This window comes from Streptomyces sp. NPDC054794, from assembly GCF_053611585.1.
Window position 1 is genome coordinate 73,476 of sequence record NZ_JBSHAQ010000006.1, and the last position, 87,278, is coordinate 160,753.

The following is an 87,278-nucleotide window of genomic DNA, read 5'->3' on the forward strand; positions in this document are numbered from 1 at the left end:
GACGGCTACTACGAATGGGTCACCGGCACCCAGGAGCGGGAGCTGGAGGTCGAGGGCAAGAAGAAGCGGCCGCGCAAGCAGCCGTACTTCGTGCTGCCGGCGGACGGCTCGGTCTTCGCGATGGCCGGCCTGTACGAGTTCTGGCGGGACCGGACCCTCCCCGACGAGCACCCGCAGGCCTGGTGGGTGACCTGCTCGGTGATCACCACGGAGGCGGAGCAGACCCCGCTGGCCGTGTCGCCCGCCGAGGGCCCGCACACCCTCGCCGAGATCCACCCCCGCATGCCCCTGATGCTCACCCCGGACCGCTGGGACGCCTGGCTGGACCCGGCCCGCACGGACGTCGAGGACCTGCGGTCCCTGCTGGCACCGCCGCCGCCCGGCCTCCTGCGCGCCTACCCGGTCTCCACGTCCGTCAGCAACGTCCGCAACAACGGCCCGGAGCTGCTGAAGGAGCTGGAGGCACCGGAAGCGGGCACACTCTTCTGACGTGACGAACGAGATCATGGGCTCCGACGGGACCACCGAGACCATCGCGACGGACGCGGGGGAGGCCCGCGTCACCTGGCACCCGGCGAAGCGGGCGCGGCTCGTGCTGGCCGTGAGCCACGGCGCCGGGGGCGGCATCGAGGCGCGGGACCTCCAGGCGCTCGCCCGGGTCCTTCCGGGCCGGGGAGTGACCGTCGCCCTCGTGGAGCAGCCCTGGCGGGTGGCCGGGAAGAAGGTCGCGCCCGCCCCGAAGACCCTCGACGTCGGCTGGCGCGGGATCTGGCCGGCGCTCGCCGGGCCCGGGCTGCCGGTGATCTCCGGGGGGCGCAGCGCCGGCGCCCGGGTCGCCTGCCGTACGGCGACCGAGCTCGGCGCGCACGCCGCACTCGCCCTGAGCTTCCCCCTGCACCCGCCGGGCCGGCCCGAGAAGTCCCGCGCCGAGGAACTGCTCGGCGCCGGGGTGCCCACCCTCGTCGTCCAGGGCGCGAACGATCCGTTCGGCAAGCCGGAGGAGTTCCCCGAGGGCGCGTACGAGCTGGTCGAGGTGCCGTACGGCGATCACGGCCTCGCGGTGCCCAAGCGCGCGGAGATCACCCAGGAGCGGGCGCTGGAGGTCGTGACCGACGCGGTCGTGAAGTGGTGCGCGTCACTCGGGTGACCCTCGGGAATGAGACGACCCGCACCACTGTTGTGGCGGACAGAAGTGCTGAACCACCAGCACCGACGTCGTAGGAGAGGGAGTCCGCCGCATGGGTTCGACCATCTGCCCGAGCCACGGCAGCCGCACCGACCTGGACTGGACGGTGCTGCACGCGGCCAAGACCGCTCCTATTCGAGCGGCGGCAGGCACGGGTCGTGTTCTATCCTCCGAAACGAGTGGGACCGGTTTCGGTCCTGCCCGGGATCTTGAGGAGGTGGGTCCGGTCACTGGGACCGACGCAGGGACCGACAACGGCCAGGCGGAGCAGCCCGAGGGCCAGGGCGTGAGTGCGGAGTCGTCGTCGGAGCGCAGCGCGCGCTTCGAGCGGGACGCGCTCGAATTCCTCGACCAGATGTACTCGGCCGCGCTGCGCATGACGCGCAATCCGGCCGATGCCGAGGATCTGGTGCAGGAGACGTACGCCAAGGCGTACGCGTCCTTCCACCAGTTCCGCGAGGGCACGAATCTCAAGGCGTGGCTGTACCGGATCCTCACGAACACGTTCATCAACTCGTACCGCAAGAAGCAGCGCGAACCCCAGCGCAGCGCGGCCGAGGAGATCGAGGACTGGCAGCTCGCCCGTGCCGAGTCGCACATGTCGACGGGTCTGCGCTCCGCCGAGTCGCAGGCGCTCGACCACCTGCCCGACTCGGACGTGAAGGAAGCGCTGCAGGCGATCCCCGAGGAATTCCGCATCGCCGTCTATCTCGCTGACGTAGAGGGCTTTGCGTACAAGGAGATCGCGGACATCATGGGGACACCCATCGGTACGGTGATGTCCCGGCTGCACCGAGGCCGCCGTCAACTGCGCGGCATGCTGGAGGACTACGCGCGCGAGCGCGGTCTGGTCCCGGCGGGCGCCGGAGAGTCGAACGAAGCGAAAGGCTCGGGCTCATGAGCTGCGGAGAGCCGCACGAGACGGACTGCAGTGAGGTCCTCGATCATCTCTACGAGTTCCTCGACAGTGAGATGCCGGACGTCGATCGCGACAAGTTCAAGCAGCACTTCCAGGAGTGCTCGCCGTGCCTGGAGAAGTACGGCCTGGAAGAGGCCGTGAAGAAGCTGGTCAAGCGGTGCTGCGGTCATGACGACGTACCGACCGACCTGCGTGCCAAGGTCCTGGGGCGGCTCGACCTGATCCGCTCCGGGCAGGCCGTGCCCGACCACGACGTGACGGCCGCCGCGCCGGTCACGCCGCAGGAGTCCTGACTCCCGGGTCATCACCCGAACGTGCTAATCCGCGGGTCATAAGCCCGCGGACCCCCCGATTCCCGCCCTAGGCTCCGGAGGCCTGGACAGGCATGCTCGGGGGAGGGGCGTCATGGAGGCGGTACCGACACGGGCACGCGTGTACGTGGCCTGTGTCGCCCTCCTCGCGCTGCTCTGTCTGCTGCCGCTGCCCCGCACCCACGTGCCCTGGTGGGCCGTCGCGCTGCTCGCCGTGCTGTACGCGGCCTGCGAGTACGTCGCCCGGCGCCGTTTCGCGGGCACCTTCTACCCCGTCCTGCTCGCCGGGGCGTTTCTGCTGCCCCCGCCCGCCGCCGCGCTCGTCCCGCTGTCGGCCGCCCTGCTGCCCGGCGGCGCCGGATCCGGGCCCACGCCGCTGCGCCGGGTGTGGCGGGCCGCCCAGCCGGCACTCGCGGTGTGGGCCGCCTCCCGGGTGCACTGGACGCTGGGCGGCCGGGACGCGGTCGTCGGCGCCGACTTCCCGTACGCGCTCGTGCCCGCCGGGGCGGCCGTCCTCGCCTTCTGCCTGGTGCTGGCCGTGCTCGACGGCGGGATCCTCGCCCTGGCCGAGCGGGTGCCCGCGCGGCGGGCCTGGCGGGGGCTGCTCGCCCGGTCGCTGGCGCCGATCGCGGTGCACGGCCTCGCCGGGCTGATGATGGCCGTGCTGTGGCGCAGTCCGTACGGGCCCGTCGCCGCTTTGCTGGTGCTGCTGCCGATGTGCGTGTCCTGGTGGGTGTTCGCCCAGTACCACCGGGAGCGGGCCGCCCACCAGGCGACCATCCGCGCCCTGGTGCAGGCCGTCGACATCAAGGACGGGTACACGCGCGGGCACAGCGAGCGCGTCGGGCAGGCGTCCGTGATGATCGCCCGCGAGCTCGGCATGGACGACGAGCGCGTCGAGGTGCTGCGGTTCGCCGGGATCCTGCACGACGTGGGCAAGCTGGGCGTGCCGACCCGGCTGCTCAGGAAGGACGGCCCGCTCACCCCCGAGGAACGGCGGGTCATCGAGCTGCACCCCGAGTACGGCCACGAGATGGTGCGCGGGATCTCCTTCCTCGGCGAGGCCAGGGCGGCGATCCTGCACCACCACGAACGGCTGGACGGCAGCGGGTACCCCTACGGGCTCATGGGCGGCCAGATCCCGGAGTGCGCGCGGGTGGTGGCCGTCGCCGACGCCTTCGACGCGATGACGTCCACGCGCTCCTACCGCCGGGCCCGGCCGGTCCAGGCCGCGCTGGAGGAGCTGGAGCGGTGCGCGGGCGCCCAGTTCGACCCGCGGATGGTCACCGCGCTGGCCCGGGCGCTCGGGCGGGACGGCTGGCACCCCACGGTCACCGCCGACGAGACCCCGCTCCCCATGTTGCCGCCGGCCCCGCCGCCGTCCCGGGACACCGCCGACCGCGCCGAAGGGGACCTCGCCGAGGCGGATCGTGCCGAAGGGGACCGCGACCGCGTGGGACGGGGCGCCGCCTCATGACCTCCATGGCCTCGCCGACCCCCACGGCTCCCATGGACCCCACGACCGCAGGCGCCTCCACCACCTCGTGCGCTCCCCTGCTGCTCCTGCGGCTCATACGCGGCTGCGCCGCGCTCCTCGCGGTCGTCTCCCTGGCCCTCACCCTCTGGTACGGCATACAGGAGCGCGGAGTCGCCCTGGCCTTCGGCACGCTCATAGCCGTCGGTGAGCTGAGCCGGTGGACCGGCGCCCCCGCCCGGCAGGCCGCGCCCCTGGGCGCCGCCGGAGCGCTGTCGTACGCCCTGCTCGGCGAGGTCGCCGGGCGGCCCGCCGTCCCCCGGGCCCTCGACTCCGCCGCCGTCGGGGGCACCGCCGTCGCCGCCGCGCAGGTCGTCACCGTCGTCCTCGCCGCCTCCCTGCTGGGCAGCGTGCCCCACATCTGGCGCGGACGGACCCCGACCCTCGACCACCTCGCCCGCCGCGTCCTGACCGTCGGCTTCGCGGCCGTCTGCTTCCAACCCCTCGACCACCGGGGCGTGTTCCAGACCTGGAACGGCCCCGCCCACGCCCTGCTGGTGCTCGCGCTCCTCGTCCTCACCTCACTGTGCGACGCCGTCCTGGCCGCCGCGCTGGCCCACTCCCGCACCCGATGGCCGTTCGCTCCACTGCTGCGGGACGAGCTGCGGGGGCTGCGCGGGATCGGGTCCGCGGTGTGCGCGACCGGTGCGGTGATGGCGCTGGCGGTCGCCGTCGCCGGGCTGTGGGCGCTGCCCGTGTTCTGTCTGCCGCTGCTGCTCACCCAGCTGTCCATCCGCCGGTACGCCGCCGTGCGCGCCACCTACCGGCAGACCATCGCCTCCCTCGCCCGCGCCACCGAGATAGCCGGGTACACCCCGGCCGGGCACGCCCGGCGGGTCGCCGCGCTCAGCCGGGCCGTCGGCCGCGACCTGGGGCTGTCCGGGCCCGAGCTGACCGTCCTGGAGTACGCGGCGCTCATGCACGACATCGGCCAGCTCAGCCTCGTCGACCCGGTGCCGGCCGGGGCCACCGCCGCGCTGCCAGCCGAGGAGCAGCGGCGCATAGCGCTGCTCGGCGGGGCCGTCGTACGGCAGACCGGGGTGGACGCGGCGGTCGCCGTGGTGGTGGAGCGGCAGGCCGACCCCTACCGCGAACAGCCGGTGGCCGCGCGGATCGTCCGGGCGGTGAACGCGTACGAGGAGAAGGTGCACGACGCCGGGCCCGGCGGCCCGCTCAAGGCCCTTGAGGAGCTGCGCCTGGGCACCGCCGGGGACTACGCGCCCGAGGTCGTCGAGTCGCTCGCCCGCGTGCTGTGGAATCAAAGGTGTGGCGCGATGGGGGTCCCCCCAGGCGTTCAGCTCTGGGGGAGCCTCGGGCAGGTTGGTGGCGGGTGACGGGCGGGACTGTCTGACCCTGCCCCTCGCTGGGTAACCCATGGGTAATGAGCGCCCTTCCATCCGTACGTGGTTGGATGCGAGGGAGAGGGTGTCCGGGGGCACAAGCCAGCCCACTGAGCGGAACTGGAACTGGCAGGCGGGAATCGTGAGGATCTTCGGCAAGGGACGGCACCGGCCCTCCGCCTCCTGGCGGCAGGCCACCGACCGTGCGTTCACGCTCATCGGCGACGGCCGCTACGAGGACGCGGGCGAGCTGTTGACACGAGCCGCCGACCTGGAGCCGTGGCTGTCGGAGTCCTGGTTCAACCTCGCCCTGCTGCACAAGTTCCGGCACGACTGGGAGCAGGCACGGGCGGCCGGGCTGCGCGCCGTGGCGCTGCTCGACCGGGAGACCGGCGCGCCGGACTGGTGGAACGTCGGCATCGCCGCCACCGCCCTGCAGGACTGGCCGCTGGCCCGGCGGGCCTGGCAGGCCTACGGGCTGCGGGTGCCGGGCGGGGCCGCCGTCTCCGGTGAGCCGGCCGGTATGGAGCTGGGCAGCGCGGCCGTGCGGCTGTCGCCGGAGGGCGAGGCCGAGGTCGTGTGGGGACGCAGGCTCGATCCGGCCCGGATCGAGGTCCTGTCCATTCCGCTTCCCTCGTCCGGGCGACGCTGGGGCGAGGTCGTCCTGCACGACGGCGTGCCCCACGGCGAGCGCACCACGGCCTCCGGGCACGCCTATCCGGTCTTCGACGAGATCGAGCTGTGGGCCCCGTCCCCGGTGCCGACCTGGGTGGTCCTGCTGGAGGCCGCCACCGAGGCCGACCGGGACGCCCTGGAGCAGCTGGCCGCGGACGCGGGGTTCGCGGCGGAGGACTGGTCGTCGTCCGTGCGGCTGCTGTGCCGCATGTGCTCGGAGTCGCGCATGCCCTCCGACGAGGGCGACGGGGTCCATCTCGACCCGCACGACCACAGCGAGCCGGGTCATCCCGGGCCCCTGGGGCACCGGACCGACGGGCAGCTGTGGGTGCCGGAGCGCGAGTGCGGGGTGGCCGCGCCGGCTTCCCTGGTGCGGGGGCTGCTGGACGGCTGGGTCGCGGACAGCCCGGACTCGAGGGACTGGCGGGACCTGGAAGAGGTCTGCTGAGGCCGCGGTCGAGCACGGGTTCGGGATGGCCGGTCGCACGGTTCCCCGTGCCCCCACGGGGACGCTGCACGTACCCTGTACCAGCAACTTCACCCCTTGTTTTCCGAGGAAGGCGTACGTCGGTCATGGCTCAGCAGGACACCGATCAGCAGCACGCGGGCGTGCTCCCCGTCGACGACGAGGGCTTTGTCGTCGACACGGAGGACTGCGAGGAGCGCGAGAACGCCTGGCGTGAGCGCGGTACCTCGCGGCCGATCACGGTCGTCGGCAACCCGGTGCTGCACAAGGAGTGCGAGGACGTCACCGAGTTCGGCGCGGAGCTCGACCAGCTGGTAGCGGACATGTTCGCCTCGCAGCGCACCGCCGAGGGCGTCGGCCTCGCCGCCAACCAGATCGGCGTGGACCTGAAGGTCTTCGTGTACGACTGCATGGACGACGAGGGCCTGCGGCACGTCGGTGTGGTCTGCAACCCGAAGCTGGTCGACCTGCCCGCCGACAGGCGCCGCCTGGACGACAGCAACGAGGGCTGCCTCTCCGTGCCGACCGCGTACGCGCCCCTCGCGCGCCCCGACTACGCCGAGGTGACCGGACAGGACGAGAAGGGCAACCCGATCAAGGTCCGCGGCACCGGATACTTCGCACGGTGTTTGCAGCACGAGACCGATCACCTGTACGGCTACCTCTACATCGACCGGCTCTCCAAGCGCGAGCGCAAGGACGCGCTGCGGCAGATGGCCGAGAACGAGCCGCGCTACCCGGTCGTCGCCAACGACTGAGACGGCGGTGGCCGTCCGCGACAACTGGGGTGCGGGCATGCCGATGTGACGCCCGGTCAGGAGGTCTCCTGGCCGGGCGTCCCGCGTTGCCGCCGGAGTCGCCCGTGTGTCCATCGCACATTCGATCCTTTGTGCGCCTCTAGCGATCCTTAATCAGTCACACAAGGGGAGATTCTCGGCGTTGGGGGGTAGTGAGTGAAGCAAATCCGTTCCCAGGGCGGTCAGTTGTGGTGCTGAATGGGAAGTGCGGGGATACACGACGGCGCACGCCCGGCACATCGGGTGGGGCGTGACGCACCTGGCGGCTGAGAGGGGTTTGTACGTGCATGCTTTCCCACACGGCACCACATCGACGCCTACGGTGATCCCGGTACCACCATCACTCGCCCTCCCGGCGATCGAGGCCGAGTTTCCCCGGCAACTGCATCCGTATTGGCCGCAGTTGCAGGAGAAGACGCGCCTCTGGCTGCTGGAAAAACGGCTGATGCCGGCCGACAAGGTGGAGGAATATGCCGACGGACTTTGCTACACCGACCTCATGGCGGGCTACTACATGGGCGCCCCCGACGACGTCCTGCAGGCCATAGCCGACTACAGCGCGTGGTTCTTCGTCTGGGACGACCGCCACGACCGTGACATCGTCCACGGCCGCACCGCCGACTGGCGGCGGCTCAGGTTCCGGTTGCACGCGGCTCTCGATGCACCCAAGCACCACCTGCACCATCCGGACCCCCTGGTCGCGGGTTTCGCGGACAGCATGGTGCGGCTCTACTCGTTCCTGCCCCCGACCTGGAACGCGCGGTTCGCCCGGCACTTCCACGCGGTGATCGAGGCGTACGACCGGGAATTCGGCAACCGCGTCCGGGCCTACGTGCCCACGGTCGAGGAGTACCTCGCCCTGCGGCGCCTCACCTTCGCGCACTGGATATGGACGGACCTGCTGGAGCCGAGCGCCGGGCGCGAACTCCCGGACGCCGTACGAAAACATCCGGCATTTCGCCGTCCGGCGCTGTTGAGTCAGGAGTTCGCCGCCTGGTACAACGACCTCTGTTCACTCCCGAAGGAAATCGCGGGCGACGAGGTGCACAATCTCGGAATCAGTCTCATTGTCCATGAAGGACTGACACTCGAAGAAACGGTCACGGAAGTGAGGCGGCGCGTCGAGGAATGCGTCACGGAATTCCTCGACGCGGAAAGCGAGGCCCTGCGCTTCGCCGCCCGCCTCGACGACGGCACACGGCGCGGAAAGGAACTCGGCGCCACCGTGCGCGCCTGCGTCGGCAATATGCGGAACTGGTTCAGTTCCGTCTACTGGTTCCACCACGAGTCCGGCCGGTACATGGTCGACAGCTGGGACGACCGGTCCACGCCCCCGTACGTCAACAACGAAGCGGCAGGTGAGAAATGACCGTCGAGTCTGTGCGGCCCGCGGCGCCCGACGCGCCCGAGCTCAGCGAGCCACCACTGGCGGGGGGCGCCGTCCCGGCCCTGGGCCACGGCTGGAAGCTGGTCCGCGACCCGCTGGCCTTCATGTCCCAGCTGCGCGACCACGGCGACGTCGTACGCCTGAGGCTCGGACCGAAGACGGTGTACGCCGTCACCACGCCGGAGCTCACCGGCGCCCTGGCGCTCAGCCCCGACTACAAGATCGACGGGCCGCTGTGGGAGTCCCTGGAGGGCCTGCTCGGCAAGGAGGGCGTGGCCACCGCCAACGGCCCCCGGCACCGGCGCCAACGGCGCACCATCCAGCCCGCGTTCAGGCTCGACGCGATCCCCGCGTACGGGCCGGTCATGGAGGAGGAGGCGCACGCGCTGACCGAGCGCTGGCGGCCCGGCGAGACCGTGGACTGCACGTCCGAGTCCTTCCGGGTCGCCGTGCGCATCGCGGCGCGCTGTCTGCTGCGCGGCGACTACATGGACGAGCGGGCCGAGCGGCTGTGCGTCGCGCTCGCCACCGTCTTCCGCGGTATGTACCGCCGGATGGTGGTGCCGCTCGGACCGCTCTACCGGCTGCCGCTGCCGCCCAACCGGAAATTCAACCGGGCGCTGGCCGATCTGCATCTGCTGGTCGACGAGATCGTCGCCGAACGCCGGGCCTCTGGTCAAAAGCCGGACGATTTGCTGACGGCATTGCTGGAGGCGAAGAACGAGAATGGCGACCCCATCGGGGAACAGGAGATCCACGACCAGGTCGTCGCGATACTCACCCCCGGAAGCGAAACAGTCGCCTCCACGATCATGTGGCTGCTCCAGGTGCTCGCCGAACACCCGGAACAAGCGGAGAAGGTACGTACCGAGGTCGAATCCGTGACCGGCGGTCGACCGGTCGGATTCGCCGACGTCCGTCGGCTCACGCACACCAACAATGTCGTAGTCGAGGCCATGCGTTTGCGTCCGGCCGTATGGATATTGACGCGTCGCGCGGTCACGGACACCGCGCTCGGCGGGTATCGCATTCCGGCGGGCGCGGACATCGTCTACAGCCCGTACGCCGTCCAGCGCGACGGGCGGTCGTACGCCGGGCATCTCGACTTCGACCCGGACCGCTGGCTGCCGGAGCGGGCCCAGGACGTGCCGAAGTACGCCATGAACCCGTTCAGCGTCGGCAACCGCAAGTGCCCCAGCGACCACTTCTCCATGGCCCAGCTGACGCTGATCACCGCGGCGCTCTGCGCGAAGTACCGCTTCGAGCAGGTCAGCGGGTCGAACGACGCGACCCGGGTGGGCATCACGCTGCGGCCCCACCGGCTGCTGCTGACGCCCGTGCCGTGGTGAGCACCGCGTGAAAGACCTGGTACCGGCGCGTGTTCAGGCGGCCTCGGGGCCCCGGAACGCGCGCCGGTAGGCGTTCGGGGTGGTGCCCAGCGCCCGGACGAACTGGTGACGCAGCGCGGCCGCCGTGCCGAAGCCGGTCCGCGCGGCGATCGCGTCCATCGTCTCGTCCGTGCCTTCCAGCAACTCCTGGGCCAGCAGCACGCGTTGGCGCAGGATCCAGCGGTAGGGCGTGGTGCCGGTCTCCTGCTGGAAGCGGCGGGCGAAGGTGCGGGGCGCCATGAGCGCGCGGGCGGCGAGCTGCTCGACGGTGACCTCCTCGTCGAGGTGCCGCTCCATCCACACCAGTACCTCGCCGACCGTGTCGCACGAGTCCCGGGGCAGGGGACGTTCGATGTACTGCGCCTGTCCGCCGTCCCGGTGCGGCGGCACCACCATGCGCCGGGCGATCTTGTTGGCGACCTCCGGCCCCTGCTCCTTGCGCACGATGTGCAGACAGGCGTCGATCCCGGCCGCGGTGCCGGCGGAGGTGATCACCGGGTCCTCGTCGACGTACAGGACGTCCGGTTCGACGCGGGTGCGTGGGAAGCGCCGGGCGAGCGCCTCCGCGTGCCGCCAGTGCGCGGTGCAGCGCCGCCCGTCGAGCAGCCCGGCGGCGCCCAGCACGAAGACGCCGGAGCAGACGCTGAGCACCCGGGCGCCCCGGTCCACGGCCCGGCGCAGGGCGGCGAGCAGCTCGGGGGGATAGCCACGGCCGACGTTCGCGTCCGAGGCCGGTACGGCGATCAGATCGGCCTCCTCCAGCCGGTCGAGGCCGTACGGCGTGGAGACGGTGAGCCCGCCGACATGGGTGCCCAGGGCCGGACCCTCCGCCGAGACCACGGCGAAGTCGTACACCGGCAGCCCCTCGTCGCTGCGGTCGAGGCCGAACACCTCGCAGACGACGCCGAGCTCGAAGGGATGCACACCGTCGAGCAGGACGGTGGCCACGTTCCTCAGCATGCGTCCAGTGTGCCTCGGAAGTGGCAGTAATTCGAGGGTGTGCGGCAGTCCTGCCACTGTCGGTAAGGAGTGTTCGGAGCGACAGTGGTGTCATGAATACAGCGCAGACAGAAGCCCTGATCGGAATGGCCGTCGTCCTGGGGATCCTGGTCCTCCTGGTCCTCCCCTCACTGATCGGCATCGTGCGCGAGCGGCGCATCGACCGACAGCTCAGGGAGGCCCGGGAGGCCGGAACAGCGGGACGGGATCAGAAGTCCTCGTCCAGGTCGACGGTGCCCTCCACGGCCACCTGGTACGCCGACGGACGCCGCTCGAAGAAGTTGGTCAGCTCCTGAACACCCTGCAGCTCCATGAAGGAGAAGGGGTTCTCGGAGCCGTACACCGGGGCGAAGCCGAGGCGCGTGAGGCGCTGATCGGCGACGCACTCCAGGTACTGCCGCATCGAGTCGGTGTTCATGCCCGGGAGGCCGTCACCGCACAGGTCGCGCGCGAACTGCAGCTCGGCCTCGACGGCCTCCCGCAGCATGTCGGTGACCTGCTGCTGGAGCTTGTCGTCGAAGAGCTCCGGCTCCTCCTTGCGGACGGTGTCGACCACCTCGAACGCGAAGGACATGTGCATCGTCTCGTCGCGGAACACCCAGTTGGTGCCGGTGGCGAGACCGTGCAGCAGACCCCGGCTGCGGAACCAGTAGACGTACGCGAAGGCGCCGTAGAAGAACAGGCCCTCGATGCACGCGGCGAAGCAGATGAGGTTGAGCAGGAAGCGGCGACGGTCGGCCTGGGACTCCAGGCGGTCCAGCTTCTCGACCTCGTTGATCCACTTGAAGCAGAACCCGGCCTTCTCGCGGATGGACGGGATGTTCTCCACGGCCGCGAAGGCGGCGGCGCGGTCGTCCGGGTCCGGAAGGTAGGTGTCCAGCAGCGTCAGATAGAACTGGACGTGCACGGCCTCCTCGAAGAGCTGGCGGCTCAGGTACAGCCGCGCCTCCGGGGAGTTGATGTGCTTGTACAGCGTCAGCACCAGGTTGTTCGCGACGATCGAGTCGCCCGTCGCGAAGAACGCGACCAGCCGGCCGATCAGGTGCTGCTCGGCGGGCGTGAGCCTGGCGAGGTCGGCGACGTCCGAGTGGAGGTCGACCTCCTCGACGGTCCAGGTGTTCTTGATGGCGTCCCGGTAGCGCTCGTAGAAGTCGGGGTAGCGCATGGGACGCAGGGTCAGCTCGAAGCCGGGGTCGAGCAGGTTCTTGGCTGTCATCACAGTCGGCGCGGAGCGCTGTCCTTCAGGGGTGGTGGTCGGGCGACGGGTGGGCATTATTGGCAGGCCTCGCAGGACTCGGGGTTCTCGAGGGAGCAGGCGACGGCGTCGGGGTCGGCGGCCTGCTGGACGGGGATGGACGCCTGCGTCTGCGCCTGGGCGGCGCGGGCGATGCGGGTCGCCGGGCGCGAGCGCAGGTAGTACGTCGTCTTCAGGCCCTGCTTCCAGGCGTACGCGTACATCGAGGAGAGCTTGCCGATCGTCGGCGTCTCCAGGAACAGGTTCAGCGACTGCGACTGGTCCAGGAACGGGGTGCGGGCCGCGGCCATGTCGATCAGGCCGCGCTGCGGGATCTCCCAGGCCGTGCGGTACAGCGCGCGCACGTCCGCCGGGATCCACACGAAGTCCTGCACCGAGCCGTTGGAATCGCGCAGCGCCTCACGGGTACGCGCGTCCCAGACGCCGAGCTGCTTGAGGTCGTTCACCAGGTACGAGTTGACCTGGAGGAACTCACCGGACAGCGTCTCGCGCTTGAACAGGTTGGAGACCTGCGGCTCGATGCACTCGTAGACGCCCGCGATCGAGGCGATGGTGGCGGTCGGCGCGATGGCCAGGAGCAGCGAGTTGCGCAGGCCCACCGAGGCGATCCGCTCGCGCAGCGCCGCCCAGCGCTCCGGCCAGCTCGGCTCGACGTCGTAGTGGTCGGGGTGCAGGACACCCCGGGCCGTACGGGTCTTCTCCCAGGCCGGCAGCGGGCCGTTGCGCTCGGCCAGGTCCGCGGAGGCCTCGTACGCGGCGAGCATGATGCGCTCGGCGATCCGGGTGGACAGGGCGCGCGCCTCGGGCGAGTCGAAGGGCAGGCGCAGCTTGAAGAAGACGTCCTGCAGACCCATCGCACCCAGGCCCACCGGACGCCACTTGGCGTTGGACCGGCCCGCCTGCTCGGTCGGGTAGAAGTTGATGTCGACGACCCGGTCGAGGAAGGTGACGGCCGTACGGACGGTCTCGTCGAGGCGCTCCCAGTCGATGTCCCCGTTGCTCACGAAGGCACCGAGGTTGACCGAGCCCAGGTTGCAGACCGCCGTCTCCCCGTCGTCGGTGACCTCCAGGATCTCCGTGCAGAGGTTGGAGGAGTGGACGACGTGGCCCGGCTCGGCCGTCTGGTTGGCGGTGCGGTTGGCGGCGTCCTTGAACGTCATCCAGCCGTTGCCGGTCTGCGCGAGCGTACGCATCATGCGGCCGTACAGATCACGCGCCGGGATGGTCTTGCGCGCGAGCCCGGCGGCCTCGGCCGCGCGGTAGGCGGCGTCGAACTCCTCGCCCCACAGGTCGACCAGCTGCGGCACGTCCGCGGGCGAGAACAGCGACCACTGTCCGTCGGCGTTCACACGGCGCATGAACTCGTCCGGGATCCAGTGCGCCAGGTTGAGGTTGTGCGTACGGCGGGCGTCCTCACCGGTGTTGTCGCGCAGCTCCAGGAACTCCTCGATGTCGGAGTGCCAGGTCTCCAGGTAGACCGCGGCCGCGCCCTTGCGCCGGCCGCCCTGGTTCACGGCGGCGACCGAGGCGTCCAGGGTCTTCAGGAACGGGACGATGCCGTTGGAGTGCCCGTTGGTGCCGCGGATCAGCGAACCGCGGGAGCGGATACGGCTGTACGACAGACCGATGCCGCCGGCGTGCTTCGAGAGCCGGGCGACCTGGTGGTAGCGGTCGTAGATGGAGTCCAGCTCGTCCTTGGGGGAGTCGAGGAGGTAGCAGGACGACATCTGGGGGTGCCGCGTACCGGAGTTGAAGAGCGTGGGGGAGGAGGGCAGATAGTCGAGGCGGCTCATGAGCTTGTAGAGCGCGGCGACTTCGTCGACGGACCGGGCGGTGTCGTCCTCGGCGAGACCGGCGGCGACGCGCAGCATGAAGTGCTGCGGCGTCTCGACGACGCTGCGGGTGATCGGGTGCCGGAGCAGGTAGCGGCTGTGCAGAGTGCGCAGGCCGAAGTAGCCGAAGCGGTCGTCGGCGTCCGGGTCGATCAGCGCGTCCAGCCGCTGGGCGTGCAGGCGCACGAACTCGGCGGTGCGGTCGGCGATCAGGCCCTCGCGGTGCCCCACGGCGACGGACTCGGTGAACGACGTCACGCCCTGCGAGGCGGCCTCCGCGCGGATCGACACGGTCAGCAGCCGGGCGGCCAGCCGGGAGTAGGCCGGGTCCTCGGAGATGAGACCGGCGGCCGCCTCGGTGGCCAGCTCGCGCAGCTCCGTCTCGTCCGCCTGCGCGGACCGGCCGCGCAGCGCGGCGGCGGCGACCCGGCCGGGGTCGGCGTCGGCGTCGGGGAGGTCGGCGGTCAGCTCCGTCAGGATCCGCAGCAGCGCGGCACCGGGACCGTCGGTCTCGAGGCCTGTCGCTGAAGCCGGTTCGGCTGGCGCGATGGTCACGTGGGGCTCTCCCTCGCTCGGCACGCGGGCCTGGCGGAGGGCAGGTGGCAGCACACGAGCGCACGGGGCGTCGCGTCCACCGGCCCACTCCACGAGACCCGGACGTCAGGGCAACCCGGACCGGACGGCCGGGCGCGCTGTCGGCAGGTCCTCGGACTGAACAGGCGTGTGGATGCACGCAAGTACACCGTTGCGGGACAGTTCCGGATTCGCACCGGATTCCCCTGCGGCGACAGCGAGCATGAGCATACATCTAGTGCCGGGTGGAGACAGCACCCCCATATGTTGTGTCGTGGCGACTCCGGAGCGTGTCAGAGCGTCAACTCATAGGTGAGCAGCACGAGGTCGTCGACGTCCGGAATGGGGTTCCAGTCGCGCTCGGGAGCGCGGACGAAACCGAGTCGTTCGTAGATCCGGTGGGCGGCGTGCATCGTCTCCTGGGTCGACAGCACGATCCCCACGCACCCCCGCGTGGCCCGCGCGCGCTCGACGCAGGCCCGGACCAGCGCCTCGCCGGCACCCCGGCCGCGGGCCGCGTGGGAGACCGCGAGCATGCGGATCTCGGCCTCCCCGGGACCCGCTATGTCGGCCATGGGGCCGCCCGACGGCACGAAGGTGACCCCGCCGAGCACCTCGCCGTCCGTGACGGCGACGAGCACGTCGGCGGCGGCCGCCCGCTTGGCCACGTTGCGCAGTTCGCCGAGGTACCAGTCGCTCTCGCCGAAGGTCAGCAGGCCGTCCTGGAGATAGGCCTGGGCGGTGATCTCGCCGAGGGTGGCGTGTTCGTCGGGGGATACGGGTCGGATCACGATGTCCATGCACCGAGTGTGCCGGGTGGGTACGACAACGGGCCGCCGACTTCTCGCTGTCGGCGGCCCGCTCGTAGGATGTACGGCTCAGTGGGCGCTGCCCGCCGTGGCCGGCGGCAGCTCCACCTCGACGCCCGGGTCACCGGCGTCCGCCGTGTAGTCCTCGGGCCTGGTCTGGTCGACGCCCTCGGGAGCCTTCACGGCCTTCAGGACGAAGGTCAGGACCACCGTGACGGCCAGGTTCAGCACGAACGCCGTGAGGCCGATGTAGCCGATCTCGCCGATGCCGGGGATCTCCTTGGCCGAGCCGCCGAAGTGCTTCTGCGTCGGGGAGGCGACGCCGTAGGCGGCGACGGTGCCGTACACCATGCCGACCGCCCAGCCGGCGAGCAGGGCCCAGCGGTGGAACCAGCGGGTGAACAGGCCGCCGACCAGGGCCGGGAAGGTCTGCAGGATCCAGATGCCGCCCAGCAGCTGGAAGTTGATGGCGACGGTCTTGTCCATGGTGAGCACGAAGACCAGGGCGCCCACCTTGACGAGCAGCGAGACCAGCTTGGAGACCTTCGTCTCCTGTGCGGGTGTCGCGTCCGGCTTGATGAAGTCCTTGTAGATGTTGCGGGTGAAGAGGTTCGCGGCCGCGATGGACATGATGGCGGCCGGGACCAGAGCCCCGATGCCGATCGCCGCGAAGGCCACGCCCGCGAACCAGTCCGGGAACATGTTCTCGAACAGCTGTGGGATCGCCAACTGGCCGTTGGTGACCTTGACGCCCGCCGCGATCGCCATGAACCCCAGCAGGGCCAGCAGGCCGAGCATGAGGGAGTACAGCGGCAGGATCGTGGTGTTGCGGCGGATCACCTCACGGCTGCGCGAGGACAGCGTCGCGGTGATCGAGTGCGGGTACATGAACAGCGCGAGCGCGGAGCCCAGTGCCAGCGTGGCGTACGTCCACTGGCCCGCCTCCGCCGGGACCAGCGCGCCGCGCGGCTTGCCCGTCGCCGGGTTGGTCTGCGCGTACGCCTCGCTCGCCTTGGCGAAGATGTCGTCGAAGCCGCCCAGCTTGATCGGGATGTAGATGATCGCCACAGCGATGACGATGTAGATCAGCGTGTCCTTCACGAACGCGATCAGGGCGGGGGCGCGCAGGCCCGAGGAGTAGGTGTAGGCCGCCAGCACGCCGAAGGCGATCAGCAGCGGGAGGTCCTTCACGAACCAGTTGGTGTTGTCGCCGCCGCCCACGCCCATCACGTCCAGTACGGCCTGGATGCCGACGAGTTGGAGGGCGATGTAGGGCATCGTCGCGAGGATGCCGGTGACGGCGACCGCCAGCGACAGGCCCTTCGAGCCGAAGCGGCCGCGCACAAAGTCCGAGGTCGTCACGTAGCCGTGCCGGTGGGAGACCGACCACAGGCGCGGCAGGAACGTGAAGATCAGCGGGTAGACCAGGATCGTGTACGGCACGGCGAAGAAGCCGGCCGCGCCCGCCGCGTAGATGGCGGCCGGGACGGCGACGAAGGTGTACGCCGTGTAGAGGTCGCCGCCGAGCAGGAACCAGGTGACCCAGGTACCGAACGACCGTCCGCCCAGGCCCCATTCGTCGAGCGAGTGCTCGTTGTCGGCCTTGCGCCAGCGCGCGGCCAGGAAGCCCATGACCGTGACGGCCAGGAAGAAGAAGATGAAGACGCCGAGCGCGACGCCGTTCACACCGTCCTTCATCGCGACGCACCCCCGTCCCGGGCGGCCCGGCGGGCGCGCTGGTCACGCCGCCACAGCTGGTACGCGATCACCGTGAGCACGGTGGAGGCCGGCACCCACAGCATCTGGTACCAGTAGAAGAACGGGATCCCGATGAACGCGGGGTCCGTCTTGGAGTACGAGCCGACCCACAGCATCGCCACGAAGGGCGCGATCAGGCACACGGCGATGACGACGCGCAGGGGCGTCACCACCGCCGCTCCGGTCACATCGGACGCATCTGACATCAGGCGGCTCCGTCCCCTCGCTGATCACCACTGATCACCTGTAATGCGCAGGCAATCTAGGCGACTGTCTCGGGCGAGTGGAAGACCTCGTCTGCCTATCGGTATGTCGATTCGGTGCAGATTGGGGTCCCACCATGAAGTTGACGCAAAAGCGACGGCCGAAGCGGGGTGGCGGGGGCCGAACCGGCCTTAGTCCTGTGGGCGCTTGAGGCGGGCCACGAACTTGTAGCGGTCGCCGCGGTAGACGGAGCGGACCCACTCCACCGGCTTGCCCTCGCGGTCCAGGGAGTGCCGGGAGAGCATCAGCATCGGCAGGCCGACGTCGGTGCCGAGCAGGCCCGCCTCGCGCGGGGTGGCCAGCGAGGTCTCGATGGTCTCCTCGGCCTCCGCGAGGTGGACGTCGTACACCTCGGCGAGGGCGGTGTAGAGGGACGTGTACTTGACGAGCGATCTGCGCAGCGCGGGGAAGCGCTTCGCCGACAGGTGCGTGGTCTCGATGGCCATCGGCTCGCCGTTGGCCATGCGCAGCCGCTCGATGCGCAGCACGCGGCCGCCGGCCGTGATGTCGAGCAGCACGGCGAGCCGGTCGTCGGCGGTGATGTAGCCGATGTCCAGCAGCTGCGAGGTGGGCTCCAGGCCCTGGGCGCGCATGTCCTCGGTGTAGGAGGTGAGTTGCAGCGCCTGGGAGACCTTGGGCTTGGCGACGAAGGTGCCCTTGCCCTGGATGCGCTCCAGGCGGCCCTCGACGACCAGCTCCTGGAGGGCCTGGCGCACGGTCGTGCGCGAGGTGTCGAACTCGGCGGCGAGCGTGCGCTCGGGCGGGACGGGCGTGCCAGGATCCTGCGTCTCCGTCATGTCCAGCAGATGCTTCTTCAAGCGGTAGTACTTGGGCACGCGCGCGGTACGGACGGTAGCCCCATTCTCGTTCTCCGCACTGCTGACGTCGGTGCTCATGTTCTGCCTTCCCGGCTCCTGGTGCCGAAGCGACCGACGTCCCGCCGGTCACGGCTCACATCGTGGCACGGCTTCGTCCGACAGGAGTCCACCGCACGCTCCGTGATCCCCTCTGGTATACCTTCGCGCCCCTCGTTGGTCTAGTCCATCCCCGTCGTCGATGGCAGTGGTCCAGCGGAACTGGTCCGTCCGATCTGTCGCTTGCGCAATGAAAGGTCCCTGCATATCTCGGTCCCATCACGGACGCCCGGAGCCTGCTTGAACACCCTTGACAGGCCTATTGGTCTGGGCCAAGCTCCCCGTACTGGTCTACACCATTGGTCCAGGTCCCGGCCCCATGGGCGGTACGAAGCGTGGGCCTGCTCGGCGGATCAGGTCGGAGTAAAGCAACCGAACCTGATCAGCGCCGGCGAGCGGGGTCTGGTGCGTGCAGTTGCAAGGCGGAGGAGGGAGTCGACGCGGAGCGTCGGCGACCGACGACGACGCCGCAGATGTGCGTGCCAGACCCCGCGTCTCCGGCATGATCCGCCGAGCAGGCCCGGCTCGCCGCGGGGAGGCAGGGGGGTTTGTGGCATCCCTGAGGAGGGTGGCGTGAAGCGCAAGCTGATAGCCGCGATCGGTATCGCGGGCATGGTCGTCTCCATCGCGGCGTGTGGCAGTGACAAGAAGGACGACGACGGTTCGGGCAAGGGGGCGGACGCCAAGGAGCTGACCGTCTGGCTCACCGTGGACGCCCAGAACAACTGGCCCAACCTGGTGAAGGCCGCCGACGCCGCCGTGCAGAAGAAGCACCCCGGCATCAAGATCAAGCACGAGTACTACGGCTGGCCGGACAAGAACACCAAGCTGGACGCCGTCCTCGCCACCGACAAGGCCCCCGACGTGGTCGAGATGGGCAACACCGAGATGCTGGGCTACATGGTCAAGGGCGCCTTCGCGCCCGTCGACGCCGCGCAGTTCGGCAACTCCTCCGCCTGGCTGGACGGCCTCAAGGCCTCCGTGACCTACGACGGCAAGACCTACGGCGTGCCGTACTACGCCGGTGGCCGGGTCGGCACCTGGCGCAAGGACATCGCGGCCGCGTCCGGCATCAAGGCGCCCCCGAAGACCTACACGGAGCTGACCTCCGACCTGGACAAGATCCAGAAGAAGCAGGGCGCCAAGTTCAACGCCTGGTACCAGCCCACCCGTGACTGGTACGCGGCCATGTCCTTCGTCTACGACGCCGGCGGCTCCATCGCCGTCGAGTCCGGCGGTCAGTGGAAGGCGAACCTGTCCTCGCCCGAGTCCCTCAAGGGCCTCAACGAGTTCAAGACCATCCTTGACAAGTACATGCACGGCGACAAGACGAAGGACGAGTCCGACCGCTACATCGTCTACGGCCAGGGCAAGTCGGACCTGATCTTCGGTGCCGCGTGGGAGGGCGCGACCGCGGCCGACCCGAAGAACGACAAGACCGGCAAGCTCAAGGACGACCTCGAGAACTTCGTGATGCCCGGCCCGTCCGGCAAGAACCTGCCGGTCTTCCTCGGCGGTTCCGACCTCGCCATCCCGGTGAAGTCCAAGGCCCAGGGCGTCGCCGCCGAGTGGATCAACGCCTTCACCGGTCCCGAGGGCCAGAAGGGTCTGATGGCCAAGGGCAACCTGCCCAACAACAAGACGGACCTCGCCACCCTGAAGAACGACCCGGCGACCGTCGTGCCGGCCACCGCGGCCGAGTCCAACTGGTTCGTCCCGATGGCCCCCGGCTGGGGCCAGGTCGAGAAGGCCCAGGTCCTGCAGACCATGCTGCAGAACATCGGCACCGGCAAGAAGTCGGTCGAGGCCGCCGCGAAGGACGCGGACGCCGCGATCGACAAGGTCATCAACACCAAGTGATCTGAGATCGGGGCCCTGTCCGCCGACAGGGCCCCGCCTCTCGTACGACCCGAGGGACCGCTGAGGAGCGCGCGATGAGTGCCGCAGACACGACCACCCCTGCCAAGGTGCCGCCACCGCGGCAGGCGCCGCCACCGGACGTGCCGCAACGGCCACGCGGAAAGCGGACGTCGAGCGGGGCGGCCACCCCCTGGCTGCTGCTCGCGCCGTGTCTGCTGATCCTCGCCCTGGTCATGGGCTATCCGCTGGTCCGCCTGGTCACCCTGTCCTTCCAGGAGTTCGGGCAGTCCCAGCTGTGGGGCTTCAAACCGGCCGAGTCCGTCGGCTTCGCCAACTTCTCCAAGGTGCTGGGGGACAGCGAGTTCTGGCAGGTCGTCCTGCGCACGGTGATCTTCGCGGTCGGCTCGGTCGTGCTCACCATGGTCCTCGGCATGCTGATCGCCCTGCTGCTGCAGCGCGTCTCCGGCTGGGTGAAGACCCTCGTCAACATCGCGCTGGTGGCCAGCTGGGGCATGCCCGTCATCGTCGCCACCACCGTCTTCAAGTGGCTCTTCGACGCCGACTACGGCGTCCTCAACGCGCTGCTGAGCAAGCTGCCGGGCGTCGAGCTGATCGGCCACAACTGGTTCGCGAGCGGCCCCGAGGGGCTGGCCGTGATCATGCTCCTGGTGGTCTGGGGCGCGGTCCCCTTCGTGGTCATCACGCTCAGCGCCGGCCTCACCCAGGTCCCGGCGGAACTGGAGGAGGCGGCCCGCCTCGACGGCGCGGGCTCCTGGGGCGTCTTCCGGTACGTCACCCTGCCCATCCTCAAGCCGATCATCGTGATGCTCACGACCCTGTCGGTCATCTGGGACATGGGCGTCTTCCCGCAGGTCTTCGTCATGCGGGGCGGGCACCCGGAGGCCGAGTTCCAGCTCCTGACCACCTACTCGTACGACCGCGCCTTCGTGGTCAACGACTATGCGCAGGGCTCGGCGATCGCCCTGATCACCGTGGTGCTGCTGCTCGGCGTGGTCGCCGTGTACATGCGCCAGATGCTGAAGATCGGAGAGGTCGAATGAGCACGCTCGCCCCCGCCGCCCGCCGCAGGTCGAGGTTCGGCTGGAACCTCCTGGGCCTGCTGGTCTTCGTCACCGCCGGCTTCCCCGTCTACTGGATGCTGAACACGGCGTTCAAGCCGGCCAAGGACGCCATCGACCCGGACCCCAGCCTGCTGCCCACCGGCCTGACCCTGTCCAACTTCCGCCGCGCGCTGGACATCGCCGACTTCTGGGGCCCGGTCGGCCGCAGCCTGATGGTGTCCCTGTCCGTCGTGGTGATCGGCATCGTCGTGGGCATGCTCGCCGCGCTCGCCATCTCCCGGTTCGCCTTCCGCGGCCGCAAGATAGTGATCGTGGGCATCCTCGCGGTGCAGATGGTCCCGCTGGTCGCCATGATCATCCCGGTCTTCCTGCTGCTGAACGACCTGCACCAGTACGACAAGCTCACCGGTCTGATCATCACCTACCTGACCTTCATCCTCCCCTTCACGGTGTGGACGCTGCGCGGCTTCATCGTCAACATCCCGCGGGAGCTGGAGGAGGCCGCGATGGTCGACGGCTGCTCCCGCACCGGCGCCTTCGTCCGCGTCGTCTTCCCGCTCCTCGCCCCCGGCATGGTCGCCACCTCGGTCTACGGCTTCATCCAGGCCTGGAACGAATACCTGTACGCCCTCATGCTGCTCAGCCAGGAGCACCAGACGGCGACCGTGTGGCTCGGCAACTTCACGACCAAGCACGGCACCGAGTACGCCCCGATGATGGCCGGCGCCACGATGATGGCCGTGCCGATCGTCGTCCTCTTCCTCCTCGTCCAGCGCAAGATGGCCGCGGGCCTGACCGCGGGCGCCGTGAAGGGATAACGCCACCCGATGACGACACTCGCCAGCGGCACCGACACCCTGACGCGCGACGCCCTCACCGTCCTCCAGCCCGGCTTCACCGGCACCACGGCCCCCGACTGGCTGCTGCGTCGGCTCGGCGAGGGCCTCGCCTCCGTGGGCCTGTTCGGCCGCAACATCGCCTCCGCGGAACAACTGGCCGCCCTGACCGCACAGTTGCGCACCGAGCGGGACGACGTCCTGGTCGCGATCGACGAGGAGGGCGGAGACGTCACGCGCCTGGAGGTGCGCACGGGCTCCAGCTTCCCCGGCAACCACGCCCTCGGCGCGGTCGACGACCCCGCGCTGACCAGGGACGTGGCCCGCGAACTCGGCCGCCGCCTCGCGGCCTGCGGCGTGAACCTCAACTGGGCCCCGTCGGCGGACGTGAACTCCAACCCCGCCAACCCGGTCATCGGCGTACGGTCCTTCGGCGCCGACACCGACCTGGTCGCCCGGCACACCGCCGCCTACGTCACCGGCCTTCAGTCGGCCGGCGTGGCGGCCTGCACCAAGCACTTCCCCGGGCACGGCGACACCGCCGTCGACTCGCACCACGCGCTGCCCCGCATCGACGCGGCGGCCGCGCTGCTGGACGCCCGCGAACTCGTGCCCTTCCGCGCGGCGATCGCCGCCGGCACCCGGGCCGTGATGAGCGCCCACATCCTGGTCCCGGCGCTGGACCCGGACCGCCCCGCGACCCTCTCCCGCCGGATCCTCACCGACCTGCTGCGCGGCGAGCTCGGCTACGCCGGCCTGATCGTGACCGACGGCATGGAGATGCAGGCCATCGCCGCCACCTACGGCATCGAACGCGGCAGCGTCCTCGCCATCGCTGCCGGCGCCGACGCCATCTGCGTGGGCGGCGGCCTCGCGGACGACGAGACGGTACGCCGCCTGCGCGACGCCCTGGTCCTGGCCGTACGCGCGGGCGAACTCCCCGAGGAGCGCCTGGCGGACGCGGCGCAGCGCGTCCGGGAGCTGGCGCGGTGGACGGCACAGGCGGCGAGGACCGCGAGGGACGACACGGTTCGCCCGAGTGCGTCGGCGGTCGTGGGCGAAGGCGAGGCCGGCCGGAACGGAAGTGCCGTACGGACCGACGTCGGGCTGATCGCCGCGCGGCGGGCGCTGCGGGTGACGTACGGCGAGTCGTACGAGCCGTCGGCCGCGGCGCCGTACGTCGCCGCCTTCACTCCCCTCGCGAACATCGCCGTCGGGGACGAGACCCCGTGGGGCGTCGCCGCCGAGCTGGCCCGTCTGCTGCCCGGCACGGAGACCGGCAGCTTCGCGGGGGAGACGGCGGGGGCGCAGGCGCTGGCCGCGGCCGGGGACCGCCGGGTGGTGGCCGTCGTCCGCGACGAGCACCGGCACCCCTGGATGGCGGCGGCCCTGGACACCCTCCTCGCGGCCCGCCCGGACACGATCGTGGTCGAGATGGGCGTGCCCCAGTCCGCGCCCCGAGGCGCCCTGCACATCGCCACCCACGGCGCGGCCCGGGTCTGCGGCCGTGCGGCGGCGGAGGCCATCGCGGGCCGCTGACCCCGTGCCCGTACGACGAGGGCGCCGGACTCCCTGCGGGAGCCGGCGCCCTCGGACGTGCCGGGACCGTCAGATCCCCTGCCACTGCGGCTTGTTGACGTACGCGTGCCGGAAGTAGTCCGCCAGCTTCAGCTTGGCGGCGGCCGCCTCGTCGACGACCACGGTGGCGTGCGGGTGGAGCTGCAGCGCCGAGGCGGGGCACACCGCGGCGACCGGCCCCTCGACGGTCGCGGCGACCGCGTCCGCCTTGCCCTCCCCGGTGGCCAGCAGCACCAGGTGCCGTGCCTCCAGGATCGTGCCTATGCCCTGGGTGATGACGTGGTGCGGCACCTGCTCGATGTCCCCGTCGAAGAAACGCGCGTTGTCGACGCGGGTCTGCTCGGTCAGCGTCTTGATCCGCGTGCGCGAGGCCAGCGAGGAGCAGGGCTCGTTGAACCCGATGTGCCCGTCGGTGCCGATCCCGAGCAGCTGCAGGTCCACGCCGCCGGCCTCGGCCAGCGCCCGGTCGTACGCCTCGCACGCCGCCCGCACGTCCTCGGCCGCGCCGTCCGGACCCAGGAACGCGTCCAGCGTGATCCCGAGCGGCTCCAGCACCTCCCGCGCGAGCACCGAACGGTACGACTCCGGATGGTCGGCGGGCAGTCCCACGTACTCGTCGAGCTGTGCGATCCGGGCCCGCGAGGTGTCCACGTCGCCGGCGCGCACCTTCGCCGTCAGCGCCCGGTAGATGGGCAGCGGCGTGGAGCCGGTGGCCACGCCGAGCAGGGCGTCGGGCTTGCGCCGGAGCAACTCCGCCATGGCCTCGGCGATCAGCTCGCCGCCCGCGGCGGCATCCGGAACGATGACAACTTCCACGCTGGGCCTGCCGTTCTGAAGAGGGCTGGAACGTCTATGTGGTTTAGACCAATCTAACATCCACCCCGCACGCACGCCGCCCTTGTTCGGGGAGTGGAATGGGATCCGTCAGCGCCCCGTCTCCGACCCGTCGCCACCCCGTCGTCGACCCGTCACCGGCCTGCCGACGACCGTCAGTGACCACCGGCGACGATCGGCGAGCCGCCAGTGACCCGCCTGCCCCGGGAGGAACCACGATGACCGCCACCACCTCGGAGTCCGCCGGCGAGCGTCCGGGCCGGATCATGGCCCGCGAGATGGCCGAACAGCCCGCCGTGCTCCGCCGGATCCTGGACGAGGGGGCCCCGGCCGTCCGGCGGGTGGCCCGGGAGATCGCCGCCCGCCGCCCCCGCTTCGTGCTGCTCACAGCCCGCGGCACCTCCGACAACGCGGCCCTCTACGCCAAGTACCTGCTGGAAATCCGCCTCGGCCTGCCCTGCGGCCTCACGTCCATGTCGACCACCACGGCCTACGGCGCCCGCCCCGACCTGACCGACGTGCTCGTCATCACCGTCAGCCAGTCCGGCGGCTCCCCGGACCTGGTCGCCTCCACCCGCGCCGCCCGCGAGGCCGGCGCGATCACCCTCGCCGTGACCAACAGCGCCGACTCCCCGCTGGCCGGCGTCTCCGAGTACCACATCGACATCCTGGCCGGTCCCGAGCGGGCCCTGCCCGCCACCAAGACCTACACGGCCTCGCTCCTCGCGCTCTACCTCTGCGTCGAGGGCCTGCGCGGCGGTGACGGCGCCGCCGCGAAGGTGCTGCCCGACCTCGCCGAGCAGCTGCTCGCCCGGCACGCCGAGGTGCGCGCCCTGGCCGCCCGCTACCGCTTCGCCGAGCGCATGGTCGTCACCTCGCGCGGCTACGGCTACCCCACGGCCAAGGAGGCCGCCCTCAAGCTGATGGAGACCAGCTACATCCCCGCCCTGTCCTACTCCGGCGCCGACCTCCTGCACGGCCCCCTCGCCATGGTCGACAACGTCTCCCCGGTCATCGCGGTCGTCACCGACGGCAAGGGCGGCGAGGCCCTCCGGCCCGTCCTCGACCGGTTGCGCGGCCGGGGCGCCGACCTGGTCGTCGTCGGACCCGCTCACCAGGTCGAGCAGGCCTCGGCCGGCTTCGTCCTGCCCACCGACGGGGTCGCCGAGGAGCTCCAGCCGGTCCTGGAGATCATCCCCCTCCAGCTGCTCGCCTACGAGGTCACCATCGCCCGCGGTCAGGACCCGGACGCCCCCCGCGCCCTGGCCAAGGTGACGCAGACCCGCTGAGCGGACACCCCGCGAGCCGAAAAGAATCGGTGGCGGTGGCGGAAATTGCCATCATGATCCGACCCCGTTCGTAACCCGGGCGGGCTAGGCTGCGGATCGCCAAGTGTGAACATCCTCCAACACGTGGACACACCCCATGGTCTAGTCCACAATGCGAGAGGACGACTTCCGTCTTCCCCGCACAGGAAGGCGGACCGAGGACCCGGTGCTCTCTGCCCTGACTGCCCCGGTTCCTCACCATTCGGCCGGTCGGGACCGCACACCCCGCGGCCGAAACTGCTCCGGGCTGCGGTGCCGGGAGGGTTGAGGGTCCCTCCCAGGCGCCGCGGCCCGCGGGTGTTTTTCGGCCATCCACATCTGCCCGGGTACGCTCGCACACGTGCCCTCCATGAACGAACTCGTACGCCAGCACACCGCTCTGAGCGACTCCGACCTGGAGTGGCTGCATCTGCTGGTCTCGGAGTGGCAGCTGCTCTCCGACCTCTCCTTCGCCGACCTGGTCCTGTGGGTCCCCACCCGCGACGGCACGCGGTACGTCTCGGTCGCCCAGATGCGGCCCAACACCGGCCCCACCTCCTACCAGGACGACATGGTCGGCCACCTCGTCCCGCGCGGCCGGCGCCCCATGCTGGACGCCGCTCTCGACGAGGGCCGGATTGTGCGCGAGGGCGACCCGGAGTGGCGCGAGGAGGTCCCCGTACGGGTCGAGTCGATCCCCGTGCGGCGTGAGGGGCGCGTCCTCGGCGTCATCGCCCGCAACACCAACCTGCTCACCGTCCGGACCCCGAGCCGCCTGGAGCTGACCTACCTCCAGAGCGCCTCCGACCTGGCGCAGATGATCGCGGCCGGCTCCTTCCCGTTCCCCGATCAGCAGGTCGACATGGACGCCTCGCCGCGCGTCGGCGACGGCCTGATCCGGCTCGACGCGGACGGCACCGTCCAGTACGCCTCGCCGAACGCCCTGTCCGCCTACCACCGCCTCGGCCTCGCCTCCGACCTGGTCGGCCACCATCTGGGCACGACCACCGCCGAACTCGCCCCGACCCGGGGGCCGGTGGACGAGGCGCTGGCCAAGGTCGCCAGCGGCTGGGCGCCCCGCGAGTTCGAGATCGAAGGGAACGACGGGGTCATCCAGTTCCGGGCCATCCCGCTCAAGCCCAAGGGAACCCGGATCGGCTCACTGGTGCTGCTCCGGGACGTCACCGAACTGCGGCGCCGCGAACGCGAGTTGATCACCAAGGACGCGACCATCCGGGAGATCCACCACCGGGTGAAGAACAACCTCCAGACGGTCGCCGCCCTGCTCCGCCTCCAGGCCCGGCGCATCGAGTCCGACCGGGGTCGGGAGGCCCTGGAGGAGGCCGTCCGGCGTGTCGGCTCGATCGCCATCGTGCATGAGACGCTGTCGCAAAACCTGGACGAGCGCGTGGAGTTCGACGAGATCGCCGACCGTGTGCTCGCGATGGTCGCCGAGATCTCGCCGGGCAAGGTCACCGGCCGGCGCAGCGGCCGCTTCGGGATACTCGACGCCGAGGTCGCGACCCCGCTGTCGATGGTCCTGACCGAAATCCTGCAGAACGCCCTCGAACACGGTTTCCGGGAGGGCGACACCGGCACGGTCGAGGTCGCGGCGGTCCGCGGCGGCACCACCAAGGAGGCCCGCCTCCTCGTCACCGTCCAGGACGACGGCGTCGGTCTGCCCGAGGGATTCGACCCGCAGACCGCCGGCAACCTCGGTCTGCAGATCGTACGAACCCTGGTCGAGGGCGAGTTGGGCGGAACGTTCGACATGGTCCCGGCACCCGTACGCGGAACACGGGTGATCCTGGACATTCCGGTCCGGTCGCACAAGTAGGGACATCTCCCGGCGAACACCGAGCGGACATCGAGGAGTTCGCGAGCGGAACTCGCCCGAACAGCAAAGAGCCTCGGACCTTGATCAGGTCCGAGGCCAGTGCTCGTTGCTGCTCTTCTACTGCTAAGCGCATCGGGGTACTGCGCGCTGCGGCTCGGGGGCGGGAGATGCGTACTCGCTGTACGCGCCGCCAAGCTCAGGCTGTCAGCAGGGGTGGGAGTGTCAGGCGGAAGCCTGACGAGCCCGGTTGCGGGCGGCGCGGCGCTTCATGGCGCGGCGCTCGTCCTCGCTGAGACCACCCCAGACGCCCGAGTCCTGACCGGACTCGAGCGCCCACTGCAGGCACTGCTCCATGACGGGGCAGCGACGGCAGACGGCCTTGGCTTCCTCGATCTGCAGCAGCGCAGGACCGGTGTTGCCGATGGGGAAGAAGAGCTCGGGGTCTTCCTCGCGGCAAACGGCGTTGTGACGCCAGTCCATGGCTGCTACCTCTCCTTGGTATTTACGTGCGGGTTGCTTGTGAATGTGAACGCTTTCACGAATCCCTCAACAAGTGAAGGGTCCATTGCCGGGTTCGCCGGCGTTGGCCTGGGTTTGAAGAGGGGTTCTGGTGATCAGTGGAGGCCGGTGTTGCGGGCCGTCCCGATCGCCACGTAGAGACTCGCAAACCTCAGCGGCGGATACAACCCCTTCCGGAAAGTTTTTTTTGATTCCTCGGTGTCGACTGGGTCACAGCCGTACTTCCATGGGGTGGATCCTGGCCTAAACGTTCGAGTGAAAGGACTTTCGCCCGTTCCACTCACACAATCACACGCAGTGCGCGGCGTACGCCTGTGAACGTCACGCTCGTACGCAGCCCGAGGTGGTCTCCGTCCATCTGGAGAGGCAGTGGCACCTTCGAATGCAAGGTGAACCGGTCCAGGTCGTGCAGGGAGGTGGCATGCCTGCCGTGGGGTCCACGCTCGGGGGACGAAGTGAGCAACTGGGTGCCATACCGGGCAACCGCGGCCGTGGACAGGCGGCTGAGACCGAGTACGTCGAGTCCCTTATCGAACGAGGCCTTAGGTGACGTGTACATCGGACGATTGCCGAGATACGTCCAGGGCGAGGTGTTCGAGACTATGGCGACCACAAGATCGGCGATCGGGTCCTCGCCGGGTTGTTCGAGCGTGATCGAGCCGTGCCGGCGGTGCTGCTCGCCGACGAACTGCCGGACAACCTGACGTACGTACAAGGCGTGGGTGGATTTCTTGCCGCGCTCGCGCTGCTGCTCGACCCGGCCGACGACACCGGCGTCGAAGCCGAGGCCGGCGTTGAAGGTGAACCAGCGAGCCGGCACCGCCTCGTCCTCGGTGCCGGGCGTACCGGAGGTGAGTCCGAGGCCGACGACGCGCTCGCGCTTCTCGCGCAGAGCGTCCAGCAGGGCGCCGGTCGCCTCCACGGGATCGTTGGGCAGGCCCAGCGCGCGGGCGAAGACATTGGTGGAGCCGCCGGGGACCACGGCGAGACCGGGGAGGCGCTCGGGGTCGGGGCCGTTGTGCAGCAGTCCGTTGACGACCTCGTTGACCGTGCCGTCACCGCCGAGGGCGACCACCAGGTCCACGTCGTCACTCTCCGCCGCCTGCCGGCCCAGGTCGCGCGCGTGGCCGCGGTACTCGGTGGTGACCGCCTCCAGCTTCATCTCGCTCGCCAGGGCGTGGATCAGGACGTCGCGCCTACGTGCGCTTGTGGTGGTTGCCGCCGGATTGACCACGAGAAGTGCACGCATGGATTGCAGCGTACCTACTGGGGGGTACCCGGCCCATACCGAGGTAGGGATCCGGTAAGAGATGGGGGCGTGAGCCTGGACACTCGGGCGCCCGGGGCGAGGGCTACGCTTCTGGGGTGAGCAGCGAGCAGAACCCCGTATCCGACTCCGCGCGAGCCGATGCCCCCCGTCCGCGCCGCCTGACGTACGCGGCCGCGCTGGCCGCGCTGGAGGGGCTCGCGCTGCTGGTCGGCGGCGGGTGGGTGCTCGTCCTCGGTATCACCGGTGACCCCGACGACCGGCAGCAGGCCGTCACTCTGGGCATCACGCTGATCGTCCTGGCCCTGCTCCCCCTGCTCGCCGCGCGCGGGTTGCTGCGGCGGCGTAGTTGGAGCCGGGGCCCGGCCGTGATCACCCAGATCATGGCCCTTCCCGTCGCCTACAGCCTCCTGCAGGCCGACAGCCTCGCGATCCCTGCCGGCATCGTCCTCGCCGTGGTCGCGGTCGCGTCCCTGGTCCTCCTGGTGAACCCGGCCACGACCGCGGCCCTCGGCATCCGGGGCCCGGGACGCACGGAGGCGGAGGAACCGAAGCGCTAGCCCGCGGCGCTTCGGAGCATCGGCCCGCGGCGCTTCGGAGCATCGGCCCGCGGCGCTTCGGAGCATCGGCCCGCGGCGTCTGTCGGCCGTGGGTCTACTCCTCCACCAGCAGCTTCTCCCGGAGCTGGGCCAGGGTGCGGGCCAGCAGGCGGGAGACGTGCATCTGGGAGATGCCGACCTCCTGCGCGATCTGGGACTGGGTCATGTTGCCGAAGAAGCGGAGGAGCAGGATGCGCTTCTCGCGCGGCGGGAGGTCCTCGAGGAGCGGCTTGAGGGACTCGCGGTACTCCACGCCCTCCAGCGCCTCGTCCTCGGCGCCGAGGGTGTCGGCGACCGCCGGGGACTCGTCGTCGGTGTCCGGGACGTCCAGGGACAGGGTGGAGTAGGCGTTCGCCGACTCCAGGCCCTCCAGGACCTCCTCCTCCGAGATGGCGAGCTTCTCGGCGAGTTCGTGGACGGTGGGGGAGCGCCCGTGCTGCTGGGAGAGCTCGGCCGTCGCCGTGGTCAGGGCGAGGCGCAGCTCCTGCAGACGGCGCGGGACGCGGACGGCCCAGCCCTTGTCACGGAAGTGGCGCTTGATCTCGCCGACGACCGTCGGGGTGGCGTACGTGGAGAACTCCACGCCGCGGTCCGGGTCGAACCGGTCCACCGACTTGATCAGGCCGATGGTGGCGACCTGGGTCAGGTCGTCGAGGGGTTCGCCGCGGTTGCGGAAGCGGCGCGCGAGGTGCTCGACGAGCGGCAGGTGCATGCGGACCAGCTGGTTGCGCAGCTCCGCGTACTCGGGGCTGCCGTCCTTCAGGCCGCGCAGCTCGACGAACATCGCGCGCGCTCCGCTGCGGTCCTGAGGATCGTGGTGCGTGCCCTGCGCGGCCTCCGCGCCCAGCGCGTCGTCCTCGGAGTTTCGCTCGTGCTCGCTCATCGTCCCGCCCGTCGCCCTTCGCCGAGCCGCCGCCTCCGCTCGGCCGGGGGACACGGCCCCGCCCCGTCGTGCCGGAGGCCCGCTCTGCACGCCACCTTTCCGATCCCGCTGCCCGTCGTCCGGGAAGCCGGCCTGCGCGGAGTCGTCCTCCGGGTGCGGCCGGGCCTGCTCGGGGATGGCGTCGATGCCGTCCGTCATGCGTCGGGAACCGCCCGTGGGGTTGTTCGCCAAGCTCTCGCCTCCGCTCGGGCAGGGGACGCCCCCGTCCTCGACCGGCAGCTCCCGTGTGCCGCGCTCTTCGTCCCGCACCGGTCCGTCCCCGTTCCTCACGCCGGCCCGGGTCCCGCGCCGCGCTGTTTGTAGAGGCTGATCGACACGGTCTTGTCCTCGTCGACGGCCGACGAGACCTTGCCCGCCAGGGCCGACAGCACGGTCCAGGCGAAGGTGTCGCGCGAGGGCGCGTGGCCGTCGGTCGTCGGGGCCGACACCGTGACTTCCAGCGAGTCGTCGACGAGGCGGAAGACGCAGCTCAGCACCGAGCCGGACACGGCCTGCTGGAGCAGGATCGCGCAGGCCTCGTCCACCGCGATGCGCAGATCCTCGATCTCGTCCAGGGTGAAGTCCAAGCGGGCGGCGAGACCGGCCGTGGCCGTCCGCAGCACCGACAGGTAGGCACCCGCAGCCGGCAGCCGGACTTCCACGAAGTCCTGGGTCGCGGGCTCGCCTGCGATCTGGGACACCCTCACCTCCATGGTGGTACAAGCTTTACGGGGCCGAGGGTTGCCCCCCGGGGTAACGCGATACGTGGTACAGCGGTGACGCTATCGCGCTCCGAACTTTTCTGTCCCCGGGACCCCAACCCCCTGGCGTCACTCACAGTAAACCTGTGGATACGCTCCGTGTCTAGGGGTCTGCGGTCCCAATTGGGAAGAGCGCGCGCCGGTTTGACGTACCCAGACGTCAGACCGTCGAATCGTCGCAACCGGCCGCCGCATGCAGTGTCACACGAGTACGTGGTCGACGAAGCACCACCGCCAGCTCTCACCGGGTTCGAAGGTCCGCATCACGGGATGACCGGACTGCGTGTGATGCTCCGTCGCGTGCCGTCCCTGCGAGGAGTCGCAGCAGCCGACGTGGCCACAGGACAGACACAGTCGCAGCTGCACCGGGTGCGTGCCGTTCGCGAGACATTCCGGGCAGGTCTCGTGCAGCGGCTCGGGTTCGGGGTGCGGCAGCGCGTCGGCGTGCGTGCACTGTTTCATGATTGCCAGGTTACGACGGGCGCGCGGGTGGTCGCGCGAAAGCGGAGAACGAGGGCGGGCGAGACATGGACGTGATGCCGCTGCTGTTGCTGGTGGCGGGCAGTGCGGTGGTCGCCGCGGCGGCCCGGCGCACCCCGGTGCCGGCGCCGCTGCTGCTGGTCGCGGCGGGACTGGTGGTCTCGTACGTCCCCGGAATCCCGGACTACACCCTCGACCCGGACGTCGTCCTGCCGCTCCTGCTGCCCCCGCTGCTGTACACCTCGGCCACCGACAGCTCGTACCTCGACCTGCGGGCGCAGCTGCGGCCCGTGGCGCTGCTGTCGGTCGGGTACGTCCTCTTCGCGACCTTCGTCGTCGGCTGGGCCGTCTACCGGCTCGTGCCGGGGATGCCGCTGACCGCCGCGCTGGTGCTGGGCGCGGTGGTGGCGCCGCCGGACGCGGTCGCGGCGACGGCGGTCGCCCGCCGGGTGGGGCTGCCGTCCCGCATCACGACCATCCTCCAGGGCGAGTCCCTGCTGAACGACGCCACCGCGATCACCGCCTACAAGGTGGCCCTCCTCGCCGCCCTCGGCGAGAGCGCCACCTGGGCCGGCGGCATCACCGAGTTCCTGCTCGCGGCGGTCGGCGGCGTGGGCATCGGCCTGGTCCTGATGGCCCCCATCCACTGGCTGCGCACGCACCTGAAGGAGCCGCTGCTCCAGAACACGCTCTCGCTGCTCATCCCGTTCGTGGCGTACGGCGTCGCCGAGCAGGTGCACGCCTCCGGCGTCCTCGCGGTCGTGGTCGTGGCCCTCTACCTCGGCCACCGCGCGTGGGAGGTCGACTTCGCCACCCGCCTGCAGGAGGAGGCGGTGTGGCGGATGGTCGCCTTCGTCCTGGAGTCGGCGGTGTTCGCGCTCATCGGGCTGCAGCTGCCGTTCGTCCTCAAGGGCCTCGGGGAGTACAAGGGCGCCGACGCCGCCTGGTACGCGGTGGTCCTCTTCCTGGTGGTGGTCGCGGCCCGGTTCGTCTGGGTCTATCCGGCGGCCTTCCTCCCCCGCCTGCTGTCGGCGCGGGTCAGGAAACGCGAGGAGAACCCGACCTGGAAGGGCGCGATGGTCACCGCGTGGGCCGGGATGCGCGGTGTGGTCTCGCTGGCCATCGCCTTCTCGATCCCGGTCACGACGCACGGCGGCGCCCCCTTCCCGCAGCGCAACCTGATCCTCTTCCTGACATTCACGACGGTGATCGGGACGCTGGTCGTGCAGGGCCTGACCCTGCCCCCGCTGATCCGGCTGCTGAAGTTCCCCGGACGAGACCAGCAGGCCGAGACGCTCGCGGAGGCCAACGCCCAGGCGCAGGCCTCCCGGGCCGCCGAGCAGCGCCTCGACGACCTCCTCGCCGACGAGCGCAACGCCCTGCCCCCGCCCCTCGCCGACCGCCTCCGCAGCGTCCTGGAGCGCCGCCGCAACGCCGTCTGGGAGCGGCTCGGCCAGGTCAACCCGGTCACCGGGGAGACGGTCGACGACACCTACCGCCGGCTGTCCCGCGACATGATCAGCGCCGAACGCGAGGTGTTCGTCAGGCTCCGCGACCACCGCTACATCGACGACGAGATGCTGCGCACGCTGCTGCGCCGACTGGACCTGGAGGAGGCGGCCGCGTACCGGGAGGCCACCTAGGACCGGTCCGGCGGAGGCTGCACCTGCGGGAACGGCCGGCCGGTGACCACCGCGGCGAGCGTCGTGCCGCGCGGGAAGGCGCCCTCGTCCGCGAGGGCGACAAGTCCGTACAGCAACTTGGCGACATAGAGACGTTCGACGGGCACGCCGTGCCGGTGTTCGAAGTCCTCGGCGAAGGCCTCGAGTTCGGGGGTGGTGCGGGCGTAACCGCCGAAGTGGAAGCGGTCGTCGAGGGACCAGGCGCCGCGGCGGGCGCCGAAGGCGCGCTCCTGCAGCGCCTCGACCTCGGCGGTCAGGAAACCGCCCTTGAGGACCGGTATGCCCAGGGCACGCTGCTCGGGGGCGAGCCCGGCGGCCAGCCCGGCGAGCGTGCCGCCGGTGCCACAGGCGACGGCGACGACATCGGCCCGGCCGCGCAGTTCCGCGCCCAGGGCCCGGCAGCCGCGGACCGCCTCGGCGTTGCTGCCGCCCTCCGGAACGACGTACGCGTCCTCGGCCCCGGCCGCCCGCAGGACGGCGCGCAGGGTCTCCGGTTCGGCCTTGCGGCGATACGTCGCTCTGTCGACGAAGTGCAGCCGCATGCCGTCGGCCGCGCACCGGGCCAGGGAGGGGTTCAGGGGGCGGTCGGCCAGTTCCTGGCCGCGGACCACGCCCACCGTGGGCAGGCCCAGGAGCCGGCCCGCGGCGGCCGTGGCCCGCAGGTGGTTGGAGTACGCCCCGCCGAAGGTGACCAGCCCGCGCCCCGCCGCCGCCGCTGCCTCGACGTTCGGCACCAGCTTGCGCCACTTGTTGCCGATCAGCTCCGGGTGGATCAGGTCGTCCCGCTTGAGCAGGAGCCGGACGCCGTGCCGCGCGAAATGGTCGTCGGCCGCCTCCCGCAGCGGGGAGGGCAGCCGGGGGCGGAGGTCGTCCGTACTGGTCACGCCCCCATTGTCATCACTTCAGGTGGTCGCGGACCCGCTCCCGGAGCCAGGCCATCGTGAACCCGCGCGGATCCACCTTCCCGGGCTGCCACTCCAGGTGCCCGATGACCGAGCGTTCCGTCCACCCGTGGTGCCGGCAGACGGCCGCGGCCACCTTCGCGACCGCCTCCAGCTGGGCCTCGGGCCAGGGGTCCTCGCCGTCGCCGAGGTTCTCGCACTCGAAGCCGTAGAAGTGCCGGTTGCCGTCGGTGTTCGCCTCGTTGTCGTGCGGCAGCGCCTTCTCGGCGATCACCGCGCGCAGCACGTCGTCGTCGCCCAGTCCGGCGTGGTTGGCGCGGCCGTAGCCCACGAGGTGGACCGTGCCGTCCTTGGTGATCACGCCGTGGCACAGCGGCCCCGGCAGGTCTTCGAAGCCGTCGCGGCAGATCTCCACGGTCCGTTCGCTGCCCCGGGTCACGGTGTGGTGGATCATCACGCCGTGCACGGGACCCCACGGGCCCTTGTGGTTGCGGTTGTGGTGCTGCCAGTCGCCGACCTCGACGACGCAGACGCCCTCCGCTCTCAGAGCGTCCAGAAATCCGCTCGCGGACATGGGTGAGGCCATGGATGCCTCCTTCGCGCTGTGCTCTACGGCCACCGGTCGCGGCCGCCTCGTACCGGTGCTTCTACCGAAACCGGACGTCCCGGAATACATCGTTCGCACGGTGTGCGAGCCGATCCGGACACGTGCGGACGCGCCCCGCCTCCCGCCGTCCGGTGGACAGAGTCCCTCTGTCTGCCCAGTCGTACGATGATCCATTCCCGCTCTTTCGGGTAATGGCACGAGCACGCTCCGTGATGGAAGCTGGCTCGTGAGACCGATGCGCGGCGTATACGGGCGTCGGCGTATGACCGGGAGGGCGTTTCTCTATGTCGGTAGGCGAAGAGGTCCGCGCTGAGCAGCCCAAGCCCCAGCAGAGTCTGGACACGGCGGCCGCGCGGAACCTGGCCACCACCACCAAGTCCGCACCCCAGATGCAGGAGATCAGCTCCCGCTGGCTGCTGCGGACGCTGCCCTGGGTGAACGTGCAGGGCGGCACGTACCGGGTGAACCGGCGACTGACGTACGCGGTCGGCGACGGCCGCATCACCTTCGTGAAGACCGGCGACCGCGTCGAGGTGATTCCCGCCGAGCTGGGCGAGCTGCCGGCCCTGCGGTCGTACGAGGACGGGGAGGTGCTCAAGGAGCTGGCCCAGCGCTGCCGCAAGCGGGAGTTCGGGCCGGGCCAGCTGCTCGCCTCCTTCGGTAGCCAGGCCGACGAGGTGTTCCTGCTGGCCCACGGCAGGGTCGAGAAGATCGGCACGGGTCCGTACGGAGACGACGCCGTCCTCGGTGTCCTCGCCGACGGGGCGTACTTCGGCGAGCAGGCGCTCCTCGACCCGGACGCCATCTGGGAGTACACGGCCCGCGCGGACACGGCCTGCACGGTGCTGATCCTGTCCCGCCAGGACTTCGAGCAGATCGCCGAGCGCTCGGAATCGCTCCGCGAGCATCTGCGCCGGCTCCGCGCGATCCCCGAGCAGCGCACCAACAAGTACGGGGAGAAGGCGGTCGACCTCGCGGCCGGCCACAGCGGCGAGCCGGAGATCCCGCACACCTTCGTGGACTACGAGGCCCAGCCCCGCGAGTACGAGCTGAGCATCGCCCAGACCGTACTGCGCATCCACACGCGCGTGGCCGATCTCTACAACCAGCCGATGAACCAGACCGAGCAGCAGCTCAGGCTCACGGTCGAGGCGTTGAAGGAACGCCAGGAGCACGAGCTCATCAACAACGCCGACTTCGGACTGCTGAACAACTGCGAGTACGACCAGCGGCTGCAGCCGCACGACGGCGTGCCCAGCCCGGACGACATGGACGAGCTGCTCAGCCGTCGGCGCAGCACCAAGCTGTTCCTCGCCCACCCGCGCGCGATCTCCGCGTTCGGCCGCGAGCTCAACAAGCGCGGACTCGTGCCGGAGAGCGTCGACATCGGCGGCAACCGCATCCCGACCTGGCGCGGCGTGCCGATCTACCCGTGCAACAAGATCCCGGTCACCCCGGAGCGCACGACGTCGATCATCGCGCTCCGTACGGGCGAGGAGGACCAGGGCGTCATCGGGCTGCGGCAGGCGGGCATCCCGGACGAGATCGAGCCGAGCCTGTCCGTCCGCTTCATGGGCATCAACGAACAGGCCATCATCAACTACCTGGTGACCGCCTACTACTCGGCGGCGGTGCTGGTGCCCGACGCGCTCGGCGTCCTGGAGAACGTCGAGATCGGCCGCTGGAGGTGACGTTTCCGCACTTCGCGGCCGTGTCCCCGCCCCTCGGGGCGGGTAGGTCCCCGTGGTCCGTACCGAACCCGCGGAGCGCGGCGGTGGCCGCGCCCGCGAAAGCCCCGGAGCCTCCGGGGCCGTGCGGCTCCTGACCCCGCACGGCCGTCCGGGGGCTCCGGCCCGGCGGGCCCCGCACATCCCCACGGCGTGCGGGACCCGCCGCATCGACATGAACCGCAGGGCGGGCCCTAGCTCGCCGGGACGATCCTCGCCACCATCAGCTCGACCAGGCCGTCCGGTACGTCCACCCCGGGCAGGGCCCCGTCCAGGACGCCCGGCAGCGTGAGGTGTTCCAGGATCAGCCCGAGCATGGCCAGGTAGAGCACGGCCACGGTCTCGTCGCCGCCGGGCAGTCCGGCCGCGCGGTGGAACTCCATGCCCTCGTCGAGGTCGCCGCGCAGCGACGCGGTCAGCGACTCGCGCAGCGCGGGGCGCCGGGTCGCCTCCAGACGCAGCTCCAGGAGGGCCAGGTATCCCGTGCGGTCGCGCGTCACGCGCCTCAGGATGTCGCGCATCAGGGCCGTCACCAGCGCGCGGTCCTTCGGTGCCCGCATCAGGTCGGCCAGCACCTCGGGATCGGGCGCGAGCCGCGTGTGCAGCCGGACGTCGATCTGGCGCAGCAGGTCGTCGCGCCCGGTGAAGTAGTTCGAGGCGGTGCCCACCGGCACGGCGGCCCCGGCGTCCACCGCGCGGAACGTCAGCCCGCGGGCCCCCTCGCGCGCGAGCACCTCGATCCCCGCGTCCACCAGGGCGGCCCGGCGTTCCGGATTACCGGCCATACGGAATCCCCTCTCCACTTGTCTCCCGCTCGCGATCGTCCCGGGAAATCCCTTGCGACCACTACAGGTGAAGTACTACAACTGAAGCACTACAACTGAAGTGGTCAACACAGCCTACGGAAAGGCCCCGGCTTGCGAAAGCTCACCTACTTCGTCGCCTGCTCCATCGACGGTTTCATCGGGGACCCGAGCGGTGACGCCTCGTCGATGTTCGCCTTCCTGGACGAGGAGTTCCTCGCCTATCTGACGTCGACGTACCCGGAGACCATCGCGTCCCACGGGCGGGCGCCGATGGGCATCACGGACGCCCCGCACCGGCACTTCGACACCGTCGTCCAGGGCCGCGGCAGCTATCGGATCGCCCTCGACGCGGGCATCACCAGCCCCTACGCCCACCTGCGCGAGTACGTCGCCTCCCGCACCCTCGGCGCCTCGCCCGACCCCGACGTGACCGTGATCGACGGCGATCTGGTCGCCCGTATCCGCGCCTTGAAGGCCGAGGACGGCGAACTCGGCATCTGGCTGTGCGGCGGCTCCCAGCTCGCGGGCGAACTGCTCGACGAGATCGACGAACTCGTCATCAAGACCTATCCGCAGGTGTACGGCTCGGGTATGCCGATGTTCGGCAGCGGCTTCGCCGTCACCGACTTCGCCCTGGAGTCGGTGCGCACGTTCGAGAACGGGACGCTCGTGCGGACGTACAGCAGGAAGCGCTGAACCGCCCTCCGCCCTACCCTGAGGACATGGACAGCGAAGAACACGTCTGTCCCGTTTGCGGACAGCCCGTCCACTCGGCCGTCCGCCGGCACAAGACGCTGGGCATATGGGTGCCGGAGTGGGTCCCCGGCCCCTGCCACAATCCCGACTGCGCGGCCTACGAGGGTCCCGGCCCCACCGTCGAACAACGGCACCCGGACCCGGAGTCCGCCCCCGATCCCGATCCGTCCGACCCCGCCGCGGAGGGGGCGGAGCGGTGACGGCGCGGGGCGCGCGGGTGCGGGCGGCCCCGCCGAGGCCGTAGCGTGTCCTCATGCCCGCACTGCCGAACATCCTTCACATCACCGAACGCTCGCTGTGGGACGCGGCCCGCGAGCGCGGTACGTACGAGATGTCGACCCGCGGACGCACCCTCCAGGAGGAGGGCTTCATCCACTTCTCCACCCGCGAGCAGCTGCCGCGCGTGGCGGCCTTCCTGTACGGCTCCTACGACGGCCCGGACGACCTGGTGGTCCTGGTCGTGGACCCCGAGCTGGTCGGTCTGCCGGTGAAGTACGAGGCCATGGAGCCGGGCGGCGAGGAGTTCCCGCACGTGTACGGGCCCCTCCCGGTGGACGCCGTGGTGGAAGTGGAGCACTGGGCGGCGTAACCGGGACCGCGCACGCGTCGGCGGCCTCCCGCCGCGCGAGACGTCAGTCGTCCGCGCGCTCCATGAACCGCAGCATGTTCCCGGCCGGGTCCCGGAACGCGCAGTCGCGCACGCCGTACGGCTGGTCCATCGGTTCCTGGAGCACCTCCACACCGGCCTCCTGGACCCGTGCGTAGAGGGCGTCGCAGTCGGCGGTGGTGAAGATGACCCCGCGCAGGATGCCCTTGGCGAGCAGTTCGGCCATGGCCTGCTTGTCCTTCGGGGAGGCGTCCGGGTTCGCGGCCGGCGGTTCCAGGACGATCTCCACGTCCGGCTGGAGCGGCGAGCCGACGGTCACCCAGCGCATGCCCTCCCAGCCGACGTCGTTGCGCACCTCCAGGCCGAGGACGTCCCGGTAGAAGGCCAGGGCCTTGTCGTGGTCGTCGACGGCTATGAAGCACTGCTTGAGTTTCAGATCCATGGGCTCACGCTACGGCGGTTGCCCCAGGTATGCCCCCTCAGCTCATGGACCAGATGTACGGGTCGTGTTCCGCGGGGGCGGTGACCCGGCGGGCGAAGGCAGCCGGGCGGGGGGAGGGGGCCTGGACACCGGAGGAGGCGGCCAGGGCCTGGGTGAGGTCGGCCTCGCCGACCGGAACAGGGGCCTCCTGGGATGGGTCCGACCGCGCGGCACGCATCCGCACCAGCGCTCCGGCCTCGTCGAGCAGGCCGATGGCGGAGCCGGGGAGCGCCTGGTCGGGCACGTGGTCGCGGGCGAGGTCCGCGGCGGCCGACACGGCCTCGTCGGTGAGGACGACGCCGTGGTGGACCTCCAGACGTTCGCGCACGGTGCGCAGGATGTCGCCCAGCTCGTCGGCGGGCGGTTCCTCGACGAACACCGGCTGGACGAGCCGGTCGAGGCCGGGGTCCGGGTCCCGGCGGTCGTACTCCGCGCGGCCGCAGTCGCCGAAGACGTACACCCGCGGCGCCTGGAGCAGCGGGCGGAACAGGCCGAGCGGCGTCGTCGTGCCCTCCGGCAGGTGCAGCGGGGTGAGCGCGTCGCCGAGAAACAGCACGAGGTGCGTGTCCGTCCTGACCTCGCCCAGCAGATCGGCGATCAGCGCATCGCCCCGGGCCCGGTGCCGCGGGTCCGCGAGGACGGCCCCGAGATCGAGGGCCCGTACGGTACGGCCCCGCAGCGCCGCCGGCACGCGCCCCTCGCCGATCGCCCGGGCGACACCGGCGGCCACGGCCTCCTTGCCGACGCCGGGTTCCCCGACGAGGAGGGGGACGTTGCGACGGTGGCGGGTGAGGGTGCGCACGGTCCGGTCGATCTCCGGGGCGCGGCCGATGACGTGGGGGTGGGCGAGGGAGAGGTCGCGGGTGACGGTGGCGAGGAGGCCAGGGGGTTCCGAGCCGGGGGTGTCGGTGTCGGTGCCCGTGCGTCGGCCGGCGGCGTGCGTCAGGTTGATGACCGCCTGTCGCGTCCGCGGGAGGTCCACCCCGGTCCGGCGGATGACGTCCGTCGTGGTGCTGTCCTGGCTGATCAGGGCGAGCAGGATGTGCGCCGGCTCGACGTGGTCGGCTCCGAGCAGGCGGGCCTCCTGCGGTGCCAGCTCCATCAGGACGACCCTGGTCTCCGCGGTGTACGGGAGCGTGACCTGCGGCTCGGCCGTTCCCCTGCCGAGGGCCTTCGTCACTCCTTCACGCATCCGGCCGGCCGTGATTCCCAGGGCCCACTCGATCTCCCCGAGCGTGCCGGCCTCCTTGGCCTCCTCGATCAGTCCCAGGAGGAGATGCCCCGGTCCGATGGTGCCGTGGTGGAGCGCACGGGTCTGAGCGGCCGAGAACTCCACCACTTGCCGGGCCCGCCGGCTGTACTGCTCGAAGGCATCAGCCACCCCTGGCCTCCTCCCACTCCGCCAGGTCCTCCCGTGCCCGCCGCGTGTGCGGGTGTTCCACCCCGAGCACCCGCTCCCGCTCGACCACCAACTGCCGCAGCAGGGCCAGCGCCTCGTCACGGCCGCCCGTCAGGGCCAGGTTCCGGGCGAGGACGTGCCGGGTGCGCAGGGTGTGCGGGTGTTCTGCTCCCAGGACGCGGCCGCGGTCGGCGAGCAGCACCCGCAGCATGCCGATGGCCTCCTCCCGGTGCCCTGCCTCCCCGAGGTTGACCGCGAGGAACTGGCGGGTGCGCAGGGTGTCCACGTGGTCCGGGCCGAGCAGCCGGACCTGGTCGGCGAGCAGCTGCCGGAGCAGTCCGGCGGCCTCCACCGGCGTGCCCGCGCCGCCCAGGCTGTGCGCGTACGACTGCCGGGTGCGCAGCGTGTCGCCATGGTCGGCTCCGAGAACGCGCGTCTGCTCGTCGAGGATCTTCTGAAGCCGGTCCGCCGCGCCCTTCCAGTCCCCGGCCTTGCCCTGCTCGACCGCGGCCGCGTGCCGTGCGCGCAGCTCGGGTCCGGCGGTCGCGGCGAAGGCGGGGTTGATGCCGAGGGCGATCCGGTCGGCGGTGCCGGCGCGGCGGTTGAGCGGCGTGGGCAGCCCCTCGGACTCCATGATCGCCCTGAGCCGCTGGTAGAGGTCGTCGACGGTGAGCAGTTCGGGTCCGCCGACGACGCCCTCGCGCAGCAGCCGCATGAGCCGCCCGGAGAACGCGGTGTGCTCCTCGCCGGGGAGCGCGAGGGCGACCTGGTCGCGCTGCGCCGAGGTCAGCACATAGGTGCCCGCCACCTCCAACCGCCCGATCCGCTCGGCCTCGCCGCCCCCGGCGAGGGAGTCGGACACGGCCCGCCCCGAGAAGCAGCAGTCGAGCACGACCAGTTTGGTCTCGGCGGGGCTGTCGAGGACGGCGCTGCGCAGCTTGTCGTACTCCAGGGAGTTGAACTCCGGCGCGGCCAACTCGCTGTCGGCCAGCGCCAGATAGAGGTCGTGGCGGCGCCCGCCGACCAGGCCGTGCCCGGCGTAGTACACGAGCAGCAGGTCCTCCGCCGCGGCGACGGCGGCCCGCAGCCGCGCGCCGACGGACCGCAGGTCGCCGTCGTCGAGCAGGACGGTGCAGTGGTCCTGCGGGACCAGCCCGTAGTACGGGTCGGTGAAGAGCGTGGCCAGGTCGGTGAGGGTGCGGTCGACGGCCGGGAGATCGGGCAGCGCGGGATCGGTGTAGCGGCCGGCGCCGATCAGCACGACCCGGGAGCGGCGTGGGTCGGGAAGGCGCACGTCACTCCCGTACGTCCCGATCGGCTCCGTCCCGGCCCGACCCTTCCTCGAGGGCCCGCCGCAGCAGCTGTTCCAGGTCCTCGCCGTCGACCCGCTTGGCGTCGATGTCGACGCCAAAGCCGTCCTCGCGGCGCACCGTGAGGCGTACGTCGCTGCGGCGCGGCTGGGCGATCCAGGCGCGCAGGCAGGAGGCGAGCACGGTGAGCGGGCCGCCCGCGCCCAGGAGCACGGTCACCGTGTCGAGGGCGGTGCCCAATTGTCCGGGCCGGGGCGGGGCGCCGGTCCTGCGGACCTTGCCGGCCAGGGCCGGCTCGCCTCTGAGCCAGTCGGTCAGCGACTCGGCGTCCGCGACCGGGTCCTCGCTCAGGACGGAGATCAGTGCGGTGGTCACGGCTCCCCCGAATCCGTCAACGACCCCGACGGGCCACGGTGTTGAGAGGTCAAGTGTAGGACCGCGCGGGCGGACGGTGACCGGGTCAGTACGGCCTGCGACGCGGACGGGTGAAGGTGCGGGCCACGCAGGGCGGGATCACCGCGCTCTCCTCGTGCGAACGGGCCCGGTACGCGCTCGGCGTCTCACCGACCAGCTCGGTGAACCGGGAGCTGAAGGAGCCGAGGGAGGTGCAGCCGACGGCGATGCAGACCTCCGTCACGCTGAGGTCTCCGCGGCGCAGCAGGGTCTTGGCGCGCTCGATGCGGCGGGTCATCAGGTAGCTGTACGGCGTCTCGCCGTACGCCTCGCGGAAGCTGCGCTGGAAGTGGCCGGTGGACATCAGCGCGGTGCGCGCCAGCGCCGCGATGTCCAGCGGCTCGGCGTACTCGCGGTTCATTCGGTCGCGCGCCTGGCGCAACCGGATCAGGTCCTCGGTGTTCACCCGACCAGCGTCGCACAGGAGTGCCGCGTCCTTCCCGCGGGACGCCGAAGGGGTCCGGCCGTACGCGGCCGGACCCCTTCGAAGACCCCTGGACCCGCGATGGTGCACCGATCGCCGGTCACGGGAGTTGACGTGCCGTCAGGCCTTCTTGGTCTCCCAGAAGATGCGGTCGATCTCGGCGATGAGCTCCAGCGCCTTCTCGCCCGTCTTCGGGTCCGTCGAGGCCTTCGCGGCGGACAGCGCCTTCAGGGTGTCGTTGACCAGCTGGTGCAGCTGGGGGTACTTCTCGAAGTGCGGGGGCTTGAAGTAGTCGCTCCAGAGCACGGACACGTGGTGCTTCGCGAGCTCCGCGCGCTGCTCCTTGATGACGGTGGCCCGCGCCTGGAAGTGCGGGTCGTCGTTGGCGGCCATCTTTTCCTGCACGGCCTTGACCGACTCCGCCTCGATGCGGGCCTGGGCCGGGTCGTACACACCGCAGGGCAGGTCGCAGTGCGCGCTGACCTTGACCTTGGGGGCAAACAGGCGGGAAAGCATGGAGCATTCCTTCCTCGTGATCGTCTTCTCAGGTGGGACATTACTCCCTGGGAAGCCGGATTTCGCGAGTGCCCCCTAGGGCTTAGGACAAAAGTCCAGGGTCAGACTGGGACTGGTGGAGGAACGGACCGGGGAGGTGCCGGGGATGCCGGAGCTGTCGCAGGAGACCGAGCGAGGGAGGGCCGTAGCGCCTTTCGGACTGGCCGAGGTGACCGGGCCGTCCATGGTGCCCACGCTCTACCACGGGGATCGCCTCGTGGTGCACTACGGGGCCCGGGTCAGGCCCGGTGACGTCGTCGTCCTGCGCCATCCGTTCCAGCAGGACCTGCTCGTCGTCAAGCGGGCCGCCGAGCGACGCGAGGGCGGCTGGTGGGTCCTCGGGGACAACACGTACGCGGGAGGGGACAGCACCGACTACGGGACCGTGCCGGAGGACCTGATCCTCGGCCGGGTGCGGCTGCGGGTCCGGCCGCGCGGGACCGCTCAGCGCTCGCCGCTGGCGGTGGCTCGCTGGGCGCTGTCGGCCGTCAGGCCCGTCTTCTCCGACCGGTCGGCCTCCAGGCGCTTGCGGGCCCGGTAGGCGGCCACGTTGGCGCGGGTGGCGCAGCGGTCGGAGCAGTAGCGCCGGGACCGGTTGGTCGAGGTGTCCAGATAGGCGTTGCGGCAGGGGCTCGCCTCGCACAGGCCCAGGCGGTCCACGCCGTACTCGGTCAGGTGGAAGGCCAGGCCCATGGCGGCGATCGCCGCGTAGCCGGCGGTCACGTTCGAGGGGTGGTCGGCCAGGTGCATGTGCCACAGCGGGCGGTCGTCCTCGTCGCGGTGGTCGTGACCGGAAATCTGCGGGCTCACCGGGAACTCCAGCAGCAGGGAGTTCAGCAGGTCGACCGCCAAGGTCTCGTCGCCGCCGTCGGCCGCTTCGAAGACGGCCCGTAGCCGGGCCCGGACCGAGCGGAAGCGCGTCACGTCGGCGTCGGTGGCGCGGCGGGCCGCCGACGCGTTGCCGCCGAACAGGTCGCGGACGGCCTCGACCGAGGTCAGGGAGTCCTTGCCCCGGGCCGGTTCCTCGCTGTTCACGAGGCGTACGGCGTAGTCCGAGTAATAGGCCAGTTCCACTTGTAGTCCTTACGGGGGCGCTCTATGGTCGTGGGATGCGGTCGGGTAACAGCCGGTCGTGCCTACAGGGTATTACGGGGCATGCGCGACGGAGGGGTAGCGATGACGGACACGGACACGACCACGACCGGCGCCGACTGGGCGGCCTGGCAGCACGGCTGGGACCGCCAGCAGGAGTGGTACATGCCCGACCGGGAGGAACGCTTCCGGATCATGCTCGACATGGTCGAGGCGCTCGTGGGGCCCCGGCCGCGCGTCCTGGACCTCGCCTGCGGCACCGCCAGCATCACCGCCCGGCTGCTCGCCCGGTTCCCGGACGCCACCAGCACCGGCGTCGACCTCGACCCGGCCCTCCTCGCCATCGCCGAGGGCACCTTCGCCGGCGACGAGCGGGTCACCCTCGTCACGGCCGACCTCAAGGACCCTGACTGGCCGGCGAGACTGCCGTACGACTCGTACGACGCCGTCCTGACCGCCACGGCCCTGCACTGGCTGCACAGCGAACCCCTCGCGGCCCTCTACGGTCAGGTCGCGGAACTCGTCCGCGACGGCGGTGTCTTCATGAACGCGGACCACATGATCGACGAGACGACGCCCCGGATCAACGCCGCCGAGCGCGCCCAGCGGCACGTGCGCATGGATCAGGCCAAGCGGGACGGCGTCCTCGACTGGGCCGAGTGGTGGCAGCTGGCCGCCCAGGACCCGGTCCTCGCCGAGCCGACCGCCAAGCGCTTCGAGATCTACGGCGAGCACGCCGACGGCGACATGCCCGGCCCGGCGTGGCACGCGCGCGTGCTGCGCGAGCGGGGCTTCGCCGAGGCCCGGCCGGTGTGGTGCTCACCGTCGGACACGCTGCTGCTCGCGCTCAAGTAGGCCTTCGGCGGCGGGCCGCAGGCCGCGGGCCGCTGTGCACAGACGCGGACGAGGGCGGTACGGAGATTCCGTACCGCCCTCGTCACGTCGAGCCGTTCAGCGTCTTCGACCGGCAGGTCAGAGCACCTTGGACAGGAAGGACCTGGTCCGCTCGTGCTGCGGGTTCGTCAGGACGTCGCGCGGGTGGCCGGACTCGACCACCACGCCGTCGTCCATGAACACCAGCGAGTCGCCGACCTCACGCGCGAAGCCCATCTCGTGCGTGACGACGACCATCGTCATGCCGTCCTCGGCCAGGTCCCGCATCACGTCGAGGACCTCGCCGACCAGCTCCGGGTCGAGAGCCGAGGTCGGCTCGTCGAAGAGCATCAGCTTCGGCTGCATCGCCAGCGCACGGGCGATGGCCACGCGCTGCTGCTGACCGCCGGAGAGCTGAGCGGGGTAGTGACCCTTGCGGTCACCGAGACCCACCCGGTCCAGGAGTCGCTCCGCGCGTTCCCGGGCGGTCGCCTTGGACTCGCGCTTGACCTGGATGGGCGCCTCCATGACGTTCTCCAGCGCCGTCATGTGCGGGAAGAGGTTGAAGCGCTGGAACACCATGCCGATGTCCCGTCGCTGCGCCGCGACCTCCTTCTCCTTCAGCTCGTAGAGCTTGTCGCCCTTCTGCCGGTAGCCCACCAGGTCGCCGTCGACGTACAGCCGGCCGGCGCTGATCTTCTCCAGGTGGTTGATGCAGCGCAGGAAGGTGGACTTGCCGGAACCGGACGGGCCGATCAGGCAGAACACCTCGCGCGGGTTCACCACCAGGTCGATGCCCTTGAGGATGTGCGCCAGCCCGAAGGACTTGTGCACGCCCTCGGCCCTGACCATCGGCGCGCCGCTGCTCGGCGCCGTGATGTCCTTGCTGAGACCGGTCATCGGGCCACCTCCGGGCGGCGGAACGAACCGAACATTCGGAGGTTCTTCTTCAGACGCTGGAGCGGGGTCGGCGGCAGGTTGCGCGTCGAACCGCGGGCGTAACGGCGTTCGATGTAGTACTGCACGATGCTGAAGATCGTGGTCAGGAACAGGTACCAGATGCAGGCGACGAAGTACATCTCGACGACCGCCAGCGAGGTGCTGGAGATGTCCGTGGCCTTCTTGATCAGCTCGGGGAGCTGGACCGCGTAGGCCAGCGACGAGGTCTTCAGCATGTTGATGAACTCGTTGCCGGTCGGCGGGATGATGACCCGCATGGCCTGCGGGAGGATCACCCGGCGCAGCGTCCGGCCCTGGGTCATGCCCAGCGCGTGCGACGCCTCCGTCTGTCCCTCGTCGACCGACTGGATGCCGGCGCGGACGATCTCGGACATGTACGCGGCCTCGTTCAGGCCGAGTCCCAGCAGGGCCGTGAGGACCGGAGTCATCACCTGGTTCATCTCGTCCTTGTAGAACCCCAGGTTCAGGATGGGGAACACGAGCGAGATGTTGTACCAGAGCAGCAGCTGGACCAGGACCGGGGTGCCGCGGAAGAACCAGATGTAGAACCAGGCCACGGTGCTGGTGACCGGGTTCGACGACAGCCGCATCACGGCGAGGATCACGCCGAGGACGACGCCGAGCACCATGGCCAGCACGGAGATGTACAGCGTGGTCCAGGCGCCGGACACGATGCCCGGGTCGAAGAGGTAATCGGGAATGATGTTGTAGTTGATGTTCGCGTTGGAGAACGCGATCCCGATCAGCACCACGAGGGCGATGACCACGACACCGGACACCCAGCGGCCGTAGTGCCGCACCGGGATGGCCTTGATCTGCTCCGGCGGCAGCGTCGGCGCCGGAGTCTTGTCGACGGGTTCAGTCACAGTGACAGTCCTTCAGTGTTGCCCGAGGCTGTTCAGGAGCCGCCGTTGATCTTCGACTCGGTGACGGCACCCTGCGTGACGTTCCACTTCTCCAGGATCTTCTGGTAGTCGCCGCTCTTGATGATCGCGGCCATGGCCGCCTGGAGGGCGTCCCGCAGCTGCGTGTTCTCCTTGCTGACCGCGATGCCGTACGGACCCGCCTCGATCTGGTCGCCGACGACCTCGAAGTCCTTGCCGCCGCCGGAGGTCTTCGCGTTGTAGGCCGCCACCGGGAAGTCGTTCAGGTCGGCGACGGACGCGCCCTGCTTCAGACGGAGCAGCGCCTCCGGGTCGGTGTCGAAGGTCTGCAGGTCGATGGCCTTCTTGCCGTCCTTCGTACACTTCTTGCTCTGCGCCTTGGCGATGCCCTCGGACGTGGTGCCCTTCTGCAGGGCCACGACCTTGCCGCACAGGTCGTCGAGCGACTTGATGCCCTTCGGGTTGCCCTTCTGGACCAGGATCGAGGTGCCGGCGGTGAAGTAGTCGACGAAGTCGACGCCGTTGCCGACCTTCTTGCCGGTGTCGGAGTCGATGCCGCTCTGGCGGTCCTTGGTGTCGTTCATCGCCGACATGAGCACCTGGAAGCGCTTGGCCTGCAGGCCCACGATCAGGTTGTCGAACTTGCCGTTCTGGAACTCGAACTTCACGCCCAGCTGCTTGCCGAGGGCGTCCGCGATGTCGGGGTCGATGCCGACGGCCTTGCCGTTCTCCATGTACTCGACCGGCGGGTAGGCGATGTCGGAGCCCACCTTGATGACGCCCGCGCTCTTGATGTCCGCGGGCAGCTTGTCGGCGAGCGGCGCCGAGGCGGCGGCGGAGGCCGACGAGCTGCCGCCGTCGTTGCCCTTGTCCGTCTGGTCACCGCAGCCGGCAAGGACGAGAGCGCCTGCGACCGCGATCGCACCGACCGCTGCAGTACGGGTGCGGGCGGTCGTACGACGGGTGGAGCTTGCGGTCATAGTGGGTTCCTCCGGCGGAAAGGGTGGAGATGCCGTTAAGTCGACGAGAACACACACCTTCGGGTGTCGCGACCTCGTGGGTTTACGGCATCCTGCCATTCGGACTGCCCTATTCAGGCGACTCGCTATGTCAAAATCGGATAACGGGTGACCCCCGAACCACATCAGGTCGGTACACCAGGCAGGACCGTCTGCGGGAATCCCATGTTCCGGCCGTAATTTTTTCGGCGCATCTCATCATGTGATCAACCCTTGCCCGGCCGTTCGGAGCCATGCAAGCGGTCCTCGATGTCGCCTCGATGTCACCAGGACGTGACCTTCGAGTCCTGTGATGTGACCTTGAACCTAATGGACTCGTCGTCGGCCCCGTCCGTCGGGTAAGAAGGTTCTTTACACCCCTCATCCGGGGCTCAGGGCGCGTGTGCGGCGCGCCCATCGCGTACGTACCCGTACGTATCAGTCAATCGGGTCGTATGCGGTCCCGCCCACTCTTCACCAGGAGTGGTCAACCCTCAAACCATGAATACTTAAGGGGTAAAACGAAGTGGCAGCGGAGATCGTCAATCCTCGCAGCGACGGCAATACGGAGCAGGACGGCGGGGCCGAGCCCCTCGATTCCTTCGATCCGGCGTTCGCGCTGCACCGCGGCGGCAAGATGGCCGTGCAGGCCACCGTGCCCGTCCGTGACAAGGACGACCTGTCCCTCGCGTACACGCCCGGAGTCGCGCGCGTGTGCACCGCGATCGCTGAGCAGCCGGAGCTGGTCAACGACTACACCTGGAAGTCCTCCGTGGTCGCGGTCGTGACCGACGGTACGGCCGTCCTCGGACTCGGGGACATCGGCCCCGAGGCCTCCCTTCCGGTGATGGAAGGGAAGGCGATCCTCTTCAAGCAGTTCGGCGGCGTGGACGCGGTGCCGATCGCGCTCGCCTGCACGGACGTCGACGAGATCGTCGAGACCGTCGTGCGGCTGGCCCCGTCCTTCGGCGGCGTGAACCTGGAGGACATCTCGGCGCCGCGGTGCTTCGAGATCGAGCGCAAGCTCCAGGAGCGGGTGGACATCCCGGTCTTCCACGACGACCAGCACGGTACGGCGGTCGTGACGCTGGCGGCGCTGCGGAACGCTGCGCGGCTGAGCGGGCGGAACGTCGGTGACCTGCGGGCCGTGATCTCGGGCGCCGGCGCGGCCGGTGTCGCCATCGCGAAGATGCTGGTCGAGGCCGGGATCGGGGACGTGGCGGTGGCCGACCGCAAGGGCGTGGTGTCGGCCGACCGCGAGGACCTCACCCCGGTCAAGCGGGAGCTCGCAGGGTTCACCAACAAGGCGGGCATCAGCGGGTCCCTGGAGGACGCGCTGGCCGGCGCCGACGTTTTCATCGGCGTCTCCGGCGGTACGGTCGCGGAGTCGGCGGTGGCCTCGATGGCGGAGGGTGCCTTCGTCTTCGCGATGGCCAACCCGAACCCCGAGGTGCACCCCGAGGTCGCGCACAAGTACGCGGCCGTTGTCGCCACCGGGCGGTCGGACTTCCCGAACCAGATCAACAACGTGCTGGCGTTTCCCGGGATCTTCGCGGGGGCGCTGCAGGTGCGGGCCTCTCGGATCACCGAGGGGATGAAGATCGCGGCGGCGGAGGCGCTGGCCGCGGTCGTCGGTGACGATCTCGCGGCGGACTATGTGATTCCGTCGCCGTTCGACGAGCGGGTTGCTCCCGCGGTGACCGCGGCGGTTGCGGCTGCCGCGCGTGCGGAGGGCGTTGCCCGCCGGTGAGTTGGCAGATGGCCCCGTCCGTTTCGGACGGGGCCATTTTCTTTGCCCACCCACCCGTTCGGGCGACGACAGGGCAGCGTTCCCGGGGCTGTCGCCCCCGGCCCCCCGCACCGGGCTGACGGCCCGGGCGCGCGTCGGGCCGGGGCCCAAGACCTGCGTCGCGTTCAGGATCCGAGGTGGCGTCGGGCCGGCGCCCCAACCCCCGCGTCGGCCCGCGGCCGAGCCCCCGCGGCGCGCCCGCGCTCCCGAGCCCCGTTGGGCCGCCGCCCCGTCTTGCCCCGCCCCCTCGGGCCACCGCCCGGGTCGAGCCCCGTGTCGGACCAGCCCCCCTCCAACCCGCCCCGTGTCGGCCCGGTCGCTGCTCGCCGAATGGCAGGACGTGGTCCTCCGTCGGCGCAAGAGGGTGTGTGTCACAGGGCGTCATGGTTCCGCCGGGCGGGGGTGGAACCTATCGTCGAGCCCATGTTCGCTGTCTACGCCGCCCGAATCGACCCCGACCAGCCGCTGTCCGGACTTGAGTTGGGGGAGCGCCCGGCCCCTGAGGCCCGGCCCGGCTGGAGCACCGTCAATGTCAGGGCCGCCTCTCTCAACCACCACGACCTCTGGTCGCTCCGGGGGGTCGGTCTCCCCGAGGAACGGCTGCCGATGATCCTCGGCTGCGACGCCGCCGGTGTCGACGAGGACGGCAACGAGGTCGTCCTGCACTCCGTCATCGGCCAGACGGGTCACGGCGTCGGCCCGAAGGAGCCCCGTTCCATCCTCACGGAGCGCTATCAGGGCACCTTCGCCGAGCAGGTCGCCGTACCGACCTGGAACATCCTCCCCAAGCCCAAGGAGCTCTCCTTCGCGGAGGCCGCCTGTCTGCCCACGGCCTGGCTGACGGCCTATCGGATGCTGTTCACCAACGCCGGGGTGCGGCCCGGTGACTCGGTGCTCGTGCAGGGCGCCGGTGGCGGTGTCGCCACGGCCGCCATCGTGCTGGGCAGGGCCGCGGGACTGCGCGTCTTCGCCACCAGCCGCGACGAGGCCAAGCGGAAGCGGGCGCTGGAGCTCGGTGCCGTCGAGGCGGTCGAGTCGGGAGCGCGGCTGCCGCAGCGCGTGGACGCCGTCATCGAGACCGTCGGCGCCGCCACCTGGTCCCACTCGGTGAAGTCGCTGCGTCCCGGCGGCACGATCGTCATCTCCGGTGCCACCAGCGGCGACCGGCCCTCGCACGCCGAGCTGACCCGCATCTTCTTCCTGGAGTTGAAGGTCGTCGGCTCGACGATGGGCACCAAGGAGGAGCTGGAGGACCTGCTCTCCTTCTGCGCCGCCACCGGCGTCCGTCCCGTCATCGACGAGGTGCTCCCGCTCGACCGTGCCCGCGAGGGCTTCGAGCGGCTGGAGTCCGGTGACCAGTTCGGCAAGATCGTGCTCACCAACAGCTGATCGTCACCGCAGTCCGACGGCCGGCCCGGTTTCCGGGCCGGCCGTCGACGTTTGTCAATCAGGGTTGACAGGTGCGGTGATGTCAACTTAAGTTGACATCATGACCGAAGCAACGGATCTCGCCGAGCGGGCCGGTGACCGCGATCCGCGGGTCGGACTCCGGGCCGTCGCCGCACTCCGCAGGCTGCTGGAGCAGCTGGAGGCGGTGCAGGTGCGCAGCGCGCGCAATCAGGGCTGGTCGTGGCAGGAGATCGCCGCCGAACTCGGTGTCAGCAGGCAGGCCGTGCACAAGAAGTACGGGAGGCAATGATGTTCGAGAGGTTCACCAAGGACGCCCGCGACGTCGTGCGCGGCGCCGTCGAGCACGGTGAACGGGCCGGCTCGCAGTCCGTCGACCCCGAGCACATGCTGCTCGCCCTGCTCGACCGCGAGGCGAGCCGCGGTTCCTTCGCGCTGACCGCGCTCGGACTCGGGGAGCGCAAGGAGTCCGTACGGGAGGCGCTGGGCGAGGCGCGGCGGCGGGGCGGGCTGTCCCGGGCCGACACCGAAGCCCTCGCCGGACTGGGGATCGACGTCTCGGAGATCGTCTTCCGGGTCGAGGAGGCACACGGCGTCGGCGCGATGTCCGGTGACCGTGAGGACAAGGGCTGGTGGTCCGGCCGCCGCTCCTTCAGCCGGGGCGCGAAAAACGTCCTGGAACGGGCCCTGCGCATCGCGGTCGCCCGCCGCGACCGTCACATCGGCGACGAGCACATCCTCCTCGCCCTGGCCGCCGCCCCCGGCGTGCCCGCCGAGGTCCTCGCCGACCACGGAGCCACGTACGACTCGCTGACCCGCGTGCTGTACGGCGGGGGAGAGGCCAAGGCGGGCTGAGAGCCGCCTCGGCTGCGGTGGTTGCGCCCGGCGGGGTGTCGGGCGCAACCACCGTGCGGGCGGGTCAGGCCTTCGGTGCGCGCAGGATCGCTCCGATGTGGGCCGCCGCCGTCGACAGGTGGCGGCGGGCGTCGCGGAGCTGGTCCGGTGTCACGCCGTGGTCGCGGGCCGCGTCGCGGATGTCGTCGCGGAAGCGGTCCAGGAGGCGGTCCAGGTCGCGGGACGGATCGCCGGTCGGGTCCTCGTGGGCCCAGGAGGGTTCGTACTCGGCCGGGAAGTCCTCGGGGGTCCGGCTGTACTCCGGTGCGGACGTGCCGGTCCCGGGTGTGGATCCGGCCCCGGTGCGGCCGAAGCCGAAGTCCTTGCCGAACTCCTTGCCGAAGTCCTTGCCGAACTCGCCGAATTCCTTGGCGAGTTCCGTCAGGCCCTCGCGCACTCCCGTCGGCCAGTCGCCCCGGCTGAAGTGGTCCTGGACGTGGTCCTGGACCCGCCGGGCGATCCGCTGCATCTCCTCCTGCGCCTGGGCCCGTGCCCGCGTCTGGGCCTCCTGGGCCTGGCGGCGGGCCCGCTGGGCCTCGTCGCGGGCGCGGCGGCTCTCGTCCTTGGCGCGCCGGGCCTGCTCCTTCCACTCCTGCTTGGCCCGGCGCATCTCCTCCTTGGCCGCGCGCCAGGCCTCCTTGTCGACCGTCTCGCCGAACTCCCCGAAGGGTCCGTGCTCCCCGGCGCCCGCCTTGCCGCCGTGCCGGGCCTCGGTGGCGGCCGCCCGCATCTCGCGGCGCAGGTCGCCCGCCGCGCCGCGCACGTCCGCTCGTATCTCGGCGGCGAGTTCGGCGACCGACTCGCGGATCTCCAGTTCCAGGTCGGCCAGTTCACCGCTGCGGTCGGCCAACTCGGCGCGGCCCGCGTCCGTGATCGCGTACACCTTGCGGCCGCCCTCGGTGGTGTGCGTGACCAGGCCCTCCGCCTCCAGCTTGGCCAGGCGGGGGTAGACCGTGCCGGCCGACGGTGCGTAGAGCCCCTGGAAACGCTCCTCAAGGAGGCGGATCACCTCGTAGCCGTGGCGCGGGGCCTCGTCCAGCAGCTTGAGCAGGTAGAGGCGGAGGCGTCCGTGGGCGAAGACGGGAGGCATGTCAGAGCACCTTCTTGTCGGTCGTGCCGTCGGCCGGGGCGTCGGTGCTGGTCGCCTCGTCGTCCGGGCCGGAAGCGGAATTGTCCCCCGCACCGCTCTTCGGGCCGGACGCCGGGTCGGCGACGGGCTTGCTGTCCTCCACGGGTGGTTCGGTCTCGGCCTCCCAGCCGTGGTCCTCGTCCTCCCGCGGCGGGCGGCGCAGCAGGGCGATCGAGCCGGAGACCGTGGTGGCCCTGAGCTTGCCGTTTCCCGCTCCGAGGCGGCCGGTGATCTTGTGGGCGCCCCACTGGCCGTGCACCCGCAGGCCGTCGAAGGCGTTGGAGATCGTGCCGCTCGCCGTGTTCGCCTCGACCTCGGCGTCCGCCGGATGCGGCAGGCGGATGGCGATCTCACCGGAGACGCTGGTCAGCCTGACGTCCGTCGGGCCGTCCGGGTCGAGGTCGATGATCATGGAGCCGCTGACGGATTCGGCCCGCACGGCGGAACCCGAGCCCTCCACCACCGTCAGGTCGCCGGAGACGGAGTTGAAGCGCAGGTCGCCGGTGACGGCCTGGGCCTCCAGATTGCCGGAGACCGTGTCCGCGCGGACCGGGCCGGAGAGGGCGACCAGGGTCGTGTCGCCCGTGACGCCCTTGACCACCGAGGTGCCGCGGATCCCCGAGACGACGGCGGCGGCGCCGACCACGCCCACCTCCACGCGCGTGTCCATCGGGACGGCCAGGGAGACGACCGCGCTGCGCCGCCAGCCCTTGCGGTCCAGCCACTTGAGGAAGCCCTTCCAGGGCAGGTCGTCGTACGCGACGGTGAGGGTGCCGCCCTCCTGGGTGACCACCAGGGGCGGGCCCTCGATCTCCGAGACCTCCAGGCGCGCGGAACCCTCGTCCGTGCCCACGACGTTGACTGTTCCGTTGACGACGCGTACGTGCAGTTCGGTCACGGGATCGTCGAAGGTGAGCTTCATGGGCTCGGCGACGGACCACTCGGACATGGTGCTGACCTCCTCGGTGGGACGCGACACGCCATATCGCGTCTTCCGTGAAACACGATATATCGCGGCCGTGGAAAGTCAAGACACTCGTTCGCGTGAGCGCCGAAGTCGCACATCAGGCGCGAAGCAGACGGATTGCCTAACGTGTGACCATGTCCGCGGATGGGTTTCGGGCCGGATCCCGGGGTGCCGTCGCCCCGGGCGCGCTGCTGCTCTGCCGGGCGGATCCCGAGTCCGTCGCCCCCGCCGCCCACCTGCTGCGCGAGCGGATGCTGCTCACGCGCGCGGGCCGCGAGTGGAGCGTGCTCGTGCCCGAGGGGAAGCCGTGGCTGTACGGCGGTGAGCGGGTCGACCACGTCGTGACCGGCTGGGCCACGGCGCTGGCCGTCGGCCCGTCCTGGCCGGTGCTCGCGCTGTGGTGGGACGCCGACCACGTCGGCTACACCCTCGCGTCCGGCTTCCGCCGCCCCGTCGGCTACGTCTGGCTGGCCAACGGCACGCCGGCGGGCGAGGCCGAGGCGATGCGGACCTTCGCGGCGCGGCTGGGGCTGGATCCCGTTCTCGACGTGCAGTCCCTCGACCGGCTGACCGAGCCGGATCCGCTCGCCGACGCGCGTGCCCGGATGCGCGGTCTGCTCGCCGTCCTCACGCGCGCGGGAGTGGCCCTGCCCGCCGGGCTCGCCCCGGGCGAGCCCGCCGGCCGCCTCCGCGATGCCGCCCGCGCGCGGGCCGACGTGCGGCACATCGAGGGGGAGGGCGTGATGGCGGGGGTGCGGGAGGCGGTGCGCGCCGAGCTCGACGTGGTGGAGCGCGGGCGGCTGGGGCCGTGGCTGCCGTGGTCGGCGGACCCGCGCTCCCGCGCGCTGGCACTCGGCCAGGCGGTCGTGGGACTGCCCATGACGGTGTGGGGTGTACGGCGGCGCAGTGCCGGTTGGGTCGTGGCCGGGGCGCTGCTGCTGGCGCACGGCGCGCTGGGGCTCACGTACGACGTGATCTGGCCCCGCGACTGACCGGGCGCGTGCTGAGGAGCGGACCGGTAACCGCAGGTCAGCGCCCGCTGGAGAGCTGCCTGCCTCCTGGTCCCGCTGCTCCGGCCGGTCCTACTCGTCGTCCTCGTCGTCGAGCCGCGCGAGCCACGTCGCCAGGCGCTCCACCGGCACCTCGAAGTCCGGATTCAGGTCGACGAAGGTCCGCAGCTGCTCGGCGAGCCACTCGAAGGTGACCTCTTCCTCGCCGCGCCGCTTCTCCAGTTCCTCGATGCCTCGGTCGGTGAAGTACATGGACGGTGCTCCGTGGTCAGTACGGCGGGCAGGCCCGCTCCCGTACGGGAGGAACGTCCTCCCTGCCGGGTGAAGAGGTGCCGCCTTCCCGTCCGGGAAGCGACGACAGGTACACGAAAAGGATAGGCGTACGGGACATGGTGCCCATGGACCGCCTGGGCCGACGAACTGCCGGAGGGGCATGAGGTGCCACCGTGCCGCCCAAGGGGTAGGGCTCCGTCGACAGGGGAAGGAGTCTTTGCCTGCGGGAGGCACGGGCGAGGTCTTCCCGTGCGGGAACATCGGTTCGGGGGAACGGGGGAACGTCATGGGGTACGAAGTGACGCGGGTAGCGCGGGTCGAACTGCCGGACGGCACGCCGGTGTGGGCCCGGATATCGGGGGCCGAGGAACTGGCCGTACCGCCGGGGGAACTGTCGTACACGGACACCGGGTTCGCCGAACGGGTGGAGGCGAGCGTCGAGAGTCTCCACTCGCTCGTCACCGGCGTCGCGCGGTCGCTGGCCGAGCCGTTGCGCGCGGTGCGGCCGGACGAGGTGAGCGTCGAGTTCGGGATCGAGCTGACCGCGAAGGCCGGCAAGGTCGTGGGCCTGCTCGCGGACGGCGAGGCGAAGGCCGGCATCACGGTGACCTTGACCTGGAACGGCGGCGGCCCGCCGGACCCCGACCCCGGGGCCGACACCGACGCCGCGCACGCCACCTCGGCCTCCCGATCCGCATCCGCGTCCGCGTCCGCGCCCGGCCACGCATCACCCCCCGGCCCCAACGGTGGCGCCCCCGCTGCGGGCGCGTCCACCGGCGCCCCGGTGCACGGGGGTGCCCAGGGGAGCGCCGGCGGGGGCGGGGTATGACCGAGCCGCACGACGGGGGCGCACCGGGCAACGCCCATGCCGCCCGCCATGCTCTGCGTGAACTCGTCATGGCGGCCACCGTGCGCATTCATCGCACTGGTGTCGGGTATGCCCTGGACGAACCCGGCACCTTCCTCGGCAGTGGCTTCTTCATCGCCCCGAACTGGGTGCTGACCTGCGCACACGTGGTAGACGGAGGGAAGGGGGGCGAGGTGTCGGTGATCTACGAGACCGCCCCGGGCCAGGGCCCGTCCGCCGTCCCCGGACAGGTGGCGGCCACCCTCCCGGAGCACGTCGAACGCCGCGTGCCCGGCAGCTGGCCCGCCCCGGACCTGGCCCTGGTCCGGCTGCGCGAACCCGTCGCCCACGACTGCGTGTACGTCTCCGAGCGGCCCACCGCGCACTACGGCGAGGGCAGGGTGTTCTACGCGGGCTGGACGGTCACCGGAGGTCAGCTGCAGATCCTGGACGGGTTCCTCTCCGTGCAGGGAACCATCGGCGGCTGGTCGGCGGGGGTGCAGATGCGGCTCGGGCAGAACGATCTGCCACCCGGGGTCTCGGGCGGCCCGGTGATCGACCCGGTGCGCGGCGAGGTCATCGGCGTACTGAAGTCGCGTGCGGACCACGGGACGGGCGGGACCTCCACCGGGATCGAGCGGCTGCGGACGTTACAGGTGCCGCCGGACGCCGTGCGGACCGAGCACGACGACGTCTACCAGGCGGTCTTCCACGCGCACGACCGGTACCACCGCGACCGGCAGCAGCCCTCGGACTCACGCCGCCCCACCTGGGCCGATGTACAGGCGCAGCTCGGCGCGCGGGCCGGCCGGACGCTCGGCCCCGACGAGCGCGGCGAGTTGCTGGGCCGGCTCGCCGAACTGCCGCCGCCGCCCACCACCCGCGGACTGCTCGACATCCTCGACAATCTGCCGAACTTCCAGCTCCCGACCCTGGTACCGGCTCCGCGCGGTTGGCGGGACGGCCTGGGCGTGCTCTACGAGAACGCCCGTCACGACGGGGCCCTGAAGCTCGTACTCGACTACGCGATGCAGGTCATGGCGGTCGAACGCCCCGCGACCCCCAGCATCCTCGATGCCGAACAGGCCCTGTGGGACTGGGTGAAGCACGCCTCGACGGGCCTCGACAGCGGCTATCGCCACGGGCTCGCCCGGCAGCGCGCCAAGTGGCTCGGAGAGCGCCGCCGTCTGCACACCGACCCCGGGAACGGCCCGGGGACCGGGACGGGCGCGCCGCCGGCCCCGCCGAGTCCGCCCGGGGCCGGGCAGCCGGTCGGGCAGCTGCCGGTCGGCCCGGTCACCGGGGAGACGCCCGCGGAATGGGGCCCGGACCAGCCGCGCGAGGCGGTGCCCCGGCTGTCCGTCCTGCTCGAAGTGCTGCCCAGGGGCTGGGAGCCCGACCGCTGCGACTGGTCGATCTCGGTGGCCGCCCCCGACGGCGGGATGACCCGGCTCCACGAGGCCGCCCGCACCCCGCTGGACGAACTCGCGCGGCAGGTCGTCGAACCCCTCGCCGAGGCCTTCCGCCACTGTGACGAACCCGGGCGGCCCGTGGCGCTGCACGCCGCGCTGCCGCATGTCCTGCTCGGGCTGGACGTGGACGAGTGGCGGCTACGGCCGGACGGGCCGCCGCTGGGGGCCGAGCGCCCCGTCGTCGTGCGCTGCTCCGACCGCGACCAGCTGCCCGGCGACGGCGACGCCGCCCTGCCCGGCACGCAGTGGTCTCAGGCCGTGGAGGCCGACGAGGTCGATGAGGCCGACGGGGAGCGCCGGGACCGCTGGCGCCGGCTGCACGTCCATGACGCCCAGACCGAGGTGCTGGACTGCGACGACGGGGTGCGCGAGCCGGTGCCGGGCGTGGCGGAGCTGCGCCGTCTGCCGCCCCGTTCCGTACCGGTGCTGTGCCGCTACGGCGACCAGCGCTACGAGGACGACGCCGCCGCGCTCGGCCGGATCGTGTACGCCGGCTTCGGCGTGGTCCTGTGGCGCCGCTGGCGCGGTCAACCGGACGCGGTGTGCGGGGAGTTCCATCGCGGAGCCAAGCGGGTCGTCGACGACGGCGTCGGCGCGGCGTTCCTTCCCCACCTGGTGCACGGGCTGAGGGTGAAGTTGCACAGAGGACTCACGGAGGCCTTCTGGGCCCACGGGATAGCACTGTTGTACGACGATCCGCGGTCGCCGCTGCCCGGAACCGACGATCTGCTGGAGGCCCCCTGATGCAACGTGCCCTGTGCACCCGTCGGCCCCTTACGGGCTTACCTGTTGGTCGATACCGTGATGCACGTTCGGCGGCTGCCGTGGCGGACGAGTGACGACGAGGACCGGACCATGACCGAATCCAGTGAGTGGCTCATCTACCGAGGTGCCGGAGAACCCCACGACGGAATGAGCCGGCTGCCCCCGCCGCCGCCCTGGCGGGACTTCGCCGGCCGGTACGCGGGCGAGGGCGAGGGCGACGGCGACGGCTCCCGGGACCGCAGGCTGGGCGCGCACCGGCATCTGGCGGAACTCCACCGGCCCGGCGCCGAGGAACTGGAGATGATCAACGCGGCGCTCTATCTGCGCCGCCCGCTGCTGGTCACCGGCAGCCCCGGCGCGGGCAAGAGCACGCTGGCCCACTCCGTGGCGTACGAACTGGGCCTGGGCGACGTGCTGCGCTGGTCCATCGTCAGCCGCTCCGCGCTCCAGGACGGCCTGTACCACTACGACGCCATCGCCCGTCTGCAGGACGTCCAGATCGCCGCACAGGGTGGGTTCGGCGCGGCCGGCGGGAGCCCCGGAACCGTCGAGGCCATCGGCAGCTACATCCGCCTCGGTCCGCTCGGCACCGCGCTGCTGCCCTCCGACACCCCGCGTGTGCTGCTCATCGACGAGCTCGACAAGAGCGACATCGACCTGCCCAACGATCTCCTGAACGTGCTGGAGGAGGGCGAGTTCCAGATACCCGAGCTGGAGCGCATCGCCGACCGGCTGCCGGACGGGGAGGCCGAGGTGCTCACCGCCGACGGCACCAAGGTCCGCGTCCGCGACGGCCGGGTGCGCTGCCGCGCCTTCCCGTTCGTGGTCCTCACCAGCAACGGGGAACGGGACTTCCCGGCGCCGCTGATGCGCCGCTGCATCCACCTGGAGCTGGGGCGGCCCGACCACAATCGGCTCGCCACCTTCGTCCGGGCGCATCTCGGTGACGAGGCGGCCCGTGCGGGCGACGACCTGATCACCCGCTTCCTGGAGCGCTCCCGCAGCGAACTCCTCGCCGCCGACCAGCTGTTGAACGCGATCTACCTCACCGACGCGGCCGCTCCGCCCAGCCGCGACCGACTCGCCGACCTGCTCATCCAGCGACTCGACCGCCCGAGGTGAGGCGCTGATGCCCGACACAGCGGCACGCCACGGCCCGGGCTCCTCGCCCGACGGCCACGGTCCAGGCTCCTCGGTCGCCGGCCACGGCCCGGGTTCCTCGGCCAACGGTCACGGCCCCGGAGCCGGTGGTCCGGCCGAGGGCCTCGTCGGCGACCTCGCCCTGTCCGACGGTGACCCGATCGCCGAGCTGATCGTCCGGCTCCGGCAGGTCGGGCTCGACCCGCACGGCGAGGAGGTGTGCGACGCGCTGTGGCTGGCGCGGTGGGCCCGGCCCACGCGCGTGCCCGAACAGGACGGACAGCGGCCCGTTCCCGGTTCCCCGCCGCTCGGCGGCAGAGGCGCGCCCGCCTCGGTCGGCGGTGCGGCGGCCGCGGCCGCGCCGTCGTCCCAGGTCGCGGAGCGCGAGCCCGCCGTGCCCGAGCCCCAGCCGTACGACGCGTCGGGCGACCGCCGGGTCGCCCTCTACCCGGTGCCGTTCCACAGCACGCCGACGGGCGGTACCGGCCGGGCGGCGCCCCTGCCCGTCGGGGTGCCCGCCGCCCCGGCGCTGCCCGCCGCGCTCGAACTCCAGCGCGCATTACGCCCGTTGCAGGGCTACCGCAGCGCCGCGCCCCCGCTGCGCTCGGCGCTCGACGAGACGGCGACGGCGGAACTGAGCGCGCAGGCGGGCGGTCTCGTCATCCCCGTGTTCCGGGCCGTACGGCGGGCCGACGCGCGTCTCCAGCTGGTGATGGACGCCTCCTCCTCGATGCGGGTGTGGGACCGCATGTTCGCCGAACTGGAGCAGGTCTTCAGCCAGTTGGGCGCCTTCTGGGACATCCAGGTCAGCCATCTGCACCAGGGCCCGGACGGCGAACCGGCCGTCAGCCGCAGCCCCGAGCCGCACGCCGCACCCCTGCACTCCGCCGACCGGCTCAGCGACCCCACCGGGCGCCGGGTCACCCTGCTGGTCAGCGACTGCGCCGGCCCCCTGTGGCGCAGCGGCCACGCCCACCGGCTGCTCCACCACCTCTCCCGGCAGGCCCCGGCCGCCGTACTCCAGCCGCTGCCCCAGCGCATGTGGCACCGCACCCGACTCCCGGTCTCCTACGGCGCGTTGATGCGCGGCGACGCGCTGGGCGGCGTCGCGCTGCGGGTGCGTACCCACAGCGGAGCCCCGGCCGAGCCCCGCCGGGGCGAGCTGCCCGTGCCCGTGCTGCCGCCCGAGCCGGTGGCGCTCGGGGCCTGGGCACGGCTGCTGTCCGGGGCCGGCGCCGGCCCCGTGTCCGGGGCCGTCGGCTGGGTGCGGGCGGACCAGCCGCCCGCGCCGACGGGCCGGCCCGGCCGCCGCGCGTCCGCGCTGGAACTGGTCAGCAGATTCCGCTCCACGGCCTCCCCGGCGGCGGGCCGCCTCGCCGTCTATCTGGCGGCGGCCCCGCTCTGCCTGCCGGTGATGCAGCTGGTGCAGCGGACCATGCTGCCCGACTCCGGGCCCTCCGAACTCGCCGAGGTCCTGCTCAGCGGCCTGGTGTCGCGCTCGCGCGAGAACCCCGCGCAGGACGGCGTCCAGTGGTACGAGTTCGCGCCGGGCGTGCAGGAGTCGCTGCTGTCGCCGCTGGGGCGGGACGAGGCCATGCTCGTGCTCAAGCACTGCTCGGAGTACATCGAGCAGCGCTTCGGCAAGGGTGGGCCCAACTTCCCTGCCCTCGCCCTCGCCCAGCTCGGCGACGGCGGCGCAGGACGCCCGTACGCGCCGGGCACCGGATACGCCGCCGAGAACGGCGACAACGGCGCGGCGACCCTGGTCCCGCAGCCGTTCGCCGAGGTCGCGGCGCGGGTGCTGGAGCGGTTCATGCCGCTGCCCGAGCAGTTCGCCCTGTACGGCAGCCGGGAGCGGGAGGACCCGGACGAGGACCGCCCGCCGCACCCGGCGGTCACCCGGGCCCGCACGCTGGTCGAGCGGTTCGACCGCGAGGGTATGGTGCAGGACCTCATCGACGCGGTCCAGCTGCTGCGCGGCGCGACCGAGCACGAGCGGCCCGCGGGCCGGGACTTCGAGCTGTGGGCGGAGTACGCGCACTGCGTGCTGCGGCTGTGGGAGATGCAGGGCGGTGCGGAGCTGCTGCGCGAGGCGGAGACGGCCGCCGAGCGCGCCGTCGCGCACCCCCGCGCCGTACGCGAACGGGCCGTCCTGGCCCGGGTGCTGCGGGCTGCCGCGACGGATCGCAGGCGGCGCGGCGACCAGCGGGCCGCACTCGACCTGCTGCGCCGGGCCGACCGTGAGTACGCCGTGGCGTGCGGGGCGCCCGACCTGGACGAGCCCGAGGCGCTGCGGCTCACCCTGGAACGGGTGGGAGCCCTGGAGGCCCAGTGGCGGCTCGGCGGCGACAGCGCGCTGCTCCAGGGCGCCGTGGGCATGCTGGAGGCGTTCGCCGACGCCTGGCCCGACCCCCGGCACCGGCCGCCCGAACTCCCGCTCGCCCACGGTCGCGTCCTGCTGCGGCTGTCCGGCGTGACCGCCGACCGCGAACAGGCCCGCCGGTACGCGCAGCAGAGCGCGCAGTCGCTGCGCGGGGCGCTCGACAACGACCCCGAGGCCGCCGCCGCCCTCCCGCGCGTACGGATCCTCATCGACCTGGTGGACGCGCTGCTGCTCGCGGGCGGCTCGCTGGACGAGGCGCAGGCACGTGTCGACGAGGCGCAGGGGCTCGCCCGCGAACAGGGCGTGCGGGCCTTGCTGCTGGTGCGCGCCGGGCGGATCGCGGCGGCCCGCTACGACGAGTCGGGCGACCCGCGCGAACTCCTCCGGGCGGCCCGGCACTTCGAGCAGGCCGCGCAACGCATGCCCCGGGACGCCTCGGCGCACGCCGACGTGCTGGCCGAATGGGGCGAGGCGCTGCTGCGCCGGGCCGCGCTGGAGACGGGCACGCCGGCCCACGAGCCGCTGTCCCGGGCGATCCGCGTCCTGCGGGACTGCCGTACGGAGACGCCCGTGGGCAGCCATCTGCTGGCCGGCCGTCTGCTGCTGCTCGGCCGGGCGCTGATGCTGCGCTACCGCGCCCGCGGCGACCGGGTCGACCTGCGCGAGGCCGAGCATCTCCTCGGGCTCGCGGCGGCCGGGGCCGACGACCCGCTGCTGGCCGCGCGGTGCTGGCTGGAACTGGGTCAGGTGCAGTTCGAGGCCTACCAGAGCCTGGGTCGTCCGGCACGCCTCGACGAGGCGGTCGACGCGTTCCGGGCCGCCGCGGAGGCGGCCCGGGAGGCGGAGGAGGAGGCGGAGACGGACCGCCGCCGTCAGGAATCGGTGGAACTGGGCGCGCAGGCACACCACTGGCGGGGTATGAGCTACGAGGCGGCGGCGCGCCCGCGCGCCGCCCGGGAGGCCTACCGGGCCGCCCGGGCCGAGTGGTCGCGGGTACCGGACGACAGCGTGACCACGAGCGAGCCGACCGCCGGTCAGACGGCACAGCGGCTCGCGGACCTGGAGTGATCCGGACGAGAGGGGAACGGGGATGGACGTACGGGACACGGCGCGGCAGGACACCGCCGCGCACGGCACGCAGGCACGGGAGCCGCTTCCGGACCTGCTGGAGCTCGACCTGACGGAACTGAGGACCCTTCAGCACCCCGTGCTGCGGGAGGTGGTGGAGGATCTGCGCGAGCGGTCCACGCGGCCCAGCGAGATGCTCTGGGGGTTCAGCAGCGCTCTCTGAACCCAGGGGGCACCGGTCAATTCCTCAATTGAATCGGTCAATATCGAACGATCCGTGTTTGTGGGTTCGACGGGCCAGGGAAGGCGGTTCCGTATCGAGCGGGGGCTCGGGGCGCGGACGTACGGCATGGGGGTGCTGGAGTGTCTGGAGAGGTCGCACCCGATGCGACAGCCGAACCCGTCGTGCCCTTCAGGCAGTTCATCGTGAAGGTGCACGGCCGGTGCAACCTCGCCTGCCGCTACTGCTACCTCTACGAGGGCCCCGACCAAACCTGGCGCACCCGCCCGGCCGCGGCGGGGCCCCGGGTCCTGGACCGCGCCGCGTCCCGCATCGCCGACCATGCCCGCGACCACGGCCTGAGAGACCTCTCGCTCGTCCTGCACGGGGGAGAGCCGCTGCTCGCGGGCGTGGGCACGCTCGGCCGGTTCACCAATCTGGTACGGGACCGGGTACCCGCCGGCTGCGCGGTCCACGCCGTCGTCCAGACCAACGCCACCCTCCTGACCGAGGCCCGTGTGACGGCCCTGGCCCGGCACGGCATTCGCATCGGCATCAGCCTCGACGGAGGGCTCCCCGCCCACAACGCGCTGCGCGTCCACCGCTCCGGGCGCCCGTCCTGGCCCGCCGCCGTGCGCGGCGCCCGGCTGGTCGCCGCCCGCTTCCCCGAGTCGTACGCCGGAATCCTCGCGGTCGTCGACCCCACGCTGGACCCGGTCGAGATGTACGAGTCCCTGCTCGCCCTCGGCCCACCGGCCCTCGACCTGCTGCTTCCCCACGGGAACTGGTCGAACCCGCCGCCGCACCTGGACGACTCCGGCACGGTCCACGGGGACTGGCTGTGCGCCGTCTTCGACCGCTGGTGGCAGGCCGGACGGCGGGAGACGCGGGTGCGGCTCTTCGAGGAGTGCCTCGCGCTGCTGCTGGGCCTGCCGGCGGTCACCGAGTCGCTGGGCCTCGCCCCCTTCGCCGCCGTGGTCGTGGAGACGGACGGGTCGATCGAGCAGGTCGACTCGCTGAAGTCCGCGTACGACGGCGCCGCCCGGACCGGCCTCGACATCTTCCGGCACGACTTCGACGAGGCGCTGCGGCACCCCGCCGTGGCCGCCCGGCAGGCGGGCGCCGCCGCACTGTCCGCGACCTGCCGGGCCTGCCCACTGCTGCACGTCTGCGGCGGCGGCCAGTACGCCCACCGCTACCGCGCCGGGCACGGCTTCGCCAACCCCTCCGTGTACTGCGCCGACCTGCAGCGCTTCATCCACCACGTGGCGGGCCGGCTGACGGCGGACGCGGCGCGGGCCACCTCGTCGTCCGCCTCTCGCGAAGGGGACACCCCGTGACACTTCCGGAGATCCCGGACCGCGCGCTCGTCGAACTCGGCCGCACCGAAGGCGGGCCCGAGACCCTCGCGCTGCTCGCCCGCGACCAGGACTCCCGTCGGCTGCTCCTGCTGCGCGCGGTGCTCGACGCGGTGGCGGGCGCCGACCCGGCGCTCTGTCCCGCCGCCGCCCGGACCCGGCTGTTCGAGGACTGGGCGCTGCTGGAGGCGGCCGACTCGGCGGCCCCGGCCGGACCGCCGGCGGAGGGGAGCGAGGAGCGCCCCGGCCGCCCGGCCCGCTCGCCCGCCCGGGTCCGGCTGCTCGACCCCCTGGTCGGCGCCTGGGCCCAGCGCCTGCTGCGCGCCCTCGGCACGGACCCCGCCCGGCCCGGCGCGCCCGACCGGGCCCGTGAACTCGGCCGCGACCTCGCGCACTTCGGCGCCCTCGCCGCGGCGGCCGCGGCCCGCGCCGGCGTCCCCTTCGCGGTGCGCCTCACGGCCCGGGACGGAACGCTCGCCCTGCCCTCCCTCGGGGCCCTGCGCACCGCGGACCCCGGGGACGTCCCGGTCGACGTCGCCCACACGGGCGGGCGGCTGACCCTCAAGCAGCGGGGCGCGGCGGACGTCGTCGTCCACGTGGAGCGGGGCACCGGAGCCTGGTCCGGCTCCGCCGCCTGGACCCCCGCGTACGCCCTGCCCGCCCTCGCCACCGGCGCCGCACCCACCCCGCTGGACGACCTCGACCCGTATCGCACGGTCCAGGGCGGCGCCCGCTACCGCGGACTGAGCGGCGCCGCCACCCTCGACGACGCGGAGCGCAAACGCTGGCTGCACACCTGGTCGGGGACCGCCGTCGAACTCCGGCTGGGCGGTGAGCAGCGTCTCGCGGAGGCCGTCGCCCTGCTGCGCTGTCTGATCCCGCTGGCCGCGCCGCCCGGCACCGACCCCGACGACTGCACGGGCGGCACCTGCAGCGGCACCCGGCGCGAGGCCTTCGGAGCCGTCCTCAGTAGCACCCCGCAGACCCCGACGGTCTTCGCCGCGACCCTGGTCCACGAACTCCAGCACACCAAACTCGTCGCCCTGAGCGAGGCCGTGACCCTCCATCAGGCCGACGCGCGCGAACGCTACTTCGCCCCCTGGCGGCCCGACCCGCGCCCCTACGACGGCCTGCTCCAGGGCACCTACTCGCACCTGGCGCTGGCCGACTTCTTCCAGCGCCGCGCGCTCACCCTGGCGCGGCCCGCCGACCGGGAGGCGGCCTGGGCGGTGCACGCCCGCTGCCGGGAACAGGTCGGCGCCGCGCTCCCGGCACTCGTCGGCTCGACCGACCTGACCGTGCGCGGACGCCGGTTCGTCGACGCGATGGTCGCCGTCCACGAACGGCTCGGCGAGCACCCCGCGCCGCGCGGCCACGCCGTGCGCGCGCAGGCCTATGTGGCGTCCGCCCGAGCCCTGTTCGCGAACCGTCGAATACGGCCAACTGGGTGAGAAATGTTGCCAATTCGAGTGAAGATCGTTGCGCTTGCGGGAAGAGATGCGAACCAAGGAGCGCGCGTACGACGGAAACCTGTCAACGCCTATCGCGGTGCCGCGCCGAGGTTCTAACATTACGTGCGGGGAGGCCGCTGCATGTCTGGAGTTCGTAGGCCGGTCGGTTCGGCCGACAAAGGGGCCACGAAACCTACCGTCACGATCAGCTTCGCCGGTTTCAACCGGGCCTGGGCGGCCTGGATGGGGGACCGTCTGGAGCGGCGTGGCCTCCGAGTCGTGTACATGCGCTGGGACTCGCCGACCGAGGTCCCGCTCGTCGACCTGCTGCGCGACCTGACACTCGCCGAGGGCCGGATCCTCATCGTGGTCAGCGAGTGGTACTTCCAGCTGGGACCGCGCACCCACGAGGAGTGGAACGCGGCGCTGCGCGAGATCGTGGCACCCGACCCGACCCGCTTCGCGGCCGTCTCCATCACCACCGCGTCCGTGCCCACCGCCACCACCGTGCTGGCCCCCGTGGAACTGACCAACATGGGCGCCGACGAGGCCGAACGACGCCTCCTCGACCGCCTCGGCCTGCCCGCCGACCCGATGCCGCTGCCGGCCGAGGGCGAGCGGCGCGGCCGGCGCTTCCCGGCGTCCACGCCCGAGGTGTGGGGCGGCGTGCCGCGCCGCAACACCCGCTTCACCGGACGCGAGCCGCTGCTGAACGACGCCTACCACCTGCTCCAGGGCGCCGAGACCGGCGCGGGCGTGCTCACCCTGCACGGCATGTCCGGGGTGGGCAAGACCCAGCTCGCCGCCGAGTACGTCTACCGCTTCGGCTCCGAGTACGACGCGGTGTGGTGGGTCAACGCCGAGGGCCGCGTGACCTACCGCCGGCTGATGGCCGAACTCGCCCCGAAACTGGGCCTGACCACCGGCGCCGAGTACGGCGAGCGGCTGCGTGCCGTACGGGACGCGCTGCGCCGCGGCGACCCCTACTCCCGCTGGCTGCTGATCCTGGACGGCGCGGACGAACCGGACCAGATCTGGGACCTCGTGCCCACCGGCCCCGGCCACGTCCTGATCACCTCGCGGAACCCGGAGTGGGGCGAGCACAACAGCAAGCTGCTGGAGGTGCCCGTCTACGGCCGTGACGAGTCGGTGGCCTTCATCCGCCGCCGCGCCCCCCGCCTGTCGGAGGAGGACGCCGACCAGCTGGCCGAGGCGCTGGAGGACCTGCCGCTGCTGCTCGACCAGACAGCGGGCTGGCTCAACGACTCCGACCTGTCGGTGGAGGAGTACATCGGACTGCTGGAGGGCGGCATCGACGGGGACGTGGTCAAGGTGTCCGCGGACTTCCCGGTCGCCTTCCAGACCGCCTGGTCGATACTGCTGAACAAACTCCGCGAGACCGTCCCGGAGTCCGTGGACCTGCTGCGGCTGTGCACGTTCTTCGCGCCCGGCTTCATCCCCGTACGACTCCTGCGGGAGATGCCGCACGACGAACTGCCGGAACAGATCGCGGGTCTGCTCAACGACCCGCTGCTGTGGAACAAGGCGATCAACCAGCTGCGCCAGTACTCCGTCGTGCGCCTGGAGTCGCACGAGGCGCTCGGCGACGAGACCGTCTCCTCCGGCGAGCGCCTGTACCTGCACCGCATGGTGCACCAGATCGTGCACAAGGACATGCCGGACGAGGACCGGCGCGAGTTCATCGACGTGGTGCGCAGGGCCCTGGCCGCCGCCGACCCCGGGCGGGCCACCGACACCCGCCTGTGGGACGAGTACGCGGAGATCGTCCCGCACCTCAAGCACGCGGACGTGCTGAACAGCAAGGACCGCAATGTGCAGAACCTGGTCCTCAACTGTCTGCGCTACATGTACTTCACGGGCGAGTACCAGTCCGGCATGAAGCTCGGCGAGCGGGCCATGAACGCCTGGCGGGCCCTGCTCGGCGAGACCCACCCGCGGATCTGGGAGCTCACCTACCACTACGCCAACCTGATGCGCGCGGCCGGCGAGTACCGGCGCACCGAGACCATCGAGCGGGCCGCCGTCGACCACCTCCGCACCCAGCGCGGCGAGCAGGACCTGGACTACCTGCGCGCGGCCAACGGCCTCGGCGCCGACCTGTGGGGCCTCGGCCGCTACGACGAGGCCCGGGAGCTGTACGAGTGGCTCTACCCGGCCTACCGCGACCTGCTGGGCGAACAGGACTCGCGGACCCTCAACGCGCTGAACAACCTGGCCTTCGCGCTGCGCCTGCTCGGCCGCTACCAGGAGAGCCTGGAGATCGACCGGCGGACCATGGAGGCGCGCCGCCAACTGCTGAAGAACCGTCACCCGTGGACGCTCTTCTCCGAGGTCCACTACGCGACCAATCTGCGCCTGCTCGGCCGCTACACCGAGGCCGAGTCCGTCCAGTCGAAGAACGTGCGCGAGTACCGCCTCGTCATGGGCGCAGAGAACCCGCAGACCCTGCTCGCCGAGCACAACCTGGCCCTGTGCCTCTACCGCATCGGCGAGCGCGGCAAGGCCGGTCCGATGTTCACCCGGGTCCTGGAGCGCTACGAGCGCAAGCTGGGCGAGCGGGACCCGCTGACGCTGGCCGCCGCCATCAGCCACAGCTGCTTCGCCCGCGAGCACGGCGACATCGACCAGGCGCGGGAGACCAGCGAGTACGTCATCACGCGGTACGAGGCGATGCACGACGAGGGCCATCCGTTCCTCGCCGGAGCCCGCTCCAACCACGCGCTGATCCTGCGTAGCGTCGGCGAGCGCGAGCAGGCCCACGCCCTGGCCGAGCAGGCGATGGCCGACATGACCGACGCCGTGGGGGAGAACCACCCCTGGACCCTGGGGTGCGCGGTCAACGCCTCCGCCGTGCGCAACCTGGTCGGGGACACGGAGTCCGCGGCCGACCTCAGCAGATCCGCCGCCGTCCGGGGCACCGAGTCCCTCGGCCGCACCCATCCGCTGACCCTGTCGGCCCGTATCGCGCACGCGGCCGACCTGCGCGGGCTCGGCGACCGGCGGGAGGCCGAGAAGACGGAGCAGGAGGCACTGTCCGACCTCGCCGCCACGCTCGGCGCGCAGCACGTCCACACCATGTCGGCACGCGCCCGCAACCGGCCGTACTGGGACTTCGAACCCCAGGTGTCGTGACCGGCCGCCGGGTGAGCGGCCCACCGCGCGGGCGATGACGAAGGGCCCGGCCCCGGAGCGAACTCCGGGGCCGGGCCCTTCGGCGTACGCCGAGGCCTAGGCCTCGAACACCTCACGCACCAGCTGCTCCTGCTCGGCCTGGTGGCGCTTCGCGGAACCCACCGCCGGCGACGAGCCGTGCGGACGCGAGATGCGGCGCAGACGCTCGCCGTGCGGGACGTCCGGGCCGACGGCCAGGTCGAGGTGGTCGATCAGGTTGAGCGCGATGAACGGCCAGGCACCCTGGTTCGCCGGCTCCTCCTGGGCCCACAGGTACTTCTCGGCGTTCGGGTACTTGTTGACCTCCGCCTGGATCTCCGCACCCGGCAGCGGGTACAGACGCTCGATGCGGATGATCGCCGTGTCCGTGACACCGCGCTTCTGCCGCTCGGCCTCCAGGTCGTAGTAGACCTTGCCCGCGCAGAAGACGACCTTCTTCACGGCCGCCGGGTCGGCGATCGACGCGTCGCCGATGACCGGACGGAACTCGCCGCTCGTGAACTCCTCCGCCTTCGACGCCGCCGCCTTCAGACGCAGCATCGACTTCGGGGTGAAGACGATGAGCGGCTTGTGGTGCGGGTTGTGCACCTGCCAGCGCAGGAGGTGGAAGTAGTTCGACGGGAGCGTGGGCATCGCGACCGTCATGTTGTTCTGGGCGCAGAGCTGCAGGAAGCGCTCCGGGCGGGCCGAGGAGTGGTCCGGGCCCTGGCCCTCGTAGCCGTGCGGGAGGAGCAGGACTACGCCGCTCGTCTGGCCCCACTTCTGCTCGGCGGACGAGATGAACTCGTCCACCACCGTCTGCGCGCCGTTGACGAAGTCGCCGAACTGCGCCTCCCACATCACCAGCGCGTCGGGGCGGGCGAGCGAGTAGCCGTACTCGAAGCCCATCGCCGCGTACTCGGACAGCAGGGAGTTGTAGACGTTCAGGCGGGCCTGGTCGTCCGACAGGTAGAGCAGCGGGGTGAAGTCCTCGCCCGTCTCGCGGTCGATGATCACCGCGTGGCGCTGGCCGAAGGTGCCGCGCTGGGAGTCCTGGCCCGCCAGGCGGACCGGGGTGCCCTCCAGCAGCAGCGAGCCGACGGCCAGGGTCTCGCCCATGCCCCAGTCGATCGTGCCGTCCTCGACCATCGCCGCCCGGCGCTGCAGCTGCGGCAGCAGACGCGGGTGGACGGTGACGTGGTCGGGGATGTTGACCTGGGACTCGGCGATCCGCTTGACGACCTCCGAGGAGATCGCCGTCGGAACCGCGATCGGGAAGCCGTCCTGCGGCTCCTGGACGTCCGCGGCTACCGGCTGCGAGGTGGCCTCACGGACCTCCGTGAAGACCTTCTCCAGCTGGCCCTGGTAGTCCTGCAGGGCCTGCTCGGCCTCTTCCAGGGTGATGTCGCCGCGACCGATCAGGGACTCGGTGTAGAGCTTGCGCACCGAGCGCTTCTTGTCGATCAGGTCGTACATCAGCGGCTGGGTGAAGGCCGGGTTGTCCGACTCGTTGTGACCGCGGCGGCGGTAGCAGATGAGGTCGATCACCACGTCCTTGTTGAACGCCTGGCGGAACTCGAAGGCGAGCCGCGCCACGCGCACGACGGCCTCGGGGTCGTCGCCGTTCACGTGGAAGATCGGGGCCTCGATCATGCGGGCCACGTCCGTCGCGTACATGGAGGAACGCGAGGACTCGGGGGCCGCGGTGAAGCCGACCTGGTTGTTGATGACGATGTGGACCGTGCCGCCGGTGCGGTAGCCGCGCAGCTGCGACATGTTCAGGGTCTCGGCCACCACGCCCTGGCCCGCGAAGGCCGCGTCGCCGTGGATCGCCACCGGCAGCACCGTGAAGTCCGTGCCGCCCTTGTTGATGATGTCCTGCTTGGCGCGGGCGACGCCCTCCAGGACCGGGTCGACCGCCTCCAGGTGCGAGGGGTTCGCGACCAGGGAGACCTTGATCTGCTCGCCGTCCAGGCCGGTGAAGGTGCCCTCGGCGCCCAGGTGGTACTTCACGTCGCCGGAGCCGTGCATCGACTTCGGGTCGAGGTTGCCCTCGAACTCGCGGAAGATCTGGGCGTACGACTTGCCGACGATGTTGGCGAGGATGTTCAGGCGGCCGCGGTGGGCCATGCCGATGATGACCTCGTCCAGGCGCGACTCGGCGGCGGAGTCGAGCACCGCGTCGAGCAGCGGGATGACGGACTCGCCGCCCTCCAGGGAGAAGCGCTTCTGGCCGACGTACTTCGTCTGCAGGAAGGTCTCGAAGGCCTCCGCCGCGTTCAGCCGGCGCAGGATGCGCAGCTGCTCCTCGCGCTCCGGCTTGGAGTGCGGGCGCTCCACGCGGTCCTGGATCCACTTGCGCTGCTTCGGGTCCTGGATGTGCATGAACTCGATGCCGGTGGTGCGGCAGTACGAGTCGCGCAGGACGCCGAGGATGTCGCGCAGCTTCATCATCGACTTGCTGGCGAAGCCACCGACGGCGAACTCGCGCTCCAGGTCCCACAGGGTGAGGCCGTGCTCGACGATGTCCAGGTCGGGGTGCTTGCGCTGGCGGTACTCCAGCGGGTCGGTGTCGGCCATGACGTGGCCGCGGACCCGGTAGGAGTGGATCAGCTCGAAGACGCGCGCGGCCTTGGTGACGTCGTCGTCGTGCGAGGCGTCGATGTCCTTGAGCCAGCGGACCGGCTCGTAGGGGATGCGCAGCGACTCGAAGACGGCGTCGTAGAAGCCGTTCTCGCCGAGCAGCAGGTTCGCGACCTGGCGCAGGAACTCGCCGGAGGCGGCGCCCTGGATCACCCGGTGGTCGTAGGTCGACGTGAGCGTCATGACCTTCGAGATGCCGAGCTTGTTCAGGGTGTCCTGGCTGGTGCCCTGGAACTCCGCCGGGTAGTCCATGGAGCCGACGCCCATGATGACCGACTGGCCGGGCATCAGACGCGGGACCGAGTGGACGGTGCCGAGGCCGCCGGGGTTGGTCAGGGAGACCGTGACGCCGGTGAAGTCGTCCATCGTCAGCTTGTTGTCGCGGGCGCGACGGACGATGTCCTCGTAGGCCTGCCAGAACTCGAAGAAGTTCAGGGTCTCGGCCTTCTTGATGGCGGCCACGACGAGCTGACGGTCACCGTTCGGCTTGACCAGGTCGATGGCCAGACCGAGGTTCACGTGCGCCGGCTTGACGAGGGTCGGCTTGCCGTCCTTCTCGCCGAACGACCAGTTCATCGAGGGCATGGCCTTGATGGCCTGGACCATCGCGAAGCCGATGAGGTGCGTGAAGGAGATCTTCCCGCCCCGGGCGCGCTTCAGGTGGTTGTTGATGACGATGCGGTTGTCGAACAGCAGCTTCACCGGGACCGCGCGGACCGAGGTGGCGGTCGGCAGCTCCAGGGAGGCGTTCATGTTCTTGGCGACCGCGGCGGAGGGGCCGCGCAGCGTCACGTACTCGGGACCCTCGGGTGCCGCCGTGGCCGGCGCGGCCTTCGCCGCCGGCTTGGCGGCGGGGGCGGCGGGCTTCGTGGGAGCCGGGGCGGCAGCGGCGGGCTTCGGCGCGGCCGGCGCGGCGGCGGCCGGCTGAGGAGCCGCCGGGGCCGCCGGAGCGGGCGCGGGCACCGCCGGGGCGACGGGAGCCGCGGGCTGGGCCGGAGCGGCCGTGGTGGTGGTCCCTGCGGCCCCCGCGGCCGCAGTACCCGCCGGAGCCGGGGAGGCAGTGGCGCCCGGCCTGTAGTCGGCGAAGAAGTCCCACCAGGCGCGGTCTACCGAATTCGGGTCCTGGAGGTACTGCTGATAGATCTCGTCGACGAGCCACTCGTTCGGACCGAACGCGGCAGCGGGGTTCTTCCCGGCTTGGTCGTCGGTCGAGATGCTCGATGCGTTACTGGGGGACTGTGGCGACACGGCGGCAACCGCCCTCTTCCGCTTCACAAGGTTATGGACAGCGGAAATAAAGGCTACGCCCCCCAGAGGGTGAAGTTCAGGTCGGGCCCGTTCATCGTCGCGTAAGTCACATCAGAAAGCGTGTTTCGCGGCTCGATATGGCGGGAAACAAGCGTGGTTCGCCTGGGAAAGGTATGCGTCGACCGCGGCCCCGGCGCGGCACAGGCGCGGGCCGTCGCTGATCACACGTGTCCGGCTGCGGGTACACGGGTGGATCTTGCGGCTCCGGTTCGAACTTTACGTCAACTTTGAACGGAAGGCTCTCCCGGAAGGGTGATGACAATCCGGCAGCCTCGCTCGGATTCGGCCACCCTGATCCGGCCGCCGTGCAGATCCACCGCCCAGCGGGCGATGGCCAGACCCAGTCCCGTGCCGCCGTCGCTGCCCGGACCGTGGGGACGGCTGACGGATCCCCGGTTGAAGCGCTCGAAGACCCGGTGCCACTCCGACTTCGGGATGCCCGGGCCCTCGTCCAGCACTTCGAGCTCCAGCGACTCCGGCCGGGACCCGCGGCGCGCCCGCACGGTGACCCGCCCGTGCGGCGGGCTGTGCTTGACCGCGTTGTCGATCAGGTTGGCCACGACCTGGTGGATGCGCTCCGGGTCGGCGTGCGCGGTCAGCTCCGGCGGGGAGACGTCGAGGTGCAGATGGACGTCCGTGCGCGTGTGGCTCCCGGAGCCCGAGGCGATGCCCGCGCGCGCGGAGGAGACCATGTTGGCCTCCTTCAGCACGCCCGAGAGGTACGGCCACACCTCGAAACGCCGCTTGCGCAGCGGTACGACGCCGTTGTCCAGCCGCGACAGGTCGAGGAGGGTCTCCACCAGACGTCCCAGCCGCTCGGTCTGCTTGAGCGCCGTGCGCATGGTCTCCGTGTCCGGCTCGGCGATGCCGTCCACGACGTTCTCCAGGACGGCGCGCAGGCCCGCGATCGGCGTGCGCAGCTCGTGCGAGACATTCGCCACGAGCTCCTTGCGCTGGCGGTCCTGGGCCTCCAGCTCGTCCGCCATGGCGTTGATCGTCTCGGCCAGGTCGCCCAGCTCGTCCCGGCGGTTCTCCTTCACCCGGCGCGTGTAGTCGCCGCGCGAGATGGACCGGGCGACCGCGGTCATCTCGTCCAGTGGCGAGGTGAGTGAATGCGCCACGAACTGCGTTATCAAGAGTGTGGCGATCATCGAGAAGACCGTGATGAAGCGGAGCTCCGTCTTGGTGTGCACCGCGATCATCGACAGACCTGTGGTGATCAGCACCGAGATGACGACGAGCGTGCCCAGCTTGGTCTTGATCGAGAACGGGCGTACGCGGCCCCAGGGCTCGTCCCCGGGGTCTCTCCGTGCGGCCGGCCCGTCGCTCATGGCGTCGGTGTCTCCAGCGCGTAGCCCACGCCGTGCACCGTGCGGATCCGCTCGGCGCCGATCTTCCGGCGCAGCGCCTTGATGTGGCTGTCGACGGTCCGGGTGCCGGAGGCGTCCGCCCAGTCCCACACCTCGGCCAGCAGCTGCTCACGGGAGAGCACCGCGCGCGGGGTGTTCGCCAGGCAGACCAGGAGGTCGAACTCGGTGGGCGTGAGGTGGACGTCCTCGCTGCGCACCCGCACCCGGCGCTGCGCGTGGTCGATCTCCAGCTCGCCCAGGCGCAGGATGCCCGAGCGCGGCGTGGCCGCCGCGACGGCGGCCCGCTCCACGCGGCGCAGCAGGACGTGCACCCGCGCGGCCAGCTCCCGCATCGAGAACGGCTTGGTCATGTAGTCGTCGGCGCCGACGCCGAGCCCGACCAGCATGTCGGTCTCGTCGTCGCGCGCGGTGAGCATCAGCACCGGCACCGGCCGCTGGGCCTGCACGCGGCGGCAGACCTCCAGGCCGTCGAAGCCGGGCAGCATGATGTCGAGGATCAGCAGATCGGGCTGCCAGGCCTCGGCGGTGTCGACGGCGGCAGGTCCGTCGCCCGCGGTCTGTACGAGAAATCCCTCGGCACGCAGTCGGGCCGCGATGGCGTCGACGATCGTCGGGTCGTCCTCGACCACCAGCACCCGGCGCTGAGCGCCCTGAGTGGCCGCCGCCGTACCGCTGTGGGAGGTATGTGTCTGCTCCATCGCCCGCCCCTGAGTGTGCTTTCCGGAACCAGTGGGGTGATTCCACGGTCTGCGCATGGTTGCGATTGACGCTTGAATGATCCGCGTCAGGGAAGCACATTACGGGGAGTCGCGGTCCGCTCGCTATCCAGGTCGTACGGCGAGGTGCACGGCGTCCGGAACGCCCCGGGCAACCGGGATCTCTTCGGTACGCACCTGATGGAACCCGGCATTCCGCAAGGTTCCCTCGAATTCCGGAGAGGGCTGGGCCGACCATACCGCGAGCACCCCTCCCGGCCTCAACGCCCTTGCGCAGCCTGCCAGTCCGGCCGGTGAGTACAGCCCTTCGTTGCCCTCGGTGACGGTCCAGCCAGGGCCGTTGTCGATGTCCAGGCACAGGGCGTCGTACGTGGCGGAAGTCTCATTGACGTGCGCGATCAGGTCGGTTTGGCGAATGTGTGTGCGGGCATCCGCGAGAGCGGACGCGGATACCTCGGACAACGGCCCGCGGCGGTGCCAGTCGATGACGGCCGGTTCCCGTTCGACGACCGTGATCCGGCCCCAGCGGGGGTCCGCCGCGGCGTGTGCGAGCGAGAACCCGACGCCCAGTCCGCCGATCAGGACGTGCGGTTCGGGGCGGTCGTCCAGGGCGTCGCGCGCGGCGTCGACCAGCAGGCGTTCGGAGCGGCCGTCGGAGGTGTCCATCAGGAAGCAGCCGTTGGCGATGATCTGGAGCGACGCGCCGTGCCGCCGCAGGACCACCTCCCCGTACGGGCCCTCGCGACGGTCCAGGACTACGGGGGTGTCGTACGCGCCGGTCATGGGTCCATCCTGCCTGAACCGGGCCTTGCGGCCAGGGGAATTGCGCGTGCCGGGCAGGGCTGGAGCGGGACTGGTGTTTCCTCGGAAAATCCTGTGAATCCGGGGCCCACGTGGCGTCGGTCATAGACAGCGGCCCATGCGACACGAAGGGTGGGGCGAAACGGAAGGGAGCGCCTCACCGTGGAACATGCCGCGACGGCCTCGACGACGCCCTCGCCCACGTCCCTTCCGGACCACCCCGAACCGCCCCTGCCCCCCGCCCCGGCCGACCTGCTGGACGGCATGCCGCGCCAGCGGGGGCCGGTGCCGGTCGCCGGGGCGAGTGTCCTGGCGGAGGCCGCGGTGAGTGTGGTGGCGAGTGCCGAAGTGGGCGCGCTCGCCGGGGCCGTGGCCGTCGCCGAAGCCCCCTCGGTGGCGAGGCCCGTCGCCGTGGGCGCCGGAGCGGGTGCGGTGGACGCCTCGATCGCCGTACCGAGTCGCTTCGCGGGCCCCTGGGTTCGCGGCGTCTTTGTCCGGCTGCGTGCCCTGCGGCCCTGGCGGCTGTTGCCCACCCCCACCGGTACGCCGTTCACCTTCGCCTACGCGGCCGTGCTCGCCGTCACCTCGCTGGTCGCCACGTACGCGGACCCGGCGCTCGTGCACGCGCTCTACCAGGACTCCAGTACCGATGTGGTGCATCTGGTGCGGTCCCCGGTACTGGTGTTGACGGCGAGCGCGCTGTGGATCGCGGGCGGCCTGGTGTCGCCGTACGCGCTCTGCTTCCTGGTCGTGCTCACGGCGCTGGAACGGCGCGTCGGGGGAGCGCGGGCGGCCGGTGTGTTCCTGCTGGGGCACGGGCTGGCCACCCTCGCGACCGAGGTGCCCGTGGGGCTCGCGGTCGTGGTGGGGCACCTGCCCGACAGTTCCCTGCACCGCCTGGACTACGGCATCAGCTTCGGCGTGGCCGCCAGCACCGGCGCCCTGGCCGGCCTGCTCGCCCACTGGCTGCGCTGGCCCCTGCTGGCCCTGTTCGGCGGGATGGTGGTGACCGACCTGATCGCCTTCGCGGACCCGATGACCAACTGGGGCCACCTGATCTCCCTGACGATAGGGATCGCCACCTGGCCCCTGGTCCGACGCTGGCAGCAGGCCCGGAACGCGACACCGCGGCTCGTCCAGCCGGCCGGCCGGGTCGTCCGGCTCACCACCCCGAGGGCATAAGCGCGCCCGCTCCCTGGTTTTCGCAGGTGAGGCGGGGCTGTTTGGTGATCGCTCAGAGCGAACGCGGGCGGGGGAACAATCGTGGGCTCACATGCATTGAGTCGGCATAGCTCAACTTGACTGCCGAAGGGGAGATCATGGCTGCTGAGTCCACGGCGTTCACACCGCTCACTCTGCCTGTGCTGCCGCTCGACGACGAGGTCGTGCTGCCCGGGATGGTGGTACCGCTGGACCTCAACGACCCCGATGTACGCGCCGCGGTGGAGGCCGCCCAGGCCGCCGCCCGTACGGAGCCCGGAAAGCCGAAGGTTCTCCTGGTGCCACGCGTCGACGGGACGTACCCGGGCACGGGTGTGCTCGGCACGGTCGAGCAGGTAGGCCGGCTGGCGGACGGTGACCCGGGAGCGCTCATCCGTGGCCGCGGCCGTGTGCGGATCGGCGCCGGGACCACCGGACCGGGCGCCGCACTGTGGGTCGAGGGCACGCGCATCGACGAGCAGGTGCCCGAACAGCTGCCGGGCCACGTCGGCGAACTGGTCAAGGAGTACAAGGCGCTCGCCACCGCGTGGCTGCGCAAGCGCGGCGCCTGGCAGGTCGTCGACCGCGTCCAGGCCATCGACGACGTCTCCGCGCTCGCCGACAACTCCGGCTACTCGCCGTTCCTGACCACCGCACAGAAGATCGAACTGCTGGAGACGGCCGACCCGGTCGCCCGTCTGAAGCTCGCCACCCAGCAACTGCGCGACCATCTCGCCGAGCAGGACGTCGCCGAGACCATCGCCAAGGACGTCCAGGAGGGCGTCGACAAGCAGCAGCGCGAGTTCCTGCTGCGCCGTCAGCTGGAGGCCGTCCGCAAGGAACTGCGCGAGCTGAACGGCGAGAACGGCAAGGACTCCGCCGAGGAGTCCGACGACTACCGCGCCCGCGTCGAGGCCGCCGACCTGCCCGAGAAGGTGCGCGAGGCCGCCCTCAAGGAGGTCGACAAGCTGGAGCGGTCCAGCGACCAGTCGCCCGAGGGCTCCTGGATCCGCACCTGGCTCGACACGGTCCTGGAACTCCCGTGGAACCGGCGGACTGATGACACTGGCGTGTACGACATCCAGGGCGCCAAGGCCGTCCTGGACGCCGAGCACGCGGGCCTTCAGGACGTGAAGGAGCGGATCACCGAGTACCTCGCGGTGCGCAAGCGCCGCAGTGACCGCGGCCTGGGCGTCATCGGCGGCCGGCGCGGCGGTGCCGTACTGGCCCTGGTGGGCCCGCCCGGCGTGGGCAAGACCAGCCTGGGCGAGTCGGTCGCGCACGCGATGGGCCGCAAGTTCGTCCGCGTCGCCCTCGGCGGCGTCCGGGACGAGGCCGAGATCCGCGGCCACCGGCGTACGTACGTCGGGGCGCTGCCCGGCCGCATCGTCCGCGCCATCAAGGAGGCCGGGTCCATGAACCCGGTGGTCCTGCTGGACGAGATCGACAAGGTCGGCTCGGACTTCCGCGGCGACCCGGCGGCCGCCCTGCTGGAGGTCCTCGACCCCGCGCAGAACCACACCTTCCGCGACCACTACCTGGAAGTGGAACTCGACCTCAGCGACGTGGTGTTCCTCGCGACCGCCAACGTCCTGGAGGCCATCCCGGAGGCCCTGCTGGACCGTATGGAACTGGTCCGGCTGGACGGCTACACCGAGGACGAGAAGGTCGTCATCGCCCGCGACCACCTGCTCCCGCGCCAGCTGGAGCGGGCGGGCCTGGACCAGGACGAGGTCACGCTCGACGAGAGCGCGCTGCGCAAGCTGGCCGGCGAGTACACGCGCGAGGCGGGCGTGCGCACCCTGGAGCGCGCGATCGCCCGGCTGCTGCGCAAGGTGGCCGCCCAGCACGAACTGGGCGAGCGGGAGCTGCCGTTCACCGTCACGGACGGCGACCTGCGCGGCCTGATCGGACGGCCGCACCACGTGCCCGAGTCGGCCCAGGACCCGGCGGAGCGCCGCACGGCCGTACCGGGCGTGGCGACCGGCCTCGCGGTCACCGGGGCGGGCGGCGACGTCCTGTACGTCGAGGCGTCGCTGGCCGACCCCGAGACCGGCGGCGCGGGTCTGACCCTGACCGGCCAGCTGGGCGACGTGATGAAGGAGTCGGCGCAGATCGCGCTGAGCTTCCTGCGCTCGCACGGCGCCGAACTGGAGCTGCCCGTCGCCGATCTGTTGGACCGGGGCGTGCACATCCACTTCCCGGCGGGCGCGGTCCCGAAGGACGGCCCGAGCGCCGGCATCACGATGACGACGGCCCTCGCCTCGCTGCTGTCGGGCCGGCTGGTCCGTACGGACGTGGCGATGACCGGCGAGGTCTCGCTGACCGGCCGGGTCCTGCCGATCGGCGGCGTGAAGCAGAAGCTGCTGGCCGCGCACCGCGCCGGGGTGACGACCGTCGTCATCCCCAAGCGCAACGAGCCCGACCTGGACGACGTCCCGGCCGAGGTGCTGGACAAGCTCGACGTCCACGCCGTCACGGACGTCCGCCAGGTCCTGGAGCTGGCGCTGGCGCCCGCCACGAGCGGCGCGGCGCCGGAGGTTCCGGTCGCGGCGTGACGGACGTGACCGGATGGGCAGGGCCCGGGTCCCGTGAGGGAGGCCCGGGCCTTCGCCTTGTCCGCGAACACGCGTACATGTGGATCACTGGGTAGAATTCAGGCAAGAACCAGCCCTCCGCAGCCGACCGGGGTGAGGGTGGTGTCTTGATGAACCGGGCCTCGAACGACGTGAGTCGGCCCGCCGGCCGACCCTCCGGCCTGATCGGGTCGGAGATCGCGGGCTACCGGGTGGAGCGGGAGCTGGGCCGGGGCGGCATGGCCGTCGTCTACTGCGCCACGGATCTGCGCCTGGAGCGCACGGTCGCCCTGAAGCTGCTCGCCCCCGAGTACACCCGCAACGACGCCTTCCGGCGCCGCTTCGCCCACGAGTCCCGGGTGGCCGCCGCCATCGAGCACCCCCACATCGTGCCCGTCTTCGAGGCCGGCGAGACCGAGGGCGTCCTCTACATCGCCATGCGCTACGTCTCCGGCCTGGACCTGCGTGCCCTGCTCGACCGCGAGGGCCCGCTCCCCGTGCCGGCCGCGCTGCGCATCGCGGCCCAGCTGGCGTCGGCACTCGACGCGGCCCACGCCCGCGACCTGGTGCACCGGGACGTCAAGCCCGGAAACGTCCTGGTCGCCAAGGGGGTCGACAGCGAGCACCCCGAGCACGTCTACCTCACGGACTTCGGGCTGGCCAAGAAGTCGCTCTCGCTCACGGGGTTCACCACGGCCGGCGAGTTCGTCGGCACGCTCGACTACGTGGCGCCGGAGCGGATCACGGGCCGTCCGGTGGACGGCAGGTCCGATCTCTACAGCCTCGCCTGCGTCGTCCAGGAGACCCTCACGGGGGAGCCGCCCTTCCGGCGGGAGGAGGACGTCGAGCTGCTGTGGGCGCACCAGTACGACCAGCCGCCCGCCCTGACCGAGCAGCGCCCCGACATCCCGCGGGCCGCCGACGACGTCCTGAAGAAGGCCCTGGCCAAGGCTCCGGACGCCCGGTACGACTCCTGCCTGGAGTTCGTGGCCGCCCTGCGCACCGCCACGGCCGGGGCCGTGGGCGCGGCCGAGGGCGGCGCCGCCGGGCAGCGTGGGCGCACGCCCACGCTGGTGGATCCCGGGGCGGTCGGCGCCCCGGTGGACACCCCCACCCACCCCGGGACGGTCAGCGCCCCCGTGGCTCCCGGGCCGCCACCGGACCCGCCCGCCTGGGCCGGGCCGGTCCTCAGGGGGCGGAGCGGAGAGCGGACGTAGTCCGCACGCGTCGCGCAAATACCCGGCGTCTCCCGATACGTCAAGTCCCGAGTCCTCGGAACGTGACCGCGCCGTGGCGTTCGGGCCTACTTGAAGTGCGGGCCGAACCGGAAATACCGGAAACGGAAAATGGCCCCTCGATTAAGTAGGAGAAAATCATGACGCGCATCAACAAGAACCACGACCAGGCCCGCCCCAAGCGCGGTTTCCGTCTCTCGACCGCCGTCGCTTCGGCTGTCGTGGTTGCCGGGGGAATCCTGCTGCCGGCCACCGCCGCGTCGGCGGGGACGATGCCCGACGCAGCGGCCGTGACGCAGATGGCCACGCACCACGACGACCATCACAACGAGCATCACGACAAGCACCACAACAAGCATCACGACAAGCACCACGACAACCACAAGGACAAGAAGAAGGGCAAGGGAGGCAACGGCGGCAACGGCGGTAACGGCGGCGTCCAGGGCGGTGACGGCGGTAACGGCGGTAACGGTGGCGTCGAGGGAGGCGACGGCGGTAACGGCGGTAACGGTGGCGTCCAGGGCGGTGACGGCGGTAACGGCGGTAACGGTGGCGTCGAGGGTGGCGACGGCGGTAACGGCGGTGCCGGCGGTGTCCAGGGTGGCGACGGCGGTAACGGCGGTACGGGCGGTGTCCAGGGTGGCGACGGCGGTAACGGCGGTACCGGCGGTGTCCAGGGCGGTGACGGCGGTAACGGCGGTGTCCAGGGTGGCGACGGCGGTAACGGCGGCGACGGTGGCGTCCAGGGCGGCAACGGTGGCGACGGCGGTGCCGGCGGTGTCCAGGGCGGCAACGGTGGCGACGGCGGCGACGCCATCTGACCGAAGCGCACCTGCGGTCCGGGCGGGTTTCTGACACCCGGGCCGCGATGCCCAGGGCGACGGGGGCGAAGGCCTACCGGGCCGTAGCCCCCGTCGCTTCCTCCCGGAAGGAGACCCCCATGTCCAGGAAGTCCTGGCGACGCCCGACCGCCCTGGTGGCGACCGTGCTTGCCACCGCACTCGGCGCCGCGTGCTCCGCCCACACACAGCAGAGCCCCGCGCCCGAGCAGCCCGCCGCGGCCCACGCCGCCGACACCCACAGCGACTCCGCGGGGTGCGGCTCGGGCGGAGCCGGCGGCCGGGGAGGAGACAGCGGCGAGGGCGGCGAGCCCGGCCGGTCGGGCGAGCCCGGCAATCCCGCCACCCACGAGTGCACCCGGTACAGCGACCTGCCGGACAAGCCCAAGGACGAGCTCGACGTGGCGGACAAGGCCCGCGTCGTACTGGTCCTGCTGAACGGCGGCGCGACCAAGGAGCAGATCGCCAAGAAGTACAAGATGCCGGAGCACGAGGTCGAGACCTGGAAACAGGCGTATCTCAAGGGCGACTGGGCCGTGCTGATGGGCAACGGCTGAGCCCCCGAATCATTCCCGCACTCTCGCGAATTCTCGCCTTCGAGTCCTTCGCAACAAGTCCTTCGAAAAGGGAAAAGGAAAAACACTCTCATGAACAGCAACTCCCGGAAGAACAGCCTGGCCGCGGCCGCCGTATCAATTCTCTTCGCCGCGGGCGGCGTACTGATCCCGGCAGGTTCGGTATTCGCCGCGCCGGCGCTGCACGGCCAGGTCGCGTCGGTCGGGACCGGGGTGCACAAGGACGGCCACAAGAAGGACGGGAAGGACCGCGACAAGAAGCATCACGACAAGAAGGGCCACAAGGACCACCACGACCGTCACCGACATGACGACGACCACGGGCGCCACGGCGACGACGACTCCTGCCGCAGCGGCAACGGTGGCAACGGCGGCAATGGCGGCGACGGCACGGGCACGACCCCGCCGATCTGCACCGCGCCGGGCCAGAGCGGCACCGGCGGGGCCGGCGGACGCGGCGGCCGGGGCAACTGCGGCGGCCGCGACGGAAGCGACGGGCGCGGTGGCAGCGGCACCGGCGGCGGCGACGGCGGCCCCTGCCCCGAGCAGCCCGGCTCGCCCTCCCCGGAGAGCACGGACCCGGGCAAGCCGTCGACGCCGGACACCCCGTCCACTCCGGACACCCCGTCCCCCACGGAGGAGCCCACCACTCCGGACCAGCCGTCCACTCCGGACCAGCCCACCACTCCGGACCAGCCCTCGACCCCGGACCAGCCCTCGACCCCGGACCAGCCCTCGAGCTCCGACACGGGTGACTCCGGTGACGTGATCGTCAACTGACCGGTCGACCGGGGACCCGGCCGGACGAAGAACGGGACCAGCCCGCCCCGCCGCCCCGCGGCGGGGCGGGCTCGTGTCAGCCTCCGGACAGCGACTGCTCGGCCCAGACGGTCTTGCCCACCCGGTCGTGGCGGGTGCCCCAGCGCTCGGCGAGCTGGGCGACCAGCAGCAGGCCCCGGCCGCCCTCGTCGAAGATCCGGGCGCGGCGCATGTGCGGGGTGGTGCTGCTGGAGTCGAAGACCTCGCAGGTCAAAGTGGAGTCCTGGTGGATCAGCCGCAGCTGGATGGGCGGCCGGCCGTAGCGGATCGCGTTGGTGACCAGCTCGCTGACCATCAGCTCGGTGACGAAGGCGGCGTCCTCCAGCCCCCACACCGTCAGCTGCTGGTCGGCGTACCGGCGGGCCGTGGAGACGACGGTCGGGTCGCTCGCCAGTTCCCAGGCGGCGACCCGGTCGGCGTGCAGGACCCGGGTGCGGGCGACGAGCAGGGCGATGTCGTCCTCGGGCCGGTGGCTCAGCAGCTCGGTGAGGACCCGGTCGCAGACCGCGTCCAGCGTCGTCGCGGGGCGGGCGAGCGCCGCGAACATCTTGTCCAGCGCCTCGTCGATGTCGTGGTCGCGGGCTTCGAGCAGCCCGTCGGTGTAGAGGGCGAGCAGGCTGCCCTCCGGCAGCTCGGTGTCCACCGCCTCGAAGGGCAGACCGCCGAGCCCCAGGGGCGGGCCGGCGGGCACGTCGAGGAAGCGCACGGCGCCGTCCGGGGTGACCACGGCGGGCGGCGGATGGCCGGCCCGCGCCATCGAGCACCGGCCCGCGACCGGGTCGTAGACCGCGTACAGACAGGTCGTGCCGATGCCGCCGGCGGTCTCGGCGGCCGGGTCCGTGCTGCCCTCGTCCTGGGCCAGGTGGAGGACCAGGTCGTCGAGGTGGGTGAGGAGTTCGTCGGCCGGCAGGTCGACGTCGGCCAGGGTGCGCACGGCGGTCCGCAGCCGGCCCATGGTGGCGGTGGCGCGGAGGCCGTGGCCGACCACGTCGCCCACGACGAGGGCCACCCGCGCCCCGGACAGCGGGATCACGTCGAACCAGTCGCCGCCCACGCCGGCCCGGGTGGCGGCGGGCAGATAGCGGGTGGCGATCTCCAGCGCCGCCTGATTGGGCAGCGTGTGCGGCAGCAGGCTGCGCTGCAGCGCCATGGTGGTGGTGCGTGCCCGGGCGTACCCGCGGGCCTTGTGGATGTGGGCGGCCGCCCTGCCGGTGAGTTCCTCGGCGAGCCGCAGATCGTCCGGGCCGAACGGCTCCTCCCGCTGGTGCCGGCCGAACAGCGCCACACCGAGCGTGTTGCCCTGGGCGAGCAGCGGCACCACCACCAGCGAGTGCGTCCCGTACGCGCGCAGCCAGTCGGCGCTCGGGTCCAGGGCCGCCCACCGGGCGACGGCCGGATCCGTCGTCTCGTACAGGACGGGACGACCCGAGGCCAGGCACTGCGCGGGCGGGGAGTCCGCCTGGTAGGTGGTCGTCTCGCCCGGTTCGGTCCCCGACGCGGGGGCGTCGCCGTCCGCGACGGCCCGCACGGCGGCGCGGCGCAGGACCACCGGTCCCGATGCCGCCTCTGCGGACACCTCGTCCGCGATCCGGGGGCTGTCGAGCAGGTCGACGGCGGTGAAGTCGGCGAGCCGGGGGACCGTGACCTCGGCGAGTTCCTGCGCGGTGCGGCCGAGGTCGGCGGTGGTGCCGATGCGCGTGCCGGCGTCGCTCAGCAGCCGCATCCGCTGGTGGGCGGCGGCGTCCTCGGACCGCTGGTGCGCCGCCAGGCAGACGGCGCGCACCCGCCCCGCCGCGTCCTTCAGCGGGGCGAGGACGACGGGCCGGCCGAGTTCCGGGGCGAGGCGGGCCTCCACCTCCTGCGGCTCACCGGAGTCCAGCACCTCGCGCAGTTTCGCGTCGGCCTCCTCGCCGCCGGCGCCGGGCGCGATGTGCGGCAGGCGCAGGCCCCGCATCACGGCCTCGGGGAGGGAGAGCGCGCGCTCCATGCGGCGGTTGGCGCGCACCAGGCAGCGGTCGGTGTCGAAGACCGAAAGGACGAACGGGGACTGGTTGAACGCCCATTCCTCCAGCGCCCAGCCCTCGGGCGCGCGCGGTCCGGTCGCCACGGCCGTCACCACGAGCCAGTCGGTCACCCCGTCGTCCGCGGTACGGCGGTGGGCGAGCAGTCCCACCTCCAGGCGCCGGCCGTCCAGATGGCGCAGCGCCACGCTGCCGTTCCACCGGTCCCGCCCGGCCAGGGCGCGCCGGGCCGCCTCCGCGCCCTCGGCGGCGAGCAGCGCGGTGGCCGCCCGGCCGACGACGGCGGAGGGTTCGTGACCGAGGAGCCGCCGGGCCCCCTCGCTCCAGCTGGTCAGGATGCCCTGTTCATCGATGGTGGCCGTGGCCGTGTACGTCGACTGTCGCTCCATCGCCGCTCATCCCGCCCTTGCTCGTCGGGCTCTCCTCCCCAGCATGATCCCGAGCGGCACGGAGCACCAACGCGAGGCCCGGGCGCCGCACGGCGAGGAGCCGGGGCGACTCCGAGAAATCTCCGTGAGCGGGGAACCGCGCTCCGGCTTCGCTGCGTGAAAGGGGACAAATCTCTTTTATTCCGGCATTACGTCTCCTGCTGTGGGGGTGCGAGTAGAGAGGACCGAGTCGCCGGGCCGATTCGTCGGAGGACGTCTCATGTCTGACCCACCCACTCCACGCACCGGAGCGCCGGTTCCCGTGTGTCCCGGGCTGACCCCGCGCGAACGGGAGACGCTGCGGCACATCGCGGCCGGGCGCACCTACGTGCAGGCGGCCCGCGCCATGGGGCTGTCCCCGCACACGGTCGACACCTATCTGCGCCGCATCCGGGCCAAGCTCGACGCCGCCAGCACGGCCGAGCTGACCCGGCTGGCCATCGCCCTCGGCCTGTGACGCCCCGGCCCACGCGTTCCCACGGGGACGGCGGGCCCCCCCCCGGGGGGGCGGCGCCCGGGGCCCCCGGCGCGGGGAGAACGTTTGGGATTCCAGCGCCCCGCGCCCCGCGCCGGTGTAAGAATGCGGGTGCCCCCCCCA

Annotated in this window: 78 protein-coding genes and 1 riboswitch (1 of these 79 only partly in view); of the genes, 44 read left to right on the top strand and 34 right to left on the bottom strand. The window is 71.4% G+C overall.

The annotated features are described in order from the left end of the window. From ACWGKT_RS08035 to ACWGKT_RS08080, 10 genes are all read left to right on the top strand, one after another. A protein-coding gene (locus ACWGKT_RS08035; protein ID WP_453272934.1) for an SOS response-associated peptidase crosses the window boundary here: on the top strand, positions 1-489 show its 3' portion. It extends 327 nt beyond the left edge of the window; the window shows 489 of its 816 coding nt (coding positions 328-816); its start codon lies off the left edge, out of view; it ends in the stop codon at positions 487-489. 16 nt (positions 490-505) lie between these two features. Further along, complete coding sequence (locus ACWGKT_RS08040) at positions 506-1,147, top strand: alpha/beta hydrolase family protein (RefSeq protein ID WP_453273044.1); 642 nt, start codon at positions 506-508, stop codon at positions 1,145-1,147. Positions 1,148-1,403: 256 nt separating this feature from the next. Then, complete coding sequence (gene sigR / locus ACWGKT_RS08045; RefSeq protein WP_235456725.1) at positions 1,404-2,087, top strand: RNA polymerase sigma factor SigR; 684 nt, start codon at positions 1,404-1,406, stop codon at positions 2,085-2,087. After that, positions 2,084-2,398: a mycothiol system anti-sigma-R factor gene (gene rsrA / locus ACWGKT_RS08050; RefSeq protein WP_235456723.1), complete on the top strand. Its 315-nt coding sequence runs from the start codon at positions 2,084-2,086 to the stop codon at positions 2,396-2,398. The genes sigR and rsrA overlap by 4 nt, the downstream gene beginning before the upstream one ends. Before the next feature lie 112 nt (positions 2,399-2,510). Then, complete coding sequence (locus ACWGKT_RS08055) at positions 2,511-3,893, top strand: HD-GYP domain-containing protein (RefSeq protein ID WP_453272935.1); 1,383 nt, start codon at positions 2,511-2,513, stop codon at positions 3,891-3,893. A gap of 32 nt (positions 3,894-3,925) precedes the next feature. Beyond that, positions 3,926-5,284 (top strand): HD-GYP domain-containing protein, encoded by a 1,359-nt coding sequence (locus tag ACWGKT_RS08060; RefSeq protein WP_453273045.1) that lies wholly within the window; start codon positions 3,926-3,928, stop codon positions 5,282-5,284. Between the two features lie 148 nt (positions 5,285-5,432). After that, positions 5,433-6,413, top strand: coding sequence for a hypothetical protein (locus tag ACWGKT_RS08065; RefSeq protein ID WP_356142230.1), 981 nt, complete (start codon positions 5,433-5,435; stop codon positions 6,411-6,413). Positions 6,414-6,538: 125 nt separating this feature from the next. Then, the gene (gene def / locus ACWGKT_RS08070; protein WP_453272936.1) at positions 6,539-7,189 is read left to right on the top strand and encodes a peptide deformylase; all 651 of its coding nucleotides are present in this window, start codon (positions 6,539-6,541) and stop codon (positions 7,187-7,189) included. A 322-nt stretch (positions 7,190-7,511) separates the two neighbouring features. After that, positions 7,512-8,597, top strand: coding sequence for an epi-isozizaene synthase (cyc1, locus tag ACWGKT_RS08075; protein ID WP_356142274.1), 1,086 nt, complete (start codon positions 7,512-7,514; stop codon positions 8,595-8,597). Then, positions 8,594-9,964: a bifunctional albaflavenone monooxygenase/terpene synthase gene (locus ACWGKT_RS08080; protein ID WP_453272937.1), complete on the top strand. Its 1,371-nt coding sequence runs from the start codon at positions 8,594-8,596 to the stop codon at positions 9,962-9,964. The genes cyc1 and ACWGKT_RS08080 overlap by 4 nt, the downstream gene beginning before the upstream one ends. Before the next feature lie 33 nt (positions 9,965-9,997). On the opposite strand, the gene ACWGKT_RS08085 is transcribed toward ACWGKT_RS08080, so the two are convergent. From ACWGKT_RS08085 to ACWGKT_RS08115, 7 genes are all read right to left on the bottom strand, one after another. Further along, positions 9,998-10,963 carry a helix-turn-helix domain-containing protein gene (locus tag ACWGKT_RS08085; protein ID WP_453272938.1) on the bottom strand — a complete coding sequence of 322 codons (966 nt, stop codon included), beginning with the start codon at positions 10,961-10,963 and terminating at the stop codon, positions 9,998-10,000. 247 nt (positions 10,964-11,210) lie between these two features. Continuing rightward, positions 11,211-12,218 (bottom strand): ribonucleotide-diphosphate reductase subunit beta, encoded by a 1,008-nt coding sequence (locus ACWGKT_RS08090; protein ID WP_453272939.1) that lies wholly within the window; start codon positions 12,216-12,218, stop codon positions 11,211-11,213. 56 nt (positions 12,219-12,274) lie between these two features. After that, positions 12,275-14,644, bottom strand: coding sequence for a ribonucleoside-diphosphate reductase subunit alpha (locus ACWGKT_RS08095; RefSeq protein ID WP_453272940.1), 2,370 nt, complete (start codon positions 14,642-14,644; stop codon positions 12,275-12,277). Positions 14,645-14,769: 125 nt separating this feature from the next. Next, positions 14,770-14,893: riboswitch (cobalamin riboswitch) on the bottom strand. Positions 14,894-14,955: 62 nt separating this feature from the next. After that, the gene (locus tag ACWGKT_RS08100) at positions 14,956-15,462 is read right to left on the bottom strand and encodes a GNAT family N-acetyltransferase (RefSeq protein WP_356142220.1); all 507 of its coding nucleotides are present in this window, start codon (positions 15,460-15,462) and stop codon (positions 14,956-14,958) included. Positions 15,463-15,540: 78 nt separating this feature from the next. Then, positions 15,541-17,169 (bottom strand): monocarboxylate uptake permease MctP, encoded by a 1,629-nt coding sequence (gene mctP / locus ACWGKT_RS08105; RefSeq protein ID WP_356142218.1) that lies wholly within the window; start codon positions 17,167-17,169, stop codon positions 15,541-15,543. After that, positions 17,166-17,435, bottom strand: a complete 270-nt coding sequence (locus ACWGKT_RS08110) for a DUF3311 domain-containing protein (protein ID WP_235456702.1) — start codon at positions 17,433-17,435, stop codon at positions 17,166-17,168. The genes mctP and ACWGKT_RS08110 overlap by 4 nt, the downstream gene beginning before the upstream one ends. Positions 17,436-17,624: 189 nt before the next feature. Continuing rightward, positions 17,625-18,389, bottom strand: a complete 765-nt coding sequence (locus ACWGKT_RS08115; RefSeq protein ID WP_453272941.1) for a GntR family transcriptional regulator — start codon at positions 18,387-18,389, stop codon at positions 17,625-17,627. Between the two features lie 591 nt (positions 18,390-18,980). Here ACWGKT_RS08115 and ACWGKT_RS08120 point away from each other — a divergent pair. From ACWGKT_RS08120 to ACWGKT_RS08135, 4 genes are all read left to right on the top strand, one after another. Further along, positions 18,981-20,267, top strand: coding sequence for an extracellular solute-binding protein (locus tag ACWGKT_RS08120; RefSeq protein WP_453272942.1), 1,287 nt, complete (start codon positions 18,981-18,983; stop codon positions 20,265-20,267). 74 nt (positions 20,268-20,341) lie between these two features. Next, on the top strand, positions 20,342-21,328 hold the full coding sequence (locus tag ACWGKT_RS08125; protein ID WP_453272943.1) for a carbohydrate ABC transporter permease: 987 nt from the start codon (positions 20,342-20,344) through the stop codon (positions 21,326-21,328). Continuing rightward, entirely contained in the window at positions 21,325-22,167 is an 843-nt protein-coding gene (locus tag ACWGKT_RS08130; protein WP_356142211.1) for a carbohydrate ABC transporter permease, read from the top strand. Before ACWGKT_RS08125 ends, ACWGKT_RS08130 begins: the two co-directional genes overlap by 4 nt. A gap of 9 nt (positions 22,168-22,176) precedes the next feature. After that, entirely contained in the window at positions 22,177-23,724 is a 1,548-nt protein-coding gene (locus ACWGKT_RS08135) for a glycoside hydrolase family 3 protein (protein ID WP_453272944.1), read from the top strand. Between the two features lie 69 nt (positions 23,725-23,793). On the opposite strand, the gene nagB is transcribed toward ACWGKT_RS08135, so the two are convergent. After that, a complete protein-coding gene (gene nagB, locus ACWGKT_RS08140; protein ID WP_453272945.1) occupies positions 23,794-24,579 on the bottom strand; it encodes a glucosamine-6-phosphate deaminase in 786 nt (261 codons plus the stop codon). Between the two features lie 236 nt (positions 24,580-24,815). Here nagB and ACWGKT_RS08145 point away from each other — a divergent pair, with 236 nt between their 5' ends. Beyond that, the gene (locus ACWGKT_RS08145; RefSeq protein ID WP_453272946.1) at positions 24,816-25,886 is read left to right on the top strand and encodes an SIS domain-containing protein; all 1,071 of its coding nucleotides are present in this window, start codon (positions 24,816-24,818) and stop codon (positions 25,884-25,886) included. 388 nt (positions 25,887-26,274) lie between these two features. After that, entirely contained in the window at positions 26,275-27,741 is a 1,467-nt protein-coding gene (locus ACWGKT_RS08150; RefSeq protein ID WP_356142272.1) for a sensor histidine kinase, read from the top strand. Between the two features lie 222 nt (positions 27,742-27,963). On the opposite strand, the gene ACWGKT_RS08155 is transcribed toward ACWGKT_RS08150, so the two are convergent. Continuing rightward, entirely contained in the window at positions 27,964-28,221 is a 258-nt protein-coding gene (locus tag ACWGKT_RS08155; RefSeq protein ID WP_016639615.1) for a WhiB family transcriptional regulator, read from the bottom strand. Between the two features lie 319 nt (positions 28,222-28,540). Continuing rightward, on the bottom strand, positions 28,541-29,509 hold the full coding sequence (locus ACWGKT_RS08160; RefSeq protein ID WP_453272947.1) for a diacylglycerol/lipid kinase family protein: 969 nt from the start codon (positions 29,507-29,509) through the stop codon (positions 28,541-28,543). 116 nt (positions 29,510-29,625) lie between these two features. Between ACWGKT_RS08160 and ACWGKT_RS08165 the strand changes: the two genes are divergently transcribed. Then, entirely contained in the window at positions 29,626-30,087 is a 462-nt protein-coding gene (locus ACWGKT_RS08165) for a hypothetical protein (protein ID WP_453272948.1), read from the top strand. A 94-nt stretch (positions 30,088-30,181) separates the two neighbouring features. Here the strand turns inward: ACWGKT_RS08165 and ACWGKT_RS08170 are convergent, their stop codons facing one another. From ACWGKT_RS08170 to ACWGKT_RS08180, 3 genes are all read right to left on the bottom strand, one after another. Then, positions 30,182-31,318 carry an RNA polymerase sigma factor SigF gene (locus ACWGKT_RS08170; protein ID WP_356142201.1) on the bottom strand — a complete coding sequence of 379 codons (1,137 nt, stop codon included), beginning with the start codon at positions 31,316-31,318 and terminating at the stop codon, positions 30,182-30,184. Positions 31,319-31,335: 17 nt separating this feature from the next. Then, entirely contained in the window at positions 31,336-31,749 is a 414-nt protein-coding gene (locus tag ACWGKT_RS08175; RefSeq protein ID WP_161069408.1) for an ATP-binding protein, read from the bottom strand. Between the two features lie 261 nt (positions 31,750-32,010). Further along, entirely contained in the window at positions 32,011-32,271 is a 261-nt protein-coding gene (locus ACWGKT_RS08180) for a UBP-type zinc finger domain-containing protein (RefSeq protein WP_453272949.1), read from the bottom strand. Positions 32,272-32,336: 65 nt separating this feature from the next. On the opposite strand from ACWGKT_RS08180, the gene ACWGKT_RS08185 reads away from it, so the two are divergent. Further along, positions 32,337-33,932 (top strand): Na+/H+ antiporter, encoded by a 1,596-nt coding sequence (locus tag ACWGKT_RS08185; RefSeq protein WP_453272950.1) that lies wholly within the window; start codon positions 32,337-32,339, stop codon positions 33,930-33,932. Here the strand turns inward: ACWGKT_RS08185 and ACWGKT_RS08190 are convergent. Beyond that, positions 33,929-34,855 (bottom strand): 1-aminocyclopropane-1-carboxylate deaminase/D-cysteine desulfhydrase, encoded by a 927-nt coding sequence (locus ACWGKT_RS08190; protein WP_453272951.1) that lies wholly within the window; start codon positions 34,853-34,855, stop codon positions 33,929-33,931. The two genes, ACWGKT_RS08185 and ACWGKT_RS08190, sit on opposite strands and share 4 nt — an antisense overlap. 13 nt (positions 34,856-34,868) lie before the next feature. After that, the gene (locus ACWGKT_RS08195; protein ID WP_356142193.1) at positions 34,869-35,459 is read right to left on the bottom strand and encodes an N-acetylmuramoyl-L-alanine amidase; all 591 of its coding nucleotides are present in this window, start codon (positions 35,457-35,459) and stop codon (positions 34,869-34,871) included. 305 nt (positions 35,460-35,764) lie between these two features. Here ACWGKT_RS08195 and ACWGKT_RS08200 point away from each other — a divergent pair, with 305 nt between their 5' ends. Then, a complete protein-coding gene (locus ACWGKT_RS08200) occupies positions 35,765-37,171 on the top strand; it encodes a family 2B encapsulin nanocompartment shell protein (protein ID WP_453272952.1) in 1,407 nt (468 codons plus the stop codon). Between the two features lie 230 nt (positions 37,172-37,401). Here the strand turns inward: ACWGKT_RS08200 and ACWGKT_RS08205 are convergent, their stop codons facing one another. Further along, positions 37,402-37,992 (bottom strand): TetR/AcrR family transcriptional regulator, encoded by a 591-nt coding sequence (locus ACWGKT_RS08205; RefSeq protein ID WP_453272953.1) that lies wholly within the window; start codon positions 37,990-37,992, stop codon positions 37,402-37,404. Between the two features lie 132 nt (positions 37,993-38,124). Between ACWGKT_RS08205 and ACWGKT_RS08210 the strand changes: the two genes are divergently transcribed. From ACWGKT_RS08210 to ACWGKT_RS08220, 3 genes are read left to right on the top strand one after another with little or no spacing between them, the layout of a single operon-like run. Then, a complete protein-coding gene (locus ACWGKT_RS08210) occupies positions 38,125-38,709 on the top strand; it encodes a dihydrofolate reductase family protein (protein WP_453272954.1) in 585 nt (194 codons plus the stop codon). A 26-nt stretch (positions 38,710-38,735) separates the two neighbouring features. Beyond that, positions 38,736-38,969, top strand: a complete 234-nt coding sequence (locus ACWGKT_RS08215; RefSeq protein ID WP_356142185.1) for a hypothetical protein — start codon at positions 38,736-38,738, stop codon at positions 38,967-38,969. 53 nt (positions 38,970-39,022) lie between these two features. Continuing rightward, positions 39,023-39,358 (top strand): DUF952 domain-containing protein, encoded by a 336-nt coding sequence (locus ACWGKT_RS08220; RefSeq protein ID WP_356142183.1) that lies wholly within the window; start codon positions 39,023-39,025, stop codon positions 39,356-39,358. A 43-nt stretch (positions 39,359-39,401) separates the two neighbouring features. Here the strand turns inward: ACWGKT_RS08220 and ACWGKT_RS08225 are convergent, their stop codons facing one another. The 6 genes from ACWGKT_RS08225 to sodN all read right to left on the bottom strand — a co-directional run bounded on the left by ACWGKT_RS08225 (position 39,402) and on the right by sodN (position 43,959). Next, complete coding sequence (locus ACWGKT_RS08225) at positions 39,402-39,818, bottom strand: VOC family protein (protein ID WP_453272955.1); 417 nt, start codon at positions 39,816-39,818, stop codon at positions 39,402-39,404. Positions 39,819-39,855: 37 nt separating this feature from the next. After that, positions 39,856-41,238 carry a Clp protease N-terminal domain-containing protein gene (locus tag ACWGKT_RS08230; protein WP_453272956.1) on the bottom strand — a complete coding sequence of 461 codons (1,383 nt, stop codon included), beginning with the start codon at positions 41,236-41,238 and terminating at the stop codon, positions 39,856-39,858. Beyond that, positions 41,231-42,550, bottom strand: a complete 1,320-nt coding sequence (locus ACWGKT_RS08235; protein ID WP_453272957.1) for a caspase, EACC1-associated type — start codon at positions 42,548-42,550, stop codon at positions 41,231-41,233. The genes ACWGKT_RS08230 and ACWGKT_RS08235 overlap by 8 nt, the downstream gene beginning before the upstream one ends. A gap of 1 nt (position 42,551) precedes the next feature. Continuing rightward, complete coding sequence (locus ACWGKT_RS08240; RefSeq protein WP_453272958.1) at positions 42,552-42,941, bottom strand: effector-associated constant component EACC1; 390 nt, start codon at positions 42,939-42,941, stop codon at positions 42,552-42,554. Positions 42,942-43,026: 85 nt separating this feature from the next. Continuing rightward, the gene (locus ACWGKT_RS08245; protein WP_356142174.1) at positions 43,027-43,425 is read right to left on the bottom strand and encodes a helix-turn-helix transcriptional regulator; all 399 of its coding nucleotides are present in this window, start codon (positions 43,423-43,425) and stop codon (positions 43,027-43,029) included. 138 nt (positions 43,426-43,563) lie between these two features. After that, complete coding sequence (gene sodN, locus ACWGKT_RS08250; protein WP_356142172.1) at positions 43,564-43,959, bottom strand: superoxide dismutase, Ni; 396 nt, start codon at positions 43,957-43,959, stop codon at positions 43,564-43,566. Positions 43,960-44,104: 145 nt separating this feature from the next. On the opposite strand from sodN, the gene sodX reads away from it, so the two are divergent. Next, complete coding sequence (sodX, locus tag ACWGKT_RS08255; protein WP_356142270.1) at positions 44,105-44,539, top strand: nickel-type superoxide dismutase maturation protease; 435 nt, start codon at positions 44,105-44,107, stop codon at positions 44,537-44,539. Here the strand turns inward: sodX and ACWGKT_RS08260 are convergent. Beyond that, positions 44,443-45,072, bottom strand: coding sequence for a CGNR zinc finger domain-containing protein (locus ACWGKT_RS08260; RefSeq protein WP_356142170.1), 630 nt, complete (start codon positions 45,070-45,072; stop codon positions 44,443-44,445). The genes sodX and ACWGKT_RS08260 overlap by 97 nt on opposite strands. A 102-nt stretch (positions 45,073-45,174) precedes the next feature. Between ACWGKT_RS08260 and ACWGKT_RS08265 the strand changes: the two genes are divergently transcribed. After that, positions 45,175-45,945 (top strand): class I SAM-dependent methyltransferase, encoded by a 771-nt coding sequence (locus ACWGKT_RS08265; RefSeq protein WP_453272959.1) that lies wholly within the window; start codon positions 45,175-45,177, stop codon positions 45,943-45,945. Between the two features lie 117 nt (positions 45,946-46,062). Here ACWGKT_RS08265 and ACWGKT_RS08270 read toward each other — a convergent pair whose 3' ends face one another. The 3 genes from ACWGKT_RS08270 to ACWGKT_RS08280 are packed head-to-tail and all read right to left on the bottom strand — an operon-like array spanning position 46,063 to position 48,787. Then, a complete protein-coding gene (locus ACWGKT_RS08270) occupies positions 46,063-46,863 on the bottom strand; it encodes an amino acid ABC transporter ATP-binding protein (RefSeq protein ID WP_356142166.1) in 801 nt (266 codons plus the stop codon). After that, entirely contained in the window at positions 46,860-47,789 is a 930-nt protein-coding gene (locus ACWGKT_RS08275; RefSeq protein ID WP_356142164.1) for an amino acid ABC transporter permease, read from the bottom strand. Before ACWGKT_RS08275 ends, ACWGKT_RS08270 begins: the two co-directional genes overlap by 4 nt. A gap of 32 nt (positions 47,790-47,821) precedes the next feature. Next, positions 47,822-48,787: an ABC transporter substrate-binding protein gene (locus ACWGKT_RS08280; protein WP_453272960.1), complete on the bottom strand. Its 966-nt coding sequence runs from the start codon at positions 48,785-48,787 to the stop codon at positions 47,822-47,824. 544 nt (positions 48,788-49,331) lie between these two features. Between ACWGKT_RS08280 and ACWGKT_RS08285 the strand changes: the two genes are divergently transcribed. The 4 genes from ACWGKT_RS08285 to ACWGKT_RS08300 all read left to right on the top strand — a co-directional run bounded on the left by ACWGKT_RS08285 (position 49,332) and on the right by ACWGKT_RS08300 (position 52,856). Continuing rightward, on the top strand, positions 49,332-50,555 hold the full coding sequence (locus ACWGKT_RS08285) for an NAD(P)-dependent malic enzyme (RefSeq protein ID WP_453272961.1): 1,224 nt from the start codon (positions 49,332-49,334) through the stop codon (positions 50,553-50,555). A 462-nt stretch (positions 50,556-51,017) separates the two neighbouring features. Beyond that, a complete protein-coding gene (locus tag ACWGKT_RS08290; protein ID WP_453272962.1) occupies positions 51,018-51,983 on the top strand; it encodes a zinc-binding dehydrogenase in 966 nt (321 codons plus the stop codon). Between the two features lie 100 nt (positions 51,984-52,083). Further along, positions 52,084-52,293: a helix-turn-helix domain-containing protein gene (locus tag ACWGKT_RS08295; RefSeq protein ID WP_018571396.1), complete on the top strand. Its 210-nt coding sequence runs from the start codon at positions 52,084-52,086 to the stop codon at positions 52,291-52,293. After that, positions 52,293-52,856 (top strand): Clp protease N-terminal domain-containing protein, encoded by a 564-nt coding sequence (locus tag ACWGKT_RS08300; protein WP_453273046.1) that lies wholly within the window; start codon positions 52,293-52,295, stop codon positions 52,854-52,856. Before ACWGKT_RS08295 ends, ACWGKT_RS08300 begins: the two co-directional genes overlap by 1 nt. Before the next feature lie 64 nt (positions 52,857-52,920). Here the strand turns inward: ACWGKT_RS08300 and ACWGKT_RS08305 are convergent, their stop codons facing one another. Together ACWGKT_RS08305 and ACWGKT_RS08310 are read right to left on the bottom strand one after the other, a co-directional pair. After that, on the bottom strand, positions 52,921-53,985 hold the full coding sequence (locus ACWGKT_RS08305) for a helix-turn-helix transcriptional regulator (RefSeq protein WP_453272963.1): 1,065 nt from the start codon (positions 53,983-53,985) through the stop codon (positions 52,921-52,923). A gap of 1 nt (position 53,986) precedes the next feature. Continuing rightward, positions 53,987-54,973 (bottom strand): DUF4097 family beta strand repeat-containing protein, encoded by a 987-nt coding sequence (locus ACWGKT_RS08310; protein ID WP_453272964.1) that lies wholly within the window; start codon positions 54,971-54,973, stop codon positions 53,987-53,989. Between the two features lie 152 nt (positions 54,974-55,125). Between ACWGKT_RS08310 and ACWGKT_RS08315 the strand changes: the two genes are divergently transcribed. Next, a complete protein-coding gene (locus ACWGKT_RS08315) occupies positions 55,126-55,983 on the top strand; it encodes a hypothetical protein (RefSeq protein WP_453272965.1) in 858 nt (285 codons plus the stop codon). A gap of 90 nt (positions 55,984-56,073) precedes the next feature. Here ACWGKT_RS08315 and ACWGKT_RS08320 read toward each other — a convergent pair whose 3' ends face one another. After that, entirely contained in the window at positions 56,074-56,253 is a 180-nt protein-coding gene (locus ACWGKT_RS08320; protein ID WP_003992906.1) for a DUF6104 family protein, read from the bottom strand. A gap of 307 nt (positions 56,254-56,560) precedes the next feature. Here ACWGKT_RS08320 and ACWGKT_RS08325 point away from each other — a divergent pair, with 307 nt between their 5' ends. From ACWGKT_RS08325 to fxsT, 8 genes are all read left to right on the top strand, one after another. Further along, entirely contained in the window at positions 56,561-57,103 is a 543-nt protein-coding gene (locus ACWGKT_RS08325) for a CU044_2847 family protein (RefSeq protein WP_453272966.1), read from the top strand. Beyond that, positions 57,100-59,337 (top strand): VMAP-C domain-containing protein, encoded by a 2,238-nt coding sequence (locus ACWGKT_RS08330; protein ID WP_453272967.1) that lies wholly within the window; start codon positions 57,100-57,102, stop codon positions 59,335-59,337. The genes ACWGKT_RS08325 and ACWGKT_RS08330 overlap by 4 nt, the downstream gene beginning before the upstream one ends. 111 nt (positions 59,338-59,448) lie before the next feature. Continuing rightward, positions 59,449-60,480, top strand: coding sequence for an AAA family ATPase (locus ACWGKT_RS08335; protein WP_453272968.1), 1,032 nt, complete (start codon positions 59,449-59,451; stop codon positions 60,478-60,480). Positions 60,481-60,487: 7 nt separating this feature from the next. Further along, the gene (locus ACWGKT_RS08340) at positions 60,488-63,949 is read left to right on the top strand and encodes an SAV_2336 N-terminal domain-related protein (protein ID WP_453272969.1); all 3,462 of its coding nucleotides are present in this window, start codon (positions 60,488-60,490) and stop codon (positions 63,947-63,949) included. 22 nt (positions 63,950-63,971) lie between these two features. Further along, on the top strand, positions 63,972-64,172 hold the full coding sequence (gene fxsA / locus ACWGKT_RS08345) for an FxSxx-COOH cyclophane-containing RiPP peptide (RefSeq protein WP_453272970.1): 201 nt from the start codon (positions 63,972-63,974) through the stop codon (positions 64,170-64,172). Positions 64,173-64,312: 140 nt separating this feature from the next. Then, complete coding sequence (locus tag ACWGKT_RS08350; RefSeq protein ID WP_453272971.1) at positions 64,313-65,509, top strand: FxsB family cyclophane-forming radical SAM/SPASM peptide maturase; 1,197 nt, start codon at positions 64,313-64,315, stop codon at positions 65,507-65,509. Continuing rightward, on the top strand, positions 65,506-66,978 hold the full coding sequence (locus tag ACWGKT_RS08355; protein ID WP_453272972.1) for an aKG-HExxH-type peptide beta-hydroxylase: 1,473 nt from the start codon (positions 65,506-65,508) through the stop codon (positions 66,976-66,978). The genes ACWGKT_RS08350 and ACWGKT_RS08355 overlap by 4 nt, the downstream gene beginning before the upstream one ends. A gap of 141 nt (positions 66,979-67,119) precedes the next feature. Beyond that, positions 67,120-70,131: an FxSxx-COOH system tetratricopeptide repeat protein gene (gene fxsT / locus ACWGKT_RS08360; RefSeq protein ID WP_453272973.1), complete on the top strand. Its 3,012-nt coding sequence runs from the start codon at positions 67,120-67,122 to the stop codon at positions 70,129-70,131. Between the two features lie 96 nt (positions 70,132-70,227). Here fxsT and ACWGKT_RS08365 read toward each other — a convergent pair whose 3' ends face one another. From ACWGKT_RS08365 to ACWGKT_RS08380, 4 genes are all read right to left on the bottom strand, one after another. After that, the gene (locus tag ACWGKT_RS08365; protein WP_453272974.1) at positions 70,228-74,040 is read right to left on the bottom strand and encodes a multifunctional oxoglutarate decarboxylase/oxoglutarate dehydrogenase thiamine pyrophosphate-binding subunit/dihydrolipoyllysine-residue succinyltransferase subunit; all 3,813 of its coding nucleotides are present in this window, start codon (positions 74,038-74,040) and stop codon (positions 70,228-70,230) included. A gap of 281 nt (positions 74,041-74,321) precedes the next feature. Further along, entirely contained in the window at positions 74,322-75,431 is a 1,110-nt protein-coding gene (locus ACWGKT_RS08370) for a HAMP domain-containing sensor histidine kinase (protein ID WP_356142132.1), read from the bottom strand. Further along, positions 75,428-76,168: a response regulator transcription factor gene (locus tag ACWGKT_RS08375; RefSeq protein ID WP_356142130.1), complete on the bottom strand. Its 741-nt coding sequence runs from the start codon at positions 76,166-76,168 to the stop codon at positions 75,428-75,430. The genes ACWGKT_RS08370 and ACWGKT_RS08375 overlap by 4 nt, the downstream gene beginning before the upstream one ends. A 123-nt stretch (positions 76,169-76,291) precedes the next feature. Beyond that, positions 76,292-76,969 carry a spermine/spermidine synthase domain-containing protein gene (locus tag ACWGKT_RS08380; RefSeq protein ID WP_453272975.1) on the bottom strand — a complete coding sequence of 226 codons (678 nt, stop codon included), beginning with the start codon at positions 76,967-76,969 and terminating at the stop codon, positions 76,292-76,294. Between the two features lie 180 nt (positions 76,970-77,149). Here ACWGKT_RS08380 and ACWGKT_RS08385 point away from each other — a divergent pair, with 180 nt between their 5' ends. The 6 genes from ACWGKT_RS08385 to ACWGKT_RS08410 all read left to right on the top strand — a co-directional run bounded on the left by ACWGKT_RS08385 (position 77,150) and on the right by ACWGKT_RS08410 (position 84,192). Then, a complete protein-coding gene (locus tag ACWGKT_RS08385; protein WP_453272976.1) occupies positions 77,150-78,169 on the top strand; it encodes a rhomboid-like protein in 1,020 nt (339 codons plus the stop codon). A 137-nt stretch (positions 78,170-78,306) separates the two neighbouring features. Next, positions 78,307-80,745, top strand: a complete 2,439-nt coding sequence (lon, locus tag ACWGKT_RS08390) for an endopeptidase La (RefSeq protein ID WP_453272977.1) — start codon at positions 78,307-78,309, stop codon at positions 80,743-80,745. A gap of 149 nt (positions 80,746-80,894) precedes the next feature. After that, positions 80,895-81,980, top strand: coding sequence for a serine/threonine-protein kinase (locus ACWGKT_RS08395; RefSeq protein ID WP_453272978.1), 1,086 nt, complete (start codon positions 80,895-80,897; stop codon positions 81,978-81,980). 158 nt (positions 81,981-82,138) lie between these two features. Beyond that, entirely contained in the window at positions 82,139-82,819 is a 681-nt protein-coding gene (locus ACWGKT_RS08400) for a hypothetical protein (protein ID WP_453272979.1), read from the top strand. Positions 82,820-82,938: 119 nt separating this feature from the next. After that, positions 82,939-83,394, top strand: a complete 456-nt coding sequence (locus tag ACWGKT_RS08405; RefSeq protein WP_453272980.1) for a hypothetical protein — start codon at positions 82,939-82,941, stop codon at positions 83,392-83,394. Between the two features lie 90 nt (positions 83,395-83,484). Then, on the top strand, positions 83,485-84,192 hold the full coding sequence (locus tag ACWGKT_RS08410) for a hypothetical protein (protein WP_453272981.1): 708 nt from the start codon (positions 83,485-83,487) through the stop codon (positions 84,190-84,192). A gap of 76 nt (positions 84,193-84,268) precedes the next feature. Here ACWGKT_RS08410 and ACWGKT_RS08415 read toward each other — a convergent pair whose 3' ends face one another. Next, positions 84,269-86,641 carry a SpoIIE family protein phosphatase gene (locus tag ACWGKT_RS08415; RefSeq protein ID WP_453272982.1) on the bottom strand — a complete coding sequence of 791 codons (2,373 nt, stop codon included), beginning with the start codon at positions 86,639-86,641 and terminating at the stop codon, positions 84,269-84,271. 259 nt (positions 86,642-86,900) lie between these two features. On the opposite strand from ACWGKT_RS08415, the gene ACWGKT_RS08420 reads away from it, so the two are divergent. Continuing rightward, on the top strand, positions 86,901-87,137 hold the full coding sequence (locus ACWGKT_RS08420; RefSeq protein WP_356142114.1) for a response regulator transcription factor: 237 nt from the start codon (positions 86,901-86,903) through the stop codon (positions 87,135-87,137). The last annotated feature ends 141 nt before the right edge of the window (positions 87,138-87,278 follow it).

What these genes read in the sequence shown, in the direction of transcription:
- ACWGKT_RS08040 (WP_453273044.1), top strand. Translation starts at nt 506, where the DNA reads ATGGGCTCCGACGGGACCACCGAGACCATCGCGACGGACGCGGGGGAG.
- rsrA (WP_235456723.1), top strand. Translation starts at nt 2,084, where the DNA reads ATGAGCTGCGGAGAGCCGCACGAGACGGACTGCAGTGAGGTCCTCGAT.
- ACWGKT_RS08055 (WP_453272935.1), top strand. Translation starts at nt 2,511, where the DNA reads ATGGAGGCGGTACCGACACGGGCACGCGTGTACGTGGCCTGTGTCGCC.
- ACWGKT_RS08060 (WP_453273045.1), top strand. Translation starts at nt 3,926, where the DNA reads ATGGACCCCACGACCGCAGGCGCCTCCACCACCTCGTGCGCTCCCCTG.
- def (WP_453272936.1), top strand. Translation starts at nt 6,539, where the DNA reads ATGGCTCAGCAGGACACCGATCAGCAGCACGCGGGCGTGCTCCCCGTC.
- ACWGKT_RS08080 (WP_453272937.1), top strand. Translation starts at nt 8,594, where the DNA reads ATGACCGTCGAGTCTGTGCGGCCCGCGGCGCCCGACGCGCCCGAGCTC.
- ACWGKT_RS08085 (WP_453272938.1), bottom strand. Translation starts at nt 10,963, where the DNA reads ATGCTGAGGAACGTGGCCACCGTCCTGCTCGACGGTGTGCATCCCTTC.
- ACWGKT_RS08090 (WP_453272939.1), bottom strand. Translation starts at nt 12,218, where the DNA reads ATGACAGCCAAGAACCTGCTCGACCCCGGCTTCGAGCTGACCCTGCGT.
- ACWGKT_RS08100 (WP_356142220.1), bottom strand. Translation starts at nt 15,462, where the DNA reads ATGGACATCGTGATCCGACCCGTATCCCCCGACGAACACGCCACCCTC.
- mctP (WP_356142218.1), bottom strand. Translation starts at nt 17,169, where the DNA reads ATGAAGGACGGTGTGAACGGCGTCGCGCTCGGCGTCTTCATCTTCTTC.
- ACWGKT_RS08110 (WP_235456702.1), bottom strand. Translation starts at nt 17,435, where the DNA reads ATGTCAGATGCGTCCGATGTGACCGGAGCGGCGGTGGTGACGCCCCTG.
- ACWGKT_RS08115 (WP_453272941.1), bottom strand. Translation starts at nt 18,389, where the DNA reads ATGAGCACCGACGTCAGCAGTGCGGAGAACGAGAATGGGGCTACCGTC.
- ACWGKT_RS08125 (WP_453272943.1), top strand. Translation starts at nt 20,342, where the DNA reads ATGAGTGCCGCAGACACGACCACCCCTGCCAAGGTGCCGCCACCGCGG.
- ACWGKT_RS08130 (WP_356142211.1), top strand. Translation starts at nt 21,325, where the DNA reads ATGAGCACGCTCGCCCCCGCCGCCCGCCGCAGGTCGAGGTTCGGCTGG.
- ACWGKT_RS08135 (WP_453272944.1), top strand. Translation starts at nt 22,177, where the DNA reads ATGACGACACTCGCCAGCGGCACCGACACCCTGACGCGCGACGCCCTC.
- ACWGKT_RS08145 (WP_453272946.1), top strand. Translation starts at nt 24,816, where the DNA reads ATGACCGCCACCACCTCGGAGTCCGCCGGCGAGCGTCCGGGCCGGATC.
- ACWGKT_RS08150 (WP_356142272.1), top strand. Translation starts at nt 26,275, where the DNA reads ATGAACGAACTCGTACGCCAGCACACCGCTCTGAGCGACTCCGACCTG.
- ACWGKT_RS08155 (WP_016639615.1), bottom strand. Translation starts at nt 28,221, where the DNA reads ATGGACTGGCGTCACAACGCCGTTTGCCGCGAGGAAGACCCCGAGCTC.
- ACWGKT_RS08160 (WP_453272947.1), bottom strand. Translation starts at nt 29,509, where the DNA reads ATGCGTGCACTTCTCGTGGTCAATCCGGCGGCAACCACCACAAGCGCA.
- ACWGKT_RS08180 (WP_453272949.1), bottom strand. Translation starts at nt 32,271, where the DNA reads ATGAAACAGTGCACGCACGCCGACGCGCTGCCGCACCCCGAACCCGAG.
- ACWGKT_RS08185 (WP_453272950.1), top strand. Translation starts at nt 32,337, where the DNA reads ATGGACGTGATGCCGCTGCTGTTGCTGGTGGCGGGCAGTGCGGTGGTC.
- ACWGKT_RS08195 (WP_356142193.1), bottom strand. Translation starts at nt 35,459, where the DNA reads ATGGCCTCACCCATGTCCGCGAGCGGATTTCTGGACGCTCTGAGAGCG.
- ACWGKT_RS08200 (WP_453272952.1), top strand. Translation starts at nt 35,765, where the DNA reads ATGTCGGTAGGCGAAGAGGTCCGCGCTGAGCAGCCCAAGCCCCAGCAG.
- ACWGKT_RS08205 (WP_453272953.1), bottom strand. Translation starts at nt 37,992, where the DNA reads ATGGCCGGTAATCCGGAACGCCGGGCCGCCCTGGTGGACGCGGGGATC.
- ACWGKT_RS08215 (WP_356142185.1), top strand. Translation starts at nt 38,736, where the DNA reads ATGGACAGCGAAGAACACGTCTGTCCCGTTTGCGGACAGCCCGTCCAC.
- ACWGKT_RS08220 (WP_356142183.1), top strand. Translation starts at nt 39,023, where the DNA reads ATGCCCGCACTGCCGAACATCCTTCACATCACCGAACGCTCGCTGTGG.
- ACWGKT_RS08225 (WP_453272955.1), bottom strand. Translation starts at nt 39,818, where the DNA reads ATGGATCTGAAACTCAAGCAGTGCTTCATAGCCGTCGACGACCACGAC.
- sodN (WP_356142172.1), bottom strand. Translation starts at nt 43,959, where the DNA reads ATGCTTTCCCGCCTGTTTGCCCCCAAGGTCAAGGTCAGCGCGCACTGC.
- sodX (WP_356142270.1), top strand. Translation starts at nt 44,105, where the DNA reads ATGCCGGAGCTGTCGCAGGAGACCGAGCGAGGGAGGGCCGTAGCGCCT.
- ACWGKT_RS08265 (WP_453272959.1), top strand. Translation starts at nt 45,175, where the DNA reads ATGACGGACACGGACACGACCACGACCGGCGCCGACTGGGCGGCCTGG.
- ACWGKT_RS08270 (WP_356142166.1), bottom strand. Translation starts at nt 46,863, where the DNA reads ATGACCGGTCTCAGCAAGGACATCACGGCGCCGAGCAGCGGCGCGCCG.
- ACWGKT_RS08280 (WP_453272960.1), bottom strand. Translation starts at nt 48,787, where the DNA reads ATGACCGCAAGCTCCACCCGTCGTACGACCGCCCGCACCCGTACTGCA.
- ACWGKT_RS08290 (WP_453272962.1), top strand. Translation starts at nt 51,018, where the DNA reads ATGTTCGCTGTCTACGCCGCCCGAATCGACCCCGACCAGCCGCTGTCC.
- ACWGKT_RS08295 (WP_018571396.1), top strand. Translation starts at nt 52,084, where the DNA reads ATGACCGAAGCAACGGATCTCGCCGAGCGGGCCGGTGACCGCGATCCG.
- ACWGKT_RS08300 (WP_453273046.1), top strand. Translation starts at nt 52,293, where the DNA reads ATGTTCGAGAGGTTCACCAAGGACGCCCGCGACGTCGTGCGCGGCGCC.
- ACWGKT_RS08305 (WP_453272963.1), bottom strand. Translation starts at nt 53,985, where the DNA reads ATGCCTCCCGTCTTCGCCCACGGACGCCTCCGCCTCTACCTGCTCAAG.
- ACWGKT_RS08310 (WP_453272964.1), bottom strand. Translation starts at nt 54,973, where the DNA reads ATGTCCGAGTGGTCCGTCGCCGAGCCCATGAAGCTCACCTTCGACGAT.
- ACWGKT_RS08315 (WP_453272965.1), top strand. Translation starts at nt 55,126, where the DNA reads ATGTCCGCGGATGGGTTTCGGGCCGGATCCCGGGGTGCCGTCGCCCCG.
- ACWGKT_RS08320 (WP_003992906.1), bottom strand. Translation starts at nt 56,253, where the DNA reads ATGTACTTCACCGACCGAGGCATCGAGGAACTGGAGAAGCGGCGCGGC.
- ACWGKT_RS08325 (WP_453272966.1), top strand. Translation starts at nt 56,561, where the DNA reads ATGGGGTACGAAGTGACGCGGGTAGCGCGGGTCGAACTGCCGGACGGC.
- ACWGKT_RS08330 (WP_453272967.1), top strand. Translation starts at nt 57,100, where the DNA reads ATGACCGAGCCGCACGACGGGGGCGCACCGGGCAACGCCCATGCCGCC.
- ACWGKT_RS08335 (WP_453272968.1), top strand. Translation starts at nt 59,449, where the DNA reads ATGACCGAATCCAGTGAGTGGCTCATCTACCGAGGTGCCGGAGAACCC.
- ACWGKT_RS08340 (WP_453272969.1), top strand. Translation starts at nt 60,488, where the DNA reads ATGCCCGACACAGCGGCACGCCACGGCCCGGGCTCCTCGCCCGACGGC.
- fxsA (WP_453272970.1), top strand. Translation starts at nt 63,972, where the DNA reads ATGGACGTACGGGACACGGCGCGGCAGGACACCGCCGCGCACGGCACG.
- fxsT (WP_453272973.1), top strand. Translation starts at nt 67,120, where the DNA reads ATGTCTGGAGTTCGTAGGCCGGTCGGTTCGGCCGACAAAGGGGCCACG.
- ACWGKT_RS08370 (WP_356142132.1), bottom strand. Translation starts at nt 75,431, where the DNA reads ATGAGCGACGGGCCGGCCGCACGGAGAGACCCCGGGGACGAGCCCTGG.
- ACWGKT_RS08375 (WP_356142130.1), bottom strand. Translation starts at nt 76,168, where the DNA reads ATGGAGCAGACACATACCTCCCACAGCGGTACGGCGGCGGCCACTCAG.
- ACWGKT_RS08380 (WP_453272975.1), bottom strand. Translation starts at nt 76,969, where the DNA reads ATGACCGGCGCGTACGACACCCCCGTAGTCCTGGACCGTCGCGAGGGC.
- lon (WP_453272977.1), top strand. Translation starts at nt 78,307, where the DNA reads ATGGCTGCTGAGTCCACGGCGTTCACACCGCTCACTCTGCCTGTGCTG.
- ACWGKT_RS08395 (WP_453272978.1), top strand. Translation starts at nt 80,895, where the DNA reads ATGAACCGGGCCTCGAACGACGTGAGTCGGCCCGCCGGCCGACCCTCC.
- ACWGKT_RS08400 (WP_453272979.1), top strand. Translation starts at nt 82,139, where the DNA reads ATGACGCGCATCAACAAGAACCACGACCAGGCCCGCCCCAAGCGCGGT.
- ACWGKT_RS08405 (WP_453272980.1), top strand. Translation starts at nt 82,939, where the DNA reads ATGTCCAGGAAGTCCTGGCGACGCCCGACCGCCCTGGTGGCGACCGTG.
- ACWGKT_RS08410 (WP_453272981.1), top strand. Translation starts at nt 83,485, where the DNA reads ATGAACAGCAACTCCCGGAAGAACAGCCTGGCCGCGGCCGCCGTATCA.
- ACWGKT_RS08415 (WP_453272982.1), bottom strand. Translation starts at nt 86,641, where the DNA reads ATGGAGCGACAGTCGACGTACACGGCCACGGCCACCATCGATGAACAG.
- ACWGKT_RS08420 (WP_356142114.1), top strand. Translation starts at nt 86,901, where the DNA reads ATGTCTGACCCACCCACTCCACGCACCGGAGCGCCGGTTCCCGTGTGT.